Origin of the sequence: Aeromicrobium sp. Root236, from assembly GCF_001428805.1 — a bacterium.
Classification (GTDB): domain Bacteria; phylum Actinomycetota; class Actinomycetes; order Propionibacteriales; family Nocardioidaceae; genus Aeromicrobium.
This window is the reverse complement of record NZ_LMIS01000001.1, coordinates 2,846,552-2,957,697: the sequence shown is the minus strand read 5'-3', so window position 1 is coordinate 2,957,697 and position 111,146 is coordinate 2,846,552. Positions and strand designations below refer to the sequence as shown.

Here is a 111,146-nt window from a genome sequence, read left to right as displayed (position 1 = left end):
AGTGGCGCTCGTCGTTCGAGACTGTCTTCCTCGGAGCCATCCGGCTCGCCGTCACGGTGGCCGAGGAGCTCGACGACGGCGGCTCGATCGCGTTCGTCCTGTCGACGTCCGCGAAGGCGCCGATCCCCAACCTCGGCATCTCCAACGGCCTGCGCCCTGGCCTGGCGATGGCGGCCAAGAACCTCGCCGACGAGCTCGGTCCGCGCGGCATCCGCGTCAACGGGCTGCTGCCGGGGCGGGTCGACACCGATCGTGTGCGTGAGCTCGACGCCAAGAGCGACGACCCGGCTGCTGCGCGGGCGGCGACGGAGCAGACGATCCCGCTGCGCCGCTACGGCCGCCCCGAGGAGTTCGGCCGCGCCGCGGCATTCCTGCTGTCACCCGCCGCCGGCTTCCTGACCGGCGTCATGCTGCCGGTCGACGGCGGCATGACCAGGAGCCTCTAGCCCGCACGGAGAGCCGCCGTCGTGGCCCTCGAGCGTACGAGCGCGACGACGTCGGCCGCGGTCAGCGCACCGTGCAGGTAGAGCGGGAACAGCCACCACGGCACGCCGATCACATCGGGTGAGACGTAGTCGAACTCGCCGAGAGCCGACAGCGCCGACTCCCCCAGCACCCCACCGACCGCGATGAGCAGACCGGCCGCGACGGCGACCGGCCGCTCGCGCCGCAGCCCGAGGCGTACGACCCACAGCACGAGGAGCAGCGCGGCGTACGTCGCAGCGAGCTCCGGGTCCAGCAGCCCCGACAGGAGGTACGCGGCCGTCACCGCGGCGAGGCTCGCTGCGACGCGCCAGACGGCGACGGGGTGCAACGCCTCCGGCCGGGTCCGGCGGCTGACGTCGAGCATGCCGACGGCGGCCAGGAAGAACGTCACCGGGACGATCACGGTCTGGTCCCACACCTGGGGTCCCCAGTGATAGACCAGCGTGTCGGTCCGCACGTGGAACAGCTGGTCGCACGCCGTGAGGAAGACCGCGAACACCGCGGCGACGCCGACCAGCCGGCGGTCGGTCACACCGACTGCGTCTCGCGCGGCTGCTCCGCTTCGGCCCGCTTCTCCCCCGGGTGCCAGCCCGGCGGCATGAAGACGTAGCCGAGCTTCTCGCGCCAGTTCCTCGCGTTGTGGACGTCGCGGAACAGCTCGGCGAACGCGCCGTACTGCAGCCGCAGGACGTTGTAGGTGTCGACCGGCACCGTCAGCCCGTACGTCGGACGGAACAGCTCCTTCTGGAACGTGCCGAACATGCGGTCCCAGATGATCAGCATCCCTGCGTAGTTCTTGTCGAGGTACTCCGGATCACTGCCGTGGTGCACGCGATGGTGCGACGGCGTGTTGAAGATGAGCTCGATGGGGCGCCACATCGTGCCGATGCGCTCGGTGTGCACGAAGAACTGGTAGATCAGGTTGACCGAGAACGCGACGTAGAGCGTCCACGGCTCGAAGCCCAGGAACGGGAACGGCAGCCAGAACAGCGCCTCGGCCCACGGGTTCCACTTCTGCCGCAGGGCGGTGGAGTAGTTGAAGTACTCGCTCGAGTGGTGCGCCTGGTGCGCAGCCCAGCCGATGCGGACCCGGTGCACGAAGCGGTGCTGCAGGTAGAACGCGAGGTCGAGGCCGAGGATGAGTGCCGTCCACGACCACCACGTGTCGTCCGGCAGGTGCCACGGCGCGAGGTGCACGCTGATCGCGACGAACGCGATGAGGGTGCCGAGCTTGAAGACCGCACTGGAGACGATCGAGCCCACACCCATGATCAGGCTGGTCCGCGCGTCCTTGCGCTCGTATCCGCGCATCTCCTCATCGGTCTCGAGGAACTTGAACGCCGCGAGCTCGATCAGCAGGGACAGGATGAAGAACGGCGCCGCGACGAGCGTCGGGTTCTTCAGCGGGTCGAAAAACTCCTGCATGGATCCTCCAAACGATATGACCTTCGGGTAAGTTACCATGAGATCACATCGCATCGCTAGACTGCTGCCGTGGTCAGACCCAATGCAGGCACGAAGGGTGTCCCCCGACTGGACCGGGAGACGCAGATCCTCGACATCGCCTCGGAGCAGTTCGGCACCAACGGGTTCGCCGCGACGTCGGTCGCCACGGTCGCCGACAAGGCCGGCATCTCGAAGCCGCTGATCTACAACTACTTCGGCTCCAAGGAAGGGCTCTACGAGGCCTGCCTCGACCGCGGTGGCGCGCTGCTGGCCGACGAGATCGAGCGCATCGCTCGTGGCGACGCCGTCGGCATCGAGCGCGGCATGGCGACACTCGCCGGGATGTTCGCGCTGCTCGAGCCCCAGCCCTATCTCTGGCGGCTGTTCTTCGACCCGACCGCGCCGTCGACCGGCACGATCGCCGACTCGATCGCCGGCTACGCCGAACGCATCGGCAAGCTCGCCGACGAAGGCGTCACCGAGCTCATGGGCCTCGCCGGCAACAACGACCCGCTCGACATCTCGGCCATGACCGCGGTGTGGCTCGGCATCGTCGACTCGTTGATGAACTGGTGGATGGAGCACCCCGAAGAGAGCGCCGAGCAGATGATGCAACGCTGCATGCGGCTGCTCACGGCGCTGTTCGGCGGTGACTCCGAGTGAAGCTTTCTGGTCAGACCGTCGTCATCACCGGCGCCTCGAGCGGCATCGGCGCGGAGGCCGCCCGCAAGATGGCTCGCCTCGGCGCGACCGTGTGCCTCCTGGCCCGACGCGCGGACGAGCTCGAAGACGTACGCGCAGGCATCGAGGCCGCGGGCGGGCGCGCGTACGCGTACCCCGTCGACCTCTCGGACGCCGCGGCCACCGACCAGATCGCCGCGCAGCTGCTGGCCGACCACCCGCGGATCGACGCGCTGGTCAACAACGCCGGCCGCTCGATCCGCCGGCCGGTCAAGGAGTCGCTCAACCGGGTCCACGACTACGAGCGCACCATGGCGATCAACTACTTCGGCGCCGTACGCCTGACGCTCGCGCTCGTGCCGCGATTCCTCGAGCAGGGCCACGGGCACGTCGTGATCTCGTCGAGCATGTCGACGCAGGTGCCGATCCCACTGTTCTCCGCCTACCTCGCCAGCAAGGCGGCCCTCGAGTCGTTCACCCGGTCCCTCACCGCAGAGCTCGGGCACGAAGGCATCACCTCGACGACCGTCTACTTCCCGATGGTTCGCACGGAGATGTCCGGCGCGACGCCCATCTACCAGGCGATGCCGATGCTCAGCGCCGACAAGGCTGCCAACTGGCTGGTCAAGGCGATTGTCGACAAGCCGACACGGGTGACGAGCCTGCCCGGTGCGATGGGCGAGCTCGGCATGGCCGCACTGCCCGGCGTCGTCACCAAGGTCTCGCAGCCGCTCTTCCGGCGCATGGACAAGTCCCTCGCCAAGCGGGTCAAGGAGTAGCACCAGACCAACCGGCTGCAAGGATGGAGCATGGCCGCTTCCTTGATCGACGCCCGATGACCGACAAGCCCGAAGGCCGCAGGTCAGCCAAGGCCGTGCGCCGGCTGGTCCTCGAGATCGTCGGCTGGATCCTGGTGGTCGGCGGCATTGCCGCGCTCCTCCTCCCCGGCCCCGGCCTGCTCATGGTCGTCGGCGGTCTGGCGATCCTCTCCGAGCAGTACGAGTGGGCCGAGCGGCGCCTCGAGCCGGTCAAGGTCATGGCCTACAAGGCGGCCGCCGACGGCGTGCAGACCTGGCCCCGCATCATCGCCAGCTGCACCGGAGCGCTCGCGATCGCGGCGGTCGGCATCTACTGGGGCATCCGTCCCGACGCGCCGGACTGGTGGCCGCTGCGCGAGAGCTGGTGGCTGATCGGCGGCTGGGGCACCGGCGCGACGCTGATCCTGTCGTCGGTCATCGCCCTGGCCTTCATCGTCTACAGCTTCCGTACGTTCCGCGGTGTCCCGGATCCCGAGGCGGCCGCCGAACGAGCGGCTCGCGAGGACGACTGACAGCCAGCTCACAGGTCGTCCCGCGGTGGGCCTCAGGCCACCCGCACATGCTGGGCACTCCCAAGGCACGGAGGACAGCCCATGAACGACGAGCAGAAGACCCCTGAGGACGACCAGCCCACCGCCGAGCAGGCGACAGTCGAGCAGCCCGCTCCCCCACCGGCGGCTCCGGCTCCCGGCGTTCCGAACGACCGGCCCGCGGTGTTCACCAGCCCACGTACGCGCAACATCCTGCTGACCAGCGGCGCCGGCCTCGCGCTGGCCGGTGGCGTGCTCGGCTTCGGCATCGGGCACGCCACCGCGGGCGACCACGACGGCCGCGACGACCGGATCAGCAGGTTCGCCCCCGGCGACGGCCGGCCGGACTTCGGCGATCGCGGCAACCACGGCGACCAACGTGGCGGCCGGCCCGGCCCCGGCGCCGAGTCCGGCAACCAGCCGAACGGCGACAACGACCCGACATGACGTCCCTGACCACCGACGTTCGGCGGAGCTCCTCGGCACACACGTCGCGCGGCAGCCGGGCCCGCCGAGATGCCACCACCCGACTCGCCGCCATGGCGACGCTGTGGCTCGGTCTGCTGCTGGTCACCTATTGGTGGGTGACCGGCGGCGGGGTCCAGGACCTCGGCGGCTGGGACTCCGGGCTCCTGTCGACCGGCCGCCTGACCGGCCTCGTGGCGTCGGTGCTGCTGCTGGCCCAGGTGCTGCTCATGGCGCGAGTCCCCGTGCTGGAGCATGCGTTCGGCCAGGACCGGCTGGCCCACGTCCACCGGCTGGTGGGCTTCACGTCGTTCAACCTGATGCTCGCTCACGTCGTCCTCATCGTCTGGGGCTACGCCGGCGGCACGATCCCCCGCGTGCTCAGCGAGACGTGGCGGATGACGACCCATGATCCGGGCATGCTGCTGGCCGTGGCGGGGACGCTCTGCCTCGTCATGGTCGTCGTCACGAGCATCCGCGCGGCCCGCTCGCGGCTGCGCTACGAGTCCTGGCACCTGCTGCACCTCTACGCGTACCTGGGCGCGGGTCTCGCGTTGCCGCATCAGCTCTGGACCGGCCAGGAGCTCCTCGCCTCCACGGCGTCGACGGTGTTCTGGTGGAGTGCCTGGGCGGCCTCGGCGCTGGCGGTCGTCGTGTTCCGCGTTGTCCTGCCGTTGCAGCGATCCCTCACCCATCGCGTGCACGTGGCCGCGGTCGTGCCGGAGGGTCCCGGCGTGGTGTCGGTGCACCTGACTGGTCGCGCTCTCGATCGGCTGCACGCAGAGGCGGGACAGTTCTTCGTCTGGCGGTTCCTCCAAGGCTCTGGACGTACGCGCGGCAATCCGTACTCACTCTCCGCGGCACCGACCAACGACACCCTCCGCATCACCGTGAAGGATCTCGGCGACGACAGTGGCCGCCTGCGGACGCTCGCCCCGGGCACCCGGGTCATGTTCGAGGGCCCCTACGGACGCCTCGGCGACCGCGCCCGGACCCGCGACAAGGTCGCGTTCATCGGGGCCGGCGTCGGCATCACACCGTTGCGCGCCCTCGCGGAGGGCCTCGACTACCGGCCGGGCGACGCGGTGCTGCTGCAGCGCTATCGCGACGAGCCGCTCATGTCGGCAGAGCTGCAGGACCTCGCCCGCTCCCGCGGCCTCGAGCTGCTGTGGCTGCCAGGACGCCGTCGCTCCCCCGATTCGTGGCTCGGCGCCCACGCGGGGCACGCCGACGACCAGACTTCGCTGACCTTCTGGGTGCCGGACATCGACCAGCGCGACGTGTACGTGTGCGGTCCTGCCGTGTGGACCGACGAGGTCCTGCGCACCCTCGCTGCTGCCGGTGTCCCGCCGGAGCAGGTCCACCTCGAGACCTTCAGCTGGTGATCCCATGAAACGCATCGTCCTGTGGTTCCTCAGCACCCTGACCACCGTCGTGCTGCTGTTCGGCTATCACACGTCCACCGCCGGGCCGGCCGCCACGAGCGTCCTCGCTCCCCCGACCGCCGGATCCTCGGCGAGCAACGACAGCACCAGCAGCTCCGACGCCAGCTCGACCGACGGCGCCAAGACGTACACGGGACCGTCGACCGACACCCAGTGGGGACCGGTCCAGGTCGCCATCACCGTGGCGAACGGCAAGATCACGGAGGTCACGGTGCCGGTGTATCCGAACGGCAACGGCCGTGACGAGGAGATCAACGCGTACGCCCTCCCGATCCTCACGAAGGCGACTCTCGAGTCGCAGGACGGCAACGTCGACATGATCAGTGGCGCGACCGTGACGAGCCGGGGCTACGCCACGTCGCTGCAGGGCGCACTCGACAAGGCCGGGCTGTGACGACGCGACGTGTCGAGCACGTCATGGGGATGCCGGTGACGCTCGCGCTGAGAGGCCGCCACACGACGGACGCACTGGCCGATGCGGTGTGGGTGCGGGTGATGGAGTCGCTGCGAGAGGCCGATCGTCTCTTCAGCACGTACCGGGAGGACTCCGACGTCTCCCGCATCAATCGCGGCGAGCTCTCCCTCGATGCCGCCTCACCCCTCGTCCGCGAGGTGCTGGGGCTCGGTGCCGAGGCGGCGCTTGCGTCCAACGGCGCATTCGACGTCTGGCGGTCGGACGTCCGCGGTGGCACGACCCTCGACCCGAGCGGTGTCGTCAAGGGCTGGGCGGTCGATCGCGCGGCCGATCTGCTGGACGAGCTCGAGGGCACGGACTTCTGCCTCTCGGCCGGCGGCGACATGGTCTGCCGCACCGTCGTGCCGGGCGCCGACCCCTGGCGCATCGGGCTCGAGGACCCGCACGACCCGCAGCGGCTGCTCGGGCTCGTGCCGATCGCCAACGGAGCTGTCGCCACCTCCGGCACGACGCACCGCGGACAGCACCTCGTCGACGCACGGACCGGCCGTCCACCGGCGGGCATCGCCTCCGTCACGGTCATCACCGCCTCGCTGACCTGGGCCGACATCGACGCCACTGCCGCGTACGCGCGGGGCAGCGAAGCCGGGGCATGGCTCCAGAGCCGTCCCGATCGCACGGCCCTCGTCGTGTGGGCGGACGGCACCACGACGACCGTGAGGACGGCGCCCGAGCTCGGCGCTGCGTAGCCGACCGCGTACGTCCTCAGGAAGGCCCGCTGAGCGGTAGAGTCTCTGCCAAGTCGCACCACCCCGCGGCTTCGCCGATGGAAGTGCCCACCAACGCACCTCCGCCATCCACGACAGAGAGCACTACCGTGACCGACTCCAGCAGCAACGCGCCATCCGCCTTCGGCAGCCGACATGAACAAGTCGTCTTCTGCCACGACGAGGCCTCGGGCCTCAAGGCCATCATCGCGATCTACTCCACCGCCCTCGGCCCGGCCCTGGGCGGCACGCGCTTCTACCCGTACGCCTCTGAGCAGGACGCGCTGACCGACGTCCTCAACCTCTCGCAGGGCATGGCCTACAAGAACGCGCTGGCGGGCCTCGACCTGGGTGGCGGCAAGGCCGTCATCATCGGTGACCCGACGAAGATCAAGACCGAGGCGTTGCTGCGGGCATACGGACGATTCGTCCAGACGCTCGGCGGTCGCTACTACACGGCGTGCGACGTCGGCACGTTCAGCCCTGACATGGACATCATCGCCCGCGAGTCGGACTTCGTGACCGGCCGCACGGTCGAGCACGGCGGTGCCGGCGACTCGTCGGTCCTGACCGCCTTCGGCGTCTACCAGGGCATGCGCGCCTCGGCGCAGCACCTCTGGGGCGACACCTCGCTGGCCGGCAAGCGCGTCGGCGTGGCCGGCGTCGGCAAGGTCGGCAAGCACCTCGTCGGCCACCTGGTCGAGGAGGACGCGCAGGTCGTCGTCACCGACGTCAACGCCGAGGCCGTCGCCGCGCTCCAGCAGGCCTACCCGTCGATCACCTCGGTCGTCGACACGGACGCGCTCATCCGCGAGCCGCTCGACATCTACGCACCCTGCGCGCTCGGTGGCGCCCTCAACGACGAGTCGATCGAGGCGTTGACCGCGACGATCGTCTGCGGAGCTGCCAACAACCAGCTCGCCCACGAGGGCATCGAGAAGCGCCTCGACGAGCGCGGCATCACCTACGCGCCCGACTACTGCGTCAACTCCGGCGGCGTCATCCAGGTCGCCGACGAGCTCGAGGGATTCGAGTTCGACCGCGCCAAGATGCGGGCCACCACGATCTTCGACACGACGCTGGGTGTGCTCGAGCGCGCCAAGTCCGAGGGCGTCCCGCCGTCGATCGCCGCCGACCGCATGGCCGAGCAGCGCATGCGCGAGGTGGGCCGGCTGCGCTCGGTCTGGCTCCCGACCAGCTGATCAGGCCTGGTCCAGCGACCAGCTGAACCAGTCGGAGCCCACCAACGCGTGGAGCTCCGCGCCGCGGCCGACGACGAACGTGTCCTCCGGGAGTCGTCGGCCGTCCGGCATGGTCAACCGCCCAGTGGCCTGCACCTGGAGCTCGTCGTCGTCGAGCTGTCCGATGACGAGCCGGTCGCGGTCCTTCTCGTACCCACCGACGAGTGCGACCGAGTCACCACTCACCACGAGGGCTCGGGCGCCCTCGACCTCGTTGCTCCACGACCGCACATCGCCGTCACGGATCCGCACGACGTCGAAGCTGGAGTAGGGGCAGGCCCAGACGTCGTCGCCCGTGACGTTGAGGGCATAGCAGTCGTCGATGGGGTCCTGCTGCTGAAGCGGATACTCCCACTGCACCTGCAGGTCCGACGAGAACCGGACGATCCCTGCCGAGCCCATGGGTTCGGGACCCGAGCCACCCCAACCGTCGTTGCCGTAGATGCCCTCGTCGAAGTAGCCGACCCAGATGCTGCCGTCCGCCGACGTCTGCACGTGCTCGATCCCGTCGCCGAGGCAACCGACAGCGTCCAGCGAGCCGTCGGAGGCGTACACGTGCGCATTGTCCTCAGCCACGCCGTCCCGCCACTCGGCACGCGAGCCGACGACGACGAACCGGCCGTCGGGCAAGGGCTGGAGGGTCCAGTCATGCGGCGGACGCTCCTGCAGCACGACCGCATCGCGATCTGCCACCTGGACCGCCGCGGTCCCGTCTCCGCCCCACAGCATCACGGGCTGCCCGACGTGGTCGACGCTGAACGCATCCAACGTCTGGCCGGCGACCGGCGGGGTCAGCATGCCACGGTGACGCAGTGCGAAACGCGTACGGGACCGACGGAACATCCAGACAGGCTATCTGCCTGTTGGATCACCGGCCTGCGGGCCGGACGGAGCGAGAGTGAGGGTCCGGACGCCTAGGAGGCGGCCGGGTCTTCTCGGTCCAGGTCGCGATACTGAGGGGGAATCGGTTCGCCCGACTCACCGTGGAGCTCACGCTGCAGAGTGTTGAAGTCCGTATCAGGTGTGCGGTACTTCAAGTCGCGAGCGACTTTGGTCTGTTTGGCTTTCGCACGGCCGCGCCCCATGGGTCGACCCCCTCGCAGAAAAGTAGTCAGTATGTCGTGCGACAAGCGTACCCAAAGGTGACAACAAATCCGTCATCGACCCCCCAGAGACGGCGTGTCTCAGTCGTGCGCCCCGCTCAGCGTGACGCTGCCGCCCTCACCGTGGACTCCTGCAGCGGCGACCTCACCGGCGATCCAGGCCTCGATGCCGCGCTCGGCGAGCAGGCGGATCGCGGCATCGGCGGCGTCGGGGGCCACGAGCGCGACCATGCCGACACCCATGTTGAGCGCCTGGTCGAGGTCGGATTGGGCGACCCCGCCGAGCGAGCCGACGAGCCCGAACACCGGCTGCGGTGACCAGGTCGAGCGGTCGATCCGCACGGAGACCGTGTCGGGGACGACGCGGGCGAGGTTGGCCGCGAGCCCGCCACCGGTGATGTGCGACATCGCGTGCACCTCGACGGCTTCGGCGAGGGCGAGGCAAGGCAGCGTGTAGAGGCGGGTCGGCGTCAGCAGCTCCTCGCCGAGCGTACGACCGAGGTCGGGCACGTGGCGGTCGAGCTCCCAGCCGGCCTGCGTGAAGAACACGTGCCGCACGAGCGAGTAGCCGTTGGAGTGCAGGCCGCTGGACGCCATCGCGACGACCACGTCACCGGGTCGTACGAGCTCGGCACCCAGCAGCTTGTCGGCCTCGACGACGCCAGTGGTCGAGCCGGCGATGTCGTACTCCTCGGGGGCCAGCAGGCCCGGGTGCTCCGCGGTCTCGCCGCCGAGCAGCGCCGTGCCGCTCTCGGCGCAGGCCTGCGCGACGCCCTTGACGATGTCGGCGATGCGCTCCGGCACGACCTTGCCGCAGGCGATGTAGTCGGTCATGAACAGCGGCTCGGCGCCACAGACGACGAGGTCGTCGACCAGCATGCCGACGAGGTCGAAGCCGATCGTGTCGTGCTTGTCCATGCGCTGCGCGATCTGCACCTTGGTGCCCACGCCGTCGGCCGACGTCGCGAGCAGCGGTCGGGCGTACGACTTGAGCGCCGTCGCGTCGAACAGCCCCGCGAACCCGCCGATGCCGCCGACGACCTCAGGACGGCGGGCCTTCTCGACCCACTCCTTCATGAGCTCGACCGCGCGGTCGCCCTCCTCGATCGAGACCCCCGCGCTGGCGTAGGAGGTCGGCTCGCCCATCAGAGCACCTCGAGGGGCAGGGTGTCCTGGACCTCGAGCAGGTGCTTGCCGATGAGATCGTCCTCGGGCAGCGCCACGGGATAGATGCCGTCGAAGCAGGCGCGGCAGAGGTTGTCCTTGGGCACGTTGGTCGCCTCGACGAGCTGGTCGAGCGTGACGTACGCCAACGAGTCGGCGCCGATCGAGCGGCAGATCTCGTCGACCGAGATGCCGTTGGCGATGAGCTCGGCCCGCGAGGCGAAGTCGATGCCGTAGAAGCACGGCCACTTGACCGGCGGCGACGAGATGCGGACGTGGACCTCGGCGGCGCCGAACTCGCGCAGCATGCGGACGAGGGCGCGCTGCGTGTTGCCGCGGACGATCGAGTCGTCGACGACCACGAGGCGCTTGCCGGCGATGACGTCGCGCAGGGGGTTGAGCTTGAGCCGGATGCCGAGCTGGCGCAAGGTCTGCGACGGCTGGATGAACGTACGGCCGACGTAGGAGTTCTTGACCAGGCCGTGGCCGAACGGGATGCCGCTCTCCTCGGCGTACCCGATCGCCGCCGGCGTGCCGGACTCGGGCACGGGGATGACGAGGTCGGCGTCGACGGGGAACTCGCGAGCCAGGCGGCGGCCGATCTCGGCGCGTACGGAGAAGACCCGCTGGTCGGAGATCGTGGTGTCGGGGCGGGCGAGGTAGACGTACTCGAAGACGCAGCCCTTGGGCTCGGGCTTGGCGAAGTGCTCGGTGCGCAGGCCCTTCTCGTCGATCGCGATGAACTCGCCGGGCTGGATCTCGCGGATGAACGAGGCGCCCACGATGTCGAGCGCCGCGGTCTCGCTCGCGACGACCCAGCCGCGCTCGAGCCGGCCGAGCACCAACGGGCGGATGCCCTGGGCGTCACGTGCGGCGTAGAGCGTGTTCTCGTCCATGAAGACGAGGGAGAACGCGCCGCGCAGCTTGGGCAGCACCTCGAGGGCGGCTTCCTCGACCGAACGATCGGGGTAGGAGGAGAGCAGCGTCGCCATGACCGACGTGTCGGACGTGGCGGTCTCACCCTTGTTGGCCGCCTTGCCCGCCTCGAGGTCGCGCTCGTGCAGCAGCTCGAGGAGCTCGGCGGTGTTGGTCAGGTTGCCGTTGTGGCCGAGGGCGACCGAGCCGGCGGCCGTCGGGCGGAACGTGGGCTGGGCGTTGTGCCACACGCTGGAGCCGGTCGTGGAGTAGCGGGCGTGCCCGATCGCGATCTCGCCCTTGAGCGACTCGAGCGTGGCCTCGTCGAAGACCTGCGACACGAGGCCCATGTCCTTGTAGACGAGGATCTGGCGGCCGTTGCTGACCGCGATGCCGGCCGATTCCTGCCCGCGGTGCTGCAGCGCGTAGAGGCCGAAGTAGGTGAGCTTGGCGACCTCTTCGCCGGGCGCCCAGACTCCGAAGACGCCACACGCGTCCTGGGGTCCAGCGTCCTGGGGATCGAGGTCGTGGGTCAGGCGTCCATCTCCGCGGGGCACGCTCCAAGTGTAGAGGCCGCAACCCTTTCGGACCCAATGCGCTTGCGGTGTCCCCTACGCTGTCGTGATCCAGGTCACGTCGTCGAGGAGCATCATGCCGATTGCCATCCCGCCCGCCACCTACCTGCCGGACTTCCTCGCGCACCGCGCGGCCGAGCGCCCGGACAAGCCGTGCTGGATCTTCGGCGAACGTACGTGGACCTGGGCCGAGGCCTGGGAGTCCGTGCGCCGGACCGCCGGAGCGTTGCAGGGCGAGGGCGTGGCGCGCGGCGACCGGGTCGCGATCCTCGACAAGAACAACCCTGCCGTCCTCCAGGTCATCCTCGGTGGCTGCCAGCTCGGCGCGGCGACGACCGTCGTCAACTGGCGACTCGCCGGCGACGAGCTCGACTACGTGCTCAACGACTGCGCGGCCGAGGTCGTGTTCGTCGGGCACCAACTGCTGGAGCAGCTCGACGTCGTACGCGACCGGCTCGAGCACGTCCGCAAGGTCATCGTCGTCGGTGGCGAGCACGACGAGTTCCAGGCCTGGCAGTCGGCCGCGACACCGGCCGACCTGCAGCCCGGCGTCACGCCCGACGACATCTGCGTCGTGATGTACAGCTCCGGCACGACCGGACGGCCGAAGGGCGTACAGCTCAGCCAGCACGCGATGGTCGAGCACAGCGTCAACGGACTCGGCGACGCGACGTACGACGAGGGCGACATGCTGCTCGTGGCGATGCCGATGTTCCACGTCGGAGGCACCTCGTACGCCCTGCAGGCCCCGGTCATCGGCGCGGCGGCGTACATCGTGCCGGAGGTCGACGGCGCGCTGCTCGCCGGCGGCATCATGGCCGGCTGCACGCACGCGTTCCTCGTGCCCGCCGTCGTCACGGCCCTGATCGCCGCCGGACCCCAGGTCATGGGGCTGTTCAGCAAGCTGAAGTCCCTCGGCTACGGCGCCGCGCCGATGCCGCTGCCGGTGCTGCGCGCGGCGATGGAGGCGTGGCCCGACACCGAGTTCCAGCAGGTGTACGGCATGACGGAGTTCGGCGGCGTCGTCACGGTGCTCAACGACGCCGCGCACCGCGACGCCGCCCACCCGGAGCGGCTGGTGTCGGCTGGGCGTCCCGTCGCACACACCGAGATGCGGGTCGTCGACCCGGTGACGCTCGAGGACGTGCCGCAGGGTGAGTCGGGCGAGGTCTGGTTCCGCACGCCGCAGGCGACGATCGGCTACCTCGGGAAGCCAGAGGCGACCGCCGAGCTCATCACGCCGGACGGGTGGGTCCGTACGGGCGACCTCGGCCGGGTCGACGAGGACGGCTTCCTGTTCATCGAGGACCGCATCAAGGACATGATCATCACCGGCGGCGAGAACGTGTACTCCCCCGAGGTCGAGCGCGTGCTCGCCGAGCACCCCGCGGTGCAGGAGCTCGCGGTGATCGGCGTGCCGGACGACAAGTGGGGCGAGACGGTCAAGGCGGTCGTGGCGTTCAAGCCCGGCCAGGCGGTGCCCGCCGAGGAGCTCATCGCGTACGCCCGCGAGCGGCTCGCCGGCTACAAGACGCCGAGCTCGATCGACGTCGTGGACGCGCTGCCTCGCAACCCGTCGGGCAAGATCCTCAAGCGCGACCTGCGCAAGCCGTACTGGGGCGATCGCGCGCGCCAGGTCTGAAGGCTTCGACAAGCTCAACCGGCGAGCACAGGCTCGACCGGCGAGAGAACGTGGCCCCGATCATCCAGGGGAGGGACCGGGGCCACGCCTGGCCCAAGACTATCTCCGAGCGCGCTTAGGGCCGCAACCCCTCAGCCCGCATATCCCTGACTTCGCCCTCCGGTGGCCGTACGCTCTGAGGATGCGCCTGGTGCCTTCCCCCACCTCGCGGCTCACGATCACCGGCATCCTGACCGGCCTGGCCGCGACCTTCCTGCTGTCCTCACCCGCCCACGCGGCGGGTCCGCGAGCCCCCGGAGACTTCACGGGTCACGGCTTCGACGCGTGCGTCGCGCCGACCCAGTCCACGATGGACACCTGGAACCTCCGGTCCCCGTTCACGGCGATCGGCATCTACGTCTCCGGCAGCTCCCGCTACTGCGGCGACGCCTACCAGCCCAACCTCAGCAAGGCCTGGGTCGCCAAGAACGCGGCGAACGGCTGGCGCTTCCTGCCGATCCACGTCGGCCGTCAGGCTCCGTGCTTCGTCAACAACCCCAAGAGCCGCGTCCAGAAGAAGCGGATGTCGTCGACGGTCTCCGTCGCCCGGTCCCAGGCCAGGTCAGACGCGGCCGAGACGATCGTGGCGCTGCGGAAGTACGGCTTCGGGTCCGGCAGCTATTCCTACCTCGACCTCGAGTGGTACGCCCGGACGACCAAGTGCGACAACGTCGTGCTCGAGTTCGTCGACGCGTGGACCGAGTACCTCCACAAGTTCAGCTACAAGTCCGGCGTGTACTCCAGCGGTTCCGCCGCCATCGCGGCGATCGACGCCGCGCGGATCGCGGGCCGCAAGGGCTTCACCAAGCCCGACCAGATCTGGATCGCCTGGACCAACAAGATCGCCGACACCGACGGCGGCCCCTACCTCGCCGACGAGGGCTGGGCCGATCACCAGCGCATCCACCAGTACCAGAACGGCGTCGACGTCACGTACGGCGGAAAGACCATCAACATCGACAAGGACTTCCTGGACGTCGGCCGGGGTTCGGTCGCCGTGAAGCAGAGCCTGCCCTGCAACGTCCAGATGTCCTTCAGCTCCTACCCGGCGCTCACGGTGGGCAGCAAGGGACCGGAGGTGGCCGCCCTGGAGTGCCTGCTCCACCAGCGTGGCTACCTGATCTCGGTCGACGAGACATTCGGCTCCGGCACCGCGAAGGCGATCGACAAGTACCGCGCATCCATGGGCTGGTCGGCGGCCGGCAAGACCACGCGGCCCACGTGGACGGCGCTGCTGTCGTACGGCGCGAACCCACGAGTCATCAAGCAGGGCAGCGTGGGGCTCGCGGTCTGGCGCCTGCAACGGTCGCTGATCGCCGCCGGACTGCACCCGCGGCTGACCGGAATCTTCGACGCGGACACGGTCGCGGCCGTCAAGGCGTACCGGAAGGCGCACGACCTGACCCAGTACGCGACGGTCGAGAGCTCGGTCTGGTCCCTGCTCCAGCACGGCAAGATCGCGGGCTAGCGGTTCGCATGGCCCTCGTGTCGGCGCACCGTGGTGGCGCTGCGGACGATCACTCGGCGCAGAACACCCTGGCCGCGTTCGAGTCGGCGATCGGGCTCGGCTGCGACTACGTCGAGTTCGACGTACGCCTGACCGCCGACGGCCGGCCGGTGATCTTCCACGACGACGAGATCGACGACGAGTCCGTGCGCCGCTCGATCGCGAAGCACCGGTACGACGAGTTCTCCGCGTCACGGCTCGTCGACCTCGACGCCGTGCTGGCGCTGATCCGCGGCCGGATCGGGGCGCATGTCGACCTCAAGGTCAGGGGCGACGAGGTCGTGCTCGTCAAGCAGATCGTCGACGCGCTCGGCACGGACCGCACCATCATCACGACCGCCGAGGACTCGTCGGTCCGGCAGATCCGGCGCTGGTCCAAGGCCCATGCGCCGGACCTGTTGGTCGGCCTGTCATCCAGTGCGCGGGCCGGCACGAGCAACTGGTTCGTCCGCAAGCTCGTGCGGCTCGAGTCGGCGTTCCCGCGGCTGCGCATCCTGCTGAGCGGCGCCAACCTGGTGGTGTCGCACAAGGTCGTCGCCCGGCTGAGCCTCAAGGCGTACGCCCGGAAGCGCGGGCTGCCGCTCCTGGTGTGGACCGTCGACCGGCCCGACGAGCTCGAGCGGTGGATGAACGACCCGTACGTCTGGATGGTGACGACGAACTACCCGGCCCGCGCCATGGCGGCGCGGCGGTCCTAGGCGGAGACGCCGCGGGTGATGCGGAGGAACTCCTCGACCGGGATACGCCCGGAGACGTAGGCCGCGACGGCCTCCTCGCGGGTCATGCGGCTGTCGGGGGCCAACGAGGCGACGGGCGGCGCCGGACGGACCGGGGGCGCGGGCGGTGCCACGACCTCCTGGGGCGCGGCCCAGGCCTGCTCGGCGAGCTGCTGGGCCCACGGGCGCTCGACCGGCGGCGGGCTCTGCGGCTGCACCGCGTGCTCGTGACCACCGAGTGAGACGACGATGCCGACGGCGTAGTCCTGCGCGTCGATCTCGCCGTTGGCGTAGGCGACCAGCAGGCGCACGGCTTCACGATCGGCTGGCCAACCCTGCTCGGCCGATGACCGCAGGGCTGCGACGACGGCCTCCCGGCGTCGCCCGGAGAGGCTTGAGAGCAGGTCGGACCACTGCTCAGAAGGATCGGTGGTGCCATTCGTCATGACTGCGCCTGATGGTGGATGTCGGTTTCCCTCCCTGACCGGAAAATCATAACGGGACGGATTGTCTTGCTGTGCCGGTTTTGCCGGAACTGGGCGAAATCTCAGGCTTCGTCGAGCGGGAGCAGCGGCGAGAGGTCCGAGCGCTCCCCCGACGCGCGCAGCGTGGCGTCGGACCACTGCAGTCGCCCGCGCCCCAGGGCGATCCAGGTGGGCGCGTCCATCTCGACGACGGCCGGCGGTGTGCCGCGCGTGTGCCGTGCGCCGGCGATGCACTGGACCGCGGCGAAGGGCGGGATGCGGACCTCGACGCTGGCCCCCGGCGCCCTGGCCACGAGGAGCGCGACGAGGTGCATCGTGGCGGCCTTGAGGTCGGCCCGGGTCGGCTCACCCTGGTCGAGGCGGGCGCAGATCGCGGCGAACTCCTCGTGCGACAGCGGAGTCGGCCGGCGTGCCATCAAGCGAGGTGCGCGCCCAGGACCGCGGGGATCGTCGCCTGCCAGGCCGTCTTGAGCTCCGCGACCGGCACGCTGAACTGGCCCGCGACCTCGAGGGTCTCGCCGCCCGTACGTCCGACGGAGGCCAGCTCGACGCCGTGCTTCTCGGCCAGCGACACGAACTCGTCGTGGCGGTCCTCCGCCACGACGACCATGGCCCGGGCCGACGACTCGCTGAACAGCTCGAGGAACGGGTCGTCGAGCTCGACCGTGACGCCGATGCCGTGACGGAACGACGCCTCGGCGAGCGCGACCGCCAGACCGCCGTCGGAGAGATCGTGGGCGGCCTCGACGACACCGGTCTTGGCGGCCTCGACCATGAGGTTGGCCAGGGCCCGTTCGGCATCGAGGTCGACGACGGGGGGCCGGCCGCCGAGGTGGCCGTGGACGACATCGGCCCACGATGAGCCGGAGAGCTCGTCGCGCGTCTCGCCGAGCACCAGCACGTGGCTGCCCTCGGCGACGAAGCCCTGCGTGATCCGCGTACGCACGTCGTCGATGACGCCCAGGATGCCAACGACCGGCGTCGGCAGGATCGGGGTCTCGCCGGTCTGGTTGTAGAACGACACGTTGCCGCCGGTGACCGGGATGCCCAGGACCTCGCAGGCGTCCTTGAGCCCGTGGGTGGCCTGCTCGAACTGCCACATGACGTCGGGGTTCTCGGGCGAGCCGAAGTTGAGGCAGTCGGTGACGGCGAGCGGCAGCGCGCCGGTGACGCCGACGTTGCGGTAGGACTCGGCGAGCGCGAGCTGCGCGCCGACGTAGGGATCGAGCTTGGCGAAGCGGCCGTTGCAGTCGGTCGACACCGCGACGCCGAGGTTGGTCTCGTCGTCGATGCGGATGACGCCGGCGTCCTCGGGCTGGGCGAGGACCGTGTTGCCCTGGACGTAGCGGTCGTACTGGTCGGTGACCCACGACTTGTCGGCCAGGTTGGGCGACGTCACGACCGCGACCAGCTGCTCACGGAGCTCGTCGCCGGAGGTGGGCCGGGCGAGCTGCTCGGCGACGTCGGCCTGCAGGGCGTCCTGCCAGTCCGGCCGCGCGTAGGGGCGGTGATAGGTCGGCCCGTCGTGGGCCACCGAGCGCGGCGGCACGTCGACGACGGTCTGGCCGTGCCAGTCGATCACGAGGTGCTCGCCGTCGGTGACCTCGCCGACGACGACGGCCTCGACGTCCCACTTGTCGCAGATCGCCATGAACGCGTCGAGGTGGTGCGGCTCGACGACGGCCATCATGCGCTCCTGCGACTCGCTCATGAGGATCTCCTCCGGCGAGAGCGTCGAGTCGCGCAGCGGCACCGTGTCGAGCTCGACGTGCATGCCGCCGTCGCCTGCGGACGCGAGCTCGCTGGTCGCGCACGAGAGACCGGCGCCACCCAGGTCCTGGATGCCGTTGACGACCTGGGCGCGGAACAGCTCGAGGGTGCACTCGATCAGCAGCTTCTCCATGAACGGGTCACCGACCTGCACGCTGGGACGCTTGGCGGGACCGTCGGCGTCGAACGTCTCGGACGCGAGGACCGAGACGCCGCCGATGCCGTCGCCGCCGGTGCGGGCGCCGTAGAGGACGACCTTGTTGCCGACACCGCTCGCGAACGCCAGGTGCAGGTCCTCGTGGCGGAGGACGCCGACGCAGAGGGCGTTGACCAGGGGGTTGCCGACGTAGGTCTCGTCGAACACGACCTCGCCGCCGATGTTGGGCAGGCCGAGGCAGTTGCCGTAGCCGCCGACGCCGGCGACGATGCCGGGCATGACGCGACGGGTGTCGAGGGCATCGAGGGGGCCGAAGCGCAGCGGGTCCATGACCGCGACGGGGCGCGCGCCCATCGCAAGGATGTCGCGGACGATGCCACCGACGCCGGTGGCGGCGCCCTGGTAGGGCTCGACGTACGACGGGTGGTTGTGCGACTCGACCTTGAACGTGACGGCGTAGCCCTGGCCGATGTCGATGACGCCGGCGTTCTCACCGATGCCGGCGAGGGTCTTGCCGAGCGGCGTCTCCTGCGGCAGGTCGCCGAACTTCTTGAGGTGCACCTTGGACGACTTGTAGGAGCAGTGCTCGCTCCACATCACGGAGTACATCGCCAGCTCGGCGCCGGTCGGGCGGCGGCCGAGGATCTCGCGGATGCTGTCGTACTCCTCCTCACGGAGGCCCAGCTCGGACCACGGCTGCGGCTTGTCCGGGGTGGCTTCGGCGACGGCGACGGTGTCCAGGCGGGGGGCTTCGCTCACACCCCGATCCTATCGGTCGTACCGGCAGCTTCCGACCGCGCGTTGAGCGGTGGAACAGGTCGAACCGCGCCGCCGCGCGTACGACCCGGGTCACCGCCAGGCGCCGCGGGCGTGCTGCGGCGGGTAGGGCGCGTCCTTGGCGGCGACGCCGAGCTCGTGAGCGGCGCGCAGCGGCCAGGCGGGCTCGCGGATCGCGACCCGGCCCAGCATGACGACGTCGGCCGACCCGTCCTCGAGCACCTGCTCGGCCTGGGTCGGTTCGGTGATCAGGCCGACGGCGGAGACCGGGAGCCCGCTGACCTCGCGCACCTCGCGGGCGAACGGCACCTGGTAGCCCGGGCCGATGTCGATCTTCTGGTGCGCCACGGCGCCGCCCGACGACACGTCGAGCAGGTCGACGCCGTGCTGCTTGAGCACGGCGCCGAGCCGTGCGGTCTCCTCGACGTTCCAACCGCCGTCAGCCCAGTCCGATGCCGAGAGGCGTACGAACAACGGCTTGTCCCACACGGCGCGGACGGCGTCGACGATCTCGACGACCACCCGCGTGCGGTTGTCGAACGAGCCGCCGTACCGGTCCGTGCGCTGGTTGGCGAGCGGCGACAGGAACTCGTGGAGGAGGTAGCCGTGCGCGCCGTGGATCTCCACGACGTCGAACCCGGCGCGATCGGCGCGGACAGCGGCATCGGCGAACGCCTGTGGCAGCGCGGCGACCTCGTCGGTCGTCATGGCGCGCGGCACGTCATAGCCCTCGAACGCCAGCTCCGACGGGGCCACGGCGGTCCAGCCCCCATCGGCCTCCGGCACGGTGCCGTCACCCTCGGCGAACGGTGCCCACGTCGAGCCCTTGCGGCCCGCGTGTGCCAGCTGGATCCCGGCGACGGCACCCTGACCGCGTATGAACTCGGCGATGCGGCGCCACGGCTCGATGTGCGCGTCGGACCAGATCCCGGTGTCCTCGGGGCTGATCCGGCCCTCGGGCACCACCGCGGTGGCCTCGGTCATCACCAGGCCGAAGCCTCCGGTCGCGTGCTGGCCGAGGTTGACGAGGTGCCAGTCGTTGGGCATCCCGTCGCGGTCGAAGCACGAGTACTGGCACATCGGCGCGAGCCAGATGCGGTTGCGCGCCGTGACGCCGCGCAGGGTCAGGGGTTCGAAGAGGGCAGGCACACCCACAACACTAGGCAGCCCGCCGCGCGCCGCTTCAGAGGCCGCCGAGTCCGTAGCGCACGAGGAAGTCGCGCTCGGTGTCCCGGCCACCTTCGGGGTCAGGCACCGGCTCGGTGTCGGACGTCGTGACGGTGTCCTCGAGGCGTATCGGCTTGGGCAGCTGCTTGAAGCGGTCCTTGTCAGGCGTCATGCGGGCACCACCTCGCTGAGCGGCACGTCGGGATCGGCGAGCCTTGCCCGTTCCACGCTACTCCCGACCAGGGCGCGCAGGTCGTCGTTGACGTCCCAGACGTTGACGTTCATGCCGGCGGTGACGCGGTCGCCGTCGAGCCAGAACGCGATGAACTCGCCACTCGCCTTGTCGCCGCGGATCACCACGTCGTCGGTGGCGCTGCCGCGTCCGACGTACTCCATGCCGAGGTCGAACTGGTCGGTGTAGAAGTACGGCTGCCAGTCGTACGCGTCGTCCCGGCCGAGCACGGTGCGGCCGGCGAGCCGGCCCTGGCGGATCGCGTTGTCCCAGTGCTCGACCCGCAGCCGGTCGCCGAGGGCCGAGTTGTAGGCGTTGGCGACGTCGCCCGCAGCGAAGATCGCGGGGTCGGACGTACGCAGGTGCTCGTCGACGAGGATGCCGTTGTCGACGTCGAGCCCTGCAGCGGCAGCGATCTCGGCGTTGGGGCTGATGCCGACACCAAGGATCACGAGGTCCGCGGCGACCTCGTCGTCGCCGACCCGCACTCCGGTGACCCGCCCCTCAGCACCGGTGATCTCGCTGACCTCGACGGACGTGCGAAGGTCGACCCCGTTGCGGCGATGCAGGTCCGCGAAGTAGGTGGCCAGCTCGTCGCCCAGCACACGGCCCAGCGGCAGCGGGGCGTACTCCAGGACCGTGACCTGCAGGCCGGCGGCGCGCGCTGCGGAAGCGGTCTCGAGGCCGATCCAGCCCGCGCCGATGATCACGACGCTCGAAGCCCGCGCGTACGCCTCTCGGATGGCGTCGCTGTCGCCGATGCGGCGCAACGAGAGCACACCATCGAGCTCGGCACCGGGGATCTCGAGCGTTCGCGGCCGGGAGCCCGTGGCGAGCAGCAGGCGCTCGTACGGCACGGTGTCCCCCGAGGCGAGCGCGACAGTGCGTCCTTCCCGGTCGATCGACACGACGGTCTCGCCGAACCGGGTGTCGATGTCGTGCTCGGCGTACCACTCCTCGGGATGCACGAACAGGTCGTCCCTGGACCCGTTGCCCTGGAGGTAGTCCTTGGACAGCGCCGGACGCTCGTACGGGCGCTCCGGCTCCTCGCCGATCAACGTGATGGTGCCGGTGTGCCCCGCCTCGCGCATGGACTCCACGGCCTTGGCCGCGGCGAGTCCGGCTCCGACGACGACGATCCCTGGTGCGGTGCTCATGTGGTGCTCCTCCGGAGTGGTCCTGCTTCGATCATGCTCCGGGACGCAAGGGCTGTGTCTAGTCGCTGACGGCGGGGTCGAGCACCGGCGGCCTCCGGCGACCTCCGGGCAGGCGGCCGGCCAGCGCACCCAAGGGCTCGACGGCGCCGCTCAGGATGTTGACGGCGGAGTTGAGGTTGGGGATCGCGTTGCCCAACGCCTCGAGCCGCGGCACGATCGCGTCGAACGTGGCGCCGAGCTCGATGAGCTGGTCGAGCGTCCCCCCTGGCGCCAGGAGCTTCTCGAGGATGCCCTGCTCGGCGAGCAGCTGGTCGATCAGGCCGCCTTCCGCGAGGATGCGGTCGATCGCGCCCTCCTCGGCCAGCAGGCGGTCGAGCGGGCCGCCGGGTGCGAGCAGCCGATAGAGCGGTCCGTCCTCCCCCAGCGCGCGGTCGAGCGGACCGCCGGCCTCCAGCAGGCGTACGAACGGGCCCTCCTCATCCGCCATCCGGTCGAGCAGCCCGTCGCGGGCCAAGGCCTTGCCGACCGGTCGGTCGTCCGCCGTGAGGTCGGCGAGGGTGTTGGCGAGCCCGATCGGTCCGCGCTCGTCGGCGAGGATCCGGTTGAGCTGGTCGAGCAGGCCACCCTCGCCGAAGATCTGCGCCAGCCGGGTGGCGTAACCGCCCTCGCGCAGGATCGGGCCCTGCGGCGACGCGAGCTGACCAAGGCCGAGCGTGGCCTGGGTCGCGGCGACCGTCACGCGTACGGGAAGCAGGGCCAGTCCACGGATGTCCATGCGTGAACAGTAGGACCATGACATCGGCGATGTCACGTAGTCGGTGACGCCGGCAGGCCGTGTGAACACTTCAAGACATCTCGTCCAAAACCCCCACCGGCGTCCTGGGATCCCGCTAGATTCCTTCGTCATGCCCACTCCCATGCGCAACTTCGCGGCACTGACTGCCGCCGGCCTCGCCATCTCGTGCCTGACGATGACAGCGGCCCACGCCGACACGTACGACGTGTCCTATGCCCCGACGCGAGCCGCGACGTTCAACGCCGCCGGCGTCGTGCACCCCACGGACATCGCCGTCGATCCGAGTCCCGCGGCGACGGACGACCCGTCGAAGTTCGCCCTCGCGGAGACCAACACCACCTTCTCGCGGGTCACCGTCCTCAGGAACAACCCCTTCAACTCGACCGGATACGGACTCGCCGACGGCTCGATCCTGGACACGAGCAGGTCCGGCCTGTCTGGGCCCCAGGGCATCAGCTACGACGCGAAGGGGCGGATCTGGGTCGCCGACTCCTCGTCGGCCACCGTCAGCGTCTTCCCCAAGGACACGTCCAGCAGCTCGCCGTACACGACGATCGGTGGCATGAAGAACACCGGCCTCAGCTCGCCCAGCGACGTGGCCGTGGCCGCCAACGGTGACGTGTATGTCGCGAACATCAACAGCACCAGCACGATCCGGGTCTTCGGCGCTGGTCGTGGCGGCGACATCGAGCCCATCAAGACGATCGACTCGGGAATCAACAACCCCACCAGCATCGTGATCGACAGCAAGGGCCTGATCTACGTGGCCAACCTCGCCGGCGGGAACGGCAACGAGAACATCGCGATCTATGCCGCCAACACCGAGTCGTCGACGCCGCCGATTCGCACGATCACAGGCGCCAACACCCACCTGCACGGCGCTTCCTCGCTGGCGCTCGACTCGTCGGACAACCTCTATGTCACCAATGCGACCGACGGCGCCGACGGCTCCGTCACGGTCTTCGCTCCGGGCACCAGCGGCGACGCGTTCCCCATCAAGCGGCTCAGCGGGGGGAACACCGGCATCAAGTACCCCACCGGAGTCGCCGTCGACACCAACCGCAACGTTCACGTCGTCAACGAGTACTCAGGCAACGCGGCGAGCGAGCAGTCGGTCTTCACGTTCAACCCGCTCGTCCCGCTGACGAAGCCCCCAGCCGCTCGCAGCCTCAAGATCTCGGGCTCGTCGACGTCGTCGACCCGCACCGTCAGCTGGACCGCGCCTGCCGACAACGGTGGCACGCCGATCACGAAGTACCGCGTGATCGTCAAGAGCGGCACCAAGACGCTCTACGACCGGACCACCACGAGCCGCTCCTACAAGCTCCTGCGCAGCAAGCTCAAGAGCGGCACGAACAAGGTCTACGTGTACGCCTTCAACAAGGTCGGCTCGTCGCCTTCGATCAGCAAGACCTTCACCGTCAAGAAGTAGCGCGGCTCGCCCCCGGCTTGACCGGGTCGGGGGCGAGTCCTATATTCAACGTATGTTGAATAGTTCGGCGATCGAGGTCACCGGCCTCACCGTGGTCCGCGGCAGGAACACCGTGATCCCCGACCTCTCGGTGTCGGTGCCCCGCGGATCCGTCACGGGACTCCTGGGCCCCAGCGGCTGCGGCAAGTCCACGTTGATCCGCGCGATCGCCGGCATCCAGGTCATCCGGGCGGGCACCGTCACAGTGCTCGACGGCCCTGCCGGTCGTCCTGCCGCCCGGGAGCGCGTCGGCTACGTCACGCAGGCGAGCTCGGTCTATCCCGACCTGACCGTCATGCAGAACCTGCGCTACTTCGCCGCCCTCACCGGCAGTGACGAGGCTGCGGCCCGTGAGGCCGTCGGCAACGTGGGGCTCGGCGACAAGGTCGACTCGTTGGTCGGCGACCTGTCAGGCGGCCAGCGCACGAGGGTGTCGCTCGCCGCCGCGCTGCTGGCCGACCCCGAGCTCTACCTCCTCGACGAACCGACCGTCGGCCTCGACCCCGTCCTCCGCCGGGATCTGTGGCAGCTGTTCAAGCGGCTGGCCTCGGAGGGCAAGACACTGCTGGTGTCGAGCCATGTCATGGACGAGGCCGGCCGATGCGACCGCATGCTGCTGATGCGCGAGGGCCGGATCATCGCCGACTCGACACCAGACGAGCTCCGCGCGGACACCGGCGAGGACGACCTCGAGCAGGCCTTCCTGACGCTGGCGGAGGGCACCCGATGAACCGCACTCTCGCAACGGCTCGCAGGGTGCTCCAGCAGCTCGGGCACGACCCGCGCAGCATCGGGATGATCGTCGTCCTGCCGTCGCTCCTGCTGCTCCTGTTCAAGTACGTGTACGACGGCAACCCCGTGATCTTCAACCGCGTCGGCCCGCAGATGCTCGGCATCTTCCCGTTCGTCGTGATGTTCCTCGTGACCTCGGTGACGATGGTGCGCGAACGTACGTCCGGGACCCTCGAACGCCTTTTGACCACGCCGATGCGACGCGGCGAGCTGATCGGCGGCTACGGCATCGCGTTCGGCGCCGCCGCCCTCGGGCAGGCGCTCGTCACCTCGGCCGTCGCCATCTGGCTGCTCGACATGGACGTCAACACCCCGTGGGCCGTGGTGCTGTTCGCCGTCGTCGACGCTGTCCTCGGCACCGCTCTGGGTCTGCTGATGTCGGCGTTCGCGGTCACCGAGTTCCAGGCCGTGCAGTTCATGCCGCTCGTCGTGGTGCCACAGCTGCTGCTCTGCGGCCTGCTGGCCCCGCGCGACTCGATGCCCGACGTCCTGCGCTGGTTGTCCGACGCGCTGCCGATGAGCTACGCCGCCGACGCCTTCACCGAGCTAGGGTCGACGAGCGACTTCACCTCGACCCTGGGCAAGGACCTCGTGATTCTCCTCAGCTGCTGCGCACTCGCCCTCGCCGGCGCGTCACTGACCCTTCGGCGACGGACGCGATGACCGTCAAACGTACGCGCGGCCGGCCGCCGGCCGGGGACGCAGCAGACCGTCGCGCCGCGATCCTCGACGCCGCCAGGGCCAAGTTCGCGGCGCAGGGATTCAGCGGCACCTCGATGCGCGCCATCGCCCGGGACGCGGGCGTCGACGTCAGCCTCATCAGCCACTACTTCGGTGACAAGGCGGGCCTGCTCGTCGCCACGATGGAGCTGCCGGTCAACCCCGTCGAGAAGATCGCGTTGGTCATCGAGGACGGCCCGGACGGCATGGCCGAGCGCCTGTTGCAGACGTTCCTCGAGGCGTGGGATCCCCATCGCGACATCTTCAGCTCGATGTATCGCACGACGCTGGGGACGGACGACTCCCAGGCGCCGATGCTGCAGCTGGCGCGCGAGGTGCTCATCAGCTCGCTGCTGGGGGTCCTCGAGGGCGACGACCGCGAGCTCCGCGCCTCCCTGGTCGCCGGCCAGCTGATCGGCATGGCGACGCTGCGCTACGTCATCCGGATGCCGCCCCTCGCCGACGCCTCGATCGACGACGTCGTACGCCTGTACGGTCCCGCGATGCAGGTCCTGATCGGCACCTCCACGCGCCCCTAAATGGATACATGCAGTCCCTAGTGAAGCTGCGGGAGCCCTGATACGGTGGCCGACGCATGCACCAGGAGACCGCCATGACGACGCCTAGACAGACTCGGAGCTATCGGTCCCCGCTCCGTGCCGAGAAGGCCGCCGAGACCCGTCGCAGCATCATCACGGCTGCGGCCGAGGTGTTCTCCCAGCGCGGCTACGTCGGGACCACGATGCAACAGGTGGCCGATCACGCAGGAGTCTCGGTCGAGTCGGTCAACAAGATCGGCACCAAGCCCGACCTGCTCATCAAGGCGTTCCAGCAGACCTACTCCGGCGAGGGCGGCTGGAAGTCGATCATCGACCAGCCCCAGCTCATGGAGATCATGTCCAACGAGGACACGGAGCAGGCGATCGCCGACTACGCCGCGTTCATCGCCGCAGCCAATGCCCGCTCCGGCGGCATCTGGGCGGCCGTCCGCGCCGCCGCGGCGTCCGAGGACCGCATCTCGAAGGCCGTCACGGAGCTGATCGCCAGGAAGCGCGAGGACTTCATGATCGGCCACGACTGGTACGCAAGCCGCGGCATGGTCGACGAGAAGACCTCACCGGAGGCCTTCGCCGCCCACCTCTACGTGCTGACCTCGCAGGAGACGTACGACCAGCTGACCCGGGACTGGGGCTACTCGCTCGAGGCCTACACCGCGTGGCTGCGGACATCGATCCTCAGGATCGGACCCGCCACCCAGCACCTCCCGCCGCCGCTGTCCAACACCTGAGAAAGCGGTACGTACGTACTGCTTGTATTCAATACAGGCATTAACTAGCCAAAATGGGTGAAAGCCTGTTAGCGTGCTCGAATCATCTAGACCTTTGCTTGGTGTCATCACCTGAGTCGGGGTTTCCCTCACCGACCGAAGGTCACCCACCATGCATCTCAGAAAGCTCCTTCCTGCTCTGCTCGCGCTCCTTGCCGGCATCGCGGTCTCACTGACCAGCGCCACGCCCGCGAACGCTGCCGCACCCCAGAGCTGGCTGTCCGTCAGCAGCGGAAGCGCACACACGTGCGCCGTCGCCGCGAACCACGCCCTCTACTGCTGGGGCGGCAACTTCAACGCCCAGCTCGGACTCGACGACAGCACCAATCGCAACACCCCGACGCGGGTCGGCACCTCAACCAGCTGGGCGAGCGTCAGCACCGGCTCCACCCACACCTGTGGCACGCGCACCTCCGGCACCCTGTACTGCTGGGGCGACAACAGCGCCGGCCAGCTGGGAGTCGGCGACCTCGGCACCCGCAGCGTGCCCGCCCGGGTCGGCACCTCCAGCAGCTGGGCCAGCGTCAGCGCCGGCGCGTTCTTCACCTGCGCACGGTCGAAGACCGGTTCGGTCTACTGCTGGGGCACCAACATCGACGGCCGACTCGGCACCGGCGACATGGCTCAGCGCACCAAGCCGGCCAAGGTGGGCACGTCGACCCAATGGACCAGCATCGTGGCGGGCGGCACCCACGCCTGTGCGACGAACACGACGGGCTCGCTCTACTGCTGGGGCCAGAACAGCTCGGGCCAGCTGGGCACCGGCGGTGGCGCGCCTCCCCGTACGAAGCCCACCAAGGTCGGCAGCTCGAGCACCTGGCGGAGCGTGGACCTCGGAGAGGACTACACCTGCGGCGTACGCACCACGGGAACGCTCTACTGCTGGGGCGACAACATGTTCGCCCAGCTCGGAGACGGCACGAAGACGGGCCGGCCCACACCGACGCGCATCGGGATCTCCAAGCGATGGGCCGGCGTCAGTGTCGGGGAGTCCCACAGCTGTGGTCGGCAGAGCACCGGTGCCCTGTACTGCTGGGGCGACAACGAGAAGGGACAGGTCGGCGACGGCACGGTCGCAGACCGCCTCACGCCGACCCGCGTCGGAACCTCCACCCAGTGGACCAGCATCAGCGTCGGCCGGACCCACACGTGCGCACGTCACGCCAGCGCCGCGCTCTACTGCTGGGGCTCCAACGCGTACGGTCAGCTCGCCCTGACCAACACGGCCTACCGGGTCACCCCGGGCAAGCTCGGCTGACCGTCACCCAGGGCGCCATGGGCCGAGATCGGCGAGCCTCTCGATCAGGCCCATGGCGTCGAAGGGCGCGCGAACCTTCATGTCGTTGTCGAAGTACGCGTACACGTCGGCGCCGCCCTCGGCCCAGCCCCGCATCAGCGCCGCCCACTCGTCGAGGGCAGCGTCGGAGTAGCCACTCGCATAGAGCTCGGTGTCGCCGTGCAGGCGTACGTAGGCGAAGTCGGCGGTGACCTCGCGGATCAGCGGCCACTTGCCCGCGGTGTCGGCCACGACCAGGCCGATGCCGTGCTCGCGCAGGACGCTGAGGAACTCCGGGGCGAGGAACGAGTCGTGCCGGACCTCCACGGCGTGGCGGATCTCCTGCTCCGCGATGACGTCGAGGTAGGACCGACCGGCCACGCGCTCGTCATGCCGCCCACCAAGGGCGGCGGCCGCGGTCGTCGTGCGGGGCAGCCGGTCGAAGAAGTTCTCGAGCCGTTCGGCGTCGAAGCCCAAGGTCGGCGGCAGCTGCCACAGCACCGGGCCGAGCTTCTCCCCGAGCGCCAACGGGCCCGACGCGAAGAAGTTCGCGAGCGGTGCGTCGACGTCGGCGAGCTTCTTCATGTGGGTGATGAAGCGGCCGCCCTTGACGGCGAAGACGAAGCCGTCCGGCGTACGCTCACGCCACGCCTGGTAGCTCTCAGGTCGTTGCAGCGAGTAGAACGAGCCGTTGATCTCGATGCTCGTCATCTTGCTCGCGGCGTACTCGAGCTCGTCCTTCTGCCGCAGGCCCTCGGGATAGAACACCTTGCGCCACGGCGCGTACGTCCACCCCGAGATCCCGATCCTGACGGTGCCGGACACGACGGGTCAGAGGGATCCGGCGATCGTCCCGATCAGGGCGAACAGCGCCACGACGATCGAGATCGGCACCAACCAGAGTGCGGCGATCGTGATCGTGACGGTCGTGCCGATCCTCGGCGGCACGAAGTAGCGCGCGCGGGGCAGGTCGCCGATGCCGTCGATCCAGCGACCGGTCATCGACATGCCGCCCCAGGCACCCTTGAGCCGGTCGAAGAGCCGCCAGCCACCACCGCCGGCTACCCGCTCGAGCGCGCCGCGGGTCTCGTCGACCTTGTCGCTCAGGCTGATCGCGATGCCGAGCTCGGTGGCCAGCTTGTCGGGCTCCTCGACGGCTCGCAGGATCGCGCGGCGCCGCGCCCAGAACGCTCCGCTGACGGCAGCCATCAGCACCCCCGCCACGAGCACGACGACGCGTACGCCACCATCGGCGACCAGGCCGAGCGCCAGCGTCGCGGCGACGAACGGCAGCGGCACGACCTGCAGGACGGCGGTGGGCAGCCGCAGCACGCGGACCGCCACGGCGATGACGCCAGCAACGCGATGCGCGACCTCGCCGGTCTGGTCGTCCACCCGCGAGGCGAACCCACCGACGGCCGAATTGGCCTGCGTCCCGAACGACTTGGCGAACCTCATGCCTCAATCGTACGTAGCGGGGCCAGCGGTCGCCCGTTGTCGGCGACCGCGCTTAGGCTGCGCAGGTGGCCATCGCACTGTCCCTCCTGTCGGCACTGGCCTATGGCGTCTCGGACTTCATGGGCGGCATCTTCGCCAAGCGCTCATCTCCTTGGCAGGTCGCCGTCGTGGGCCAGACGTCGTCGGGCGTCCTCAGCCTCGTCGCCGCCCTGGTGATCGCCGGATCGCCGACCAGCACCGACCTGACCTACGGCGCACTGGCCGGCCTCGGCGGCGGCTTCGGCGTGGCGTTCCTCTACCGCGGGCTGTCGACGGCGCGCATGGGTGTCGTCGCCCCGCTGTCGGCGATCGGCACCGCCCTGATCCCCGTGATCGTCGGCCTGGCGACCGGTGACCGGCCGTCCTGGATGGCGATGCTGGGCGTGGTGTTCGCGTTCCCGGCGATCGCGCTGATCTCCCGGGTCGAGGACGGCGGAGCCGATGACGGCACGCATCGCGGCGGCGTGGTCGACGGCATCCTGGCGGGCGTCGGCTTCGGCCTGCTGTTCACGTTCCTGGGCCAGGTGGGCGACGACGCCGGCCTCTACCCACTCGCCCTCTCGCAGCTGACCTCCGTGCTCGGCGTGGTCGTCACGGCCACGGTGCTCCGTCAGGCGTGGGTGCCACGCGGCCGCCGAGTCTGGGGCGCTGTGGTGATGGGTCCGCTCGGCGCGACCGCGCAGGGCGCGTTCCTCTACGCCTCGCACCACGGCCTGCTGTCGATCGTGTCGGTGATCTCGTCGCTCTACCCGGCCAGCACGGTGCTGCTCGCGTGGCTGCTGCTGCGCGAGAGGATCCTGCGGTGGCAAGCCGTCGGCCTGGCCTTCGCCGCGCTGGCCGTGGGTCTGGTCGCCGCGGGCTGAACCGGCCACTCGGTCCTTGAGCCTGCACACGGTCCTTGAGCCTGTCCTCGGTCCTTGAGCCTGTCGAAAGGACTGACGGGTTTCGACAAGCTCAATCGGTCTACCCGGACGAGCCGCGCGACCTACTTGAGGAACTTGCTCGTCGTGCGGTCCTTGAGCGGCTTGCCGCCGGTCTGGCACGTCGGGCAGTACTGCAGCGCCGACTGCGAGTAGGTCACCTCGAGCACCGTGTCGCCGCACACCGGACACTTCTCGCCGGTACGCCCATGGACCCGCATGCGCGTCCGTTTGTCGTCCTTGAGCTCCTCGGCCGGCTTGCCCCGGGCCTCCTCGACGGCCTCGCGGAGGATGTCCTGCACCGCAGCCTCCAGGCGTACGATCTCGTCCTCCTTGAGGTTCTCGGCGATCGCGAACGGCGACAGCTTCGCCGCGTGCAGGATCTCGTCGCTGTAGGCGTTGCCGACGCCGGCGATGATCTTCTGGTCGCGCAGCAGCCGCTTGACCTGCATCCTTCGGGCCAGCAGCGGACGCAGCTCGAAGCCCGGCTCGAGCGGTTCTGGGCCCAGCGCAGCGATGCCCGGCACCTCGGACGGGTCGCGGACGACGTACATCGCCAGACCCTTGCGCGTGCCGGCCTCGGTGACGTCGAACCCGATGTGCGGGCCGTCGCCACGGTCGAGGCGTACGCGTGCGGCGATGTTGCTGGCACCGAGCTTGAGCTTGGTGTCCGGCAGCTGCTCGGACCAGCGCAGCCAGCCGGCCTTGGCCAGGTGCACGATGATGTGGATGCCGTCGACGTCGATGTCGATGAACTTGCCATGCCGGCTGGCCCCGGTGACGGCCAGCCCGGACAGGGCGGAGACCGGCGGGTCGAACGTCTTCAGGACCGCGAACGACGCCAGCTCGATGCCGACCACGACGGCGCCGGCGGTCTCCTTGTCGAGGAACTCGACCAGCGCATTGACCTCGGGAAGCTCAGGCATGAGTCCATGATCGGGGTTGGCGGGTCAGTTCTCCAGAGCCGGAGGCGTTCAGGCCGTCAGCGGATCGGCCACGAAGATGCAGAACGGGTGGCCGGCCGGGTCGGCGTAGACGTACAGCGGCTCGTCGGGGTCGTCGTACCTGTCGAGGAGAAGCCTGGCGCCGAGCGCGAGCGCCCGCTCGTGGTGCGCGTCGAGGTCGGCGATCGTCGCGACGGTCAGGTCGAGGTGCAGCTGCTGCGGCACAGGTCCCTCCGGCCAAGTCGCCTCGGGCAGCGAGTCGACCTGCTGGAACGCGAGCTGCACGCCGCCTTCGCCGCCGCGCAGGACGAGCCAGTCACTCCCCTGTGAGTCGGGCTCACCGGGCCGAGGTGGCTCGTCGCCCGAGCGATAGACCAGGCCGAGCAACTGGCGGTAGAACTCGGCCAACGGGCGGATGTCGGTGCTGTCGAGCACGACGGATCGGACGGTGAGCGGACCGGGACTCATGCCGCCAGCGTGGCACCGGTCGCAGGCGCTCGCACGTCGACGCGGGTCAGCCGGTGAACGTCAGCCAGAGCAGCGACACGTTGAGGGCGATGACGATCGCCGCCACGACGCAGGCCGCGGCCGTGGTGCGGCGGGCGTTCGCGTACTCCCCCATCACGTCCTCGCGCGCGGTCAGCACCACCAGGGGGATCAGCGCGAACGGGATGCCGATCGAGAGCACGACCTGCGAGATCACGAGCGCCCGGCTGGGCTCGGCGCCCAGGGCCAGCACGACGAGCGCCGGGATGAGCGTCACCACGCGACGCACGAGGATCGGCAGGCGTACGCCCAACAGGCCCTTCATGACCTCGGCCCCGGCGGCGCTGCCCACTGACGTGGAGGCGAGCCCAGATCCGAGCAGCGCGACCGCGAACAGCAGTGCCACTCCGGCGCCGAGCTCGGACGTGACGACGGCGTGGACGCCTTGCAACGTGTCGGTGCCCGGCAGCCCGTCGAGGCTGGATGCCGCGACGACGAGAAGCGAGAGGTTGAGGACTCCGGCGAGGATCAGGGCGAGCACGACGTCCGTACGCGTTGCCGAGAGCAGCTCACGCACGCTGAGCCCGTCGCCACGACGGTCGAGGCGGGTGATGGTCAGGCTCGAGTGCAGGTAGATGACATGCGGCATGACGGTCGCGCCGATGATGCCCGAGGCGAGCAGCACGCTGTCGGTGCCGTCGAACGTCGGTATCAGGCCCGTCGCCAGGGGCCCGGCCTTCGGCGGGTCGACGAACAGGCCGGCCATGAACCCGACGGCGATCAACGCGAGGAATCCCACGATGACGCGCTCGAGTGTCTGCTGTCCGCGCAGGTCGCCGATCCGCAGGACGACCATCGCGACCGCAGCCGTGATGACGGCGCCCAGCTCGAGCGGCAGGTCGAACAGCAGGTTGAGGGCGATCGCACCGCCGACGACCTCGGCGAGATCGGTCGCGATCGCGATCGCCTCTGCCTGCAGCCAGTAGGCGATGCGGGGACCGGTCGGCAGCCGCTGACCCATGTGGCCGGCGAGCGACATCCCGGTCACCATGCCGAGCTTGGCCGAGAGGTACTGCACCAGCACGGCCATGACGTTGGCCATCACGACGACCCAGACCAAGGTGTAGCCGAACTTCGAGCCGGCCGTCACGTTGGTCGCGACGTTGCCCGGGTCGACGTACGCCACAGCGGCGATGAACGCAGGGCCCAGCAAGCCGATCCGCGGCAGCCTGCCCTTGACCAACATGAGGTCCGAGATTACCGGCAGCGCGCGGGTGCTCCGCTCCCGGCTAGGGCGCGGTACCGGTCGCGACCGGGCGGTCGTCGTGGTTGCTCCACTGCGACCACGACCCGGGATAGAGCGCGGCGTCGAACCCGGCGATCGCGAGCGCGGCGACCTCGTGCGCCGCGGTGACGCCGGACCCGCAGTAGGCCGCGACGTCGGACCCTTCCCGTACGCCGAGCGCCTCGAACCGGCGGCGCAGCTCCTCGGCCGGGCGGAAGCGGCCGGCGGCGTCGAGGTTGTCGGTCGTCGGCGCACTGACGGCGCCGGGGATGTGGCCGGCCTTGGGGTCGATCGGCTCGGTCTCGCCGGCATACCGCTCGGCGGCTCGAGCATCCAGCAGCACCCCGGGGTACGACGCTGCGCCGTCGATGTCGATCGTCGGCGCGTGCCCGCCGTCGAGGGTCACGTCGCCCGGCGGCGGCGCGACGTCGCCGGTCTCGAGCGCCCCTCCCGCGGCGACCCATGCGGCAAGCCCGCCGTCGAGCAGGCGTACGTCGTCGAGGCCGGCCCAGCGGAGCAGCCACCAGGCGCGGGCGGCAGCGAGATTGCCGTTGTCGTCGTACGCCACCACGGTGTCGCCGGCGCTGATGCCCCACCGGCGGGCCGCGGCCTGCAGCGCTTCGATCGATGGCAGCGGATGGCGGCCGTCCCGCGGCTCGCCGTGCGCCGCCAGCTCGGTGTCGAGCCCGACGAACACGGCACCAGGGAGATGTCCGGCGAGGTAGTCGGCGTGCCCCGGAGGACCGCCCAGCTTCCAGCGGACGTCGAGCAGGACGACCCGCCCGGTCGAGGACATCAGCTCCGGCGCCTGGATCAGGATGCTCACGGGCTCAGCCTAGGCGCGCTGCGAACGCCGCCGGAAACGACTGGCGGCGCCACCCCCGGGCGTACCGGGGATGACGCCGCTGTCAGTCGTACGGGCGGTCTAGGAGGACGAGTAGACGCGCGTGGATCCGCCGGACCCACCGCTGCGACGACGTCCGCCGCCACCGCCACGGTTGCCTCCGCCACCTTGCGGGCGTCCGCCACCGTTGCCGCGGAAGCCGCCCTGGGGACGCCCTCCGCCGCGGTTCTGGCCGCCGCCGTTGCCCGAGGTGCGAGCACCCTGGCGCACGGACGACATGTGCGGAGCCTCGGTGCCGGCACCCGAGAGCGCCTCGGCCGTCATCGGCGACGGGGCCGTGCGGGCGTCGTGGTGACGCGCCGTGACGCCGGCCTTGTTCTGCAGCTGCATGACGTCGCGCAGGGCCTCGGGCGTCGTCATCGTGACGACGGATCCGGACTCCCCGGCGCGAGCCGTGCGGCCCGAACGGTGCTGGTAGGCCTTGTGCTCGGCCGGTGCGTCGTAGTGCACGACGAGGCCGATGCGGTCGACGTGGATGCCGCGCGCGGCGACGTCCGTGGCGACGATGACGCTGGCCCGACCGCTGCTGAACGCCTCGAGGTTGCGCTCACGGTGACGCTGCGAGAGGTCACCGTGCATGTCGACGGCCTCGATGCCGTTCTGGGTCAGCTGGCGGGCGAGGCGCATGGCCCCGCGACGCGTACGCGTGAAGACGATGCTGCGCGGGTTGGCACGCAGCAGGTCGAACGCCGTCTTGGACTTCTCGGTCGCGGCACTGACGAGCACGTGGTGCTCCATCGTGTCGACCGCGCTCTCGCCCGAGTCGACCTCGTGGAGGACGTGCTTGGGCAGGTGGCGCTTGACGAGCTTGTTGACGTCGCCGTCGAGCGTCGCCGACAGCAGCAGCCGCTGGCTCGACTCGGGGGTCTTGGTCAGCAGCGCGTCGATCGGCTTGTAGAAGCCGAGGTCGCACAGGTGGTCGGCCTCGTCGAGGACCGTGATCTCGATGTCGTCGAGCGTCATGCAGCGACGATCGAGCAGGTCGGTCAGGCGGCCCGGCGTGGCGATGACGATGTCGACGCCGTTGCGGAGCGTGCTGATCTGCTTGTTGATCGGGACGCCGCCGTAGACCGTGGTCAGGCGGAGGCCCATCTTCTGCGCGAGCGGCTCCATGGCCGTACGCACCTGGGTCGCCAGCTCACGGGTCGGGAGCAGGATCAGGCCACGGGGGGCCTTGGGGCGACTCGTGCGACCGGCGAGCCGGACGAGGACCGGGAGGCCGAAGGCCAGGGTCTTGCCGGAGCCGGTACGAGCGCGGCCCAGCACGTGGCGTCCCGCGAGCGCATCGGGGATCACCGCCTGCTGGACGGGACTGGGGTTGACGATCTCCTGGCGTGCCAGCGCGGATATCAGCGAGGCGGGGAGGTCGAGGGTGGAAAAGGTGGGCAGCACAGAGCTGCCTTCAGGCTGATTCAAGGAACTCACAGACGATTCGGGATGAATGCCCGATATCCATTTCACGCAAGATGCGCTACTTCGTCGGGCCGGAACAGCGCCGGACTGGCGCGTTCACGTGTTCACATTCTAGCAGTTCGTTGCCTCGCCCAACGAATCGCGCCGTGTGCCCGTGGTCACGTGCGGCACCAGCGGCCCGTGCGAGGGGCTAGGAGGCCAGCAGGTCCTGGTAGTCCGGGTGCTTCTGGACGAACCGTGAGACGTACGGGCAGGTCGCGATGATCTTCTTGCCGCGCACGCGGACGTCGTCGAGCGCGCCCGTGACGAGCTCGGACGCGAGGCCCTGGCCCTCGAACTGGTCGAAGACCTCGGTGTGCGGGAACGTCACGACGTCGCCCTTCTCGAAGGCCTGCGTGAAGCCGGCCAGGATGCCGTCGACGTGGATCTCGTAGCGGTTCTCGTCGGGGTTGTGGATCACCTTGTTGCTCATACCGGGTCCAACGCTCAGAACAGCGTGACGATTCCGAGCACGCCGACCGCGACGGCCAGCGCGAGCGAGATCGCGATGAGGATCGTGTGGACACGCAGGAACGTCGTGGCGTTGCCGGCAGCGTCCCGCGAGCGCTCGTCCTTGCGTACGCGCTTGAGGAACGGCGGCCATATGACGAAGTTCCAGACCGCGGTGACGATGAGGACGAGCGACCAGGCGACGGGAAGATCCATGCCGCCATTGTCTCAGCCGTGCTCGGTGAGCCTGTCGAGCAGGTCGTCGAGAGGTCTTGGCACGTGGCCGAGGTCCAGGGCGTCGACGAGCGCCCGGCCGTACTGCTCCTTGCGCCCACTGTGCGTGCCCATGAACCGGTGCAGCCGGTCCTCGGTGGTGCGATCGCGCTGCGCGGGCTGCTGGCGGAAGATGTCGTACGCCCGGGTCTCGCCCTCGTGCGCGATCACCGCCTCGACCGCTGCGGTCCCCAGGGCGCGGATGAGCTCGCCCTCCAGGTCGGGATCGCACACGAAGAAGCCGTCGAGCCCCAGCCCGGCGCGGGCGAGTGCGCGCTCGAAGAACCCCAGCTCGGCACGGTCACACAAGCCGGCGATCGAGGTGCCGAGCCCCTCCGGGCCGAGCACGTCCACGAACCGGCGGATGTTGGTCGCCCCGCCCATCGGCACGACACACACGCCCGCGGCATCGAGGTCACGGCCACGGCGTACGGCCAGGCGTTCGACCGCTGCCTGGTCGCTGACCCCTTCGACCAGCGCGACCGTGCGCAGGCCCGTGGCCAGCTCGCGGGCGGCGACACCATCGCCGCCGGCGGCCCACGCGACGAGGGAGTCGCGGAGTCGGGTCATGTCAGGCACGGATCCAGTCTGCCCGGTGGAGTCGGGCTGCCGGGCTACGATCGCCGCACGGCCGGAGCGAGGAGACCTGATGACCGCGACCCCGACGCTGTACGACTGGTGCGGCGGCCACGACGCCTTGCTGCGCCTGACCGAGGTCTTCTACGACCGGGTGCTCGCCGATCCGGTGCTCGAGCCGGTGTTCCGTCACATGGGCCCACAGCACCGCGAGCACGTGGCGCTGTGGCTCGGCGAGGTGTTCGGCGGGCCGACGACCTACACCGACGAGCTGGGCGGCTACCCCAGCATGCTCCGGCACCACATCGGGCTCGCGATCACCGAGGAGCAACGTGCGCGGTGGGCCGGAATGATCGCGGCGAGTGCCGACGAGGCCGGGCTGCCAGACGACCCCGAGTTCCGCTCGGCGTTCGTGGCGTACGTCGAGTGGGGCACCCGGATCGCCAAGGCCAACTCGGCCGAGGGCGCGACTCCCCCGCCGGAGCTGCCGACGCCGCGGTGGGGCTGGGGCGAGGCGCCCCCGTACGAGGGCTGATCGCTAGGCGGTCGCGCCGACCAGGCGCTCGCGGGTCGCCTTCCAGGGCTTGTCCCAGCTGACGTCACCGGGCCGGAGCGCCTCGCCGCACTCGCTGCAGACGTCGGCCGTCGTGGTCTCGGCGCCGCAGGTCTCGTGGATGACCGCCATGTGGGCGCCGCCTTCGGGCATGCGCGTGTGCTTCTCGGCCCAGATCGACACCGCGTGCATGATCGGCAGCAGGTCGGCGCCGGCCTCGGTCGCGACGTACTCGAAGTGCGCACGCCGGTCGGCGCGGTACTCGACCTTGCGCAGCAGCTCCTCGTCGACGAGCAGCCGCAGCCGGCGGCTCAGGACCGCGTCGGAGATGCCGATGCTGTCGCGGATCTCGTCGAACCGGCAGCGCCCGTGCAGCACCTCGCGCATGATCAGCATGATCCACGGATCGCCGAGCACGTCGAGTCCGCGGCGTACGGGACACAGGTCCTCGGACCAGTCGGATCGCAGTGGCATGATGCACCTCGGTCTTGGCAGGAATTCGGCTTGCTTGAGGAAAGCCAGCACCAGTATGGTCGACCAGTCAACTTTCCTCAAGAAAGTCAGGATCCATGACTCGTACGCGCATCCACCCGGCCTGGCTCGTCGCCGCGACGGCGTTCGTCGCGCTGGTCGGCGCTGCCGGCTTCCGCGCCGCGCCGGGAGCGCTGTTCGTGCCGCTGCACGACGAGTTCGGCTGGTCGACGAGCATCATGTCGCTCGCGGTCAGCATCAACCTGCTGCTCTACGGGCTCACCGCCCCGTTCGCCGCGGCGCTGATGGACACCTTCGGCATCCGCAAGGTCACCACGGTGGCGCTGCTGATGGTGTCCCTGGGCAGCGGCCTCACGGTGTTCATGACCGAGTCGTTCCAGCTGCTCATCACCTGGGGCGTGCTGATCGGGCTCGGCACGGGATCGATGGCGATGGTGTTCGCGGCGACGATCGCCAACCGCTGGTTCATCGAGCGCCGCGGCCTCGTCATGGGCATCCTCACGGCCGGAGGAGCGACCGGTCAGCTGGTGTTCCTCCCGATCGTCGCCGCCCTCGCCGACAACGTCGGCTGGCGCACGGCGTCGCTGACGATCGCCGGCGCGGCACTGCTGGTCGTACCCCTGGTCATCCGGTTCATCGGCGACTTCCCTGAGGACCGCAAGCTCGCTCCGTACGGCGCACCGGCCGACTGGCTGCCGCCCGTGCGCGAGACCGGCGGCGCAGCCAAGCGGGCCACCGATGCGCTGCGGGCCGCCGCGCGGGTGCCGGCGTTCTGGGCGCTGGCTGCGGCCTTCGCGATCTGCGGAGCGACGACCAACGGCCTGGTCGGCATCCACTTCATCCCTTCGGCCCACGACCACGGGATGGACCAGACCACAGCGGCGAGCCTGCTGGCGGTCGTCGGCATCTTCGACATCGCGGGCACCGTGGCGTCGGGCTGGTTCACCGATCGCTACGACCCCCGGATGCTGCTCGTCGGCTACTACGCGTTCCGCGGGGTCGGGCTCGTCCTGCTGCCGACGCTGCTCTCGTCGAGCGTACGTCCGAGCATCGTCGCGTTCGTCGTGATCTACGGGCTCGACTGGGTCGCCACCGTGCCACCGACGGTGGCGCTGTGCCGGGAGATCTTCGGCGACCAGGGCACGATCGTGTTCGGCTGGGTGTTCGCGGCGCACCAGTTCGGCGCCGCCGCTGCCGCGTTGGTCGCCGGTGTCATCCGCGACCAGACCGGGAGCTACTCGCTGGCGTGGTTCGGCGGTGCCGGCCTGTGCGCCGTCGCGGCCGTGCTGTCCTGGATCCTCGGCTCGTCCCGCAAGCGGGCCGCCGTACGCGAGTCCCTCACGCCCGTCCCCATGTGACGTCCTCGCTGGGACTGACGTTTCTGTTGCAACACGCCGTGCTGGCCCAGCAAAAACGTCAGTCCCAGCGGGGGCTCAACCCCTCAGGTACGTGAGGACGGCGGAGACGCGGCGGTCGTGGTCGTCGCCGAGGTCGAGCTTGGCGAAGATGCTCCCGACGTGCTTGCGCACGGCGGCGTCGCTGACGAACAGCGCCTCGGCGATCGACCCGTTCGTACGTCCTTCGGCCATCAACGCCAGGACCTCACGCTCGCGGGTGGTCAACGCGGCGAGCGGTCCGTCGTCGCTGCGCCGGGCCAGCAGCTGGCGTACGACCTCGGGGTCGACGACGGTCTGCCCCTCGACGACCTGGTCGAGGCTTGCCAGGAAGTCCGCGACGCGGCCGACCCGGTCCTTGAGGAGATAGCCGATCCCGGCGGTCCCCGCGGAGTCCATCAGCGCGGGCAGATAGGCGTCGGCGACGTACTGCGACAGCACCAGGATCGGCAACGCCGGCTGCTCCCGGCGGATCGCCGCGGCCGCGCGGAGCCCTTCGTCGGAGTGACCCGGCGGCATGCGTACGTCCGTGATCACCACGTCGGGCGGATCGGCCCGCACCGCCGCGACCAGCTCGTCGGCGTCGGTGGCGCTCGCCACGACCTCGTGCCCGGCCCGCTCGAGGATGCCGACCAGACCCTCGCGGAGCAGTGCGGAGTCCTCGGCGAGGACGATCCTCAGCGGTCGACGTGCCATGGGCTCTCCATCCGCAGCTCGGTCGGTCCACCGACGGGACTCGTGACGGTCAGCGTGCCACCCAACGCGTCGAGGCGGGTGACGAGCCCCGAGAGTCCCGTGCCCTCCCCCACCGTCGCGCCGCCGCGGCCGTCGTCGCTGATGACCAGCACCAACGAGTCACCCGACCTCCGGGCGTGGATCGCTGCGCTGCGAGCCTGAGCGTGCTTGGCGACGTTGGCGAGCCCCTCGCTGACCACGAAGTAGGCGGCCGCCTCCACCTGCGCCGGCGGACGCTCGTCGAGCGAGACGTCGACGCGTACGGGGATGGGCATGCGGTCGGCGACCTCACGGATCGCGGCGCCGAGACCGAGGTCGGTGAGCACGCGGGGATGCACGCCGCGTACGACCTCGCGCAGGTCCGCGAGTGCGGCCTCGGCCTCGCTGTGCGCCTGACGCACCAGGGCCAGCCCCTCACCCTCGGGCACGTCGAGCTCGGCGCGACCGAGCAGCATCGTGAGGGCGACCATGCGTTGCTGCACGCCGTCGTGCAGGTCGCGCTCGATGCGCTTGCGCTCGGTCTCGAACGCGTCGACGAGCTCGATCCGCGACCGGCGCAGCTCGGTGACCCGGGCCTCGAGCTCCTCCTCCCGGGGACTCAGCAGGATGCGCGCCAGCGAGGACTGGGCCGCGGCGAGGACCGTCAGCACGTACGAGCCCAGCACCAGGCCGACCGGCGTCGCGATGATCGCGAACGGCACCGCCTCGCGCGTCGAGTCGAGCTGCCACCACAGCATGCCCACGGTGTCGAAGTGCGCGAGCAGCGGCGACAGCAACGAGACCACGACGAACGTCACGACCAGCACGGCGACGAGGAGGTCGACCACCCACAGGACGAGTGCGAGGAGCACGGCGTATCCCAGGGCGCGCCATGACGCTGCGTCCCGCGGGGTCCGCCACCACGGCGTGTCCGAGGGTTCCGGCGCCGCGGCGTCTCCCAGCACGAAGGGCAGGCGTCGGCGCTCGACCACGGCGATCATGGCCCCGAGCTTGGGCAGCGAGCCGAGGATGAACAGGCCGATGATGAGCGGAGTCGTCACGACCCCCACGCCGATCGTCACGAAGAACCCGACGAGCGACACCAGTCCGACCACGGCGCCGCTGAGCAGGTAGGCGAGCGAGCGCCACGGCCATGGTGAGAACACGAGGCGTACGGGGTTGCCGCCGACGGCCGACCAGACCGGGGAGGTACGCGTCGCGGAGGTCATGATGACCCAGCGTAGGGGCGCGCTGCGCCGATGACAGTGACCTCAGGTCCACTCCTCGGGGTATCGCGTGCGCTACCCCAGAAGTGGCCCGCAGGCCAGAGACGGCGAGGGCGCGCGGCGATGTCATGGAGTCATGACAACTCTCACCGCCTCCGACCCCGGTCGCACCGCCACGCGCGGCGATGCCGTCGTCCTGGACGGCGTCACCAAGACATACAAGTCCAAGGCCGGCACGGTCGACGCGCTCCGCGGCATCACCCACACGTTCGCGACGTCGACCTTCACCGCCGTGATGGGGCAGTCGGGATCCGGCAAGTCGACCCTGCTGCAGTGCGCCGCCGGCCTCGACCGGCCCACGAAGGGCACGGTCCTGGTCGCCGGCACGGATCTCGCGAAGCTCAACGAGGTCGAGCTGACCACGATGCGCCGCTCCACCATGGGCTTCGTCTTCCAGTCCTACAACCTGCTGCCCGCGCTCACGGTGTTCGACAACGTCGCACTGCCCCTGCGGCTCGCCGGCGAGCGGCCCAGCCGCCGTGACGTGCTCGCGGCGCTCGCCGAGGTCGGCCTCGACTGCCACCACGGGCGCCGGCCCGCCGAGCTGTCCGGCGGCCAGCAGCAACGGGTCTCGATCGCCCGCGCCCTCATCGCGCGGCCCCAGGTGGTGTTCGCCGACGAGCCGACCGGCGCCCTCGACCGTACGACCAGCCACCAGGTGCTCGAGCTGCTGCGGCGGTCCGTCGACGAGCAGGGACACACGATCGCGATGGTCACGCACGACCCGGTCGCGGCCTCGTACGCGCACTCGGTGATCTTCCTCGAGGACGGCCAGCTGGTGGGACACCTGCAGCACGGCAGCGCGTCCCAGATCGCCGCGATGATGAGCGAGCTCGAACGATGATGCTCCTCGACCTCAGCCGGCACACCGTGCGGCGCAACATCGCCCCGTACGTCGGATCGATCGTCGCGCTGTTCCTCGGCGTCACCCTGATCGGGCTGACGGTGGAGATGATCACCGCCGTCGCAGAAGCCACGTCGCGCCTCGAGCCCGGCGACACGAAGGGCCGCATGCAGCTCGACGACCTCGCCTCGATGTTCGGGGTGATGTCGGGCTTCTCGGGCTTCATCGCGATCTTCGTCGTCGCCAGCACCTTCTCGTTCGTCGTGTCCTCGCGGCGGCGGGAGCTCGGCCTCCTGCGTCTCGTCGGCGCGACGCCGCGGCAGGTCCGACGGATGATCCTCGGCGAGTCGTTCGTCGTGGCGACCGTCTCCTCGCTGGCAGCGTGCATCTTCGCGCATCTCCTGACGCCTTTCACGCTCTGGCTCGCCCACGATCGCGGACTCACGCCGATGAAGCTCGACGCCCCCAGCTTCTGGCCCACCCTCGCCATCGCGTTCCCGATCGGTGCGCTGGTCGCCCTGATCGGCGCACGGTCGGCGGCGCGTCGAGCGTCGAAGATCCCGCCGGTCGACGCGATGCGGGAGGCCGCGGTCGAGCGCCGGCGCATGGGCTTCTGGCGGTTGACGGTGGGTCTGGCCTGCCTCGCCGGCTCCCTGGCGATGCTCATCACGATGGGCGCGGTCACGGGTGAGCTGTCGCTCGTCCTCGGCATCTTCGCGCCCGAGATGCTGGTCATCTCCGCGGTCTGCTTCGGCCCGTGGCTGTTCCCGGCGCTCGCGAGGCTGATCGCGTGGCCGCTGGTGCGCAGGGGTGACGTCACGATCCGACTGGCTCGCGACAACGTCGCCGCGTCCGCCAAGCGCACCGCGTCGCTCGCGGCGCCGACCCTGGCGATCTCGGCGATCGGTGGATCGTTGCTCCTGACCCTCGGCATCGCCGCCGACTGGGACCACGCGATCAACCAGCAGCAGCTCAAGGCACCCGTCGTGGTGCAGGGCGGCGGTGCCCGTACGGCTGAGGCGCTCGCGGCCTCGCCGGCGGTCAAGGTCGCCGACGCGAGTGCGCCGACGAGCATCACGCTGATCGACCGTGAGGGAGAGCGGGAGCTCGAGGACGCCGAGACGATCAATGTCGCCGATGCCGTCGCCGCTCGCGGGCTGTCAGCCGACAAGGGCACGCTCGGCGACCTCCACGGCCGGACGATCGCGATGTCCAGGTCGTACGCCTTCGACAGCGGCTATCACCTCGGCAGCACGATGCGGGTCGACCTCGGTCGCGGCAAGCCGGTCACGCTCAAGGTCGTGGCCATCGTCGACTCGGCACCGTCGCTCCACAGCGACCTGCTGCTGCCACCGGGCCTGGCCACGGCGAAGCCCGACCGCTGGTTCGTCATCCCCGAGCCCGGCACCGCCGACGCCGTCTCGACGATCGGCGCGGAGCTCCGGGGCACATCCGGCCACGCCGAGTCCCGCGCCGCATGGCTCGCCGCGACCGACGCCGACCTGCGCCGCAACAACACGTTCACGCTGTGGGTGCTGCTCGGACCGTCAGGGTTCTATGCCGCCCTGGCGATCGCCAACACCCTGCTGATGGGCAGCCTCCAGCGCCACCGCGAGTTCGTGGCGACCCGCCTGATCGGCGCCACCGAGCGACAGGTCCGCAAGGTCGTCCTCTGGGAGTCCGCGCTGGTGACCGCCACGTCGCTGACGATGGGCGCGATCATCAGTGCCACGGTCGCCGTGCTGGTCGGCCGGGCCCTGAGCAGCGACCTGGAGAGCATGCCGATCGACGTGCCCTGGCTGGGCCTCGGGATGATCGGTGCGACCTGCCTGGCCATCGCCACGGTCGCTTCGGTTGCCCCGACGGCGTTCATGCTGCGCCGGGTCCACCCCTCCCAGGCCGCGGAGTAACCACGTGCGCGGTGAGCCTGACGTTTGTGCTGCGACACGCCGCGGGACCACCACAGAAACGTCAGTCTCAGCGGGTGCCTGGAACTAGGCAGAGGTGAGGGTGGCCAGCGCCGAGGTGAAGAGGGCCAGGCCGTCGGTGCCGGGACCGGTCAGGTCCTCGACCGCGTGCTCGGGGTGCGGCATGAGCCCGACGACGTTGCCGCGCTCGTTGGTGATGCCGGCGATGTCGCGCAGCGAGCCGTTGGGATTGACGTCGACGTAGCGGAACACGACCTGGCCCTCGCCCTCGAGGCGGTCGAGCGTGTCCTCGTCGGCGACGAAGCCGCCCTCGCCGTTCTTGAGCGGGATCACGATCTCGTCGCCGAGCGACAGGTTCGAGGTCCACGCGGTCGAGGCGTTCTCGACCTTGAGGGTCTGGTCACGGCAGATGAACGTGCGGTGGTCGTTGCGGATCAGGGCGCCGGGCAGGAGGTGCGACTCGCACAGGATCTGGAAGCCGTTGCAGATGCCGAGCACCGGCATGCCGCCCTGCGCCGCGGCGATGACCTCGGTCATGACCGGCGCGAACCGGGCGATCGCCCCGGCACGCAGGTAGTCGCCGTAGGAGAAGCCGCCCGGCAGGATGACCGCGTCGACGCCCTTGAGGTCGTGGTCACCGTGCCACAGCGCGACCGGCTCGCCACCGGCGATGCGTACGGCCCGCTGCGCGTCGACGTCGTCGAGCGACCCCGGGAACGTGACGACGCCGACCTTCATGAATCCACTCGTACGGAGTAGTCCTCGATGACCGGGTTCGACAGCAGCGTGCCGGCCAGGGCGTGCACCTCGGCGAGTGTGGCCTCGTCGACCACCTCGACCTCGAGCTCGAACCGCTTGCCCTGGCGTACGTCCGTCACGGCGTGATAGCCGAGACGCGGCAGTGCGCCGTGGACGGCCTTGCCCTGCGGGTCGAGGATCTCGGGTTTGGGCATGACATCGACGATGACGCGGGCCACGGACGCTCCTTGAGTGGTCGGTGCCCTCAGTCTATCGGTGTCGCTGCGGTCCTCGGACCCGCGTTCAGGACAGCTCGCGCTTGAGGATCTTGCCGGTGCTGGTCATCGGCAGCTCGTCGCGGAACTCGACGACGCGCGGGTACTTGTAGGCCGCGAGCTGCTCCTTGCCCCAGGCCACCAGGTCGGCCTCCGAGACGTCGTCGTGGTCCTTGTTCTTGACCACGACGGCCTTGATCTCCTCGCCGTGCGACTCGTTCGGCACGCCGATCACCGCGACCAGCGACACCGCCGGGTGCTCCATGAGGACCTCCTCGATCTCGCGCGGATAGACGTTGAAGCCACCGCGGATGATCATGTCCTTGGACCGGTCGACGATGTAGTAGAAACCGTCCTCGTCCTTCTTGGCCAGGTCGCCCGACCTGAACCAGCCGTCCCGGATCGCCTCGGCGGTGGCCTCGGGCCGGTTGTAGTAGCCCTTCATGACGTTGTGGCCCTTGATCGCGATCTCACCGACCGCGTCCGGGCCCGGCTCGACCTCGCTCCAGTCGTCGTTGATCAGCTTCATCTCGACGCCGGGGATCGGCACGCCGATCGACCCCACGCGAGGCTCCTCGCCGAACCGGGAGAACGACGCGACGGGAGACGTCTCCGAGAGGCCGTAGCCCTCGAGGATCGTGACCCCGAACCGCTCCTTGAACTGGCGGTGGATGTCGACCGGCAGCGCCGACCCGCCGGCTGCCGCGACGCGCAGGTTGGCCGCCAGCGCCTCCACGTCGACCGTGTCGTCGAGTGCGCCGAGCAGGCCCCAGTACATCGTCGGCACCCCGGCGAAGAACGTGACTCGGTTGGCCAGCATCAGCCCCAGAGCCGACTTGGCCTCGAACCTCGGCAGCATCACGACCGTGCCGCCGTACGCCATCGAGCCGTTCTGGATCACCGTCTGACCGAACGAGTGGAACAGCGGCAGCACGCACAGGTACGTGTCAGGCCGCGACTCGTCCGCGCCGAACAGGTCCTTGCCGGCCAGCGCGTTGTCGCGCATGTTGCGGTGCCGCAGCTCCGCACCCTTGGGCTGCCCCGTCGTGCCGGACGTGTAGAGGATGACTGCCGTGTCGTCGTCATCGCGCTCGACCGTGTCGAACGTCGGTGGCTGCTGCGCCACGAGAGGGCCGAAGAACTCCGGCGGCTCCATCGGCTCGGGCTGCTGGGAGTCGAGCTTGATCAGGAAGAACTCGGTGCACGACTCCGTCGCCTGGAACCCCTCCCACGCAGCGTCGCCGATCGGCAGGTCCTGCGTGCCCTCGAACGCGAAGTACGCCTTGGCGTCCGAGTCGGCCAGGTGATAGGCCACCTCGCGGCCCTTGAGCAGCACGTTCAACGGCACGACCGTGGCGCCCGCCTTGAGGATGCCGAAGTAGATGACCGTGAAGTACGGCAGGTTGGGGCACGACAGCGCGACCTTGTCGCCGGGCTGGATCCCGCGTGCCACCAGCAGGTTCGCCACCTGGTTCGCAGCGCCGTTGACCTGCGCATACGTCAACCGCGTGTCGCCGAACACGATCGCCGTACGGTCGGCGTACTTCTCGGTCGACTGCTCCAGCAAAGCGGCGAGGTTGGCCACGGGTCTCCTCCAGGGTGTGACGGGCCTCTCACCATACCCGCAGTATCTGGGCCTCACCCACAACCTTTGCGGCGACCCAGGCATCTCTCCCACCACAGCACCAACCGAGGAGGAAGCATGACCGCACGACTCACTCGACTCAGTCGAGCCGCACTTGCCGCGGGCACTCTGGTCACCCTGACCATCGGTGGTGCTGCGGCGCTCACCGCGGCGAACGCCGCACCGGGGACCGGCGCCGTCGCCGGGTCGGTCTTCGACGCCGGCGGATACCCGCTGGCCGGCCTCACCATCAAGGTCCACGACGCCCAGGGCGAGGTCGTCGGCACCGCCTCGACCAACGATGCGGGCCGGTTCCGGCTCGAGGGTGTGGCGACCGACGGCGACGACACCTATCGCTACGAGGCGATCGACACGACGGGCTGGCACGTCGCGAAGTACTCCCCGTCGTTCGTCGTCAAGAACGGCGTGACCACGACGACGAACCTGTCGGTGAAGGACGCCGGCATCATCCAGGGCAAGGTCTACACGCAGATCGGGACCGCCCCCCTCAAGGCGGCGAAGACCGTCGGCGTGTCGGCGAAGATGGTCGGCGACGAGGAGGACGAGAACCTCCCCGGCGGTGCCGTCATGGTCTCCGCCGGCGGCGGATTCCGCCTCGGCGGGCTGCCGACCGGCACCTACTACGTCGCGTTCGGTGACATGGCCGAGGTGTTCGACGAGACCTGCTACAACAACGTCCGCAGGACGCAGAAGGGCTGCGTCGGCCTCACCTACGTCAAGGTGACCGCCGGGAAGGCGACGACCCTGAGCCGTCAGGTGATGAAGTACCGGTACGGCACGGTCTCCGGCACCGTGACTGACACCGAGGGCCACCCCTTGCAGGGCATGAAGGTCGACGTCCTCACCAGCGCCACGGACGGCTCGATCCCGGTCACGACGGCCGCCGACGGCACCTGGAAGAAGGGCAGCCTGGACTTCGTGGGCAAGGTCCGGGTCCGGGTCAGTGACCCCACGGGTGTCCACCGCACGACGTGGTACGTCAACGCGACCAGCTACGCCTCGGCGACACCGGTCACGATGAACGACGGCTCGCAGATCACGAACCTGCACATCGCGCTGCCGAAGAACTGAGTCGAACGAGACAACCTTTGCGTCCCCCTCGGCATCTGACATGACAGAACGCACACACCGATCCCGAGGGGGACGCATGACCGTACATCCCATGAGACCGACCACGACGGTCGCACTCTCCGCCGTCGTCACGGGCACGATCTCCGACCCGAGCGGCTATCCGCTCGCCGGGATCACGGTCGCCCTGTTCACCGAGGGCCGCGACCAGGGCACCCGCCTCGACACCACGATCACGGACGATGTCGGCGGCTACCGGTTCACCCGGCGCCAGCCCGTCGCGGGCGACGACTACCGGGTCGAGGCCACGGACCACACCGGCGCCCACGTCTTCACCCGCCTCGCCGTCACGATCGATCCGGCTCGCCCGACGCCGCAGGACCTGACGATGCCGGTCGCCGGGTACGTCCAGGGCACCGTCGTCAGCGATGAGCAACCCGCCACCGACATGTGCGTGACGGCATCCGGCGCTCACGCCACGGGAGCCGCGTACGTCTCGGCCAAGGGCACGTTCCGCATCGGCGGGCTGCCGCCCGGCGAGTACGCGGTGACGTTCCAGGACGCCGACCTCACCGCCCGCGAACCGATCGTGGTCAGCGTGGCCGCCGGCCGTGAGACGACGATCGAGGACCAGGTCATCGACCTCGGGCAGGGCGTACGAGCGGCCCGCTGACCGAGCCCGGCCCGGCCGGCGGCTTCAGCAGCCGCTGCGGGTCAGGCCGGGCCGTACGCCGCTCGTGACCTCGACGAACGTCACGGTGTCGGTCGGCGCGACGGCATCGGGAGCCGCGTTGAACAAGAACCCGATCCAGCCGTTGCCCTCGCTGACGAACAGGCCGGTCTGGCCCTGCCCCGCCGGCTCCGGCGCCACCTCTCCGAGCACCCCCTGGACGCTCTCGTAGGTGCTGCCGACGCCGAGCCCCGAGCGCGTACGCGGGCCCCCACCGCGAATGCCGATCGCCGCGACCGAGCCGTCGTCGTTGGTGCGGATGTCGAGCTGGTCGTTGTAGCCGGCCTTCCACACCAGGTCGTCGGTCCGGTTGCACGCCGGCACCGACACGTCGGCGTCGAAGTAGCCCGTCGCGTACGCATCCTGCTTGCTCATCCCGACCTGCACCGGGCCGACCGCACCGGGGATGATGCGCAGCGCGCCGACGGGCGCGAGCGGCAGCTTCGGCGGCTCCGACGTCTTGGTGCCGCCGCCGGTGCCCGGAGGCGGGTTGGCGGTCTTGGTCGACTTGGGCTTGTCGGTCTTCTTCGACGTCTGGGTGGCTGACGGCGTGGCCTTGGGCTCCGGGTCGGACTCGGAGCTGAGCTGGTGTGCCACCACGCTCGTGCTCACGCCGCCGGCCATGCTGATCGCGAGGATGCCGGTTGCGATCTGCTGCTTCATGGGTTCCTCCGTGGTGCTGGTGCCCCCGATGGGACACACCTCGGAGACAGAGATGCCGAGGAGCACTCAGAAGTTGCCTTCATTGACCCCCAGCCTCTCCCGTACGAATCCTCGTGCCGTGTGGATGCGGGCCTTGACGGTGCCGAGCGGCGTCTGCGTGAGGGCGGCGATCTCGTCGTACGGCAGCGCACCGATGTCACGCAGGACGAACGCCTCGGCGGTCGCCGGGTGCGCCTGCTCGAGGGCCTCGATCGCGTCGAGCAGGTCGAGGCGGCTGCCGGCGATCACGCTGGTCGTGCGCGGGTCGGGGCTGACCGGCAGCTCGTCGACGGAGCGCTCGGCGAACCGCCGCTTCAACGTGCGATAGGTCTGCCGTGCCGAGTTGGACGCGATGACCGTGACCCAGCCCATGAACGAGCCCTCGCCGGAGTAGTCCTTCAGGTGCGTCGCGATCGACAGCAGCGCGTCCTGAGCGGCCTCCTCGGCGTCGAGCGTGTGCGGCAGCAACCGGGCGCACCGGCTCACGACCCTCGGCCGGATGGCCGCCAGCAGCTCTTCCATCGCGGGGGCCTCACCGGCTCGCGCCCTGGCGATCAGCTGCTCGTCGACATCCATGCCCCAGACGATACTGATACGGGTTGTCGCGCATACTGATGCGTGATGAAACAGATCGGACGCTACCGCCTCGACGAGGTCGAGGGGTTCGGCGCCTTCGCCACCGTCTGGCGCGGCTTCGACACCGAGCTCGAGACTCCGGTCGCGGTCAAGGTGCTGGCCGAGAACTGGGCCCATCACGCCGACGTACGTGAGCGGTTCCTCGCCGAGGCCCGTCTGCTCCGGCAGATCCACGATCCCCGTGTCGTACGGGTGCACGACATCGGCACCCATGAGGACCGGCCGTTCTTCGTCATGGACTACGTCTCGGGTGGCACGGTCGCCGACCGGGTGAAGCCGCCGGGATCGACCGAGGACGCCCTCCTGCTCGCCATCGAGTGCGCACGCGCCGTCCAGGTGCTGCACGACGAGGGCATGCTGCACCGCGACGTCAAGCCGAGCAACCTCCTCGTCGCGGAGGACGGCCGCGTGCTCGTCGCGGATCTCGGCAGCGCCAAGCGTCTCGCCGAGGCCAGCGGCGTCACGGTCACGACCGGCACGCCGGCCTACATGGCACCCGAGCAGGCACGCGGCGCACCGGTCGGCCCGCGCTCGGACGTCTACTCGCTGGGCGCCGTCACGTACGAGCTGCTCTCGGGCCGGCCGCCGTACGACGTGTCCGATCCCGGCACGCTGCTGCACCGGTCCAACGACAGCCGGCCCGCGCCTCTGGCGAGCTCCGGCAAGATCCCCCGCAACCTCGACCACCTGCTGGCGTCCTCGTTGGCGACCCGGCCGGACGACCGACCCGAGTCGGCCGCGGCGTTCGCCGACGCCCTCGAGCAGATCGTCGGCGGCACCAAGGTGCGCAACGTGCGGCGGGTGCGCCGGGAGGTGCCCTCGGGGCTCGCCCTCACCCTGGCGGTGCTGGTGTTCGCGGCGTCCGCCGCGGTCACCTGGTACGTGATCCGCTGAGGATCAGAACGTCTCGCCCGTCAGCTGCTCGTACGCCTGGACGTAGCGCTCACGGGTCTTCTCGACGATCTCTGCGGGCAACGCCGGCGGCTGCCGGTTGCTCTCACGGTCCCAGCCGCTCTCGGAGGTCATCCAGTCGCGGACGAACTGCTTGTCGTACGACGGCTGCGGCCGCCCCGGCTGCCAGGAGTCGGCAGGCCAGAATCGGGACGAGTCCGGGGTGAGCACCTCGTCGGCGAGGACGATCGTGCCGTCGGGACGCGCGCCGAACTCGAGCTTGGTGTCGGCCAGGATGATGCCGCGCTCGCGGGCGATGTCCTCGGCCCGCGCGTAGACGGCGAGAGTCAGGTCGCGCAGCGCCTCGGCGCTCTCAGCGCCGATCGTCTCGGTGATCTGCGCGAACGACACGTTCTCGTCGTGCTCGCCCAGATCGGCCTTGGTGGCCGGGGTGAAGATCGGCTCGGGCAGCCGCGAGGCGTCGACCAGCCCGGGCGGCAGCGGCACGCCGCACGTCTCGCCGGTCGCGTTGTAGTCGCGCAAGCCGGAACCGGTCAGGTAGCCCCGGGCCACGCACTCGACCGGGAACATGTCGAGCTTCTCGACGATCAGGGCCCGGCCGCGCACCCGCTCGGGCACCGCGGTCGACACGACGTGGTTGGGCACGATGTCGCTGAGCTGGTCGAACCACCACAGCGACATGCGCGTGAGGATCTCGCCCTTGTCGGGGATGCCTGGCGTCAGGAGGAAGTCGTAGGCCGAGATGCGGTCGGACGCGACCATGAGCAGATGGCCGTCCTGCACTTCGTACAGGTCGCGCACCTTGCCTGAGTGCAGGTGGCGGGCTCCGGGGATGTCGAGTGGCACAGGCTCAGACTAGTGGCGCGGTGGCGGGGTCGCGGCGGGCCGTCGCATGATGGGCAGGTGACCGGACGGACCGACACCGCGACCAGGCGGATCAACGCCACGACCGAGGCCCTCTACCGGGCCCTGACCGACGCAGAGGCGCGCGTCCGGTGGCTCCCACCCACAGGCATGAGCGCCCGGATGGAGCGGTACGACCTGAGGGTCGGCGGCGGCTATCGCATGGTGCTGACGTACGACGACCCGTCGGGCGAGATCGGCAAGAGCACCGCCGACTCCGACGTCGTCGAGGCCACGTTCGTCGAGCTCGTCGACGGGGAGCGTGTGGTCGAGGCGATCGAGTTCGAGTCCGACGACGCGGCGTTCGCGGGGACCATGACGATGACGTGGCAGCTCACGCCCATGGCCGCCGGCACCGAGGTCAGCATCGTGGCCTCGGGCGTACCCACCGGCATCTCCCCCATCGACCACGCGACCGGCATGCAGTCGTCGCTGGCCAATCTCGCCGCCTACGTCGAGTCAGCCTGATCCTGGCTCGTCACGCAGGAGACGCTGTTGCCCCACGGTCCACAGCTTGGACGTGGCCCAGAAGATCAGGACGCCGATCGACAGCACGAGGCTGACCGCGGCCATGGCGACGAGCAGCACGTAGAGCGTGACCTGCCGCTTCTGCTCGACCACGCCCGTCGGCATCACGGGCGCCGGCAGCTGGGCTGCCTCCTGCCGCTGGGCGATGACGTGGGTGACGCACATGACCGCGATCAGCACCGCGGCCAGGACCGCGGCGTCGCTGTCCGCATGGTCGACCATTGAGTCCGCGACCCTCGCTCCGGCGACCTTGGCCTGCGAGAGGGACGACGCGTCGCCGTCGGTCAGGAAGCCTCTCCGGAAGGACTCACCCGGTGCCGCGTGCTTGTCCACCGCGTCTATCATCCGGGCCAGCACGACCAGGACCAGGCCCAGCAGGAGGAGGGGGATCAGCGAGATCAGCGGCCTGAACCCCACGGCCTTGAGGAGCTTCATCTGTTCCTGCGCGAGCAGCTCGCGATCGTGACCGTAGGTCTGCTCCAACGCCTTGATCTGTGGCTCGAGCTTCCGCAGCTCGCGGCGCGTGCGGAGCTGCTGGACGTACAACGGCAGGAGCAGGATGCGGATCGTCACGGCGGTCCCGACGATCGCCAGCGCCCAGGCCCAACCGGGATCAGCAGCACTGAAGATCTTGTGCCAGGCCAGCAACGGGGCCGAGACGACGTAGTCGAGCGGCGTCAGAACAGCATCCAGGAAGTCCGACATGGCGCCCTTCCGCGAGAACTACAGGATCGAACCAGGAGTGTAGGCCGCAGCTTCCGGGTTGGCGGCCAGAATCTGCTCGATGCGGCTGACCACCGCCTGCACCTGGCTGACCGCTGCACCGGTGAAGTCGATCGGCGACGCCACGAGGCTGGCGAGGTCGGCCTCCGACAGGCCGAGACGCTCGTCGGCGGCGAGGCGGGCGAACAGGTCGTTCTCGGCCGCACCCTTCTCGCGCATCTCGAGGGCGACGGCGACGGCGTGCTGCTTGACCGCGTCGTACGCCGTCTCGCGGCCCTGACCGTTGCGGACCGATGCCATGAGCACCTTGGTCGTCGCGAGGAACGGCAGGTAGCGGTCGAGCTCGCGCTGGATCACGGCCGGGAACACGCCGAACTCGTCGAGCACCGTCAGGAACGTCTCGAACAGTCCGTCGGCGGCGTAGAACGCGTCGGGCAGGGCGACCCGGCGGACGACCGAGCACGACACGTCGCCCTCGTTCCACTGGTCGCCGGCGAGCTCGCCGATCATCGAGGCATAGCCGCGCAGCACGACTGCGAGCCCGTTGACGCGCTCGCACGAGCGGGTGTTCATCTTGTGCGGCATCGCGCTGGACCCGACCTGGCCGGGGCGGAAGCCCTCGGTGACGGTCTCGTTGCCGGCCATGAGCCGGATCGTGGTGGCGAGGTTGGACGGCGCGGCGACGAGCTGGACCAGCGCCGTGACGACGTCGTAGTCGAGGGATCGCGGATAGACCTGGCCGACGCTCGTCAGCACCTTGTCGAAGCCGAGGTGGCGGGCGACGCGCACCTCGAGCTCGGCGAGCTTGGCCTCGTCGCCGCCCAACAGGTCGAGCTGGTCCTGGCTCGTGCCGACCGGGCCCTTGATGCCGCGCAGCGGGTAGCGGGCGATGAGGTCGTCGAGCCGGTCGATCGCGACCATGAGCTCGTCGGCAACCGTCGCGAAACGCTTGCCGAGCGTCGTGGCCTGCGCGGCGACGTTGTGGCTGCGGCCGGCCATCACGAGCTCGGCGTGCTCCGAGGCGAGGCGACCGAGCCGGCCCAGGGTGGCGATCGCACGGTCGCGCATCAGCTCGAGCGACGCCTTGATCTGCAGCTGCTCGACGTTCTCGGTGAGGTCGCGCGACGTCATGCCCTTGTGGATGTGCTCGGTGCCGGCGAGCGCCGCGAACTCCTCGATGCGGGCCTTGACGTCGTGGCGCGTGACCTTCTCGCGGGCGGCGATCGAGGCGAGGTCGACGCGATCGATGACCGACTCGTACGACTCGATGACGCCGTCGGGGGTCTCGACGCCGAGGTCCTTCTGGGCCTTGAGCACCGCGATCCAGAGCCGGCGCTCGAGCACGATCTTGTGCTCCGGCGACCAGATGCGCGCCACCTCGGGCGAGGCGTAGCGGCTGGCCAGGACGTTCGGTGTGCTCACAGCTCTATTGTCCCCTGCTCCGCCGCGAGGGCGATGTCGGTCCGGTGGTGGGCTCCGCGGATGCTGATGAGGCCGACGCCCTCGTACGCCTTGCGGCGAGCCTCGGCGAGGTCAGCACCGACAGCAGTGACCGACAGGACACGGCCGCCGGCGGTCACGATCGTGCCGTCGCGCAGCGCGGTGCCGGCGTGGATGACGTCGACGCCGTCGAGCTCGGCGACGCGGTCGAGGCCCTCGATCGGGTCACCGGTGTTGGGTGACTCGGGATAGCCCTCTGAGGCCACGACGACCGTCACCGACGAGTCGCTCGACCACTGCGGCAGGCCGACCTCGGCGAGGCCACCCGTCGCCGCACCGTGCAGCAGCGCCGACAGGGGCGTGCGCAGCAGCGCGAGGATCGACTGGGTCTCGGGATCGCCGAACCGGGCATTGAACTCGATGACCCGCACGCCGCGGCTGGTCAGCGCAAGGCCGGCGTAGAGCAGGCCCTGGAACGGCGTGCCACGACGGGCCATCTCCTGCACGGTCGGCACGAGCACCCGCCGCGACACCTCCGCGACGAGGTCGTCGGGTGCCCACGGCAGCGGCGTGTAGGCACCCATGCCACCGGTGTTGGGTCCTTCGTCGCCGTCGAGGGCGCGCTTGAAGTCCTGCGCCGGCTGCAACGGCAGCACGGTCTCGCCGTCGGTGATCGCGAACAGCGACACCTCGGGGCCGTCGAGGAACTCCTCGATGACGACCCGGTCGCAGGCAGCGGCGTGGTCGATCGCGGCCTGCCGGTCGGTCGTCACGACGACACCCTTGCCGGCGGCCAGCGCATCGTCCTTGACGACATACGGAGGGCCGAACGAGTCGAGCGCGGCCTCGACCTGCTCCGCCGTCTCGCACACGTGCGCGAGAGCCGTCGGCACCTCGGCGCCGGCCATGACCTGCTTGGCGAACGCCTTGGAGCCCTCGAGCTGCGCGGCGGCCTTGGACGGGCCGAAGCAGGCGATGCCCGCATCGCGTACGGCATCGGCGACGCCGGCGACCAGCGGCGCCTCGGGGCCGATGACGACCAGGTCGGCGCCGAGCTCGGTGGCGAGCGCGGCCACGGCCGCACCGTTCATCGCGTCGACGTCGTGCAGGGTGGCGACGGCGGCGATGCCGGGGTTGCCCGGTGCCGCGTGCACCTCGGTGACCTGCGGGTCGCGGGACAGCGCGAGGGCCAGGGCGTGCTCACGGCCGCCGGAGCCGATGACGAGAGTCTTCACGGGGGTCGAGCCTATCGGCAACGAGCAGGGGCCCCGCCTCTCGGCGGAGCCCCTCTCGGATGACGCGTGCTGCTACTTGGTGACGGTGATCGACTTCAACACGGTCGACGTGCTGGCCTGGTCGGTTCCGTAGAACGTGACCCGGATGTTGCTCGTGCCCGACTTGAGCAGCGGGAGGTGCAGCGTGTACGTCCCGTTCGCCCGTACCGTCGTCGTCGCGACGACCTTGGCGCGGTAGACCACCTTGACCGTCCCGCCCGCGACCGCGGCACCGCCGGGCGCCGTGACCGTGCCGTAGACGATGACGTGGCTTCGGACCGACGGCTTGCTGTTGCTGAGCTTGACGATCTTGGTCGTCGACGTGACCTTGGCGAACGTGCTCTTCACACCGTTCCAGGTGATGCTTCTGACGACACCGTTGCCACCGGCATCGGAGTAGACCCCGAAGGCCAGCACCTTGTAGGAGCCGATCGAGCTCAGGATGTCCCCGAGCTGCGCAGGCGTGTTGGCCGGCAGGTCGCCCAGGGGCTTGCTGGAGACCCACTCGTCGCCGAGGTGGAACGTGTTGACGCCCACGTCCGCCTTCGCCTGGGGTCGCAGCGTCGCGAACTGCGTGTTGCCGTCGGCGTCCTCGAAGAACACCGGCACCTGGAAGTGCACGTCACCGCTCACGACGTCGTAGGAGCCCGTCCGCAGCGCCTCGGCCAGGTCCACGTTGCGGTCGTCCGTGTTCTTGCTGTTGTCGGCGTAGCCCTTGATGACCTGCGAGCGGGTCGCGCCGAGGTTCAGCACACCGTTCGCGATCCTGGCGACACCCTCAGCGGCACCCTGGTGCCATCCGGCGTACACGCTCTCGTCGGGGGCGATCCCGTTCGGCATGACGTTGCTCGCAGTCGGCGCGGCCGGCGCGTCGGCGAACGTCGTGGACGTCCGGCCGAACGTGATGTGCGAGACCACTGCGGACGTGCCCGGAGTGGTCAGGACGCCGTAGGCGATGACCTTGTAGTTGCCGAGCGCGGCCACGATGTCGCTGAGCCGTGCGTTGGTGTTGGCCGGGATGTCCGCGTTGATCGCCTTGCTCGACTGCCACTGCTGATCGAGGGACAGCGCTCCGTCGGTGCCGTTGTTGCGCAGGGTGGCGAACTGGACGCCACCGCCGTTGTCGAAGCGCAGCGCGATCTGGAAGAACGCCGCACCCGACTCGACGTCATAGCTGGCGTCCGGGATGACACCAGCGAGGTTGGCGTTGACGGCCGTGAGGTTGGTGCTGGTGTTGTTGTAGCCCTTGATCACCTGCGAACGCCCCGACAGCTCGACGCCCTCGCCGGTCACCTGCTGTCGACCGGTCGCGTTCTCGTAGCCCTGGTGCCAGGACGCGTAGTTGTTGGCCGTCTCCTCGTTCGCGACCTCGGAGTCGGTGACCGTGTCGTTGCTGACCGCGTCGGCGGCGAACTCGTACGTGTCGCCGTCGAACGTGATCGACGAGACCGCCGAGGTGTGACCGACGTCGGTCAGCACGCCGAAGGCGATCGTCTTGTAGATGCTGGCGCCACCGTCGAGAGCGCCGACGATGGTCGACAGCGTGGTGGGCGTGTTGGCGGCGATCGTGCCGAACGCCTTGCTCGAGACCCATGAGTCGCTCAGGCCGATCGTGGTGGGGCCGTCCGCCGCGACGGCTGGACGCAGCGTCGTGAAGACGGCGGGATCGCTGCCCGCCGCACCATCGGAGTCGACGAACAGCGGCACCTGGAAGTACGCCTGGCCCTGTGCCACGTCGTACGACGCACCGTTGAGCGCCGTGCCGAGATCGGCGTTGACGCCGTCCTTGGCCAGGTCCACGTTGTCGTTGTCGGTGTAGCCGTTGATGATCTGCGAACGACCGATCGACGACAGCCCTTGCGACGAGATGCCCGAGGCGTAGCGCGCATCGGCGTATCCCTGGTGCCAGCCCGCGTACGTCGTCTCGTCGGGACGAATGTCGGAGGCGTGCACGGCAACCGTGTCGGCCTGGGCCGGAGACGTGAGCAACAGGCTCGTGCTGATGAGGGCACCGGCGGCTGCGCCGGCGCTGAGGCGCCGGAGCGCAACTGATCTGGTGGGCATGGTTTCCCGTGCGTGGGCCAAACGGACCCGCGGCGCATTCCCCCGAGGGCGGACGTCGCGAAAATGCGACGACCTGTATCAGTTGTACGCTTGTTTCACTTTTGCCGTGGGCTTACTGCGAAACGGCCGCGTGCCCACCTCTCAGAGCAGGTCGTGACGGACGATCGTCTGCTCGCGGTCGGGGCCGACGCCGATCGTCGAGATCCGCGCACCCGAGATCTTCTCGAGCTCCAGCACGTACGTCTGCGCGGCCTTCGGCAGGTCCTCGAACGTACGAGCGCCGGAGATGTCCTCGTGCCAGCCCTCGAAGTACTCGTAGACCGGCTTGGCGTGGTGGAACCCGGTCTGCGTCATCGGCATCTCGTCGACCCGCTCGCCGTCGACGTCGTACGCGACACACACCGGGATGCGGTCCCAGCCGGTCAGCACGTCGAGCTTGGTGAGCACGAAGTCCGTGACGCCGTTGATGCGGGCGGCGTAGCGCGCGATCGGCGCGTCGTACCAGCCGCACCGGCGCGGACGGCCGGTCGTCGTGCCGAACTCGGCGCCGTTCTTGCGCAGCTGCTCGCCGTCGTCGTCGAACAGCTCGGTGGGGAACGGGCCCTCGCCGACGCGCGTCGCGTACGCCTTGACGATGCCGATGACGCGGGTGATCTCGGTCGGCGCGATGCCCGAGCCGGTGCACGCGCCGCCGGTCGTCGCCGACGACGAGGTCACGAAGGGGTAGGTGCCGTGGTCGACGTCGAGCAGAGTGGCCTGGCCCGCCTCGAGCAGCACGGTCTTGTCGGCGGCGAGCGCCTCGTGCAGCAGCAGCGGGGTGTCGGCCATCATCGGGCGGAGCCGGTCGACGTACGACAACAGCTCCTCGACGATCTCGTCGACCTCGACGGCGCGACGGTTGTAGATCTTGGTGAGGATCTGGTTCTTGAGCTCGAGCGCCCCCTCGACCTTCTGGCGCAGGATCTTCTCGTCGAACAGGTCCTGCACGCGGATGCCGAGGCGGTTCATCTTGTCGGCGTACGTCGGCCCGATGCCGCGACCGGTCGTGCCGATCTTGCGGCTGCCGAGGAACCGCTCGGCGACCTTGTCCATCGTGCGGTTGTAGTCCGCGATGACGTGGGCGTTGGAGCTGATGACGAGCTTCGAGGTGTCGATGCCGCGTTCGTTGAGCCCGTCGATCTCCTCGAACAGCACCTTGAGGTCGACCACGACGCCGTTGCCGATGACCGGCACGCAGCCGGGGCTGAGGATGCCGCTGGGCAGGAGGTGCAGGGCGTACTTCTGGTCGCCGATGACGACCGTGTGCCCGGCGTTGTTGCCGCCGTTGAACTTCACGACATAGTCGACACGGCTGCCGAGGATGTCCGTGGCCTTGCCTTTGCCTTCGTCGCCCCACTGGGCTCCGACGATCACGACTGCGGGCATGGGATGCACCCCTCACACATGCGACAAGCCCCGGTCTCGCGGGGCTCTTACCGAGGCAGTCTAGCGGAATCGGGCGCCGTGAGCGCGGCTCAGTTCGCCTGGCGGGCGCGGTACGCCGCCACGGCTGCGCGATTGCTGCAGGTCGTGCTGCAGAACCGGCGGGACCGGTTGCGCGACAGGTCCAGGACCAGGCCCTCGCAGTCGGCGTCGGCGCAGACGCCGAGTCGCGACAGCTCGTCGCCACGGATCACGTCGATCATCGCCATCGCGGTCTCGACGAGGATGCGTACGTCGAGTGAGCGGTCGTCCTCGACGGCGTGCAGGTGCCAGTCGGTGTCGCCGTGGCGCACCAGCTGCGGGAGGGCCCGTGCCTCGGCCAGGATCTGGTTGACCTGCTGCACGGCATCGTCGCGAGAGCTGGTCAGCAGCGTGCGCAGCCGCGGCAGGATGCGGTGCACGGCGTCGAGCTCGGCCTGGTCGCCGTCGAGCTTGCCCGTGTAGTTGTGCTTCACGAAGAACGCGCCCAGCTCCGCCGTCGTCGTCATCGTGACGGGCGGCTCGGCCGAGTTGACGAGCTCCACGGCGGCAACCAGCGCACCCTCCGTGTCATAGGCAAAGACCATGTTGACACCTTACATCCGCCGCCGTAGTGTCATGTGTCATGACCGCTTTGGCTGATGACAGCACCCGGACGCCACTGTCCCGCCGCACCTCGGGCATCGGCCTCGCGGTGCTCGCCGCGGCATCGTTCGCACTGTCCGGCCCTCTGGCCAAGGCCATGATCGACTCGGGCTGGACCGCCGGCTCGGCCGTCACGGTCCGCATCCTGATCGCCGGAGGCGTGCTGATCGTCCCGGCCCTGATCGTGCTGCGCGGTCGCTGGTCGCTCCTGCGCCGCAACGCGGGGTTGATCATCGCGTACGGCCTCATCGCCGTCGCCGGGTGCCAGCTGGCGTACTTCAACGCCGTCGACCACATGCAGGTCGGCGTCGCGATCCTCATCGAGTTCACCGCCCCGGTCGCCGTGATCGGCTGGATGTGGTTCCGGCACGGTCAGCGGCCGAGCCGTCTGACGATCACCGGCGCGGTGCTCGCGATCGCCGGGCTCATGCTGGTGCTGGACCTGGTGTCCGGTGCCGACGTCGACCCGATCGGCATGGTGTGGGCGCTCGGCGCGATGGCCGGAGCGGCGTTCTACTGGATCATCTCCGCCGACGAGGACAACGGACTGCCCGGCATCGTGCTCGCCGCCGGCGGGCTGCTGTTCGGTGGCGTGACCCTCCTGCTCGCCGGGCTCGTCGGCATCGTGCCGCTCGCCACCTCCCGCGCGGACGTCACCCTCGCGGGGTCGGAGTGGCCGTGGTGGCTGCCCGTCGTGACGCTCGGCGTGGTCACGGCCGGGCTCGCATACGTCCTGGGCATTGCGGCGACCCGGCGCCTCGGCTCCAGGCTGGCGTCGTTCGTCGGCCTCACGGAAGCGGTCGCCAGCGTGCTGTTCGCCTGGCTCCTACTTGACGAGGCCCCGCGGGCCATCCAGTTCGCCGGCGGTCTGCTGATCCTGCTCGGCGTCATCGCCGTACGCCTCGGCGAGCCCGCGACTGAGCATGCCCAGGAGCCCGTTGCGCCGTAGGGTTGCGGTCTCATGACCTCACTCCTCGCGATCGCCAACGCCGACGCCGGCACCGCCGACGAGCAGGCCATCGCCGCCGTCGTCGAGGCGTGGCACGGGTTCGACGTCGAGCTGGTGACCACCTCGTCGCCCGAAGACCTCGCCGAGGCGCTCGCCGCGCATCCCTCCGTCGACGGCGTCGTGGTGCTCGGCGGCGACGGCAGCCTGCACGCCGTCGTCGACGCTCTCCGGTCGGCCGGCCGCCTCGACGTCGTCGTCGGCCTCGTGCCGCTCGGCACCGGCAACGACTTCGCCACGACGCTCGCACTTCCGGAGGACCCGGTCGACGCCGCGAAGGTCGTCGCCGCCGGGCGCACCCGCGCGATCGACCTGATCATCGACGGCCGGGACGAGGTCGTGGTCAACGCCGCCCACATCGGCATCGGTGCCGAGGCCGCCAAGGCAGCCCGGCCGTGGAAGAAGGCCCTCGGTCCGGTCGGCTACGTCGTCGGCGCGGTGCTCACGGGCGTGCGCGGGCTCACCCAGCCGGGTGCCCGCCTCCGCATCACGGTCGACGGCAAGCCGCTGACCCGCAAGGAGCCGGTCATCCAGGTCGCCGTCGGCAACGGCGGCTACGTCGGGGGCGGCACCGCGCTGCTCCCCGAGGCGGACCCGTCCGACGGCAAGCTGGACGTCGCCGTCTCCTACACCGAGTCACCGCGGCGCCGCATCGCGTACGCCTGGCACGTCCGCCGCGGCGACCACCACCGGCGCGACGACGTCGTCTACCTCCGGGGCACCGAGGTCGAGGTGCGCGGCGACGAGCTGGCCTGCACCAGCGACGGCGAGCTCACCGGCCCGAGCGCCGAGCACTCGTGGCGCATCGAGCCCGCCGCCCTGACGATGTACGTCCCTTAGTCCTTCTTCGGGCTTGTTGCTCAGCCCTTCGGGCCACTCGGCCTGCTGCTCAGCCCTTCGGGCTACTCGGCTTGTTGCTCAGCCCTTCGGGCTGACGAGCTCGGCGTACGCCTCGGGGCTCGACTCGTGCAGGAACTCGCGGCAGCGGTGCGCCTCACCCGTGTCGCCGAACCGCTCGGACGCGTCCGCGAGGGCCACGAGCGAGCGGAGGAACGGGCGGTTGGGCTCGTGGTTCCACGGCAGCGGGCCGTGACCCTTCCAGCCGTTGCGGCGCAGCAGGTCGAGCGAGCGGTGGTAGCCCGTGCGCGCGAACGCATAACCCTCGAGGTCGAGCCCGTCGGCCAACGCCAGCTCGGCGAGCGTGACCCAGGCGAGCGCCGAGTCCGGGTGGGTGGCGGCCACGTTCTTGGGGTCGTCACCCTCGGCCAGGGACGCTGCGCCGGGGTCTTCAGGCAGCAGGGTTGCGGGCGGTTCACCGAACAAGTTCGTCATGCCCGCACCCTACGGCCTCGGCTCAACAGGCCACGCAGTCCTCCAGCTCGCGGTCGACCGCGACCGGGACGAGCTCGGGCGCCGGCCGGCGGAAGCCGACCACCGCGAGCGTGCTGAGCACGCCGACCACGGTGAGCCCGACGATGACCTGGATCGCCGTCGTCATGCCGGGCAGCAGCGCGTCAGGCTTGGCCACCGTGTCGCCGGCGCCGATCACGGCCGAGATCACCGCAAGCATCACGGCACCACCGATCTGCAGGCTCGTGTTGACCAGCCCGGAGGCCAGGCCCTGCTCGTGATCGGCGACCCCGGCCGTGGCCTGGGAGTTGATCGACGGGAAGCACAGCGCGAAGCCGAGCCCCAGCAGCAGCATCGTCGGCAGCAGGAAGTTGGCGTACGCCATGCCGGGCGACACCCGGAGGAACAGGGCGTACCCGATCGCGAACGACGTCAGTCCGGCGGCGATCACCAGACGCGTGTCGAAGCGCTGCAGCACCGAGCCCATCTTGACGACACTGGCGACGACCAGGATGCCGGCCGGCAGGAAGCCGAGCGCCATCGCGAGCGGCGACCAGCCCAGGGCGTTCTGCAGGTAGAGCGTGACGACGAACTGGAACGACACGTACGCGCCGAACATCACGGCGCCAGCCAGGTTGGCGTGCACCACGCGGGCCGAGCGCAGGATGCCGAGGCGTACGAGCGGGTGGTCGTGCCGCAGCTCGACGGCGACGAACAGCGCAGCGAGCGCGATGCTGGCTGCCAGCAGGCCGAGCGTCGCGACGCTGGTCCAGCCGCGCTCCGGTGCCTCGACGACGGCGTACACGAGGATCAGCAGCGACGCCGTGCTGGTGAAGGCGCCGACGAGGTCGAAGTGCTTGAGCGACGAGGCCTGGCGCTCAGCGCGCGGCACGACCTTGAGTCCGGCGAACAGCAGCAGCAGTGCCGCCGGGCCGGGCAGCAGGAACGTCATGCGCCAGCCGAGCTCGGTGAGCAGCCCGCCGAAGACGAGGCCCATCGAGAAGCCGCTGGCCCCGCAGACGGTGTAGATGCTGAGCGCACGGTTGCGGGCCGGGCCCTCGGCGAATGTCGTCGTGATGATCGACAGGCCGGCCGGCACGGTGAACGCCGCGGCGACACCCTTGACGAAGCGGAGCGAGATCAGCGCCAGGTCGTTGCTGAGGAACGCGCTGACGACCGAGGCGATGCCGAACGCGCCGACGGCGAAGAGGAACACCGAACGCCGGCCCAGCAGGTCCGCGGATCGGCCGCCGAGCAGCAGCAGGCCGCCGTAGCCGAGCACGTAGCCGGAGACGATCCACTGCAGGGCCGACGGGGACATGTGGAGGTCCTCGCCGATCGACGGGAGGGCGACGCCGACCATCGAGATGTCGAGGCCGTCGAGGAAGAGCGCACCGGCGAGGACGACGAGGAGCACCCAGGTGCGGCTCGACCATCCGGTGCCCTCGGTGACATGGAGGGTTGGGGAGTCAGGCTTGGTGCCTGTCAGAACTGAGGTCATGCCTCACAGTCTTATGCACGTGCATCTAATGCGCAAGCAACTAATGCATGAACATCTTATGCGGACGCGGTGATATCCTTCACACGTGTCCAAGGTGTCCGATGAGAAGCTCGCCCAGTCGTGGCACGAGCTGATGGGTCGCTACAACCAGCTGAGCTGCCGGCTCGATCGTGAGCTCGGTGCGCAGCACGACCTGAGCTCGAGCGAGTTCGAGGTCCTGCAGGTGCTGCACAACGCCGCCGAGAAGGTCCGCATGGCGTTCCTCGCCGAGCAGGTGCACCTGAGCCAGAGCGCGCTGTCACGCCTCGTGAGCCGGCTGGAGAACGACGGACTGGTCTGCCGCAACACGTGCACCGACGACCGTCGCGCGCAGTGGACCGAGATCACCCAGGCAGGCCGGGAGCGCTACGAGGCGGCCCGGCCCACGCATCGCAAGATCCTCCGCGAGGAAGCCGGCGACTGCGCGGAGCTCGCGGCCGGCGTGCTGCTGCCCGCCGACCGCTGAGCCTGCGTCAGAGCTTGGTGCCGGCGCTGCGGAGGTTGGCGCACGCCTCGGCGACACGCGACGCCATGCCGGCCTCGGCGGCCTTGCCCCAGGCACGCGGGTCGTACGCCTTCTTGTTGCCGACCTCGCCGTCGATCTTGAGCACGCCGTCGTAGTTGGTGAACATGTGCCCGACGACCGGACGGGTGAAGGCGTACTGCGTGTCGGTGTCGACGTTCATCTTGACGACGCCGTAGTCGACCGCCGCCGAGATCTCCTCGGGCAGCGAGCCCGAGCCGCCGTGGAACACGAGGTCGAACGGGTGGTCCTTGCCGTACTTCTCACCGACGACCTGCTGCGCCGTCTCGAGCACCTCGGGGCGCAGCTTGACGCCGCCGGGCTTGTAGACGCCGTGCACGTTGCCGAACGTCAGGGCGGTGAGGTAGCGGCCGTTCTCTCCGAGGCCCAGCGCCTCAGCCGTGGCGAGGGCGTCCTCAGGCGTCGAGTAGAGCTTGTCGTCGATCGCACCGACGACGCCGTCCTCCTCGCCGCCGACGACGCCGATCTCGACCTCGAGGATGATGCCGGCCGCGTGACAGCGGGCCAGCAGCTCCTTGGCGATCTCGAGGTTCTCGTCGAGCGGCACGGCCGAGCCGTCCCACATGTGCGACTGGAAGTAGGGCAGTCCGCCGGACTTGACCCGCTCCTCGGACGCCGCGACGAGCGGGCGCACGAAGCCGTCGAGCTTGTCCTTGGGGCAGTGGTCGGTGTGCAGCGCGACGTTGACCGGGTAGTTCTTGGCGACCTCTTCGGCGTACGCGGCGAAGGCCAGCGAGCCGGTGACCATGTTCTTGACCGTGGGACCGGAGAAGTACTCGGCGCCACCGGTCGAGACCTGGAGGATGCCGTCGCTCTCGGCCTCGGCGAAGCCTGCGAGTGCCGCGTTGAGGGTCTGCGAGGACGAGACGTTGATGGCCGGGAACGCGAACGACTCGCGCTTGGCCTTGTCGAGCATCTCGGCGTAGACCTCGGGTGTGGCGACGGGCATGCGAATCTCCTGGGTGGCTGGCGAGGGGTGCGGAGACCAGTATCCCAGTCCCCGTGGTTACGGGCGAGTCACCCCAGCGCCTTGACCGCTGCCCGCGCGGCAACCTGGATCGGGCTCCACACCGAGGAGAACGGCGGGGCGTACGCCAGGTCGAGCATCACGATGTCGTCGACCGTCATCTCGGCGGCGAGCGCCGTCGCGGCCACGTCGATCCGCAGCGCCGAGTCCTCGCCGCCGACGATCTGTGCGCCCAGCAGGCGACGTGTCGCCCGGTCGGCGATCATCACCACCGTCATGGTCTCCGGGTCGGGCATGTATCCCGCGAAGTTGGTCGTCTCGATGCTCACGGTCAGGGGGTCGAACCCTGCGTCGCGGGCCTGCCGCTCCCCCAGCCCCGTGCGCGAGACCTCGAGGGCGCAGAACTTGGTGATCGCCGTGCCCACGACCCCGGGGAAGCTCACCCGCGGTGCCGCTCCGGCGACGTCGGCGAGGATGCTGACGGCCGCGACGAGTCCCTGCTTGTTGGCGTGAGTGCCGAGCGGGACGTGGATCAGGTCGCCGGTCACCCGGTCCTTGGTGACGACGCAGTCGCCGGCGGCCCAGATGTCGTCGAAGCCGACGACCCGCTGGTGCTCGTCGACGACGATGCCGTCCTTGGCGCCGAGGGGTAGACCCGCATCGCCCGCCAGCGCCGACCGGGCCGTGACGCCGAGCCCGAGGACCACGAGGTCGGCCTCGATCGAGTCGTCCTCGGTGTCCACCGCGCTGACCCGGCCGTCGTCGTCCAGCTTGAACCCGGTGACCGCCGTGTCGGACAGCAGCCGGATGCCGTGCTTGCGCATCGCGGCAGCGACCTTCTCGCCGAGCCGCGGCTCGATGATCGACAGCGGCGTCTTCGACCGGTCGATGACGGTCGTGTCGAAGCCGCGGGCCACGCACGCCTCCGCGATCTCGAGGCCGACGTAGCCGGAACCGACGACCACGACCTTCTCCGGCCGCTTCGCCAGGCCGTCGATCAGCGCCTGCCCGTCGTCGAGCGTCTGCACGCCGTAGATGCCCGCCCCCTCGATGCCAGGGAGGTCGGGTCGTACGGGCTCGGCACCCGTGGCGATGACGAGCCGGTCGTACGGCAGGTCGTTGCCGCCGAGGATCGACACGGTGTGCGCGACGGGGTCGATCGCCGTCGCCTCGACCCCCATGCGCACGTCGATGCCGTTGTCCAGGTGGGCCTGCACGCTCCGCGCGACGAGCGCCTCGGGCGACTCGACCTCGCCGGAGATCCAGTAGGGGATGCCGCACGCCGAGTACGACGTCCAGGTCCCCCGCTCCAGCACGACCACCTCGTGGTCCGCCGGCAGCTGCCGACGCAGCGCCGAGGCGACGGTCATGCCGGCGGCGTCTCCCCCGATGACGACCACGCGTTGACTCATGGTGCGAGCCTAGAAGGTCTTCTCGAACCAGTGGTCGGGATAGGGGTTGTCGTTGTAGCGCGGGATCTCGACGTAGCCCGCAGCGCGATACATCGCCAACGCCTCGCTCAGAGAGCTGTTGGTGTCGAGCCGGACGACCCGGTGCCCGAGCGCGACGGACTCCTCCTCGAGCCGGCGGAGGAGCCGGCCCGCGAGCCCGGGGCCCCGCCACTCGCGGTGCACCCACATCCGCTTGATCTCGCCGACGTCGGCGGACAGCGACTGCAGTCCGCCGCAGCCGACCACGACGCCACCACTGACCGCGACGAGGAACCGCCCGGTCGCACCACCCAGCGTGTGCTCGTCGGCGGCGCCGGCCGCCACGTCGAACCCGCCCTCGAACGTCTCGTCCAGCTCGCGGAAGTACGCCGCGACAGCCGTCCGGGCATAGTCGGAGCCCGGATCGACGAGGTCGAGGGAGACCGTCGCCGCGCGGATCAGGCGGTCGGCCTGGTCGAGGCTCTCCGCCAGGCGTACGCGCTGCCGGTCGGACAACGCGTCGACCAGGCCGTGGGCGAGGGAGTCGGACCTGTCGTCGAGATCCTGCTGCGCAGCGACTCCTCGAGGGGTCAGCGTCGCGATGCGGCGTCGGGCGTCGGCAGGATCGGGCGTGACTGCGATGAGCCCTTCGGACTCGAGCTGGCGCAGCAGGCGGCTCAGGTAGCCGGAGTCGAGGTCCATGCGCTCCCGCAGCTCACGCACGCTGGTGCCACCACCCCGCAGCTCGAACAGCAGTCGGGACGGCCCGAGCGGGCGACCCGAGCCGAGGAAGGACTCGTCGAGCACACCCACACGCTGCGACCATGAACGGTTGAACCGGCGGAGCGTCGCCACGGGATCGTCGACCATTCTCTGACCTTAGTCAGACAATGGCGTACGCGTCAATCAAGGTCGGCGTGCTGGCGGATCCAGGCGTGCATCGCGATGGCCGCGGCAGCACCGGCGTTGATCGACCGGGTCGAGCCGAACTGGGCGATCGAGAGCGTGCGCTCGCAGACCGCCCTGGCCTCGTCGGAGAGCCCCGGACCCTCCTGCCCGAACACCAGCACGCACTCACGCGGCAGCTCCGCGGTCTCGATCGGCACCGAGTCGTGGACGTTGTCGATGCCGATGACGGCGAGGCCGGCTTCCGCCGCCCACGCAACGAGGTCGTCGACCGACGCGTGATGGCGTACGTGCTGGTAGCGGTCGGTCACCATCGCACCGCGCCGGTTCCACCGCTTCTTGCCGACGATGTGGACCTCGGCCGCGGCGAACGCGTTGGCCGTGCGCACGATCGAGCCGATGTTGAAGTCGTGCTGCCAGTTCTCGATCGCCACGTGGAACGGGTGCCTGATCAGGTCGAGGTCGGCGACGATCGCGTCGAGCGTCCAGTAGCGGTAGCGGTCGACGACGTTGCGGCGGTCACCCTCGCGCAGCAGCTCTGCGTCGTAGTGGTCACCGGCGGGCCACTCCCCCTCCCACGGGCCGACCCCGACGTCGGCCTCAGGCTCGGTCATGCCGGTGAGGCCGCGATCCCGAACTCGTCGCGATACGCGCGGATCGCCGGCAGGTGCTCCGCGTGCCGGCCTGACTCCTCGACGTACTGGATGATCTGGCCGAAGTCGATGATCGAGACGACCGGGACGCCGAAGTCCCGCTCGACCTCCTGGATCGCCGAGAGCTCGCCGCCGCCCCGCTCCTGACGATCGACCGCGACCATGACGCCGGCGACCTGCGCGCCTTCACCGTCGACGATGTCCATGACCTCGCGGATCGCGGTGCCCGCCGTGATGACGTCGTCGATGATCAGCACCCGGCCCTGCAGGGGTGAGCCCACGATCAGGCCACCCTCGCCGTGGTCCTTGGGCTCCTTGCGGTTGAAGCACCACGGGACGTCACGGCCGAGCTGCTCCGAGAGCTGCACCGCCGTGGCCGACGCGATCGGGATGCCCTTGTAGGCCGGGCCGAGGAGCACGTCGAACTCGACGCCGCTGCGGTCGATCGCCGCGGCGTAGAACCGGCCCAGCGCCGCCAGCCGGGCGCCGGTGTTGAAGAGCCCGGCGTTGAAGAAGTAGGGCGACGTACGCCCCGACTTCAGCGTGAACTCACCGAACCCGAGCACCTCGTGGTCGAGGGAGAACTCGATGAACTCGCGCTGGTAGTCATGCATGCGGCAAGCCTAGGGCGCGATCAGTTGGTCGCGGTCGTGCCCTGCTTCTTGTCGTACGTCTTGACGAGCTCGCCGATCACGACGCTGCGGTTGTTGGTGTGGAACAGCTCGGAGCACGTGAGCAGGGTGATGAGCCGCTCGGTCGGCTTCTGGCCGCGGGCGTCAGGGTCCGGCACCGGCCACAGCGGCCACGACGTCGTGAACGGCACCGTGATCGAGGTGCCGGAGTTGCGCAGCTTGTAGGTGAAGATGTCGCGGCGCGTCTCGACGACGACGAGATCGCCCTTCTTGAGCTTGGGGAACTTGCTGAACGGCTCGCCGTGCGTGACGCGGTGGCCGGCGATGGCGAAGTTGCCGATCTGCCCGGGCTTGGCGCTCTTGGTGTCCCAGCCGACACCGCGCGCGAGGGCGCCCTTGTCGAAGCCCTTGACGATCGGCACCTCGTAGTCCTTGCCGAAGCGCTTGACCCGCAGCATCGCGATCGCGTCGCCCTCGACGCCCTTGTCCCACTGGCGCCGGGTCTCTTCCTTGATCTGCTTCTGCTTGTGCTTGGAGACGATGTTGGTGCCGATGTACTGCCACGCGAAGTAGCCCATCACCGACAGGCCACCCAGCAGCAGGATCACGCCGATCGCCGTCGCAATGCGGCGTCTGGGCCGGCTCGGCGGGCGCTCCGGCGCGATCGTGGCAGTCATGCACCAGATTGTGTCATCCCGCCGGTATGCCCGGCGTACGAAGGCGCAAAACTCAGGAAACCGTCAGCCGAACACCCGCGAGAGATCCGGTACGTCCTGCAGCTGGCGGTCGAAGATCCGCCGCGCGGTGTTGACCGAGTCGACGAGAGGGTGCAGCGCCAGGGCCCGCACCGCCAGCTCGCGCGACGCGGTTGTCGCCGCCTCGATCGCGGTGCGCTCGACGTCCTTGACCGTCGCCACCAGGGCCGCCGCATGCGGCGCCAGCGGATCGAGCGGCAGTGCGCGTGGGCCGTTGGCATCGACGACACAGGGCACCTCGATCACGGCGTCGGCCGGCAGGCCCGGCAGCGTGCTGCCGTTGCGCACGTTGAGGACGAGCGTCGCCTCCTGGTTGCGGGCGATCGCGTGCATCAGCTCGAGGGCCACGCGGTCGTAGCCGCCGCCGTCGAGGTCGTCCTCGTCGCGCTCGCCGGCACCGGTCACGTCGCGGCTGTCGGCCATGTAGGACTCCTCGCGATCGCGCCGGGTCCGGTCCCAGGCGGCGTACGCGTCACCGGCTCCCTCGCCTCCCGCGTAGAACCCGCCCTGCTGGCGCAGCAGGAACTCACCGCGCGTCTCCTTCGCCGCCTCGATCCCGGCGATGGCGTCCTTGGTGTAGTACCAGTACCAGAGGTACTCGTTGGGCACGGCGCCGATCGTCCGCAGCCACGTCGGGCCGAACAGCCGGCCCTCCTCGATCGTGAGTAGCTTGTCGGGATCGGCCAGCAGGCCGGGCAGCACGTCGACGCCGTCGACCAGCACGCGGCGCAGCCAGCCGAGGTGGTTGAGACCGGCATAGTCGAAGACCGCACTGGACCGGTCGAGGTCGAGCGCACGCGCCACCCGCTTGAACATCCCGACGGGCGAGTCGCAGATCCCGACGACCCGGTCGCCGAGGATCGCGGACATGGCCTCGGTGACCATGCCGGCCGGGTTGGTGAAGTTGATGACGTACGCGTCGGGGGCGTGCTCCTTGACCGTGCGGGCGATCTGCACCGCGACCGGGACGGTTCGCAGTCCGTAGCAGACGCCGCCGGCACCGGTGGTCTCCTGGCCGAGGACCCCCTCGTCGAGCGCGGCCCGTTCGTCACACACCCGACCCTCGAGGCCGCCGACCCGGATCGCCGAGAACACGAAGTCGGTGCCGCGCACGGCCTCCGCCAGGTCGGTCTCGAGCCGGATCGCGGGACCTGCGACGCCGGCTTCGGCCTCGAGCCGGGCCAGCACCTCGCCGACGCGCCGCAGTCGCGCGGGGTCCACGTCGTACAGCACGAGCTCGTTGACCCGGGAGTCCGAGTCGTCACTCAGGAGCGCGCGATAGACGAGCGGCACGCGGAATCCGCCACCACCCAGCACGGTCAGTTGCATGCTTCCCCCTAGTTGTTCGGTCCGGCTTCCGCCGTCTGCACGTCGCACCCGGCCTCGCGGAATGCGGCGAGCGTGGTCGTGTCGGCCCCCGTCGTCGTCACGAGGGCGTTGATCGCCTCGGGCCCGCAGACCCTGGCGACGCCGCTGCCGGGGAACTTGTCGCTGTCGGCGACGAGCGTGACGTGGTCGGCGGCGGCGATCATGCCCTGCTTGACCGGCACCTCGACGACGGTCGTGTCGAGCACCGACCCGTCGGCGCGTATGCCACTCGTGCCCAGGAAGAGCTTGTCGACGTGGATCTGCTTGAGCGCCTGCTCGGTGATGAAGCCGACCAGGCTGCGGTAGTTGCGACGCAGGACGCCGCCGAGGACGATCAGCTCGGTCGCGGTGTCGTGCTCGAACACCTCGAGCACCGCGAGGCTCGACGTGACGACCGTGATCGACCGGCCCCGCAGCTCGACCGCGAGCTGGTGCGTCGTCGTGCCGATGTCGAGCAGGACGACGTCGCCGTCTTCGACCAGGGCCGCAGCGCTCCGGGCGACCGCCGTCTTCTCGTCGAGATGGCTGGTGGACACCTGTGCGAACGGGGGCTCCGGGCTGGTCGCGAGCGCCGCCCCGCCATGCACGCGCGTGAGCGCTCCTTGCGACTCGAGATGTGCCAGGTCGCGCCGCACGGTCGCCTCGCTGACCCGCAGCAGGCCGGAGAGCACGGCCACCTCCGTGGGCCCGGCGGTGCGCAGTCGCTCCAGGATGCGCTCATGGCGGACGCTCGACAGCATGGAATGCACAATAGCAGTCAACTTCGCGCAAATCTTGCCAAAAGCGCGCACCTGAGTGAGACTACGAGTCACGGTGGGGTGCCGCACCCCACCGCGTAGAGAAGGGAACGGGCCGGTGGACACCGCGGAACCCCGGGATGTTTTCGTCGCAGGAAGGGTCTTCCTCGACATCATCTTCACCGGCATGCTCGCGGCACCGTCCGGCGGGCACGAGGTCTGGACCGACGGCATGGGCTCGAGCCCCGGCGGTGTGGCCAACCTCGCCGTCGCGTGCTCCCGGCTCGGCCTCTCCACGACGCTGTCGGCTGCCTTCGGCGGCGACGCGTACGGCGAGTACTGCTGGAAGGAGCTGTCCGAGTCCGAGAACATCGACCTCAGCCACTCCCGCCGGTTCCCCGACTGGCACTCCCCCGTCACGGTGTCCCTGGCGTTCGACGACGACCGCGCGATGGTGACCCACGAGCACCCGCCGCCGATCCCGGCCGAGGAGCTCCTCGGCGAGGTGCCCTGCACCCGCGCCGCGTTCGCCGACATGGGCGTCGAGCGCGCCTCCTGGGTCGACACGATGGTGGCCAACGGCACGAAGATCTTCGCCGACGCGGGCTGGGACGCCACCGAGCGGTGGGACACCGCGGAGCTGCGCGAACGCCTCGACGGTTGCCACGCGTTCGTGCCCAACGCCGCCGAGGCCATGGCCTACACGCGGACGACGAGCCCCGGCGCAGCGGTCGAGGAGCTGCGCGAGTGGGTGCCGCTGGCCGTCGTGACCGCCGGCAGTGGTGGCGCGTTCGCCGCTGACGCCGCGACCGGCGAGACCGCCTGGGTGCCCGGCGTGCCCGTCGAGGCCCTCGATCCCACCGGCGCGGGCGACGTGTTCCTCGCCGGTCTCATGGCCGGCGAGCTCGCCGGCTGGTCGCTCCTCCATCGACTCCGCTTCGCGAACCTCTGCGCCGCCTTGTCCGTACGCGGATTCGGCGGCGCCCTTGCCTCCCCCGGCTGGATCGACATCGCCCAGTGGTGGGCCGCGGCCAGGTCCGAGAAGCGGTTCGCCCGCGACTACGAGTTCCTCGACGACGTGCTCCCCACCAAGGATCAACGACCGGTGAGCCGGGCCGTCGCGACGATCGGCTTCGCCACGCCAGTTCTCACACCCCCGAAGGAGAAATCATGACGAGCAGACGCACCAGGTGGGCCGGCGCCGCAACGGTGGCCGCCCTTCTGTTCGCGAGCGCGTGCGCGCCCGGGTCCGACAACAAGAAGGACTCGGACGAGCCGGCCAACGTCAAGACCGACGTCGCCAAGATGGGCAAGCTGACGCTGACCGTCTGGGACCAGGAGGTCCGTGGCGGCCAGGCCGAGCAGATCGCCGCCCTCAACAAGCAGTTCATGGACAAGTACCCCAACGTCACGATCAAGCGGGTCTCGCGCTCGTTCGACGACCTGCGCAAGACCCTGCGCCTCGCGATCACCGACGACAAGGCGCCCGACGTCGTGCAGGCCAACAACGGCCGCTCCGACATGGGCCAGTTCGTCAAGGCCGGGCTGCTGCGCTCGCTCGAGCCCTACAACAAGGCGTACAAGTGGTCCGACCGCTACCCCGAGTCGGTGCGCGCGCTCGCGTCGTACACCGAGGACGGCAAGACGTTCGGCGCCGGCAACCTCTACGGCCTGCCACAGGCCGGCGAGCTCGTCGGGCTCTGGTACAACAAGGCCAAGCTGTCGAAGCTCGGCATCGAGGTGCCCACGACGCTGACCGACTTCGAGGCCGCACTGGCCAAGGCCAAGCAGGCCGGTGAGACGCCGATCCAGTTCGGCAACCTCGACGCCTGGCCGGGCATCCACACGTTCGGGTTCGTGCAGAACCAGTTCGTCCCCCGCGACGACATCCGCAACCTCGGCTTCGGCCGCAAGGGCGCCTCGTGGACGTCGGCGGAGAACGAGAAGGCCGCCACGACGTTCGCCGACTGGGTCAAGAAGGGCTACTTCACCAAGGACTTCAACGGTCTCGGCTATGACCCCGCGTGGCAGGACTTCGCGAAGGGCAAGGGCGTGTTCCTGCCCGCCGGCACCTGGTTGCTGGCCGACCTCAAGAAGGCGCTCGGCGACGATCTCGGCTTCGCCCTGCCGCCGGTCGGCGACAGCGGCAAGCAGGCCGTCACAGGCGGCACGGGTCTCCCGTTCGCCATCACCGAGGCCAGCAAGCACGCCGACGCCGCCGGGGCGTACATCAACTTCATCACGAGCCCCGAGGCGATGAAGCTCATCGCCAAGGCCGGCAACCTGCCGGTCACCGACGTCGACTCCGCCGGCACGACCGGAGCCCAGAAGGAGGTCTTCGACGCGTGGACCAAGGCGACGGGCGACGATGCGCTCGTGCCCTACCTGGACTACGCGACGCCCGACTTCTACGACCTGTTGACCGCGCAGGTCCAGAAGCTCGGATCCGGCTCGGAGAAGCCGAAGAGCTTCCTGGACAACCTCGAGAAGGAGTACACGACCTTCACGGCGAGCAACGGTGGCTGACACCGTCCCCCAGCCTCCCCGGGTGAGCCGTCGGCAGGCGGGCCCACCCGGGGAGCCCCGGCGCATCGCGTACGTCTACATCGCGCCGGCTCTCCTGGTCTTCGGACTGTTCTTCCTCACGCCTCTGGTGCACGCCGTCTGGCTCTCGCTCTACGAGTGGGACGGCCTCAGCGTCGGCAGGTGGGTCGGGCTCGACAACTACCGGCTCGTCCTGACCGACGACGCCCTGCGCGAGCCGTTCCTCCACGCCCTGACGCTGATCGTCTTCTTCAGCATCATCCCGTGCGCGCTCGGCCTGGCCCTGGCCAGCATGATCACCCGCAGCGCGGTGCGCGGCGTCAACTTCTTCCGCACGGTCCTGTTCCTCCCCCAGGTCGTCGCGCTCGTCGTCGTCGCGGTCGCGTGGCGGCAGATCTTCGCCCCGGACGGCCCGCTCAACGACTTCCTCCGCACCGTCGGCCTCGGCGACGTCGCGCGCGGCTGGCTCGGCGACGAGCGCTACGCCCTGATCTGCATCGGCGTCGTCGGCATCTGGGTCTGCACCGGCCTGTGCGTCGTGCTGTTCCTGGCCGGCCTGTCCAAGGTCCCCCGCGAGCTCTACGAGGCGGCGCGCCTCGACGGCGCCGGGCCGATCCGCGAGTTCATCACGATCAGCGTCCCGGCCGTGCGCGGTGAGCTCGCCGTCGCCCTGACCCTGACCCTCGTGGCAGCGATGCGGACGTTCGACCTCGTCTACGTCATGACCAGCGGCGGCCCCGGCACCTCCAGCCGGGTGCCCGCGTACGAGGTGTGGGACCGCGCGATCAACAAGGGCCAGGTCGGGGTCGGCGTGACGATCGCACTGGTCCTGACGGCGTTCATCCTGCTCTGCACGGTCCTGATCAACCGGCTCTCGGAGAGTGCTGACTCATGACCTCACGCTTCGAACGCATCACGACGTACGCGCTGCTGATCGCCGCCTCGGCGTTCGCGCTCTACCCGATGGGGCTCATCCTGTTCAGCGCCCTGCAGCCCGACTCCGTCGGCGGCACCGGCGCGTTCCACTTCGACAACTTCCAGACCGCGTGGCGGGTCGGGCACTTCGGCCGCTACATGGCCAACAGCATCCTCGTCGCCGTGGTCGTCGTGGTGGTCAGCGCGATCCTGTCCTCGCTGGCGGGCTACGCGTTCGGCACGATGAAGTTCCGCGGCTCGAGCGCGCTGTTCTACCTGCTGCTGCTCGGCCTCATGGTGCCGAGCGAGGCGATCGTGATCCCGCTCTACTACGACCTGCGCGGCATGGGACTCACGGACACGTACGTCGCGCTGATCCTCCCGCAGATCGCCCAGTCACTGGCGTTCGGCGTGTTCTGGATGCGGCAGTACTTCCGCAGCGTCCCGTCCGAGATCGTCGAGGCGGCCCGGATGGACGGCGCCGGCCACGGCCGCGTGCTGTGGTCGATCCTGCTGCCGATGGGGCGTCCCGCGATCATCACGATGGTGCTGCTGGTCCTCATGTGGACGTGGAACGAGTTCCTCCTGCCGCTCGTCATGCTGCCGACCAACGAGGGCCTGCGCACCGCGCCGCTCGGCCTCTCGTTCTTCAAGGGGCAGTACACCGAAGGGACGTCGCTGCTCGCCGCCGGCGCCGTGCTGGTCGCGCTGCCGATCGTCGTGTTCTACATCTTCGCCCAGCGGCACTTCATCCGCGGGATGCTCGAAGGCTCGGTGAAGGGCTAGCCCGAGCCGCCACAGACCCCTGGGTCAACGGGACCCAGACCGCCTGCCACGACAGAAGGGATGAGTTATGCAGAGACATCGGCACGTACGCCCATCGCGTCGCACCACCCTCGTGGGGGCCGCGGTGCTCGCCCTGGCCGCACCGGTCGCGTCCGCCTCGGGGGCGGACGCCGGCACGACCCACACGACCGGTACGCACCGCAGCGCGGCCGACCTCGACGTCCTCTTCGTCGGCGCACATCCCGACGACGAGGCGGGACGGCTGTCGATGTTCGGGGAGTGGCGCGAGCGGTATGGCACGCGTACCGGCGTCGTCACCGTGACCCGCGGCGAGGGCGGCGGCAACGCGGTCGGACCCGAGGAGGGACCTGCGCTGGGCCTGCTGCGTGAGCACGAGGAACGAGAGGCAGTCGGCAAGGCGAACGTCACGGACGTCTACAACCTCGACAAGGTCGACTCCTACTACTCCGTCAGCGAGCCGCTCTATCGCAAGATCTGGGGACACGAGGACACCCTCGGCCGGCTGGTCCGGGTCGTCCGCGAGACCAAGCCCGAGATCATCGCCACGATGAACACCGCCCCGAGCCCCGGCAACCACGGGGCGCACCAGGAGGCCGCGCTGCTGGCGGTCGAGGCGTACAACCTCGCGGGTGACCCTTCGGCGTATCCCGACCAGATCCGCAAGGAGGGCCTGAAGCCGTGGACGGCGAGCAAGCTGCTGACGGCCACCGCCCGCGGCTCAGGGGCGGCGAGCGGCGAGACGTGCACGACGACGTTCAAGCCGACCGATCCGACCGATGACATCTACGGCGTGTGGAGCGGGCGCACGTCGACGCAGTACGGCAAGACCTGGGCCCAGGTCGAGCGCGAGGCCCAGCGGGTATACAAGAGCCAGGGCTGGGCCGGGTTCCCGGACGTGTCGGCCGATCCCACGAAGCTCGGCTGCGACTACATGACGCAGGTCGACTCCAGGGTGCCGTTCACCCGCGGCGACCTCACCTCCCCCGCGTCCTCCTCCGCGACGATGTTGCAGGGCGCCCTGCTGCCGACGCCACATGGCCTGCCGCTCGGGACGAAGCTCGACGTGTCGGCCTCGACGTTCGCCGTCGTGCCCGGCGGATCGAGCACGATCACGGTCAAGGTGACGGCCCCCAGGACGAAGCGCCTGTCCGGCGCGACCCTCTCGGTCGGCCTGCCTGCTGGCTGGTCGGGCGCCGACACGGTCGCCCTCGGCGACCTGAAGCCGGGCGCCACGCGTACGAGGACGTTCGAGGTCACCGCACCTGCTGACGCGGCGACCAACAAGCGAGTCCTCGTCGACGTCAAGGTCCGGTCAGCGGGACGTACCGGCTATGGCAACCAGCAGCTCGAGGTGGCTCCGGCCGTGTCGGGCACGCAGCAGCTGCTGCCGCAGGTCGCGAGCTTCTCCGGCTGGGCGGCCGACAACGGCGTGCCGCAGCTACGGGGCACCGTCAAGCCGGTCCTGACCCTGCCGAGCGGCGGGTCGCGCGAGGTCCGCGTCGACCTGGTCAACAACAGCGGCTCGACCCAGAGCGGCTCGGTCGCCCTGAAGCTGCCCGCCGGGTTCAGCGCCGACGCGGCCACCAAGTCGTACGACGGCCTCGCTGCAGGTGCGAGGTCGAGCGTCACGTTCACCGTGACGAACGACGACGACGCCTTGCCGACCTCGAACGAGGGTGGCTCCGGCGGCGACTACGACTACACGATCGAGACGACGTCCGATGCCGGCACCGCGAGCTCGGCGGCCGCGCTCGAGCTCGTGCCGACCACCACGATCGAGGAGGCGACGCCCAAGGTCGACGGCGTGATCGACAGCGGCGAGTACGGATCGTCGTCGATCAACCTGAGCCGGGTGTGGGAGGGATCGGCGTGCACCGATGCCACCGACTGCTCCGCCGTCGGGCACCTCGCCCGCCACGGTGACGACCTCTTCGTCGCCGCCGAGGTCACGGACGAGCAGATGGGGACGTTGCTGGCCTCGAGCGACTGCAAGCGGCACTGGCGCACGGACTCCGTCGAGATCGCGATCGATCCCAAGGGCACCTCGGAGAACACCTCGACGACGTTCAAGATGTTCGTCCTGCCTGACACGTCGGACGGCGGTGCGTGCGCCGGCCGTGACGCCGACAACAACCAGGGAGCGATCGCGGAGACCGCGCCCTCGGTGACGTTCGCGGCCAAGGTCACCGGCGACGGCTACGTCGTCGAGACCAAGATCCCGGCCGCCGAGCTGCCCGACACGATCGATCCCGAGCACCTCGGTGTCGACGTGTTCGTCTACGACTCCGACACCCAGGACAAGACCGGTCAGACCCGCATCGGCTGGTCGACCTGGGGCGGCGTGCAGGGCGATCCCTACCGCTGGGGCGTCGTCACGGCACCGGGCTGGACCCCGCCGTCGGTCGCGACGAAGGCGCCGACGATCCCCGACGAGGCGCTGTCCAGCGTCGACTCGCCGTTGTCGATCGCGCAGGCCGTCCGCACGGGTGTCGCCCTCGCGGGTGGGCCGGCGGCAGATCCGCGCCGGTCGGCGGTCCTCCGCAGTGCCACGCGTTCGGGATCGACCGTCACGGCAGGCGTCGACGTCAAGGGCACCGGCACCGCGTCGTTGTTCGCCGTCGATGCTGACGGCAACAGCGTCGGCAAGGTCAAGGTCGACCTGACACGCGGCCACCGGAGCGTACGCATCCCGGTGAGCGGTGCCGCGGTGCGCGTCGTCATGGCGTACGCGCCGACGTCCGGCGGCACCACCAGCTCGGCGGCATCCATCCGCTGATCCCCGCCCGTTGCGGGCCCGGCGACCCCGGGCCCGCAGCGGGTCTTCACCCCAGGAGCTCCTCGTGAACGACGACGCCGCAGCCGGGGCGCACATGACCGGCGAGATCCTTGAGCAGCCCGACCGGTGGCGCGAGCTCCTGCGCACGGGACACCACGCCCTGACGGCCGCCGCGGAGCTGATCCGCGACACCGACCCGTCGCTCGTGGTGCTCGCCGCTCGCGGGTCCAGCGACCACGCCGCGATGTACGCCCAGTACCTCGTCCACAACGTCCTGCGCGTCCCAGCGCTGCTGGCGACACCGAGCACCGTCACGGCGTACGGCAGCGAGCTGCGCTACCCGCGCGCCGTCATGCTCGCGGTCTCCCAGTCCGGCGAGTCGCCAGACCTGCTGGAGACCGTGCGCGCCGCCAAGCACGCAGACGTCCCGGTCATCGCGTTCACCAACAGCACCTCGAGCAGCCTCGCCGCCATGGGCGACGTGCACGTGGGCCTCTCGGCCGGACCCGAGCTGTCGGTGGCCGCCACCAAGACGTACACCGCCGAGCTCCTGGCCCTGCATCTCGTGGTCCGGCTCGCGAGTGGCACGGAGTGGTCCGCCCTCGAACGACAGGTCAAGGCTGCGGCCGAGATCGCGGCGGCGGCCGTCACCACCCCGATGTCAGACCTCGCCGCGGCCCTGGCGGACGCCGACCGGATGCTGGTCGTGGGCCGTGGCTACTCGATGGCCACCGCCAAGGAAGGCGCCCTCAAGCTCATGGAGACCAACGCGATCGCGGCCTCCGGCTGGAGCGCTGCGGACGCCACCCATGGACCCCTCGGCCAGGTCGTGCCGGGCACCCCTGTGATCGTCCTCACAGGCAGCCCGTACGGCCGGGAGTCGGTGGTCGCCTTCGCCGACGCGGCTGGGCGTCTCGGTGCTCGCGTCATCGCGGTCGGCGAGCCCGTCGACGGTGCCGCCGCGCACGTCCCGGTCCCGGGATTGCAGGGCCACGAGCTCGATCCGGCCCTGCTTCCGCTGATCGAGGTGTTCCCCCTCCAACAGCTCGCCCTGGCGCTCGCCCTGCGCCGCGGCCGCGATCCGGACCGCCCGTCGGGTCTGGCCAAGGTCACCAAGACCCGCTGACCGGGAAGAAATCGTTGATTATTCGACCAAAACCTCCACACGGTTGTCTTGCTGGCGTAACATTATGACTGCAGGGTCAATACGCATTCATGCCGTTGGCGCCTGTTGTCGCCCCACCGTTTCACCCCCCGAGAACGGTGGGGCGACTTATGTCCCGAGACCGGAGCGAGCTCTGCGAGCGAGCGTCGAGGGAGGTTGAGCGATCGCGGCGAAGCCGCCCGTTGACGAAACCTCGTGAGCCGACCGGCCCGAGCGACCGACCCACCCTCACACCGCGTCGATGACCGTGGCATCCGCCGTACGGAACGACCGCGCGAACAGCAGCACCAACGGGATCAGCACGAGCGGGATCACGAACGCCCAGCGCAGGTGGTCCGCCGAGGCTGCGGCGCCGATGAGCCCACCGCCGAGGATCGCGCCGAGGTAGTTCGCGATGTTCATCCGTGCGATCGCCACGTCGAGAGACTTCGCCGGCACCGCTCCGGCCAGCGCGGCGAACGACAACGGCGCCAGGATCGCCAGCCCGAGGCCGGTCACGAAGAACCCGCCGATCGCCATCGCCGGCGCTGCAGCCGTCACGACGACCGCGAGGCCCACGACGCCGACCGTCGTACCGGTCACGACGACCTTGGTCGCACCGACCCGGCGTACGAGGAAGTCGCCGCCGAACCGCGAGATCAACGCCCCCGCCTCGTACGCCCCGTACGCCAGCGGCGCCACGCTCTTGGTCGAGTCGAGGGCGTCCTCGAGGTAGACGCTGCTCCACGTCAGGATGCCGGTGTCGGCGGCGTAGAACAGCAGGATGACGAGGCCGAAGACCAGGATCGGTCGCCACGGCAGGTCGAGACCCTTGGCGGACAACCCGGGATCGTGCTCCTGTGCCTCGACGAAGTGCGGCGCCGCGACCGCGACGGTGATCCACGTGACCACGGCGATGATGACGAGCGAGATCGCCAGCGGCAGGTCGATCCCGGCGGCACCCGCGGCGAACAGTGCGCCCGCGATGCCGGCGATCGACCACATGCCGTGGAAGTTCGCCATGATGCTGCGGCCATATGCCTGCTGCACGCGAACGCCCTGCATGTTCATGCCTGCGTCGACCGCACCGACACCGAGGCCGTAGACGACGAACGCGGCCACGACCAGCGGCAGCGTCGGGGCGACGCCGACAAGCAGCGCGCCGAGACCGATCGTCAGCAGCGCGAGCCGGAACGCCACGGCACTCGTCCGGTGCTCCGCCACGAGACCGGCGAGGACGCTGCCGACGCCGGACACCACGGCCACGAGCACGAGGATCCCGGTGAGCCCGCTGTCGCCGATGTCGAACTTGTCCTTGATCCGCGGCGCCTGGGTGACGATCGCCGCGAACACCAGGCCTTGCAACGCGAACCCCGCGGCGACGGCGATGCGCGTACGACTGAGGCTCGTCACGTCGTCATCGTAGGGCCGCGAGGGGTCGTGGATCGCAGATCGCGAATCCGCCACGGGGAGCGTCGTCGCAGTGCTACGTTGCGCCGACCGCACGACCATCTGGGGGAACCATGTCCTACCCGCCGTACCCTGGCGATCCACAAGCGGCTGAGGGGTTCCCGCGCTACGGCCCCGCCACGCAGGGCAGCTACCCGCCCCCTCCGCCCGGGTACTACTACCCTCCGCAACCGGTACCGGCCCACGGCCTGATGGCGGCCACGATCGCCATCGCAGCGCTCTTCACGGCCATCCAGGTCATCGAGGCCGGGCTCGCCTGGCCGGCACAGCAGTCGTACCTGGACGCCGCGGACAACGGGACCCCGGCGTTCGACGTCTGGACCCCGTACGACCTGGCCGCGCTCCCCCAGATCCCGTTGCTCATCGCGGCCTACGTCGTCACGTGCCTGTGGCTCTACAAGGTCCGCACCAACCATGAGGCGATGTTCCCCGGAGTCCACCAGGCGCGCAGCAAGGGCTGGGTCTGGGGCGGCTGGGTGTGCCCGGTCGTGAGCCTGTGGTTCCCGTTCCAGATCGTCCGGGACGTCTCTCACGACCCCCGCGAACCCAGGAACAGCACCGTGATCGGCTGGTGGTGGGCGCTGTGGCTGGTCACCACGGCCTCCGACCAGATCGGTGCGGCACTCGTCAGCGGCACGGACATCGACAAGGGCGCCGTCTCGGCTCTGGGGACCGTCGAGACCGTCGATGCGCTGATTCTTGTCAGCGCCTTCGTGCTCTGGATCACGACCGTGCGACGCATCAACCGACTGCAGGACCGACTCATGGGCGTCGCGAGCTGACTCAGTGCATGAAGCCCAGCGGGGCGTGGCGCAGATCGCGAATCCGCCACGGGGAGCGTCGTCGCAGTGCTACGTTGCGCCGACCGCACGACCATCTGGGGGAACCATGTCCTACCAGCCCTCTCAGGGCCCGGACCGACGCCTCCTCAGCCCTCGCGCCGAACCGGCACGGGGACTCATGTCCGCGGCGATCATCGTGGCCGCTGTGTTCGCGGCTCGCGAAGTCGTCGAGGCGGGACTGTCGTGGCCCGCGCAGGACCACATGGCCGTGGTGGCCAACACCGACGCCACAAACGTCTTCGTGACCCTGTACGACCTCGTGAACCTGTTGTGGCTGCCGACGCTGATCGGCGCCTACGTCGTCACGTGCCGATGGCTGTACCGCGTGCGCGTCAACGCCGAGATTCTCAACCCGGACGTGCACTATGGACGCCGACGTTGGTGGGTGTGGGCCGGATGGGTCGTCCCGTTCGTGAACCTCGGCATGCCGTACGAGATCGTTCGCGACGCCTCGAAGGACCCGCACAACAAGCCCACAGCGCCTCGGATCAACGCGTGGTGGACCTGCCTGCTGCTTGCGTTCTTCATCGACTGCCTCGGCGTCTCCGCCATCTCGATCCAGGCAGACGCGGCCGTGGACGAGGCGTACGCGGACCTGGGACTCGTCCAGACTGCCAACGCTGTCCTCTATGTCGTCGCCCTCGTGCTGTGGATCCGGATCATCCGCCGCATCGACCGGTTGCAGAACGAGCTCATGGTCGCTGCTCGCTGACTCAGTGCATGAAGCCCAGCGGGGCGTACGAGATCCCCGGGAACACCTTGCTGGTGTCGAGGGCCGGGAACCTGGCTCGCAGGATCTCCGTCAGGACACTGCGGTAGTCGGTCGTCACCGCGAGGTCGCCGTCGACCTGGGTGCCGGCCGAGAGCCCGGGCCAGCGCGAGTAGAAGCCGCCGTTCACGCCAGCACCGAGCGCGAACACGGCGTTGCCGTAGCCGTGGTCGACGCCGTGCGACCCGTTCTCCTTGAGCCGCCGGCCGAACTCGCTCAGGGTGACGACCGTGACCCGGCCCGCGTCCAGTCCGAGGTCGAGGAAGAACGCCGCGAGGCAGAGTGCCAGGTCCTTGACCGTGTCGTTGACCCGGTAGCCGAGGTCGACGTGGTGGTCCCAGCCGCCCGCGTCGACGGCGACCGCCTTGACCCCGACGTTCGCGCGGATCAGGCCCGCCGTCGACTTGAGGGCCGCGCCGAGCTCGGAGTACTTCGGGTAGATGACCCCGGCGAGTGGGCCGTCGTTGACCGAGCCCGAGATCGCGGCGGCGCGCCCTGCGAGCGTGATCGCGCCGAGGCCGGCCTCGCCGATCAGCCCGCCCCTGGCGGCGTACTGGGCACGCAGGCTGTCGGAGACCCGCTGGCTCATCACGGGGTCCTTCGAGAACGGCATCGCCAGGTCCGAGAACGCCTGGGTCGCGATCGTCGGCGCCGGCCCGACGAGCGAGGTCGGGGTGATCGTGTCGCCGATCTGCATCGCGTCGAACACGTCGGGCGACTCGGCGAGGCCCGACACCATCCGGTTGATCCAGCCGATGCGCGCCGAGCTGCCGGGGTCGGCGTCCTCGAGGGTCTCCATCGCGTCGAAGTGGCTCCGGTTGGGCGCCGGCAGGCCGACGGCGTGGATACCGGCAACCTGCCCGAGCAGCCACATCGGGCCCAGCGCCGTGAACGACGGGTGCAGCCCGAACGTGGAGTCGGCGTAGAGCAGCTTGTTCTTGGCGATCGCCGTCGTCGGCCGCGAGGAGTAGTAGGCCTCCTCGGCGTGCGGCACCATCATCGAGAGTCCGTCGGCACCACCCCGCAGGGAGATCACCACGAGCACGTTGGCGTTGGACGCGCCGAAGACCGTCGAGGTCAGCACGTCCCCAAACATCGAGGTCGCCACGCCCGCCATCGACGCCAGTCCAGCGGCCTTGAGCAGCGAACGACGGCTGACGTCGTAGTCGCCGCACCCGCAGTCGTCGACGGGGTTCATCGCAGCATCCCTTCAGGCGTGTTGAGGACCGCGCCGCGGATGACGACCCAGCCCCACTCGGTGACCTTGGCCGCCGACGTGACGACGTACGTCTCGGGCAGGTTGAGCGCCGAGGCCACGGCCGCGCGCAGCGGGAGGGACGCCGTACGCCCGAGCAGCATGCGCGACTGATGGTCGACGAGCTGCCCGAGCGTGCACGGCCACTGCGTCGGCAGCTGGTCGAGCTTCGCCGGGATCGCGACCTCGCGCGAGCCCCACCAGTTGCCGGCGAGGTTGTAGTGCATGTCCCACGAGCGCAGCACGCGTGCGGGCGACGTCCACGTCGACGACGTCTCCGGGAACCCGTCGGGCCGCGGCCACGTGTACGGGTTCTGGCCCATGTTGTTGCACATCCAGATGACCTTCTGCGCGAACGACTCGGCGTCCGACGAGCCGGTCGGAGCCATGCCGAGCACGCGCGCGGCGTTGACGACGTCCTCGACCGGCGTGCGCACCTTCTTGCGCTGGGCGGCGACGAACTCGGGATGCTTGACGAGCGTCCAGAGCGTCGCGCGGATGTCGGTGTCCGACTTCAGGTACGTGTTGGCGACCGCGCTCACGAGGCTGCTCGACGGGGTGTCGGACACGAACCGCACGCAGAGCCGGCGGGCGATCCGCCTGGCCGTCGCCGGGTGGCGGGCCAGGTAGTCGAGGTACGCGTTGACCGCCGGCCGGCCGTCCGACGAGGAGTTGGCGTGCGTGAACCCAAGGATGCGGACCCGGCCCCGGTAGTGGTTCGCCGTCGAGTACGACGCCGCGAAGTCGTCGAACACCCGCACGGAGAACCCCGTCAGCAGCCGGGCCGAGTTCTTGACGTCGTCCTCGTCGTACCCCGACGGCCGGCCGACGGTGTAGAGCTCGAGCAGCTCACGCCCCAGGTTCTCGTTGATCCCCGACTTGGTGTTGGAGCTGTTGTTGAGCCAGCCCGACATCGCCGGGTGCACGATCGTCCCGCGCAGCAGGTTCCGGTACGTGCTGAGCGCCCGCGACCGGATCACGGTGTCGTACGAGTAGCGCCACGGGAACGAGCGGTCCTCGCCCATCGGGATGTAGAGCAGGTTGGACCAGAAGTCGACCATGACCTCGTGCACCTGGCGCCGGCTCAGGATCTTGCGGGCCATCGAGTAGCAGGCGAAGTCGAAGCCGTAGTCCCACGAGGAGCGCTCGTCGGCCTTGACCCGCGCCCAGGCTGCTGACGGCGAGTCCGTGAGCCGGGGGAACCAGGAGATCACCGCGCCCGACCTGGTGTCGGTGATCTTGCCCCAGTCGAACTGGCTGCGCAGCCACGCGTCGGAGGAGCCCGCCGACCGAATGCTGGCCGCCAGGGACTCGTTGACCCCGAAGCTGAACCGGTTGCCGATGTGCTGCCACTTCGACGGCAGCACGACAGGCGTCACGGCCGCAGACGCGCGTGTGCTCACGGTGCTCCCTCCGTGCGGTCATCGAGGGACCGTGGCGACCACCCTCCGACGGGACTCCCAACCCGCCGGTCGGTCCGCCGGCTCTCCCAAACCGGTGGACGGGTCGCCACGACCTGACCTGCCCCCACAGTAGGCGCGAAACACGCGGTTGTGGGCGACTTGGAAAATTCGTCGCCGGTCACCGGCTAGTGTCTGCGCATGACCCCGACGTCCCCAGGCGGCCCACGGGTCCCGCGCATGGCGGACGTCGCACAGCGGGCCGGCGTCTCCCACCAGACCGTCTCCAGGGTCATCAACGGGATGCCGGGCGTACGTCCCGAGACCCGCGACCGGGTGCTCAAGGCCGCCGAGGAACTGCGCTACCGGCGCAACCTGGCCGCCCGTCTGTTGGCCTCCAGCCGTTCGCGAACCGTCGGCGTGGTGACGTGGGGCACCGAGCAGTTCGGCCCGGCCAACGTCCTGCTGGCGCTCGAAGCGGCAGCCCGCGAGTCCGAGTACCGGCTCGCCACGGTCAACGTCGAGTCGATGTCGCGCGAGGCGTTCCGCGCCGCGGTCACCGACCTGCAGGAGCGCATCGTCGAGGCGATGGTCGTCATCGTCCCCCACGAGACGATCCTCCGGGAGGCGCACTCCCTCGACCTCGACATCCCGACCGTGGTGGTCGAGGGCGACATGTCCCGTACGCCGCTGACCGCCGGGTTCGACAACTTCGAGGGCGGCCGGCTCGCGACCCGCCACCTGCTCGACCTCGGGCACGAGACCGTGATCCACCTGTCCGGACCCAACGGCTGGGCCGAGGCGCACGCCCGGCGCGACGGCTGGCGCGCCGAGCTCGAGAGCCGGAAGCGCCGCATCCCGCCACTGCGCTGGGGCGGTGACTGGAGTGCTGCGAGCGGCTACCGCACGGGGCTGTCCCTGGCCCGCGAGCGCGACGTCACGGCGGTCTTCGCCGGCAACGACCAGATGGCCTTGGGCCTGCTGCGCGCGATGCGGGAGGCCGGCCGCCGGGTGCCGGAGGACGTCAGCGTCATCGGCTTCGACGACCTGCCCGAGGCGGGCTACTTCCTGCCGCCGCTGACGACCATGCGGCAGGACTTCCCGGCCCTCGGGCAAAGGGTCATGGAGGTGCTGTCGCGTGTCCTCGACGGCGAGGAGCAGCCGACCGTCGACCTCGTGCCGACCACCCTCGTGGTCCGCGAGTCCACCGCTCCACCGCCGGCTCGATAGGGCTGCGACGCCACAGGGTGTCACCCCGCATCGGCTGAAATTCAGTGCCTCCGAGGGGTTGACGGGGGCTGTGATCCACAGCACACTACCCTGATGTGAGCGTTCACGTGAGCGCTCACATCTAGCCTTTGGAGGAGGGCCCTGTTGAGCCAGCACGCGCCCGTTTCCGGCAGCACAGGACCCGTCGTCATCGGTGTCGACTTCGGCACCCAGTCCGGCCGCGCCCTCATCGTGCGGGTCTCGGACGGCCAGGAGCTCGGCTCCGCGGTTCACCCGTACGCCCATGGCGTCCTCGATCGTGAGCTGCCCGACGGCACTCCGCTCGCCCCCGACTGGGCGCTCCAGGTGGCGTCGGACTACCTCGAGGTCCTCGAGGTGGCGGTGCCGCGTGCGTTGGAGCAGGCGGGCGTCGACCCCACCTCGGTCATCGGCATCGCCACCGACTTCACGGCCTGCACGATGGTGCCGACCACCGCTGACGGCACCCCGCTCTCCGAGGTCTCCGACCTCGCGGCCGAGCCTCACGCGTACGTCAAGCTGTGGCGTCACCACGCGGCGCAGGGTCAGGCCGACCGGCTCAACGAGCTGGCCCGCAAGCGCTCCGAGGTGTGGCTCGCGCGCTACGGCGGACTGATCTCGTCGGAGTGGGAATTTGCCAAGGGACTGCAGCTCCTCGAGGAGGCGCCCGAGGTCTACGCCCGCACGGCGCACTTCGTCGAGGCCGCCGACTGGATCGTGTGGCAGCTGTGCGGGACGCTGACCCGCAACGCCTGCAGCGCCGGCTACAAGGGCATCCTCCAGGACGGCACCTACCCGAGTCGCGACTTCCTCGCCGAGCTGCACCCCGGCTTCGCCGACTTCGTGACCGACAAGATCGATCGCCCGCTCGCCGCGCTCGGCGAACGCGTCGGATCACTGACCGAGGCGGCCGCGGCGCTGACCGGACTGCCTGCCGGCATCGCCGTCGCGGCTGGCAACGTCGACGCCCACGTCACCGCGCCGGCGGCCCAGTCGATCGGCCCCGGACAGATGGTCCTGATCATGGGCACCTCGACGTGCCACGTCATGAACAGCGACGTGCTCCGCGAGGTCCCGGGCATGTGCGGGGTCGTCGAGGGCGGCATCACCCCCGGCCTGTGGGGCTACGAGGCCGGACAGAGCGGCGTGGGCGACATCTTCGAGTGGTTCACGACGCAGCAGGTGCCCGCCGAGGTCACGCAGGCCGCTGACGACGCGGGGGTGACGGTCCACGAGCACCTCAGCAGGCTGGCCGCGCAGCAGGCGGTCGGCGAGCACGGCCTGCTGGCGCTCGACTGGCACAGCGGCAACCGCTCGGTGCTGGTCGACCACGACCTGTCCGGCCTCGTCGTCGGGCTCACGCTGGCCACCCGGCCCGAGGACGTCTACCGCGCACTGCTGGAGGCCACGGCGTTCGGCACGCGGCTGATCCTCGAGACGTTCGCCGAGGCCGGCGTGCCGGTGCACGAGATCGTCATCGCGGGCGGCCTGCAGAAGAACGCCTTGCTGATGCAGATCTACGCCGACGTGCTCAACCTGCCGCTGTCCACGATCGGCTCGGAGCAGGGGCCGGCGCTCGGCTCCGCGATCCACGCCGCCGTCGCCGCCGGTGCCTACCCCGACGTCCAGGCCGCATCCGACGCGATGGGCCGGGTCGACCGCAACCGCCACGTCCCCGACGCCGCGCGCGCCCAGGCGTACGACGCCCTCTATGACGACTACCGCGCGCTGCACGACCACTTCGGTCGCGGTGGCGACGACGTCATGCACCGCCTCAAGGCCCGCAAGCTCGAGGCGATCCGATGACCACCCCACAGACTCGCGCAGGGGCTTTGACGTCTGCGCAAGAAAAAGAAGGAAACGGACAGGGACAGCCCCTGCAGTCCGAGCAACGAAGGAGAAAATCAGTGCGAAAAGTACTCGCAACAGTCGCCGGCGTCGCAGTGGCGCTGAGCCTGACGGCGTGCGGCGGCTCCGGTGATGGCGGAGGCGGCGGCGACAAGGGCACCATCGGCGTCGCGATGCCGACCAAGTCGTCGGAGCGCTGGATCGCCGACGGCAACAACATCAAGAAGCAGCTCGAGGCGGCCGGCTACAAGGTCGACCTCCAGTACGCCGAGGACGACATCCCGACCCAGGTCTCGCAGGTCGAGAACATGGTCACCAAGGGCGAGAAGATGCTCGTCATCGCGGCCATCGACGGCACGGCGCTCGGCGACGTGCTGCAGAAGGCCGAGGACACCGACATCCCGATCATCGCGTACGACCGCCTGATCCGTGACTCGGACGCCGTCGACTACTACACGACGTTCGACAACGAGAAGGTCGGCGAGCTCCAGGCGCAGTCGCTGCTCACGGGCCTCGAGGCCAAGGGCAAGGCGCCCTACAACGTCGAGCTGTTCGCCGGCTCGCCGGACGACAACAACGCGACGTTCTTCTGGAACGGCGCGATGAAGGTCCTGCAGCCCAAGATCGACTCCGGCGACCTCAAGATCGTCTCGGGCCAGACCGGCTTCAAGCAGGCCGCGATCCTGCGTTGGGACCCCGCCACGGCGCAGCAGCGCATGGACAACATCCTGACGAAGAGCTACAGCAGCGAGACCGTCAACGGCGTCCTGTCGCCGTACGACGGACTGTCCCTGGGCATCATCGCGGCGCTCAAGGCCAACGGCTACGGCGCCGGCGACAAGCCCCTGCCCGTCGTCACCGGTCAGGACGCCGAGGTCCAGTCGGTCAAGTCGATCCTCCAGGGCGAGCAGTACTCGACGATCTTCAAGGACACGCGCGAGCTGGCCAAGGTCACGGTCGCGATGATCAAGGCGATCGGTGCTGACAAGAAGCCCGAGGTCAACGACACCAAGACGTACGACAACGGCAAGAAGGTTGTCCCGTCCTACCTGCTGGACCCGGTCCCCGTGACCAAGGACAGCGTTCAGAAGGTCCTGGTCGACTCCGGCTACTACACGGACGCCGACCTCAAGTGATACGTGTGGGGCGCCCCTTCTGCGTAGGGGCGCCCCACAGCTCACACCCCCACTGGACCGACAGGACATCCGCACCATGAAACCCATCCTGGAGATGCGCTCCATCACCAAGGAGTTCCCCGGCGTCATCGCGCTCGACGACGTCAACCTCACCGTCAAGACCGGCGACATCCACGCGATCTGCGGTGAGAACGGCGCCGGCAAGTCGACGCTCATGAAGGTGCTCAGCGGCGTCTACCCGCACGGCTCCTACGACGGCGACATCGTGTTCGACGGCGACGTCGTCGAGTTCAAGGACATCCGCCAGAGCGAGGCGGCCGGCATCGTCATCATCCACCAGGAGCTCGCGCTGATACCCGAGCTGTCGATCGCCGAGAACATCTTCCTGGGCAACGAGAAGGCGTCCGGCGGCATCATCAGCTGGGACCGCACCAACCGTCAGGCGATCGAGCTGCTGGCCCGGGTCGGGCTGGCGGAGAACCCCCTGACGCCCGTCAAGCACCTCGGCGTCGGCAAGCAGCAGCTCGTCGAGATCGCCAAGGCGCTGTCCAAGGACGTCCGGCTGCTGATCCTCGACGAGCCCACCGCAGCCCTCAACGACGACGACTCCCAGCACCTCCTCGGCCTGCTCAAGGGCCTGCAGGACAAGGGCATCACGTCGATCATGATCTCCCACAAGCTCAACGAGATCGAGCAGATCGCCGACGCGATCACGATCCTGCGCGACGGCAAGACCATCGAGACCCTCGTGGTCTCCGAGGACCGCGTCGACGAGGACCGCATCATCCGCGGCATGGTCGGTCGCGACCTCGAGCACCGCTTCCCGGAGCACGAGCCGGAGATCGGCGACGTGCTGCTCGAGGTCCGCAACTGGACCGTCATGCACCCGCTCGACGGGTCACGCGCGGTCATCAAGGACGCCAACCTCGAGGTGCATCGCGGCGAGATCGTCGGCATCGCCGGGCTGATGGGCGCCGGACGCACCGAGCTCGCGCGCAGCATCTTCGGCCGCTCGTACGGCAGCCACATCGAAGGGCAGCTGATCCTCGACGGCAAGGAGCTGCACCTCAAGTCGGTGCACGCCGCGATCGAGGCCGGCATCGCCTACCTCACCGAGGACCGCAAGGCGCTCGGCCTCAACCTGCTCGACGACATCAAGCGGTCCGTCACGGCGGCCGGGATCGACAAGCTGCGCAAGGGCCTCACGGTCGACCAGCGTGAAGAGGTCGTCGTGGCCGAGCGCTATCGAAGCAGCATGAACATCAAGACGCCGACCGTCAACGAGGGCGTCGCCAAGCTCTCGGGCGGCAACCAGCAGAAGGTCGTGCTGAGCAAGTGGATGTACACCGATCCCCAGGTGCTGATCCTCGACGAGCCGACCCGCGGCATCGACGTCGGCGCCAAGTATGAGATCTACGGCGTCATCCAGCGCCTCGCCAAGCAGGGCCGCGGCGTCATCGTCATCTCCTCGGAGCTGCCGGAGCTGCTCGGCCTCTGCGACCGCATCTACACCCTCGCCGAAGGCCGCATCACCGGCGAGCTCGACCGCGCGCAAGCCGACCAGGAGACCCTGATGCGCTACATGACCACGACACACGGACAAGAGGTAGGACGATGAGCACCGCAAGCACGATGAAGGGCCTGTTGCGAGGCAACGTCAGGCAGTACGGCATGGTCATCGCCCTCGTGGCGATCGTCCTGTTCTTCCAGATCAAGACCGACGGCGTGCTGCTGAAGCCGCTCAACGTCACCAACCTGCTGACCCAGAACGCCGCGATCCTCATCCTGGCGATCGGCATGGTCATGGTCATCATCGCCCGCCACATCGACCTGTCGGTCGGCTCGGTTGCCGCCTTCGTCGGCGCCGTCGCGGCGACCATGATGACCAAGTGGGACATCCCCTGGCTCATCGCCGTGATCCTGTGCCTCGGCATCGGGGCGGCGATCGGCGCCTGGCACGGGTTCTGGGTGGCGTACGTCGGCATCCCCGCGTTCATCGTGACGCTGTCGAGCATGCTGCTGTTCCGCGGCCTGACGCTCGTCGTGCTCGACGGCGCGACGATCGGCAACCTGCCCCAGGGCTTCGAGTCGATGGGCAACGGCTTCCTCCCCGAGGTCGGGCCCGACACCGGGCTGGCCAACCTGACCCTCGTGATCGCCGCCCTCCTGGCGGTGTTCCTGGTGTTCCTGGAGTTCCGCAAGCGCTCGTCGGCGATCCGCTACAACTTCGAGGTCCTCCCGCTCCCCGTGTTCTACGCCAAGCTGATCGTGATCGTCGCGGTCCTCTTCGGCTTCTCGTACGTCCTGGCGCAGTACCGCGGCCTGCCGGTCGTCGGCCTGATCCTGTTCGTCCTGATCGGCATCTACAGCTTCATCATGGAGCGCACGATCATCGGCCGGCACGTCTACGCGATCGGTGGCAACGTCGACGCCGCGACGATGTCGGGCGTTCGTACGCGCCGCATCGACTTCCTCGTCATGACCAACATGGGGCTGCTCGCCGCACTCGCCGGCATGGTCACGGCCGCGCGCCTCACGGCTGCCAACCCCAAGGCCGGCACCAACTTCGAGCTCGACGCGATCGCTGCTGCGTTCATCGGCGGCGCGGCGGTCACCGGCGGTGTCGGCACGGTCGTCGGCGCCATCATCGGTGGCTTCGTCATGGGTGTCCTCAACAACGGCATGTCGCTCATGGGCACCTCGATCGACTGGCAGCAGGCCGTCAAGGGCCTCGTGCTGCTGGCCGCCGTCGCGTTCGACGTCTGGAACAAGAAGCGCACGTCGGTCGGCGGTGGTGCGGGGTCCGAGGACGCGTCAACGACCGCACCGCCACCCGACGACCTCGTCGACGAGATCAAGCAGGCCGAGGTGCCGGGCACCGAAGAGGTCCGTACCTAGCCGCCTAGGATCGACCGCATGAAGACCTCCAGCGCACGCCTGACAGGTCTCGGCACCACGATCTTCGCCGAGATGAGCGCGCTCGCGCTGCGGACCGGTGCGGTCAACCTCGGCCAGGGCTTCCCGGACACGGACGGCCCGGCCGAGGTGATCGAGGTCGCGGTCGACGCGCTGCGGGGCGGGCGCAACCAATACGCCCCCGGCACCGGCGTGCCGGAGCTGCGGCACGCGATCGCGGCCCACCAGAAGCGCTTCTATGGTGTGGACGTCGAGCCCGACACCGAGGTCGGCGTCACCACCGGCGCGACCGAGGCCATCGCGTCGGCGCTGCTCGGACTCATCGACCCGGGCGACGAGGTCATCGTCCTCGAGCCCTACTACGACTCGTACGTCGCGGTGATCCAGATGGCCGGTGGCGTGCGCCGGCCCGTCACGCTGCGCGCCCCGGACTTCCGGCTGCCCATCGACGAGCTGCGCGCCGCGGTGTCGCCGCGTACGACGGCGATCCTGCTCAACTCGCCGCACAACCCGACCGGCACCGTGCTCCGGCGCGAGGAGCTCGATGCCATCGCCGCCGTGGCGACCGAGCACGACCTCGTGGTGATCAGCGACGAGGTCTACGAGCACCTCACGTTCGACGGCCTCCCCCACATCCCGATCACGACGCTGCCGGGCATGGCCGAACGTACGCTGACGATCTCGAGCGGCGGCAAGAGCTTCTCGTTCACCGGGTGGAAGATCGGCTGGGCCACGGGACCGGCGGCGCTGGTGCAGGCGATGATCGGCGCCAAGCAGTTCCTGACCTACACGTCAGGGTCGCCGCTGCAGCCGGCGATCGCGCACGCACTCGGCGCCGACGACGCGTACTTCGACACCTTCCGCAGCCAGCTCCAGTCGCAGCGCGACCTGCTGTGCGACGGGCTCGCCGAGCTCGGGTTCGAGGTGTACGTGCCGGAGGGCACCTACTTCGCGACGACCGACATCAGGTCGCTGGGCTTCGACGACGGTGTCGAGTTCTGCCGCACGCTGCCCGAACGCGCCGGCGTCGTCGCGATCCCCCACCAGGTGTTCTACGACGACGTCGAAGCCGGCCGGCCCCTGGTGCGCTGGGCCTTCTGCAAGCGTCCCGAGGTCATCGAGGAAGCCCTGAACCGCCTGAAGGTGCTCGCCACTTAGGTGGTTGAGGTGCGGAGGCCGCCCGCGGCCGAGCCTCGAAACCACCGGTGGTTTCGAGGCTCCGCTTCGCTCCGCACCTCAACCACCTAGTGCTCACCGGTAGGCCGGGGCTCTCGAGGTGCTGCCCTCGGCGCCCTTCCTCAGCATCGGCAGCACCCTCGGGCGTACCAGCTCCGACAGCACGATGACGCTGGTCGACCGCACGACCGAGCCCGACTGGCTGATGTGGAGCAGGGTCGCCTGGAGGTCCTCGTGCGAGGTAGCGGCGATCTTGCAGACGATGTCCGCGGTGCCGCTCGTGACGTACGCCTCGAGCACGTTGGGCAGCGAGTCGAGCTCGTCGGTCACCGCGTCGAGCGAGCCCTGCGCGATCTCGAGCGTCACGAAGGCCAGCACCGGGTGCCCCGCGGCGACGAGGTCGATGTCGGGCCCGTAGCCGGTGATGACGCCGGCGCGCTCCAGCTTGGCGAGCCGGGACTGCACCGTCGCGCGCGCGACCTGGGTGATGCGGGACAGCTCGAGGTCACCCACCCGGGGGTGCTCGCGCATCGCCTCGACGAGCGCGACATCCAGCTGATCCATGCTGCCTCCCAGGTATGCAGATTGCCGAGATGTCCCTCAGACTACCGGCCTGACGTAGCACATGTGACCATCATTGACTGCGCCGCTTGCCCATCTCGGCGTGATGCGTTGATGTGGGGCCATGACCCTCGACCTGACTGACTCCGAACGCCTGGCCCACCTCGACCTCGACCAGCTCAAGCAGCTCGTCGGCCTGGTCGAGTACGACACCACGACGGACCCCTTCCCGGTCACCGGTTGGGACGCCGTCGTCTGGGCAGTCGGCAACGCGACGCAGTCGGCGCACTTCTACCAGTCGGCGTTCGGCATGGAGCTCGTCGCGTACTCCGGCCCCGAGACCGGCAACCGCGACCACCACGCGTACGTCCTGGAGAGCGGCGCCGTGCGGTTCGTCCTCAAGGGCGGCGTCGACCCCGACAGCCCGATCCTCGACCACCACCGCGCCCACGGCGACGGCGTCATCGACATCGCCCTCGAGGTGCCCGACGTCGACACGTGCATCGACCACGCCCGCGCGCAGGGCGCGACGATCCTCGAGGAGCCGCACGACCTGACCGACGAGCACGGCACCGTACGCATCGCGGCGATCGCGGCCTACGGCGAGACCCGCCACACGCTCGTCGACCGCAGCGCGTACACCGGCGCCTACCTGCCCGGCTACGTCGAGCGGCGCTCGACGTACGCGAAGCCGGCCGACGCGCCGAAGCGGATCTTCCAGGCCCTCGACCACGTCGTCGGCAACGTCGAGCTCGGCCACATGGACGAGTGGGTCGACTTCTACAACCGCATCATGGGCTTCACCAACATGGCCGAGTTCATCGGCGACGACATCGCGACCGAGTACAGCGCGCTGATGAGCAAGGTCGTGGCCAGCGGCAACCACCGGGTGAAGTTCCCGCTCAACGAGCCCGCGGTCGGCAAGCGCAAGTCGCAGATCGACGAGTACCTCGAGTTCTACCGCGGCCCCGGCGCCCAGCACCTCGCCCTCGCGACCAACGACATCCTCGACACCGTCGACCGTCTGCGGGCCGCCGGCATCGAGTTCCTCGACACGCCCGAGTCGTACTACACCGACCCGGAGCTGCGCGATCGCATCGGCAACGTCCGCGTCCCGATCGAGGAGCTGCAGAAGCGCGGCATCCTGGTCGACCGCGACGAGGACGGCTACCTGCTGCAGATCTTCACCAAGCCGATCGGCGACCGGCCGACGGTGTTCTTCGAGCTGATCGAGCGGCACGGCTCGCTCGGCTTCGGCAAGGGCAACTTCCAGGCGCTGTTCGAGGCGATCGAGCGCGAGCAGGCCAAGCGCGGCAACTTCTGACACTTGGTGGATTTGGCCGCCCGCGCGAGACTGGTTCACGAACATGTGACAGCAATCGGGGGAAGGCTGGGTAACGATGTCGAACCTGGAGATGGTGGTGGGCGCACTCGTCGAGGTCCTGGCGCTGCTCATCGCCTGGGTGATCTATCCAGTTGTCGCGGGCCGAGGCAGGACGCGGCGACACCAGTAGCCGCCCGCAAGCGCGGGGCGCCGCATCGCTGCGGTCGCCCCGCGACGTCCTGGACTGTCAGGCGAGCCAGAGCTCGCTGACCTGCTCTGCACGACCCCTTCCCTGCTCGTAGCCGGCCCGAGCGGCCGCCGGCCGCAGCGACACGTCCATCGCGTTCGGGCCGAACAGATGCTCGGACTGACTGTCCGGCACGATCGTCTCGACCCTGCTGCCATGCGCCCGCAGCTCCTCGACCTGCACGGGAAGCCCCGTACGCCACTCCAGCGGATGGAGCGTCTTCCCGCCCAGCGGAGACAGCACGAGCACCCGCTCGTAGCCGACGGCGAGGTCGGCGTTCTCGGCATTGGCCCGGTAGCCACCGTCGAGGTACGGCCGCCCTCCGATCCGGTACGGGAAGCCGCCACCGGCGCAGCTGGCGGCGACCGCGTCCACCAGCTCCACGCCGCTGTCGCGGTCGAACACCACCGGTTCGCCGGTCTCGGCATCCACCGCCGTCAGGTGCACGGCTCGGCGTGGCCACTCCTGGCTGGGCAGCCGCGACGCGACCGTGGCGCGCCACTGCGCCTGCCAGGATCCGTCCGACTCCGCCTCCTTGGCGAGCGCCGCTGCGCCCATCCTGCGGCGCATGTCCACCACGTCCTCGGAGGAGGCGATGATCGCGAGGAACCGGTCGAGATGGTCGGACATCAGCCGGCTCGGACCCCGTCCTTCGGCAGGACCCGGTGATCCGACCCGTTGCGGAGGAACGGCCGCAAGGGTCATGTCCAGCAGCTCGGCCGGCGTCGCGCCGACGATCTGGGCGGCGGCCGTCGAACCCGCGGACGTACCGATCGTCAGGTCGGCCGTTGTCACGTCGACGCCGGCCTCGTGCAGCCCGGCGATGACGCCGATCAGCCACGCGTTGCCGGTCGACCCGCCGCCACCGAGGACGAGGGCTCGCTCGCCTCCGCCGGACCCGGCAGCTGCGGTCGTGGGGGTGTGCAGGGGTGAAGCAGATGAAATGTTCATAGGAGTGCCTTTCGCAAGATGCGGCGGGGCGCTCCGGGCGGCGACTGCGTCAGTCGCGCGATCGTGGACTGCAGGGGAGCGCCCACTGGGATGTTGCGTACATGGGTCTCACCTCCTGCCGATGGATCACGATCGCGGCGACTCTAGCCCGACCCCGCCACGATCCGCAACCAACGCGGTCTGCCGGTTCACAAAGCGATAGTATATGCGTATGAATGCAGATAGTCAGATCGAGCTGCCCTCCCCCGACGAGATCGATCTCGCCAGCGAGGTGTTCCGCATGCTCTCAGACGGGACGCGCTTGAGCCTGCTCTGGTGCCTCGTCGACCGGGAGCTGTCCGTCGGTCAGCTTGCCTCGACCGTCGGCAAGGCGCCGTCAGCGGTGTCGCAGCACCTGGCCAAGCTGAGGTTGGCTCGACTCGTGCAGACGCGCCGTGACGGCAACACGATCTACTACCGGCTCGAGAACGATCACGCCCGCCAGCTGGTGCTCGACGGGATCCGGCACGCTGAGCACCAAGGGCCGGACGTGCCGGCACACCACCGAAGCGGCGCGGCGATCAGTCAGCTGCCCACCTCCGCCGAGTCGCGTTGATGACGACCCACCGTCCTCACGAGCATCACTCGCACGATCACGATCACGATCACCCGCATGATCACGCCCATCCGAGTGGGCTGAGGGGATTCTTCCTCTCGATCTTCCAGCCGCACAGCCACGACGCAGCCGACTCGATCGACTCCGAGCTCGAGTCCAGCACAGAGGGCATACGGGCGCTGAAGATCAGCCTCTTGGTGCTGCTGGCCACCGCGATCGCGCAGCTGGTGATCGTCATCCTGACCGGCTCCGTGGCGTTGCTGGCCGACACGATCCACAACTTCTCCGACGCGCTCACCGCCGTGCCGTTGTGGATCGCCTTCGTCCTGGTCCGGCGACCGCCCACTCGCCGATTCACCTACGGCCTCGGCCGCGTCGAGGACATCGCCGGGCTGTTCATCGTGCTGATGATCGCGCTGTCAGCGGTCGTCGCCGGATATGAGTCCATCCATCGACTGATCGATCCACGCGACATCGCCCACCCGTGGGTGGTGCTCGCTGCCGGCATCATCGGCTTCGCCGGCAATGAGCTCGTCGCCGTCTATCGCATCCGGGTCGGCCGCAAGATCGCGTCTGCCGCACTCGTCGCTGACGGGCTCCACGCCCGCACCGACGGGTTCACGTCCCTCGCCGTGGCGCTGGGCGCTATCGGCGTCCTGGCCGGGTTCCCGCTGGCCGACCCGATCGTGGGACTGCTCATCACGGTGGCCATCCTGGTCGTCCTCAAGGGCGCTGTCACCGAGGTCTTCCGCCGACTGCTCGACGGTGTCGACCCAGCGCTCGTCGACCATGCCGAGCAGGCACTGCTCGGCACTCCGGGAGTCCTCGGTGTCGACTCGGTCCGGCTGCGCTGGATCGGTCACGAGCTGCACGCCGAGACCAGCGTCGAGGTCAACGGGGCTCTTGACCTCCACGCGGCCCACGACATCGCACACGACGCAGAAGCTCATCTTCGCCGAGACGTGCCGAAGCTGATCCGGGCGACCGTACACGTGAGTCCGCCTGCATCGTCTTGAGCGGGAGCCAAGCTCCCAAGGTCAATTTTTCGTTGAGCCGCTTGTCAGAATCGAACTGACGACCTTTTCATTACGAGAGGTTGGCAGCCTCATTTCTCCCTGCAATTGCAGGCCCATGCATGCCTCTGATTGCATCGATTCTTACCCTGGGGGCGCGCCGGGGGCGCGCGCCCAAGCCAAGAGTGCTGGACCATATGCGACCCTGACATTCTCACTGCAAGTGACTGGCGGTGCAGATTGTGCCTGTCATTTCAGTTGCATTCGTGGCTCACGGGCGACAGATTTCACTGTCGGGGTGCGCCGGGGGTGCGCGTGCCGATCTCCCTCACGTCACACAACGGTCGGTTGCTGGCCGATCAACAGCCAGCGGACTGGACCCACACCGAAAGGGTCCGATTGTCGATCGTCTTCGTATGTTCTCCGGCAAGGAGAGTCGCCATCATGCGCGCCCAGACGAGCACGCACTCGTCACCAACCCAAGCGTGGTCGATCGGGTGCTCTATCCAGTGATAGTCGTAGAAGCCGGATCGCAGCTTCGCTGCGTACGTGTCCAACGTGTCCATCACGCCATTTGCGTGCGTGTAGCGAAGATCGGGGTGGCAGCAGCTCTCGAAGGCGTCCCAGCCGCAGCCCAAGATGGCACCGAACCGGGCATCCTCCAGTCGGAGGACCTCCTCGAGCGCAGTCGTCTGAGACCCCTACGTGCCTCGGCGTCAGCCCAGCGACGAAGTTGCTCGGGAGCGGCCGGGATCACCTGCCGTACCGCGCAAGGCCTGCCGCCGTCGACGGCGACCATCGTGAAGTAGCAGCTGTTCGTATGCCGTCGCGCACCACTGGTCACGTCCTCGGCCTCGACGCGGATCCCGACTTCGAGCGACGTACGTCCGGTGTGGTTCACCGAAGCGAGAAAGGTGACGACATCGCCGTTGTGCAGCGCGCTGCGAAAGCAGACCTGGTCGACTGAGGCTGTCACCATGTACGGCCGCGTGAATCGACTCGCACAGGTGTAAGCAACCTGGTCGAGGTATTTCAAGATCAGGCCACCACGAACGTTGCCCGCGAAGTTGACCATCTCCGGCGTCATGAGGATCGTCATCGTCAGCTCGCGAGACTCCTCATGCGACGGGTCAATGATCACGCCGTCTCCCTACCGGCATCGCCGTCGAGATAGGTCACCGTCGGCCGGTCGTCGTTCGCCTCTTCCTCAGAATTCTCGAGGTAGGTCACAGTCGGGCCGTCGGCATCGACAGGTTCCTCCTCGAACGCTCGTCGCACGACCTCACGCGGGTCGAGATCCTTGAGATCGACTCCGCCGAGCTCAGCACCAAGCTCGGCCTTGGCGTTCTCGGCCATCTTTCGGACGGTACGGACGAACCCGCCCGCCTGCTGCGCGAGTCCTGGCAGCTTGTCGGGCCCGAACACGAGCATTGCCACGACAGCGATGACGAACATCTCTGGCCAACCCATTCCGAACATGACAGTCCAATCAATCGATGCGGGACAGCTCGTCGTCCGCAAGAGCCTCGTCTACGACGGACGCTCGACGGCGATCGACAACTCGCGCGATGATCTCCGCGATGAGGTAGAGCACGGTCATCGGCGCTGCGAGGATCAGCATCGTGAGGGGGTCCGTCGAGGGCGTCGCGATGGCCGCGAACACGAAGATTCCGATGACCGTCCACGGCCGGGCAGAGGCGAGCTGACGAGGGCTCACGAGACCGAGGCGATTGAGCATCACGACGACCAGCGGAATCTCCGCCGCGATCCCGAAGACCAGCATCGTCCGCAGCACGAAGCTGAGGTAGTCGTCGAGCGACGTGAGGGACGCGATCGAGTCCGGGATGAATCCGATGAGCACCTCGATGCCCTTCGGCAGCACTAGGTACCCGATGAAGGCGCCACCAATGAACAAGGGCGCGCCCGTCGCGGTCATCAGGTATGCCCAGCGCTTCTCGCGACGATGCAGCGCCGGCAGGATGAAGCGCCAAGCCTGGTTGATCCACACCGGACTGGCGACGACCACCCCGATCGCCACGGCCAGCTTGATGCGAACGTTGAAGGCCGCACCCACACCACCGCTGATGACGATCTGCGCGTCGACGTTCTTCCCTTCGACCAGCGGTGCGATCCCCTTGACGTAGGGATCGGTGATCAAGGTGAAAATCGGGTCGAACAAGAACCAGCCCGCGATGGTCGCAATCGCGACCGCCGCAGCGCTGATCGTCAGCCTTCGTCGCAGCTCTCGGAGGTGCTCGACGAGCGGCATGCTGCCATCAGCCGAGTTCCGTGTGCGACGAGGCATCGGCTTCAAACCTCGCGCGGGATCTGCTTCGCCGGCACGACATCCTCGGTCGCGTCCGTCGCTGGCTCAGCCGCGTCCTCGGACAGACTCTTGACCTCGGTCTTGAAGATCCGGAGTGCCTGGCCTGATCCTCGCGCAAGGTCCGGCAGCTTCTTGCCGCCGAACAGCAGCAGCACGACGCCCAGGATGATCAAGATCTCCGTTGGTCCCAATTGTCTGAACATGTCAGTTCCTTCCTGTTGACGACCCGACGGTCGCCGCGTCGTGGACGTTGGCTCGCCGACCGATGAGATCGGCGAGCCCGATGTTTTCCCCGAGAGATGATGACGCCGACAGTTCGTCCGGCGAATCGCTCAGAATTGGCGATCAAGGCAGCGAGGGCACTCGTCCCACTCGATTCGGAGGCGATCTTCATCAGGTCCAAGAGCGTCTCCACTGATTCGAGCATCGCGACGTCGCCGAACACGAGCGTGGTGTGGACCGACGCGGAGTTGATGGCGAACGTCAGCTCACCTGGTGAGGGCGTCGGCGATGCGTCGGCAATGGTCAGGGCGAAGGGCACCGTCACTCGGTGACCCGCCTCGATCGATTGACCGAGCCGCGGCATCGCCGATGGCTCAACGCACACCTCCGCATAGGAGTCGAGCCCTTCGAGGTGCGCGAAGTCAGCCGCGGTCTGTGGGTCGATCGGCAGGCCCAGCCCCGCCGTGTTCAAGGCCGACACCTAGACCGACCTGGTCTCGCCTGAGCCACGTACCCGGTCGATGTTGGCCAAGATGCGCCCAGTGATGTCCGGCCACAGCTCCATAGGGAGGTCGTGCCCCAACCCTTCTATCAACCACAGCTCGCTGTCGGGTATCACCTGACTCAGCTCGACGGATCCTGTGTGCCTGATAACCTTGTCTACGCAGCCGTGCATCACGAGCGAAGGCACCGAGACCTTCGCAAGTGCATCCAGGTCAACGGGGTCACTGGCCAAGGCTCGGGACTGCCGAATGACCCCATCAGGGTCATAGCAGCGGTCCCACATCAGCCCACCGAGCTCTCGCTTCCACGCCTCATCGAACGAGTATCTCTGCGAAGCACCGAGCTGAGCCCGCTGGAGGTGAATGCTTATCGCCTCATCACGCGTCGACGCCCGCGGGCACCGATGGAGAGCATCAACCCCTCCATCGGATGCAGCGAAATGCCGCGCCGAAGCCGCCGAATAGAGGAGAGTCAGGCTTGCCACGTCGTCCGGATGTCGGACGACCAGGTGCTGCGCCACCATCCCGCCCATGGACTGTCCGACCACATGGGCCGGCGCGATGCCGAGGTGTTGGATGAGCTCGTGCACGTCGCCTGCCATGTCACGGAGCCCGTACGCCTGGCCGGGGTAGTGTTGCGACAGACCCGCATCGCGGTTGTCGAGACGGACCACTTGGAACCCCGCGTCGATGAAGGCCTGGCAGAAACCATCGCGCCAGCCCAGCAAGTGTGCGCTGCGGCCCTCGATGAAGACGATGGACGGACCGCCGACCGGCCCGCGAACGTCGTAGAAGATCACTCCCTCGTCTGTCTTGGTCATCTCAGGCATCGGGCACCTCTCTGGTAGCGGCACGTATGGCCGGGTTTGCTCTAAAATTTCGGCGCCGTGGTCGCCGGACTTCTGACAGCATGTTTGTCGTGGTGGGCGGCGAGGAACACCACCACGTGCCGCCGCCCACCACGAGTCTTGGTGCCCAACACTTCATCAGGACGCGATCGCTCCACACATCTCGAGCACCGCCAACACACACACGGCTCCCGAGACGGCCGCGATCGGCCACCCGTCGGTCAGCGGTTTGTCCGGCTTCCGGGATCGCCCGGCGGAACGTACGACGACGACCGACATCGGGATCGCTGCCATCAGCCACAGCAGCCTTCCATCGAGGCTCGTTGCGCCGAGCCTGCTCACCACCACCGCGGCGACCAGCAATGACAGCTCGGTGCGGCGCCAGGCGAGCGCCGTACGTTCGGGTTGCAGGCCAGGATCCTGGCGACTCATGGCCATACGATCCCCACCACGATCGCCACCGCAACCATGGCGAGGCCCACCGTGACCAGGGACAGGCGCGGACCGGGGAGTGGCTCGGAGTGCCGGAGGGCGTGCTCGGAGGCTGCCCAGTGCGTCCATGCGGCGATCGACGCGAAGGCGCTCAGACCAGCCATGGCCACGGCCGCCGTGATGCTGAGCCAGTGCGGTACGGACAACTTGAGCACATCGAGTGCCACGGCGGCTCCCAAGAAGGCCAGCGCCGTCCGGATCCAGGCGAGATAGGTCCGCTCGTTCGCGAAGCTGAACCGCGGGTCCGGCTCGTCGCCGCTGCCGAACACCGACGTCGGCCGGCGAGTCCTGTCCTCACGCATCTCGTACCGTCCGGAATCCGAGGTTGCCGGACGTCGAGGTCGGGGTGTTCGCGGACCGGGCCGCGACGCGGTAACGATTGCAGTAGGAGTCGTGGCACAGGTAGGACCCGCCCCTTATGACCCGGTCGGTCCCCAAGGTCGAGGACGGCTCGAGCGAGTAGGTCTGGGCGTCGAAACGGTCGGCGCACCACTCCCAGACGTTGCCGACCATTTGCCACAGGCCGAAACCGTTCGGTGCATACGACCTGACCGGCGCAGTCGTGTGGAAACCGTCGTCGGCGGAATTGCGGTGCGGGAACTCGCCCTGCCAGATGTTGCACTGCCAGCGACCATCAGCATCGAGGAGCTCGTCGCCCCATGGATAGCGTGCGCCTTCGAGACCGCCGCGCGCAGCGAACTCCCACTCCGCCTCAGTGGGAAGGCGACGTCCCGTCCAGGAGCAGTACGCCGACGCGTCACCCCAGGAGGCATGGACGACCGGGTGCTCATCACGGTCGCCGATTCCGGAGGCAGAGCCTTCCGGATGACACCAGTCCGCGCCGCGCACGGTGACCCACCAGGGGGTGCCGGAGGCCCGGCCCAGGACGTCGCTGTCCGGTGCCTCGACGTAGAGGTGGAACACCGCGCTGAATCCCGAGCGCTCGGCTTCCGTCACGTACCCGGTCGCGTCGACGAAGGTGGCGAACTGGGCGTTCGTCACGGACACCGCATCGACGCTGAACGGCCGCACGGTCACGTCGTGGACGGGGCGCTCACCGTCCAACGGGTGTCCGTCGCCGTGGTGGTCGCCTCGTCGATAGGTGCCGCCGGAAAGCACGACCTGCTCGAGCGTGTGAGCTGCCGGAGTCTGTGGCAACGACTGGTCGCGCACCCTGAGCGCCACCGGGGTCGGGCCGCCGGACGGAGCACAGCATGCACGATGGGTCACAGGTAGTCCTCGGCTGAAGCCATGGCCGTGGCACGGGGCTCAGGGATTCCCTTCGACCGATAGAAGTCGATCGTGGTCTCGAAGGGGATCAGCCCGATGCTGTCGGCCCAGCTCCGCCACGCGGCGACGAGCTGGTCGACGACCTCGGGGTGCTGGTCGGCCAGGTCGTGCAGCTCGGTGCGGTCGTTGTCGATGTCGTACAGCTCCCACGCGTCGGGATAGGAGCGAACGAGCTTCCAGCTGTCGCGGCGCATCGCGGCATTGCCGCAGTGCTCCCAGAACAGGTCGCCCTCGGCCACCTCGTGCCCCTGCCACGTGGGCAGCATGCTGCGTCCGGTCAACAAGTGCGCCGACCGGTCGGAGGGGTATGTCGTACCGGTGGCCTCCAGCAAGGTCGGCAGGACGTCGACGAGCTGGAACGGTTGAGTCACGATGCTGCTGGCCCGCACTCCACCGGCGGGCCAGTGCGCGATGAACGGGGCGGCGATACCACCCTCGTGGACCCACTTCTTGTAGTAGCGGAACGGCGTGTTCGACAAGTTCGCCCACGCCTGCCCATAGCTCGCGTACGTCTCCTCGCCACCGGGCGCCACCTCGGGGTCGTTGCCTATGTGCACGGGACGGCCGTCCCGCGTCTCGTGGGACAAGATGTCGGTCCGTCTCCTGAACCGGTCGGGGTCCCCTTGCGGGAGGTCCTCGTTCGAGGCGCCGTTGTCGGAGAGGAAGATGATCAGTGTGTCGTCCAGGACGCCCTGGCGCTCCAGCTCGTCGACGATCCGGCCGATCCCGGTGTCCATCCGTTCCACCTGAGCCGCGTACGTCTGCATCCGTCGCAGCTGCCACGCCTTGCGGCTCTCGTCAGCCCAGGCCGGCTGCGTCGGGTCGCGGATGCTCAGCGTCGTGGCGGGGTCCACGATCCCCATGCGCACCATCCGCTCCAAGCGCTGCTCGCGCAGCACGTCCCAGCCCGCGTCGAACACCCCGTCGTACGCCCGGATGTCCTCCTCCGGCGCGTGCAACGGCCAATGCGGGGCGGTGAAGGCCGCGTAGAGGAAGAACGGCCGGTCGCCGCCGCTGCTCGTGCGGATGAACTCGACGGCTTCGTCGCTGACCGCGTCGGTGTAGAAGAAGTCGGGGTCCTTGGTCTCGTCCTGGGCGTCATCCTCGTCGCGCTTGAGGGTCTTCGGCTCGTAGTAGCTACCGCAGCCGATCATCGTGCCGAAGAAGTGGTCGAAGCCGCGTCGGGTCGGCCAGGTTGCCCCCGGGGCATCGATATCGTTGCTCAGGTGCCACTTGCCACTGAGGAACGTACGGAACCCGTGCGACCCGAGCACCTCCGCAGCGGTCAGGCAGTCGACGCTCAGGGTGCCCGGATAGCCGGTCGGGCTCTCGTCGTTCGTGAGGATCCCGATGCCGGTCTGCTGCGGGTGCAGGCCGGTCAGCAGCGAGGCGCGCGAGGGGCTGCACCGGGCGGTGTTGTAGAACTGGGTCAGTCGCGCGCCTCCCGCGGCCAACCGGTCGAGGTGGGGCGTGCGGATCTCGCCGCCGTAGGGCGCGATGTCGGAGTAGCCGAGGTCATCGGCGAGGATCAGGACGACATTCGTCACCTGCTGAGTTCCTTTCCTGGACCCGGGGTCACCGGGTGATGCGTGCGTTGAACGTGTCGGCCATCAGGGCGAACCCGAGGATGACCCACGCGAGAGCGAACGTCGGGGCGAGCACGTACAGCGGGCTGTCGGCGATGTAGGGCAGCCCGGCCTGGACGATGCTTCCCAGCGAGGCGTTGGGTGCCTGCACGCCGACACCCAGGATGCTGAGCGCACCCTCGATGAACACCGCATCGGCGATCGCGATGGCACTCTGCACGAGCAGGGCCGAGCGGATGTTCGGCAGCACGTGCCGACGCAGGATGCGCCAGCGCGAGGCCCCGAGGGACCGAGCCGCCAGCACGTAGTCACGACCCAGCTGACTCAGCATTCCCCCACGCGCCAGACGACCGAAGATCGGTACGTTGACGACCGCGATCGCGACGATCACCGCAGAGGTGCCGGGCGTCATGACGAGGGCGATCGCGATGCCGAGCACGAGCGTCGGGAACCCGATGATGACGTCGAACAGGCGGGCGGTGATTTGCCCGAGGCGGGGCGAGAGCACACCGGTCAGGCCCAGCAGTGTTCCGATCATGCCGCCGATCGGGATCGCGGCGAGAGCGATCAGCATGTCGAGCCGCACGGCATACGTGAGTCGCGACAGCAGATCCCGACCCACCTCGTCGGTGCCCAACAGGTGAGAGCCGCTCGCACCGGCGAAGGCGTCAGGTCCTTGCGTGTCCAAGCCGTACGGAACGAGGAGTGGTCCCGCCGCCACCACCACGATGGTGACCAGCACCATGACGGAGCTGACGATGCCGGCGCGTGACGACAGCAGCCAGGAGGACCTGAGCCGGCTTGCTGCCTCGGTGAACATCCCGGGCTGCGGCTGATTCTGTGCGATGGCGGACATGGATCTCCTAGACGAGTCGGACTCGCGGGTCGATGACGGCAAGGACGATCTCCGAGATCAGTTGCACGACGATCGCCGTGACGACCGCGAACAGGATGAGGTCCTGCACGACGAAGTAGTCGCGGCTCTGGACGCTGGAGACGAGCAGCTGGCCGACGCCGTTGCGGGCGAACAACGCCTCCACGAGCACCGCGCCACCCAAGAGGCCTCCGAAGCGGATCCCGATCACCACGATCGCCGTCGACATCGAGTTGCGCAGGACATGGACCCAGAGCACGCGGCGGTGCGTCAGGCCTTTGGCATTGGCGGCACGGACATAGTCCTCGTGCATCGCCTCGCGCATGCTGCTCTGCAGCATCCGAGCGATGACCGCCCCATGGGGGATGGCCAACGTGATCGCCGGCAGGACGAGGCTCTGGAACGCACCCACGGGGCTGTGGGTCGCCAGGGTCTCGCCGCTCACCGGGAGGATGTCGGGCCAGACGACGCCGAACAGCACCAGCAACAGCACCGCGGTCACGTACGTCGGCAGCGCGAGCAGGACCGAGAACGTGGTGTCGAGGAAGGCCCGGACCCGGCCCGATCGGGTCGAGCCGCCGAGCACCCCGAGGCCGATTCCCAACAGACACATGAGCACCGTCGCAGCGATCGCGAGCTCGAGCGTGCTCTCCATCCGTTCACCGATCAGCGAGGCGATCGACTGCTGATAGATGATCGAGTCACCGAGGCGCCCCGTGGCCAGGTCTCCGAGCCAATGGACGTACTGCACAGGCAGTGAGGCATCCAGGCCCAGCGACTTCTCGATCGAGGCGACTGTCGCCGCCGACGCGTCGGGGCCGGCCAGCACGGTCGCCGGACTGCCCGGTGCCATCCGCATCAGCACGAAGATGATGACGGACGCCGCCCAGACGGTCAGCAGGGCGGCCGGCGCCCGACGCAACAGATATGCGGTCATGATGCTCCTCAGCGGTAGGCGAGGGATTGCGGGTCGAGGTAGTGGAATGCCGTCGAGACCTTGACGTTGCCCTCGACTTCCTTGGAGACCACGAGTGGCGGCGGCGACATGACGAGAGGCAGGTTGAAGGCCTGATCGACGAGGTACTGCCCCAGTGCGGCGTTCGCGGCGGCGACATGGTCCTTGTCGGCCGCGCCCGCAGCCGCGATCAGCTGCAGGTACTTCGGCGACGTGAAGTGCGTGCCGCCGTCCGGCTTCAGGTGCGCCGTTGCGCTGGCGCAGGCGACCGGCGAGAGGCTGCCGAATCCCGTCGCGTGGACGAAGCAGGTTCCGAGCTTGCCGGCGACGTTGCGCTCGACGAAGGCGGCGCCCTCGAGGATCTGCGGCTTGACCTTGAGGCCGGCCGCCTCCAGGTTGTTGCGGACGATGTCGAAGATCGCGAGCGCGATGAGGTCGCTGCTGTTGACCGTCACCGGGATGCTGGTCCCGACCAGCCCGAGCGCGTCGAGCTCGGCGCGGGCAGCGTCCGGGTCGTAGGTCCAGGTCGTGTTGGTCTTCTGGTCCCAGCCCGGCGTGTTCTTGGGCCACCACAGGTTCGTCGGGCTCGCCGAGTTCTTGTAGACCTGCTTGGCGATGCGGCCGCGGTCGAGTGCCTTGGCGACGGCCTGACGTGCCTTGATGTCATTGAACGGCTTGGTCGAGGCGTCGAGCCCGACCACGTAGCACTGGACTCCGCCGACGGACTCGACACGCAGCTTGCCGTTCGAGCCGATCGTGTCGGCGTCGAGCGGGGTGAGGCCGTCGGTCAGCTGGGTCCGGCCCGACCTCGCGGAGGCGATCAACGCCTGCGACTGCTTGATGATCAGGATCGTGACGCTCGTGAGCTCGGACTCACCGCCCCAGTACTTCGGGTTCTTCTTTAGCTTGAGGGCGTTGCCGGCGCGGTAGTTGACCCACGAGAACGGCCCCGTGCCGACGACCAGCTTGCCAGCCGCAGCCTGCTTGTACGTCTCCTTGTCGACCATCGGCGTGATCTCGAACAGCTCGAACAGGCGGTTGCTGGGCTGCTTGAGCGTGATGACCAGACCGTGATCGTCCGTCGGTCGCATCGAGGCGATCGACTGGGCCACGCCGGCCAGCTGGGAGAGGTTCTCGGGGATCGCGGCCTGCTCCAGCGAGTACTTCACGTCGGCGGAGGTCAGCGGGCGCCCGGAGTGGAACACGACGTCATCGCGCAGCGTGAGGGTGAGGGTCCGAAGGTCGTCACTCTGCTTCCACGACTTCGCCACGAGCGGCTGTGGCTCGTGATTCTCGTCCAGCTCGGTGAGGTAGTCGAACACCAGGTGCTCCCACAGGCTGTTGCCGGCAAAGGCCTGCATCGCGGCGCCGAAGTTGGGCTCGCCCGGCTGCGCCAGCGTCATGGTCGTCGACCTGCTGCTTCCGCCGTCCGAGCTCGTGGCGCAGCCCGAGGCCAGGACTGCCGTGGCGGCAGCCGAGAGCACCAGGAACGATCTGCGAGACATATCTGTGTGTGTCATGGCGACTTCTTTCGTTTGCGAGCTTGTTCGCTCAGGGATGGGATGTTGCCAGCGGTTCCTGCGTTGCTTCCCGAGCGAAGTGGCAGGCAGTCAAGTGGTCGGCGCCGACGGGTGTCGGCGGGCGGAGGACGGGCGACTCGGTCTCACACCGGAGGACAGCCGCGTCGCCGTCCTGGTCACGGATCTGCTGACGGAGCCAGCACCGCGTGTGGAAGCGGCATCCGGTCGGCGGATCGATCGGGCTGGGCACGTCGCCGTGGAGCTGGATCATCGTCGCGGACGACCGGCGGTCCGGAGACGGGTCAGGCACGGCGGACAGCAACGCCTGCGTGTACGGATGGGTGCTGCGGTCGTAGATCTCGGACTCATCACCCAGCTCGGCGACCTGCCCCAGGTACATGACGGCCACGCGATCGGCCAGATGCCGTACGACGGACAGATCGTGACCGATGAACACGTACGACAGCCCGAGCTCCTGCTGCAGGCTGCTGAGCAGGTTGAGGACCTGGGCCTGGATGGAGACGTCGAGAGCCGAGACCGGTTCGTCGCACACGATCAGCTTGGGCTTGAGCGCCAGCGCCCGGGCGATCCCGATGCGTTGGCGCTGCCCGCCGGAGAACTGGCTGGGATAGCGACGCAGGTGCTCCGGATTCATCCCGACCACCTCGAGCAGCTCCTGGATCCGACGCTTCCGATCACCACGTGGGGCGACCTCGGAGTGGATCTCGAACGGCTCACCGACGATCTGCTCCACAGTCATCCGCGGATTGAGCGATCCGTACGGGTCCTGCATGATCAGCTGAACGTCACGGCGCAACGCCTTGCGCTGCTTGCCCCGCGTCGCGAACATGTCCTGACCCTCGAACAGTGCGGCTCCAGAGATGGGCTCCTCGAGCAGCATCAGGAGCTTGGCCAAGGTGGACTTGCCGCATCCCGACTCCCCCACGAGCCCGAGGGTCTCGCCGCGACGCAGCTCGAACGACACTCCGTCGACCGCTTTGACGACCCGGTTGCCGCTCCGGCGTAGGCCGGACGACACGGGGTAGTGCTTGACGACATCCCGCACCTCGAGGATGGGCTCTGCCGACGTTCGAACCTCAGAGCTGGTCATCGAGCACCCGCTTCGTGTGATGGCATGCGGCCTCTCGGCCGGCGTCGATGATCTGCAGCACGGGCTGCTCGGTGACGCACCGCTCCTGGTTCGCGTACCCGCACCGTGGTTGGAACGCACACCCCTTGGGCAGGTCAGTCAGTGTGGGTGGCAGGCCGGGAATCGCACGAAGTGCCTTGCCCTTGTCCTCCAGCGACGGGATCGACTGCAGAAGGCCGCGGGTGTACGGGTGGCCCGGTCGACGGTAGAGGTCAGCCGCTGGGCCCCGCTCGACGACTCGCCCCGCGTACATGACCGCGATGTCGTCGGCGACCTGGGCGACCACGCCGAGATCGTGAGTGATGAGGACCAGGCCCATGTCGGACTCGCGCTGCAGGTCCGACAGCAGCTGCATGATCTGCGCCTGAACCGTGACGTCGAGGGCCGTCGTGGGCTCGTCCGCGATCAGCACCTGCGGGTCGAGCGAGAGGGCCATGGCGATCATCACCCGCTGCCGCATACCGCCGGAAAACTGGTGTGGGTAGTCGTCGACGCGCGCGGATGCGGCCGGGATCCGTACGCGATCGAGGAGCTCGACAGCCTTGATCCGCGAGTCCTTGCGTGACATCCCCTGCCTGACGCGGAGCGCCTCGGTGATCTGCCAGCCGACCGGGAACACCGGGTTGAGCGCTGACAAGGCGTCCTGGAAGATCATCGCGACACCCGAACCGCGCACCGCCCTCCGCTCGTCGTCGCTCAGGCTGAGCAGATCGCGGCCATCGAAGAGGACC

Annotated in this window: 116 protein-coding genes (2 of these 116 running past the window's edge); 47 read left to right on the top strand and 69 right to left on the bottom strand. The window is 69.2% G+C overall.

The window, feature by feature from the left end:
* On the top strand, window positions 1-446 hold the 3' portion of the coding sequence (locus ASE12_RS14870) for an SDR family oxidoreductase (RefSeq protein WP_056402243.1). The gene continues 310 nt to the left of window position 1, outside the view; only the last 446 of its 756 coding nucleotides appear in the window; its start codon lies beyond the left edge, outside the window; the stop codon is at window positions 444-446.
* On the opposite strand, the gene ASE12_RS14865 is transcribed toward ASE12_RS14870, so the two are convergent.
* A complete protein-coding gene (locus ASE12_RS14865) occupies window positions 443-1,018 on the bottom strand; it encodes a DUF2878 family protein (RefSeq protein WP_056402238.1) in 576 nt (191 codons plus the stop codon). The two genes, ASE12_RS14870 and ASE12_RS14865, sit on opposite strands and share 4 nt — an antisense overlap.
* Window positions 1,015-1,911: a sterol desaturase family protein gene (locus ASE12_RS14860; protein WP_157412955.1), complete on the bottom strand. Its 897-nt coding sequence runs from the start codon at window positions 1,909-1,911 to the stop codon at window positions 1,015-1,017. Before ASE12_RS14860 ends, ASE12_RS14865 begins: the two co-directional genes overlap by 4 nt.
* Window positions 1,912-1,980: 69 nt before the next feature.
* Here ASE12_RS14860 and ASE12_RS14855 point away from each other — a divergent pair, with 69 nt between their 5' ends.
* From ASE12_RS14855 to ASE12_RS14820, 8 genes are all read left to right on the top strand, one after another.
* Window positions 1,981-2,595, top strand: coding sequence for a TetR/AcrR family transcriptional regulator (locus tag ASE12_RS14855; RefSeq protein WP_056402233.1), 615 nt, complete (start codon window positions 1,981-1,983; stop codon window positions 2,593-2,595).
* Window positions 2,592-3,392: an SDR family NAD(P)-dependent oxidoreductase gene (locus ASE12_RS14850; protein ID WP_056402230.1), complete on the top strand. Its 801-nt coding sequence runs from the start codon at window positions 2,592-2,594 to the stop codon at window positions 3,390-3,392. Before ASE12_RS14855 ends, ASE12_RS14850 begins: the two co-directional genes overlap by 4 nt.
* 56 nt (window positions 3,393-3,448) lie before the next feature.
* Entirely contained in the window at window positions 3,449-3,943 is a 495-nt protein-coding gene (locus ASE12_RS14845) for a PGPGW domain-containing protein (RefSeq protein WP_056402229.1), read from the top strand.
* 81 nt (window positions 3,944-4,024) lie between these two features.
* Complete coding sequence (locus tag ASE12_RS14840) at window positions 4,025-4,408, top strand: hypothetical protein (protein WP_056402226.1); 384 nt, start codon at window positions 4,025-4,027, stop codon at window positions 4,406-4,408.
* Window positions 4,405-5,811 carry a ferric reductase-like transmembrane domain-containing protein gene (locus tag ASE12_RS14835; RefSeq protein WP_056402223.1) on the top strand — a complete coding sequence of 469 codons (1,407 nt, stop codon included), beginning with the start codon at window positions 4,405-4,407 and terminating at the stop codon, window positions 5,809-5,811. The genes ASE12_RS14840 and ASE12_RS14835 overlap by 4 nt, the downstream gene beginning before the upstream one ends.
* Window positions 5,812-5,815: 4 nt before the next feature.
* Complete coding sequence (locus tag ASE12_RS14830) at window positions 5,816-6,265, top strand: FMN-binding protein (RefSeq protein ID WP_056402220.1); 450 nt, start codon at window positions 5,816-5,818, stop codon at window positions 6,263-6,265.
* Entirely contained in the window at window positions 6,262-7,035 is a 774-nt protein-coding gene (locus tag ASE12_RS14825; RefSeq protein WP_235508921.1) for an FAD:protein FMN transferase, read from the top strand. Before ASE12_RS14830 ends, ASE12_RS14825 begins: the two co-directional genes overlap by 4 nt.
* Window positions 7,036-7,163: 128 nt before the next feature.
* Complete coding sequence (locus ASE12_RS14820; protein ID WP_235508920.1) at window positions 7,164-8,255, top strand: Glu/Leu/Phe/Val dehydrogenase dimerization domain-containing protein; 1,092 nt, start codon at window positions 7,164-7,166, stop codon at window positions 8,253-8,255.
* Here the strand turns inward: ASE12_RS14820 and ASE12_RS14815 are convergent, their stop codons facing one another.
* The 4 genes from ASE12_RS14815 to purF all read right to left on the bottom strand — a co-directional run bounded on the left by ASE12_RS14815 (window position 8,256) and on the right by purF (window position 12,033).
* The gene (locus ASE12_RS14815) at window positions 8,256-9,137 is read right to left on the bottom strand and encodes a hypothetical protein (RefSeq protein ID WP_157412953.1); all 882 of its coding nucleotides are present in this window, start codon (window positions 9,135-9,137) and stop codon (window positions 8,256-8,258) included.
* A 71-nt stretch (window positions 9,138-9,208) separates the two neighbouring features.
* Complete coding sequence (locus ASE12_RS19840; protein WP_082530552.1) at window positions 9,209-9,379, bottom strand: DUF3073 domain-containing protein; 171 nt, start codon at window positions 9,377-9,379, stop codon at window positions 9,209-9,211.
* Window positions 9,380-9,478: 99 nt separating this feature from the next.
* Window positions 9,479-10,543, bottom strand: a complete 1,065-nt coding sequence (purM, locus tag ASE12_RS14810) for a phosphoribosylformylglycinamidine cyclo-ligase (RefSeq protein WP_056402207.1) — start codon at window positions 10,541-10,543, stop codon at window positions 9,479-9,481.
* Entirely contained in the window at window positions 10,543-12,033 is a 1,491-nt protein-coding gene (purF, locus tag ASE12_RS14805; protein WP_056402204.1) for an amidophosphoribosyltransferase, read from the bottom strand. The genes purM and purF overlap by 1 nt, the downstream gene beginning before the upstream one ends.
* A 94-nt stretch (window positions 12,034-12,127) precedes the next feature.
* Here purF and ASE12_RS14800 point away from each other — a divergent pair, with 94 nt between their 5' ends.
* The 3 genes from ASE12_RS14800 to ASE12_RS14790 all read left to right on the top strand — a co-directional run bounded on the left by ASE12_RS14800 (window position 12,128) and on the right by ASE12_RS14790 (window position 15,937).
* Window positions 12,128-13,693: a long-chain-fatty-acid--CoA ligase gene (locus ASE12_RS14800; RefSeq protein WP_056404871.1), complete on the top strand. Its 1,566-nt coding sequence runs from the start codon at window positions 12,128-12,130 to the stop codon at window positions 13,691-13,693.
* A gap of 190 nt (window positions 13,694-13,883) precedes the next feature.
* Window positions 13,884-15,200 (top strand): glycoside hydrolase domain-containing protein, encoded by a 1,317-nt coding sequence (locus ASE12_RS14795; RefSeq protein ID WP_162255505.1) that lies wholly within the window; start codon window positions 13,884-13,886, stop codon window positions 15,198-15,200.
* Between the two features lie 8 nt (window positions 15,201-15,208).
* Window positions 15,209-15,937 carry a glycerophosphodiester phosphodiesterase gene (locus tag ASE12_RS14790; protein WP_056402198.1) on the top strand — a complete coding sequence of 243 codons (729 nt, stop codon included), beginning with the start codon at window positions 15,209-15,211 and terminating at the stop codon, window positions 15,935-15,937.
* Here ASE12_RS14790 and ASE12_RS14785 read toward each other — a convergent pair.
* The 7 genes from ASE12_RS14785 to ASE12_RS14760 form a co-directional block, all read right to left on the bottom strand.
* Window positions 15,934-16,401, bottom strand: a complete 468-nt coding sequence (locus ASE12_RS14785) for an antitoxin VbhA family protein (protein ID WP_056402195.1) — start codon at window positions 16,399-16,401, stop codon at window positions 15,934-15,936. The two genes, ASE12_RS14790 and ASE12_RS14785, sit on opposite strands and share 4 nt — an antisense overlap.
* 101 nt (window positions 16,402-16,502) lie before the next feature.
* A complete protein-coding gene (locus ASE12_RS14780; RefSeq protein WP_056402192.1) occupies window positions 16,503-16,856 on the bottom strand; it encodes a sterol carrier family protein in 354 nt (117 codons plus the stop codon).
* The gene (gene purL, locus ASE12_RS14775) at window positions 16,856-19,126 is read right to left on the bottom strand and encodes a phosphoribosylformylglycinamidine synthase subunit PurL (protein WP_056402190.1); all 2,271 of its coding nucleotides are present in this window, start codon (window positions 19,124-19,126) and stop codon (window positions 16,856-16,858) included. The genes ASE12_RS14780 and purL overlap by 1 nt, the downstream gene beginning before the upstream one ends.
* Before the next feature lie 90 nt (window positions 19,127-19,216).
* Complete coding sequence (locus ASE12_RS14770; RefSeq protein ID WP_157412951.1) at window positions 19,217-20,299, bottom strand: NADH:flavin oxidoreductase/NADH oxidase; 1,083 nt, start codon at window positions 20,297-20,299, stop codon at window positions 19,217-19,219.
* A 28-nt stretch (window positions 20,300-20,327) separates the two neighbouring features.
* Complete coding sequence (locus ASE12_RS20405) at window positions 20,328-20,483, bottom strand: hypothetical protein (RefSeq protein ID WP_200955034.1); 156 nt, start codon at window positions 20,481-20,483, stop codon at window positions 20,328-20,330.
* Entirely contained in the window at window positions 20,480-21,700 is a 1,221-nt protein-coding gene (locus ASE12_RS14765) for an NAD(P)/FAD-dependent oxidoreductase (protein WP_056402185.1), read from the bottom strand. Before ASE12_RS14765 ends, ASE12_RS20405 begins: the two co-directional genes overlap by 4 nt.
* A 58-nt stretch (window positions 21,701-21,758) precedes the next feature.
* Window positions 21,759-22,475 (bottom strand): ABC transporter, encoded by a 717-nt coding sequence (locus tag ASE12_RS14760; RefSeq protein WP_157412949.1) that lies wholly within the window; start codon window positions 22,473-22,475, stop codon window positions 21,759-21,761.
* Window positions 22,476-22,605: 130 nt separating this feature from the next.
* Between ASE12_RS14760 and ASE12_RS14755 the strand changes: the two genes are divergently transcribed.
* The 6 genes from ASE12_RS14755 (at window position 22,606) to ASE12_RS14730 (ending at window position 28,064) form a co-directional block, all read left to right on the top strand.
* Complete coding sequence (locus ASE12_RS14755) at window positions 22,606-23,928, top strand: NHL repeat-containing protein (RefSeq protein ID WP_082582304.1); 1,323 nt, start codon at window positions 22,606-22,608, stop codon at window positions 23,926-23,928.
* Between the two features lie 52 nt (window positions 23,929-23,980).
* Complete coding sequence (locus ASE12_RS14750) at window positions 23,981-24,697, top strand: ABC transporter ATP-binding protein (RefSeq protein WP_056402177.1); 717 nt, start codon at window positions 23,981-23,983, stop codon at window positions 24,695-24,697.
* Complete coding sequence (locus tag ASE12_RS14745; protein ID WP_056402174.1) at window positions 24,694-25,422, top strand: ABC transporter permease; 729 nt, start codon at window positions 24,694-24,696, stop codon at window positions 25,420-25,422. Before ASE12_RS14750 ends, ASE12_RS14745 begins: the two co-directional genes overlap by 4 nt.
* Window positions 25,419-26,018, top strand: coding sequence for a TetR family transcriptional regulator (locus ASE12_RS14740; RefSeq protein WP_056402170.1), 600 nt, complete (start codon window positions 25,419-25,421; stop codon window positions 26,016-26,018). Before ASE12_RS14745 ends, ASE12_RS14740 begins: the two co-directional genes overlap by 4 nt.
* Before the next feature lie 74 nt (window positions 26,019-26,092).
* Entirely contained in the window at window positions 26,093-26,767 is a 675-nt protein-coding gene (locus tag ASE12_RS14735) for a TetR family transcriptional regulator (protein WP_162255504.1), read from the top strand.
* A gap of 151 nt (window positions 26,768-26,918) precedes the next feature.
* Window positions 26,919-28,064 carry an RCC1 domain-containing protein gene (locus tag ASE12_RS14730; RefSeq protein WP_056402164.1) on the top strand — a complete coding sequence of 382 codons (1,146 nt, stop codon included), beginning with the start codon at window positions 26,919-26,921 and terminating at the stop codon, window positions 28,062-28,064.
* Window positions 28,065-28,067: 3 nt separating this feature from the next.
* Here ASE12_RS14730 and ASE12_RS14725 read toward each other — a convergent pair whose 3' ends face one another.
* On the bottom strand, window positions 28,068-28,907 hold the full coding sequence (locus ASE12_RS14725) for a DUF72 domain-containing protein (protein WP_056402159.1): 840 nt from the start codon (window positions 28,905-28,907) through the stop codon (window positions 28,068-28,070).
* A gap of 6 nt (window positions 28,908-28,913) precedes the next feature.
* Entirely contained in the window at window positions 28,914-29,540 is a 627-nt protein-coding gene (locus tag ASE12_RS14720; protein ID WP_056402157.1) for a hypothetical protein, read from the bottom strand.
* 65 nt (window positions 29,541-29,605) lie between these two features.
* On the opposite strand from ASE12_RS14720, the gene ASE12_RS14715 reads away from it, so the two are divergent.
* Window positions 29,606-30,442 carry a DMT family transporter gene (locus ASE12_RS14715; protein WP_056402154.1) on the top strand — a complete coding sequence of 279 codons (837 nt, stop codon included), beginning with the start codon at window positions 29,606-29,608 and terminating at the stop codon, window positions 30,440-30,442.
* Between the two features lie 122 nt (window positions 30,443-30,564).
* On the opposite strand, the gene ASE12_RS14710 is transcribed toward ASE12_RS14715, so the two are convergent.
* From ASE12_RS14710 to ASE12_RS14675, 8 genes are all read right to left on the bottom strand, one after another.
* Complete coding sequence (locus ASE12_RS14710) at window positions 30,565-31,425, bottom strand: Fpg/Nei family DNA glycosylase (protein WP_056402152.1); 861 nt, start codon at window positions 31,423-31,425, stop codon at window positions 30,565-30,567.
* A 48-nt stretch (window positions 31,426-31,473) separates the two neighbouring features.
* Window positions 31,474-31,911: a VOC family protein gene (locus tag ASE12_RS14705; RefSeq protein ID WP_056402149.1), complete on the bottom strand. Its 438-nt coding sequence runs from the start codon at window positions 31,909-31,911 to the stop codon at window positions 31,474-31,476.
* 46 nt (window positions 31,912-31,957) lie between these two features.
* Window positions 31,958-33,139, bottom strand: a complete 1,182-nt coding sequence (locus tag ASE12_RS14700) for an Nramp family divalent metal transporter (protein WP_369797252.1) — start codon at window positions 33,137-33,139, stop codon at window positions 31,958-31,960.
* Between the two features lie 79 nt (window positions 33,140-33,218).
* Entirely contained in the window at window positions 33,219-34,040 is an 822-nt protein-coding gene (locus ASE12_RS14695; RefSeq protein WP_056402144.1) for a sulfurtransferase, read from the bottom strand.
* A gap of 99 nt (window positions 34,041-34,139) precedes the next feature.
* Window positions 34,140-35,510, bottom strand: a complete 1,371-nt coding sequence (locus tag ASE12_RS20605; RefSeq protein ID WP_200955033.1) for a DEAD/DEAH box helicase — start codon at window positions 35,508-35,510, stop codon at window positions 34,140-34,142.
* Window positions 35,511-35,721: 211 nt separating this feature from the next.
* A complete protein-coding gene (locus ASE12_RS14685) occupies window positions 35,722-36,003 on the bottom strand; it encodes a GNAT family N-acetyltransferase (protein WP_056402141.1) in 282 nt (93 codons plus the stop codon).
* Window positions 36,004-36,017: 14 nt separating this feature from the next.
* The gene (locus ASE12_RS14680; protein ID WP_056402138.1) at window positions 36,018-36,236 is read right to left on the bottom strand and encodes an SCO4848 family membrane protein; all 219 of its coding nucleotides are present in this window, start codon (window positions 36,234-36,236) and stop codon (window positions 36,018-36,020) included.
* Between the two features lie 12 nt (window positions 36,237-36,248).
* Window positions 36,249-36,863 carry a TOPRIM nucleotidyl transferase/hydrolase domain-containing protein gene (locus ASE12_RS14675; RefSeq protein WP_157413105.1) on the bottom strand — a complete coding sequence of 205 codons (615 nt, stop codon included), beginning with the start codon at window positions 36,861-36,863 and terminating at the stop codon, window positions 36,249-36,251.
* A gap of 79 nt (window positions 36,864-36,942) precedes the next feature.
* Between ASE12_RS14675 and ASE12_RS14670 the strand changes: the two genes are divergently transcribed.
* Window positions 36,943-37,404, top strand: coding sequence for a group II truncated hemoglobin (locus tag ASE12_RS14670; protein WP_056402132.1), 462 nt, complete (start codon window positions 36,943-36,945; stop codon window positions 37,402-37,404).
* A gap of 3 nt (window positions 37,405-37,407) precedes the next feature.
* Here ASE12_RS14670 and ASE12_RS14665 read toward each other — a convergent pair whose 3' ends face one another.
* Window positions 37,408-37,896, bottom strand: coding sequence for a helix-turn-helix domain-containing protein (locus tag ASE12_RS14665; protein ID WP_056402129.1), 489 nt, complete (start codon window positions 37,894-37,896; stop codon window positions 37,408-37,410).
* 95 nt (window positions 37,897-37,991) lie between these two features.
* Between ASE12_RS14665 and ASE12_RS14660 the strand changes: the two genes are divergently transcribed.
* Complete coding sequence (locus ASE12_RS14660; protein WP_056402126.1) at window positions 37,992-39,272, top strand: MFS transporter; 1,281 nt, start codon at window positions 37,992-37,994, stop codon at window positions 39,270-39,272.
* Between the two features lie 75 nt (window positions 39,273-39,347).
* Here the strand turns inward: ASE12_RS14660 and ASE12_RS14655 are convergent, their stop codons facing one another.
* Window positions 39,348-40,004 carry a response regulator transcription factor gene (locus tag ASE12_RS14655; RefSeq protein ID WP_056402123.1) on the bottom strand — a complete coding sequence of 219 codons (657 nt, stop codon included), beginning with the start codon at window positions 40,002-40,004 and terminating at the stop codon, window positions 39,348-39,350.
* A complete protein-coding gene (locus tag ASE12_RS14650; protein ID WP_056402121.1) occupies window positions 39,986-41,251 on the bottom strand; it encodes a sensor histidine kinase in 1,266 nt (421 codons plus the stop codon). Before ASE12_RS14650 ends, ASE12_RS14655 begins: the two co-directional genes overlap by 19 nt.
* Window positions 41,252-41,384: 133 nt before the next feature.
* On the opposite strand from ASE12_RS14650, the gene ASE12_RS14645 reads away from it, so the two are divergent.
* Both ASE12_RS14645 and ASE12_RS14640 read left to right on the top strand, forming a co-directional pair.
* Window positions 41,385-42,152: an ABC transporter ATP-binding protein gene (locus ASE12_RS14645; RefSeq protein WP_056402118.1), complete on the top strand. Its 768-nt coding sequence runs from the start codon at window positions 41,385-41,387 to the stop codon at window positions 42,150-42,152.
* On the top strand, window positions 42,149-44,062 hold the full coding sequence (locus ASE12_RS14640) for an FtsX-like permease family protein (RefSeq protein WP_056402116.1): 1,914 nt from the start codon (window positions 42,149-42,151) through the stop codon (window positions 44,060-44,062). Before ASE12_RS14645 ends, ASE12_RS14640 begins: the two co-directional genes overlap by 4 nt.
* Before the next feature lie 84 nt (window positions 44,063-44,146).
* Here ASE12_RS14640 and purQ read toward each other — a convergent pair whose 3' ends face one another.
* The 3 genes from purQ to ASE12_RS14625 form a co-directional block, all read right to left on the bottom strand.
* Window positions 44,147-44,818, bottom strand: coding sequence for a phosphoribosylformylglycinamidine synthase subunit PurQ (purQ, locus tag ASE12_RS14635; RefSeq protein ID WP_056402113.1), 672 nt, complete (start codon window positions 44,816-44,818; stop codon window positions 44,147-44,149).
* A complete protein-coding gene (gene purS, locus ASE12_RS14630) occupies window positions 44,815-45,057 on the bottom strand; it encodes a phosphoribosylformylglycinamidine synthase subunit PurS (RefSeq protein ID WP_056402110.1) in 243 nt (80 codons plus the stop codon). Before purS ends, purQ begins: the two co-directional genes overlap by 4 nt.
* 64 nt (window positions 45,058-45,121) lie before the next feature.
* On the bottom strand, window positions 45,122-46,678 hold the full coding sequence (locus tag ASE12_RS14625) for a long-chain fatty acid--CoA ligase (protein WP_056402107.1): 1,557 nt from the start codon (window positions 46,676-46,678) through the stop codon (window positions 45,122-45,124).
* A gap of 117 nt (window positions 46,679-46,795) precedes the next feature.
* Here ASE12_RS14625 and ASE12_RS14620 point away from each other — a divergent pair, with 117 nt between their 5' ends.
* Complete coding sequence (locus ASE12_RS14620) at window positions 46,796-47,809, top strand: carboxypeptidase-like regulatory domain-containing protein (protein WP_056402103.1); 1,014 nt, start codon at window positions 46,796-46,798, stop codon at window positions 47,807-47,809.
* A 91-nt stretch (window positions 47,810-47,900) separates the two neighbouring features.
* Window positions 47,901-48,479 (top strand): carboxypeptidase-like regulatory domain-containing protein, encoded by a 579-nt coding sequence (locus ASE12_RS14615; protein WP_056402100.1) that lies wholly within the window; start codon window positions 47,901-47,903, stop codon window positions 48,477-48,479.
* Between the two features lie 24 nt (window positions 48,480-48,503).
* Here ASE12_RS14615 and ASE12_RS14610 read toward each other — a convergent pair whose 3' ends face one another.
* Entirely contained in the window at window positions 48,504-49,199 is a 696-nt protein-coding gene (locus tag ASE12_RS14610; protein ID WP_157412945.1) for a hypothetical protein, read from the bottom strand.
* Between the two features lie 66 nt (window positions 49,200-49,265).
* Window positions 49,266-49,814, bottom strand: coding sequence for an RNA polymerase sigma factor (locus tag ASE12_RS14605; RefSeq protein ID WP_056402095.1), 549 nt, complete (start codon window positions 49,812-49,814; stop codon window positions 49,266-49,268).
* 45 nt (window positions 49,815-49,859) lie between these two features.
* Here ASE12_RS14605 and ASE12_RS14600 point away from each other — a divergent pair, with 45 nt between their 5' ends.
* Window positions 49,860-50,768: a serine/threonine-protein kinase gene (locus ASE12_RS14600; RefSeq protein WP_056402092.1), complete on the top strand. Its 909-nt coding sequence runs from the start codon at window positions 49,860-49,862 to the stop codon at window positions 50,766-50,768.
* A gap of 3 nt (window positions 50,769-50,771) precedes the next feature.
* On the opposite strand, the gene ASE12_RS14595 is transcribed toward ASE12_RS14600, so the two are convergent.
* Complete coding sequence (locus ASE12_RS14595) at window positions 50,772-51,632, bottom strand: phosphoribosylaminoimidazolesuccinocarboxamide synthase (protein WP_056402089.1); 861 nt, start codon at window positions 51,630-51,632, stop codon at window positions 50,772-50,774.
* A 57-nt stretch (window positions 51,633-51,689) separates the two neighbouring features.
* Here ASE12_RS14595 and ASE12_RS14590 point away from each other — a divergent pair, with 57 nt between their 5' ends.
* Window positions 51,690-52,157, top strand: a complete 468-nt coding sequence (locus ASE12_RS14590; protein WP_056402086.1) for an SRPBCC family protein — start codon at window positions 51,690-51,692, stop codon at window positions 52,155-52,157.
* Here the strand turns inward: ASE12_RS14590 and yidC are convergent.
* From yidC to ASE12_RS14560, 6 genes are all read right to left on the bottom strand, one after another.
* Window positions 52,149-52,922 carry a membrane protein insertase YidC gene (gene yidC / locus ASE12_RS14585; RefSeq protein WP_056402085.1) on the bottom strand — a complete coding sequence of 258 codons (774 nt, stop codon included), beginning with the start codon at window positions 52,920-52,922 and terminating at the stop codon, window positions 52,149-52,151. The two genes, ASE12_RS14590 and yidC, sit on opposite strands and share 9 nt — an antisense overlap.
* Before the next feature lie 18 nt (window positions 52,923-52,940).
* Window positions 52,941-54,362: an adenylosuccinate lyase gene (purB, locus tag ASE12_RS14580; protein ID WP_056402082.1), complete on the bottom strand. Its 1,422-nt coding sequence runs from the start codon at window positions 54,360-54,362 to the stop codon at window positions 52,941-52,943.
* Window positions 54,359-55,615 (bottom strand): phosphoribosylamine--glycine ligase, encoded by a 1,257-nt coding sequence (gene purD, locus ASE12_RS14575; protein ID WP_056402079.1) that lies wholly within the window; start codon window positions 55,613-55,615, stop codon window positions 54,359-54,361. The genes purB and purD overlap by 4 nt, the downstream gene beginning before the upstream one ends.
* Window positions 55,616-55,687: 72 nt before the next feature.
* On the bottom strand, window positions 55,688-57,718 hold the full coding sequence (locus ASE12_RS14570) for a hypothetical protein (RefSeq protein WP_157412943.1): 2,031 nt from the start codon (window positions 57,716-57,718) through the stop codon (window positions 55,688-55,690).
* A 141-nt stretch (window positions 57,719-57,859) separates the two neighbouring features.
* The gene (locus tag ASE12_RS14565) at window positions 57,860-59,143 is read right to left on the bottom strand and encodes an adenylosuccinate synthase (RefSeq protein ID WP_056402073.1); all 1,284 of its coding nucleotides are present in this window, start codon (window positions 59,141-59,143) and stop codon (window positions 57,860-57,862) included.
* Between the two features lie 89 nt (window positions 59,144-59,232).
* Entirely contained in the window at window positions 59,233-59,766 is a 534-nt protein-coding gene (locus tag ASE12_RS14560; RefSeq protein ID WP_056402070.1) for a CGNR zinc finger domain-containing protein, read from the bottom strand.
* Between the two features lie 38 nt (window positions 59,767-59,804).
* Between ASE12_RS14560 and ASE12_RS14555 the strand changes: the two genes are divergently transcribed.
* Both ASE12_RS14555 and ASE12_RS14550 read left to right on the top strand, forming a co-directional pair.
* Window positions 59,805-60,773: a DMT family transporter gene (locus tag ASE12_RS14555; protein WP_056402067.1), complete on the top strand. Its 969-nt coding sequence runs from the start codon at window positions 59,805-59,807 to the stop codon at window positions 60,771-60,773.
* A gap of 12 nt (window positions 60,774-60,785) precedes the next feature.
* A complete protein-coding gene (locus ASE12_RS14550; RefSeq protein WP_056402064.1) occupies window positions 60,786-61,670 on the top strand; it encodes a diacylglycerol kinase family protein in 885 nt (294 codons plus the stop codon).
* Between the two features lie 78 nt (window positions 61,671-61,748).
* On the opposite strand, the gene ASE12_RS14545 is transcribed toward ASE12_RS14550, so the two are convergent.
* Together ASE12_RS14545 and ASE12_RS14540 are read right to left on the bottom strand one after the other, a co-directional pair.
* A complete protein-coding gene (locus ASE12_RS14545) occupies window positions 61,749-62,162 on the bottom strand; it encodes a DUF3151 domain-containing protein (RefSeq protein WP_056402062.1) in 414 nt (137 codons plus the stop codon).
* 22 nt (window positions 62,163-62,184) lie between these two features.
* A complete protein-coding gene (locus ASE12_RS14540; RefSeq protein ID WP_082582301.1) occupies window positions 62,185-63,681 on the bottom strand; it encodes an MFS transporter in 1,497 nt (498 codons plus the stop codon).
* 85 nt (window positions 63,682-63,766) lie between these two features.
* On the opposite strand from ASE12_RS14540, the gene ASE12_RS14535 reads away from it, so the two are divergent.
* Entirely contained in the window at window positions 63,767-64,186 is a 420-nt protein-coding gene (locus ASE12_RS14535) for a MarR family winged helix-turn-helix transcriptional regulator (RefSeq protein ID WP_056402059.1), read from the top strand.
* 7 nt (window positions 64,187-64,193) lie between these two features.
* Here ASE12_RS14535 and fbaA read toward each other — a convergent pair whose 3' ends face one another.
* The 8 genes from fbaA to ASE12_RS14495 form a co-directional block, all read right to left on the bottom strand.
* Complete coding sequence (fbaA, locus tag ASE12_RS14530) at window positions 64,194-65,219, bottom strand: class II fructose-bisphosphate aldolase (protein WP_255355482.1); 1,026 nt, start codon at window positions 65,217-65,219, stop codon at window positions 64,194-64,196.
* 62 nt (window positions 65,220-65,281) lie between these two features.
* Window positions 65,282-66,643 (bottom strand): FAD-dependent oxidoreductase, encoded by a 1,362-nt coding sequence (locus tag ASE12_RS14525; protein ID WP_056402054.1) that lies wholly within the window; start codon window positions 66,641-66,643, stop codon window positions 65,282-65,284.
* A gap of 9 nt (window positions 66,644-66,652) precedes the next feature.
* The gene (locus ASE12_RS14520; protein WP_056402051.1) at window positions 66,653-67,531 is read right to left on the bottom strand and encodes a bifunctional helix-turn-helix transcriptional regulator/GNAT family N-acetyltransferase; all 879 of its coding nucleotides are present in this window, start codon (window positions 67,529-67,531) and stop codon (window positions 66,653-66,655) included.
* 32 nt (window positions 67,532-67,563) lie between these two features.
* Complete coding sequence (locus ASE12_RS14515; protein WP_056402048.1) at window positions 67,564-68,181, bottom strand: RNA methyltransferase; 618 nt, start codon at window positions 68,179-68,181, stop codon at window positions 67,564-67,566.
* Complete coding sequence (gene pyrE / locus ASE12_RS14510) at window positions 68,178-68,834, bottom strand: orotate phosphoribosyltransferase (RefSeq protein WP_056402045.1); 657 nt, start codon at window positions 68,832-68,834, stop codon at window positions 68,178-68,180. The genes ASE12_RS14515 and pyrE overlap by 4 nt, the downstream gene beginning before the upstream one ends.
* A 20-nt stretch (window positions 68,835-68,854) precedes the next feature.
* On the bottom strand, window positions 68,855-69,529 hold the full coding sequence (locus ASE12_RS14505; protein ID WP_056402042.1) for a class E sortase: 675 nt from the start codon (window positions 69,527-69,529) through the stop codon (window positions 68,855-68,857).
* Window positions 69,530-69,592: 63 nt separating this feature from the next.
* Window positions 69,593-70,936 (bottom strand): 6-phospho-beta-glucosidase, encoded by a 1,344-nt coding sequence (locus ASE12_RS14500; RefSeq protein ID WP_056402040.1) that lies wholly within the window; start codon window positions 70,934-70,936, stop codon window positions 69,593-69,595.
* 8 nt (window positions 70,937-70,944) lie between these two features.
* Window positions 70,945-71,715, bottom strand: coding sequence for a DeoR/GlpR family DNA-binding transcription regulator (locus ASE12_RS14495; RefSeq protein WP_056402036.1), 771 nt, complete (start codon window positions 71,713-71,715; stop codon window positions 70,945-70,947).
* Between the two features lie 115 nt (window positions 71,716-71,830).
* Between ASE12_RS14495 and ASE12_RS14490 the strand changes: the two genes are divergently transcribed.
* From ASE12_RS14490 to ASE12_RS14465, 6 genes are all read left to right on the top strand, one after another.
* Window positions 71,831-72,886 (top strand): PfkB family carbohydrate kinase, encoded by a 1,056-nt coding sequence (locus tag ASE12_RS14490; RefSeq protein WP_056402033.1) that lies wholly within the window; start codon window positions 71,831-71,833, stop codon window positions 72,884-72,886.
* Window positions 72,883-74,238, top strand: coding sequence for an ABC transporter substrate-binding protein (locus ASE12_RS14485; protein WP_056402030.1), 1,356 nt, complete (start codon window positions 72,883-72,885; stop codon window positions 74,236-74,238). The genes ASE12_RS14490 and ASE12_RS14485 overlap by 4 nt, the downstream gene beginning before the upstream one ends.
* Before the next feature lie 22 nt (window positions 74,239-74,260).
* Entirely contained in the window at window positions 74,261-75,151 is an 891-nt protein-coding gene (locus tag ASE12_RS14480; RefSeq protein ID WP_056404868.1) for a carbohydrate ABC transporter permease, read from the top strand.
* On the top strand, window positions 75,148-75,957 hold the full coding sequence (locus tag ASE12_RS14475; RefSeq protein ID WP_056402028.1) for a carbohydrate ABC transporter permease: 810 nt from the start codon (window positions 75,148-75,150) through the stop codon (window positions 75,955-75,957). Before ASE12_RS14480 ends, ASE12_RS14475 begins: the two co-directional genes overlap by 4 nt.
* Before the next feature lie 67 nt (window positions 75,958-76,024).
* On the top strand, window positions 76,025-78,754 hold the full coding sequence (locus ASE12_RS14470; protein WP_056402025.1) for a sugar-binding protein: 2,730 nt from the start codon (window positions 76,025-76,027) through the stop codon (window positions 78,752-78,754).
* A gap of 64 nt (window positions 78,755-78,818) precedes the next feature.
* Window positions 78,819-79,880 (top strand): SIS domain-containing protein, encoded by a 1,062-nt coding sequence (locus ASE12_RS14465; protein WP_056402021.1) that lies wholly within the window; start codon window positions 78,819-78,821, stop codon window positions 79,878-79,880.
* A gap of 267 nt (window positions 79,881-80,147) precedes the next feature.
* Here ASE12_RS14465 and ASE12_RS14460 read toward each other — a convergent pair whose 3' ends face one another.
* The gene (locus ASE12_RS14460; RefSeq protein WP_162255503.1) at window positions 80,148-81,311 is read right to left on the bottom strand and encodes an MFS transporter; all 1,164 of its coding nucleotides are present in this window, start codon (window positions 81,309-81,311) and stop codon (window positions 80,148-80,150) included.
* A gap of 248 nt (window positions 81,312-81,559) precedes the next feature.
* Here ASE12_RS14460 and ASE12_RS14455 point away from each other — a divergent pair, with 248 nt between their 5' ends.
* Together ASE12_RS14455 and ASE12_RS14450 are read left to right on the top strand one after the other, a co-directional pair.
* Window positions 81,560-82,150 carry a DUF4328 domain-containing protein gene (locus ASE12_RS14455; protein ID WP_056402016.1) on the top strand — a complete coding sequence of 197 codons (591 nt, stop codon included), beginning with the start codon at window positions 81,560-81,562 and terminating at the stop codon, window positions 82,148-82,150.
* 178 nt (window positions 82,151-82,328) lie between these two features.
* On the top strand, window positions 82,329-82,922 hold the full coding sequence (locus ASE12_RS14450) for a DUF4328 domain-containing protein (protein WP_056402014.1): 594 nt from the start codon (window positions 82,329-82,331) through the stop codon (window positions 82,920-82,922).
* Window position 82,923: 1 nt separating this feature from the next.
* On the opposite strand, the gene ASE12_RS14445 is transcribed toward ASE12_RS14450, so the two are convergent.
* Both ASE12_RS14445 and ASE12_RS14440 read right to left on the bottom strand, forming a co-directional pair.
* On the bottom strand, window positions 82,924-84,177 hold the full coding sequence (locus ASE12_RS14445; RefSeq protein WP_056402011.1) for a DUF1501 domain-containing protein: 1,254 nt from the start codon (window positions 84,175-84,177) through the stop codon (window positions 82,924-82,926).
* A complete protein-coding gene (locus tag ASE12_RS14440; RefSeq protein WP_082582298.1) occupies window positions 84,174-85,637 on the bottom strand; it encodes a DUF1800 domain-containing protein in 1,464 nt (487 codons plus the stop codon). Before ASE12_RS14440 ends, ASE12_RS14445 begins: the two co-directional genes overlap by 4 nt.
* Window positions 85,638-85,835: 198 nt before the next feature.
* On the opposite strand from ASE12_RS14440, the gene ASE12_RS14435 reads away from it, so the two are divergent.
* From ASE12_RS14435 to ASE12_RS14410, 6 genes are all read left to right on the top strand, one after another.
* The gene (locus ASE12_RS14435) at window positions 85,836-86,864 is read left to right on the top strand and encodes a LacI family DNA-binding transcriptional regulator (protein WP_200955032.1); all 1,029 of its coding nucleotides are present in this window, start codon (window positions 85,836-85,838) and stop codon (window positions 86,862-86,864) included.
* Between the two features lie 144 nt (window positions 86,865-87,008).
* Entirely contained in the window at window positions 87,009-88,688 is a 1,680-nt protein-coding gene (araB, locus tag ASE12_RS14430; protein WP_056402003.1) for a ribulokinase, read from the top strand.
* Between the two features lie 101 nt (window positions 88,689-88,789).
* A complete protein-coding gene (gene chvE / locus ASE12_RS14425; protein WP_304439350.1) occupies window positions 88,790-89,866 on the top strand; it encodes a multiple monosaccharide ABC transporter substrate-binding protein in 1,077 nt (358 codons plus the stop codon).
* Between the two features lie 76 nt (window positions 89,867-89,942).
* Window positions 89,943-91,484, top strand: coding sequence for a multiple monosaccharide ABC transporter ATP-binding protein (gene mmsA / locus ASE12_RS14420; protein WP_056401999.1), 1,542 nt, complete (start codon window positions 89,943-89,945; stop codon window positions 91,482-91,484).
* Entirely contained in the window at window positions 91,481-92,764 is a 1,284-nt protein-coding gene (mmsB, locus tag ASE12_RS14415) for a multiple monosaccharide ABC transporter permease (RefSeq protein WP_056401996.1), read from the top strand. Before mmsA ends, mmsB begins: the two co-directional genes overlap by 4 nt.
* An 18-nt stretch (window positions 92,765-92,782) precedes the next feature.
* Window positions 92,783-93,940, top strand: coding sequence for a pyridoxal phosphate-dependent aminotransferase (locus tag ASE12_RS14410; protein WP_056401994.1), 1,158 nt, complete (start codon window positions 92,783-92,785; stop codon window positions 93,938-93,940).
* 93 nt (window positions 93,941-94,033) lie between these two features.
* On the opposite strand, the gene ASE12_RS14405 is transcribed toward ASE12_RS14410, so the two are convergent.
* On the bottom strand, window positions 94,034-94,522 hold the full coding sequence (locus ASE12_RS14405) for an Lrp/AsnC family transcriptional regulator (protein WP_056401991.1): 489 nt from the start codon (window positions 94,520-94,522) through the stop codon (window positions 94,034-94,036).
* A gap of 121 nt (window positions 94,523-94,643) precedes the next feature.
* Here ASE12_RS14405 and hppD point away from each other — a divergent pair, with 121 nt between their 5' ends.
* A complete protein-coding gene (gene hppD / locus ASE12_RS14400; RefSeq protein WP_056401988.1) occupies window positions 94,644-95,843 on the top strand; it encodes a 4-hydroxyphenylpyruvate dioxygenase in 1,200 nt (399 codons plus the stop codon).
* A gap of 247 nt (window positions 95,844-96,090) precedes the next feature.
* Here the strand turns inward: hppD and ASE12_RS14395 are convergent, their stop codons facing one another.
* Entirely contained in the window at window positions 96,091-97,041 is a 951-nt protein-coding gene (locus tag ASE12_RS14395; protein WP_056401985.1) for a patatin-like phospholipase family protein, read from the bottom strand.
* Window positions 97,042-97,252: 211 nt separating this feature from the next.
* Between ASE12_RS14395 and ASE12_RS14390 the strand changes: the two genes are divergently transcribed.
* Together ASE12_RS14390 and ASE12_RS14385 are read left to right on the top strand one after the other, a co-directional pair.
* A complete protein-coding gene (locus ASE12_RS14390) occupies window positions 97,253-97,636 on the top strand; it encodes a metalloregulator ArsR/SmtB family transcription factor (RefSeq protein WP_056401984.1) in 384 nt (127 codons plus the stop codon).
* A complete protein-coding gene (locus ASE12_RS14385) occupies window positions 97,636-98,652 on the top strand; it encodes a cation diffusion facilitator family transporter (protein WP_056401981.1) in 1,017 nt (338 codons plus the stop codon). Before ASE12_RS14390 ends, ASE12_RS14385 begins: the two co-directional genes overlap by 1 nt.
* A gap of 356 nt (window positions 98,653-99,008) precedes the next feature.
* On the opposite strand, the gene ASE12_RS20795 is transcribed toward ASE12_RS14385, so the two are convergent.
* The 16 genes from ASE12_RS20795 to ASE12_RS14305 all read right to left on the bottom strand — a co-directional run.
* A complete protein-coding gene (locus ASE12_RS20795; protein ID WP_162255502.1) occupies window positions 99,009-99,287 on the bottom strand; it encodes a nuclear transport factor 2 family protein in 279 nt (92 codons plus the stop codon).
* On the bottom strand, window positions 99,215-99,790 hold the full coding sequence (locus ASE12_RS14375) for an acyl-CoA thioesterase (protein WP_235508919.1): 576 nt from the start codon (window positions 99,788-99,790) through the stop codon (window positions 99,215-99,217). Before ASE12_RS14375 ends, ASE12_RS20795 begins: the two co-directional genes overlap by 73 nt.
* On the bottom strand, window positions 99,787-100,119 hold the full coding sequence (gene tatB, locus ASE12_RS14370; protein ID WP_255355468.1) for a Sec-independent protein translocase protein TatB: 333 nt from the start codon (window positions 100,117-100,119) through the stop codon (window positions 99,787-99,789). Before tatB ends, ASE12_RS14375 begins: the two co-directional genes overlap by 4 nt.
* Window positions 100,120-100,138: 19 nt before the next feature.
* The gene (tatC, locus tag ASE12_RS14365) at window positions 100,139-100,954 is read right to left on the bottom strand and encodes a twin-arginine translocase subunit TatC (protein WP_056401973.1); all 816 of its coding nucleotides are present in this window, start codon (window positions 100,952-100,954) and stop codon (window positions 100,139-100,141) included.
* Window positions 100,955-100,959: 5 nt separating this feature from the next.
* The gene (gene tatA / locus ASE12_RS20730; protein WP_056401970.1) at window positions 100,960-101,178 is read right to left on the bottom strand and encodes a twin-arginine translocase TatA/TatE family subunit; all 219 of its coding nucleotides are present in this window, start codon (window positions 101,176-101,178) and stop codon (window positions 100,960-100,962) included.
* Window positions 101,145-101,669 (bottom strand): pyridoxal-phosphate dependent enzyme, encoded by a 525-nt coding sequence (locus ASE12_RS19835; protein ID WP_157412941.1) that lies wholly within the window; start codon window positions 101,667-101,669, stop codon window positions 101,145-101,147. The genes tatA and ASE12_RS19835 overlap by 34 nt, the downstream gene beginning before the upstream one ends.
* Window positions 101,670-101,678: 9 nt before the next feature.
* Window positions 101,679-102,530, bottom strand: a complete 852-nt coding sequence (locus ASE12_RS14350) for an alpha/beta fold hydrolase (protein WP_056401965.1) — start codon at window positions 102,528-102,530, stop codon at window positions 101,679-101,681.
* A 156-nt stretch (window positions 102,531-102,686) separates the two neighbouring features.
* The gene (locus ASE12_RS14345; protein ID WP_200955031.1) at window positions 102,687-102,980 is read right to left on the bottom strand and encodes a DUF202 domain-containing protein; all 294 of its coding nucleotides are present in this window, start codon (window positions 102,978-102,980) and stop codon (window positions 102,687-102,689) included.
* A complete protein-coding gene (locus tag ASE12_RS14340) occupies window positions 102,977-103,342 on the bottom strand; it encodes a YidH family protein (protein ID WP_056401960.1) in 366 nt (121 codons plus the stop codon). The genes ASE12_RS14345 and ASE12_RS14340 overlap by 4 nt, the downstream gene beginning before the upstream one ends.
* Window positions 103,335-104,270 (bottom strand): formylglycine-generating enzyme family protein, encoded by a 936-nt coding sequence (locus ASE12_RS14335; protein ID WP_235508918.1) that lies wholly within the window; start codon window positions 104,268-104,270, stop codon window positions 103,335-103,337. Before ASE12_RS14335 ends, ASE12_RS14340 begins: the two co-directional genes overlap by 8 nt.
* Complete coding sequence (locus tag ASE12_RS14330; RefSeq protein WP_056401954.1) at window positions 104,267-105,877, bottom strand: arylsulfatase; 1,611 nt, start codon at window positions 105,875-105,877, stop codon at window positions 104,267-104,269. Before ASE12_RS14330 ends, ASE12_RS14335 begins: the two co-directional genes overlap by 4 nt.
* 28 nt (window positions 105,878-105,905) lie before the next feature.
* On the bottom strand, window positions 105,906-106,772 hold the full coding sequence (locus tag ASE12_RS14325) for an ABC transporter permease (RefSeq protein WP_082582292.1): 867 nt from the start codon (window positions 106,770-106,772) through the stop codon (window positions 105,906-105,908).
* Between the two features lie 7 nt (window positions 106,773-106,779).
* A complete protein-coding gene (locus ASE12_RS14320) occupies window positions 106,780-107,727 on the bottom strand; it encodes an ABC transporter permease (RefSeq protein WP_056401949.1) in 948 nt (315 codons plus the stop codon).
* An 8-nt stretch (window positions 107,728-107,735) separates the two neighbouring features.
* Window positions 107,736-109,265 carry an ABC transporter substrate-binding protein gene (locus ASE12_RS14315; protein ID WP_082582291.1) on the bottom strand — a complete coding sequence of 510 codons (1,530 nt, stop codon included), beginning with the start codon at window positions 109,263-109,265 and terminating at the stop codon, window positions 107,736-107,738.
* A gap of 31 nt (window positions 109,266-109,296) precedes the next feature.
* On the bottom strand, window positions 109,297-110,376 hold the full coding sequence (locus tag ASE12_RS14310; protein ID WP_056401943.1) for an ABC transporter ATP-binding protein: 1,080 nt from the start codon (window positions 110,374-110,376) through the stop codon (window positions 109,297-109,299).
* Window positions 110,363-111,146, bottom strand: the 3' portion of a protein-coding gene (locus ASE12_RS14305) for an ABC transporter ATP-binding protein (protein ID WP_157412940.1). It continues 281 nt past the right edge of the window; 784 of the gene's 1,065 nt are visible here — the last part of the coding sequence; its start codon lies off the right edge, out of view — the gene reads right to left on this strand; the stop codon is at window positions 110,363-110,365. Before ASE12_RS14305 ends, ASE12_RS14310 begins: the two co-directional genes overlap by 14 nt.

Coding starts and splice junctions, on each gene's coding strand:
- purQ (WP_056402113.1), bottom strand. CDS start 44,818: ATGAAGGTCGGCGTCGTCACGTTCCCGGGGTCGCTCGACGACGTCGAC.
- ASE12_RS14660 (WP_056402126.1), top strand. CDS start 37,992: ATGACTCGTACGCGCATCCACCCGGCCTGGCTCGTCGCCGCGACGGCG.
- ASE12_RS14615 (WP_056402100.1), top strand. CDS start 47,901: ATGAGACCGACCACGACGGTCGCACTCTCCGCCGTCGTCACGGGCACG.
- ASE12_RS14755 (WP_082582304.1), top strand. CDS start 22,606: ATGCCCACTCCCATGCGCAACTTCGCGGCACTGACTGCCGCCGGCCTC.
- tatB (WP_255355468.1), bottom strand. CDS start 100,119: ATGGGTTGGCCAGAGATGTTCGTCATCGCTGTCGTGGCAATGCTCGTG.
- ASE12_RS14600 (WP_056402092.1), top strand. CDS start 49,860: ATGAAACAGATCGGACGCTACCGCCTCGACGAGGTCGAGGGGTTCGGC.
- ASE12_RS14840 (WP_056402226.1), top strand. CDS start 4,025: ATGAACGACGAGCAGAAGACCCCTGAGGACGACCAGCCCACCGCCGAG.
- ASE12_RS14705 (WP_056402149.1), bottom strand. CDS start 31,911: ATGAGTCCCGGTCCGCTCACCGTCCGATCCGTCGTGCTCGACAGCACC.
- ASE12_RS14525 (WP_056402054.1), bottom strand. CDS start 66,643: ATGAGTCAACGCGTGGTCGTCATCGGGGGAGACGCCGCCGGCATGACC.
- ASE12_RS14785 (WP_056402195.1), bottom strand. CDS start 16,401: ATGACGAATGGCACCACCGATCCTTCTGAGCAGTGGTCCGACCTGCTC.
- ASE12_RS14495 (WP_056402036.1), bottom strand. CDS start 71,715: ATGCTGTCGAGCGTCCGCCATGAGCGCATCCTGGAGCGACTGCGCACC.
- yidC (WP_056402085.1), bottom strand. CDS start 52,922: ATGTCGGACTTCCTGGATGCTGTTCTGACGCCGCTCGACTACGTCGTC.
- ASE12_RS14345 (WP_200955031.1), bottom strand. CDS start 102,980: ATGAGTCGCCAGGATCCTGGCCTGCAACCCGAACGTACGGCGCTCGCC.
- ASE12_RS14815 (WP_157412953.1), bottom strand. CDS start 9,137: ATGTTCCGTCGGTCCCGTACGCGTTTCGCACTGCGTCACCGTGGCATG.
- ASE12_RS14450 (WP_056402014.1), top strand. CDS start 82,329: ATGTCCGCGGCGATCATCGTGGCCGCTGTGTTCGCGGCTCGCGAAGTC.
- ASE12_RS14750 (WP_056402177.1), top strand. CDS start 23,981: ATGTTGAATAGTTCGGCGATCGAGGTCACCGGCCTCACCGTGGTCCGC.
- ASE12_RS14340 (WP_056401960.1), bottom strand. CDS start 103,342: ATGCGTGAGGACAGGACTCGCCGGCCGACGTCGGTGTTCGGCAGCGGC.
- ASE12_RS14505 (WP_056402042.1), bottom strand. CDS start 69,529: ATGACTGCCACGATCGCGCCGGAGCGCCCGCCGAGCCGGCCCAGACGC.
- ASE12_RS14640 (WP_056402116.1), top strand. CDS start 42,149: ATGATGCTCCTCGACCTCAGCCGGCACACCGTGCGGCGCAACATCGCC.
- ASE12_RS14310 (WP_056401943.1), bottom strand. CDS start 110,376: ATGACCAGCTCTGAGGTTCGAACGTCGGCAGAGCCCATCCTCGAGGTG.
- ASE12_RS14435 (WP_200955032.1), top strand. CDS start 85,836: ATGACCCCGACGTCCCCAGGCGGCCCACGGGTCCCGCGCATGGCGGAC.
- ASE12_RS14520 (WP_056402051.1), bottom strand. CDS start 67,531: ATGGTCGACGATCCCGTGGCGACGCTCCGCCGGTTCAACCGTTCATGG.
- ASE12_RS14540 (WP_082582301.1), bottom strand. CDS start 63,681: ATGACCTCAGTTCTGACAGGCACCAAGCCTGACTCCCCAACCCTCCAT.
- ASE12_RS14605 (WP_056402095.1), bottom strand. CDS start 49,814: ATGGATGTCGACGAGCAGCTGATCGCCAGGGCGCGAGCCGGTGAGGCC.
- ASE12_RS14455 (WP_056402016.1), top strand. CDS start 81,560: ATGGCGGCCACGATCGCCATCGCAGCGCTCTTCACGGCCATCCAGGTC.
- ASE12_RS14655 (WP_056402123.1), bottom strand. CDS start 40,004: ATGGCACGTCGACCGCTGAGGATCGTCCTCGCCGAGGACTCCGCACTG.
- ASE12_RS14730 (WP_056402164.1), top strand. CDS start 26,919: ATGCATCTCAGAAAGCTCCTTCCTGCTCTGCTCGCGCTCCTTGCCGGC.
- ASE12_RS14835 (WP_056402223.1), top strand. CDS start 4,405: ATGACGTCCCTGACCACCGACGTTCGGCGGAGCTCCTCGGCACACACG.
- ASE12_RS14650 (WP_056402121.1), bottom strand. CDS start 41,251: ATGACCTCCGCGACGCGTACCTCCCCGGTCTGGTCGGCCGTCGGCGGC.
- ASE12_RS14515 (WP_056402048.1), bottom strand. CDS start 68,181: ATGACCGAGCCTGAGGCCGACGTCGGGGTCGGCCCGTGGGAGGGGGAG.
- ASE12_RS14445 (WP_056402011.1), bottom strand. CDS start 84,177: ATGAACCCCGTCGACGACTGCGGGTGCGGCGACTACGACGTCAGCCGT.
- ASE12_RS14685 (WP_056402141.1), bottom strand. CDS start 36,003: ATGAGCAACAAGGTGATCCACAACCCCGACGAGAACCGCTACGAGATC.
- ASE12_RS14675 (WP_157413105.1), bottom strand. CDS start 36,863: ATGACCCGACTCCGCGACTCCCTCGTCGCGTGGGCCGCCGGCGGCGAT.
- tatA (WP_056401970.1), bottom strand. CDS start 101,178: ATGTTCAGACAATTGGGACCAACGGAGATCTTGATCATCCTGGGCGTC.
- ASE12_RS14550 (WP_056402064.1), top strand. CDS start 60,786: ATGACCTCACTCCTCGCGATCGCCAACGCCGACGCCGGCACCGCCGAC.
- ASE12_RS14485 (WP_056402030.1), top strand. CDS start 72,883: ATGACGAGCAGACGCACCAGGTGGGCCGGCGCCGCAACGGTGGCCGCC.
- ASE12_RS14670 (WP_056402132.1), top strand. CDS start 36,943: ATGACCGCGACCCCGACGCTGTACGACTGGTGCGGCGGCCACGACGCC.
- ASE12_RS14780 (WP_056402192.1), bottom strand. CDS start 16,856: ATGGCACGCCGGCCGACTCCGCTGTCGCACGAGGAGTTCGCCGCGATC.
- ASE12_RS14565 (WP_056402073.1), bottom strand. CDS start 59,143: ATGCCCGCAGTCGTGATCGTCGGAGCCCAGTGGGGCGACGAAGGCAAA.
- hppD (WP_056401988.1), top strand. CDS start 94,644: ATGACCCTCGACCTGACTGACTCCGAACGCCTGGCCCACCTCGACCTC.
- ASE12_RS14405 (WP_056401991.1), bottom strand. CDS start 94,522: ATGGATCAGCTGGATGTCGCGCTCGTCGAGGCGATGCGCGAGCACCCC.
- ASE12_RS14560 (WP_056402070.1), bottom strand. CDS start 59,766: ATGGTCTTTGCCTATGACACGGAGGGTGCGCTGGTTGCCGCCGTGGAG.
- ASE12_RS14545 (WP_056402062.1), bottom strand. CDS start 62,162: ATGACGAACTTGTTCGGTGAACCGCCCGCAACCCTGCTGCCTGAAGAC.
- ASE12_RS14325 (WP_082582292.1), bottom strand. CDS start 106,772: ATGTCCGCCATCGCACAGAATCAGCCGCAGCCCGGGATGTTCACCGAG.
- ASE12_RS14800 (WP_056404871.1), top strand. CDS start 12,128: ATGCCGATTGCCATCCCGCCCGCCACCTACCTGCCGGACTTCCTCGCG.
- ASE12_RS14765 (WP_056402185.1), bottom strand. CDS start 21,700: ATGAGCACCGCACCAGGGATCGTCGTCGTCGGAGCCGGACTCGCCGCG.
- ASE12_RS14610 (WP_157412945.1), bottom strand. CDS start 49,199: ATGAAGCAGCAGATCGCAACCGGCATCCTCGCGATCAGCATGGCCGGC.
- ASE12_RS14710 (WP_056402152.1), bottom strand. CDS start 31,425: ATGCCTGAGCTTCCCGAGGTCAATGCGCTGGTCGAGTTCCTCGACAAG.
- tatC (WP_056401973.1), bottom strand. CDS start 100,954: ATGCCTCGTCGCACACGGAACTCGGCTGATGGCAGCATGCCGCTCGTC.
- ASE12_RS14385 (WP_056401981.1), top strand. CDS start 97,636: ATGACGACCCACCGTCCTCACGAGCATCACTCGCACGATCACGATCAC.
- ASE12_RS14845 (WP_056402229.1), top strand. CDS start 3,449: ATGACCGACAAGCCCGAAGGCCGCAGGTCAGCCAAGGCCGTGCGCCGG.
- ASE12_RS14790 (WP_056402198.1), top strand. CDS start 15,209: ATGGCCCTCGTGTCGGCGCACCGTGGTGGCGCTGCGGACGATCACTCG.
- mmsA (WP_056401999.1), top strand. CDS start 89,943: ATGAAACCCATCCTGGAGATGCGCTCCATCACCAAGGAGTTCCCCGGC.
- ASE12_RS14620 (WP_056402103.1), top strand. CDS start 46,796: ATGACCGCACGACTCACTCGACTCAGTCGAGCCGCACTTGCCGCGGGC.
- ASE12_RS14350 (WP_056401965.1), bottom strand. CDS start 102,530: ATGCCTGAGATGACCAAGACAGACGAGGGAGTGATCTTCTACGACGTT.
- ASE12_RS14760 (WP_157412949.1), bottom strand. CDS start 22,475: ATGGACATCCGTGGACTGGCCCTGCTTCCCGTACGCGTGACGGTCGCC.
- ASE12_RS14320 (WP_056401949.1), bottom strand. CDS start 107,727: ATGACCGCATATCTGTTGCGTCGGGCGCCGGCCGCCCTGCTGACCGTC.
- ASE12_RS14475 (WP_056402028.1), top strand. CDS start 75,148: ATGACCTCACGCTTCGAACGCATCACGACGTACGCGCTGCTGATCGCC.
- ASE12_RS14680 (WP_056402138.1), bottom strand. CDS start 36,236: ATGGATCTTCCCGTCGCCTGGTCGCTCGTCCTCATCGTCACCGCGGTC.
- ASE12_RS14410 (WP_056401994.1), top strand. CDS start 92,783: ATGAAGACCTCCAGCGCACGCCTGACAGGTCTCGGCACCACGATCTTC.
- ASE12_RS14570 (WP_157412943.1), bottom strand. CDS start 57,718: ATGCCCACCAGATCAGTTGCGCTCCGGCGCCTCAGCGCCGGCGCAGCC.
- ASE12_RS19840 (WP_082530552.1), bottom strand. CDS start 9,379: ATGGGGCGCGGCCGTGCGAAAGCCAAACAGACCAAAGTCGCTCGCGAC.
- ASE12_RS14470 (WP_056402025.1), top strand. CDS start 76,025: ATGCAGAGACATCGGCACGTACGCCCATCGCGTCGCACCACCCTCGTG.
- ASE12_RS14395 (WP_056401985.1), bottom strand. CDS start 97,041: ATGAACATTTCATCTGCTTCACCCCTGCACACCCCCACGACCGCAGCT.
- ASE12_RS14830 (WP_056402220.1), top strand. CDS start 5,816: ATGAAACGCATCGTCCTGTGGTTCCTCAGCACCCTGACCACCGTCGTG.
- ASE12_RS14745 (WP_056402174.1), top strand. CDS start 24,694: ATGAACCGCACTCTCGCAACGGCTCGCAGGGTGCTCCAGCAGCTCGGG.
- purM (WP_056402207.1), bottom strand. CDS start 10,543: ATGGGCGAGCCGACCTCCTACGCCAGCGCGGGGGTCTCGATCGAGGAG.
- ASE12_RS14665 (WP_056402129.1), bottom strand. CDS start 37,896: ATGCCACTGCGATCCGACTGGTCCGAGGACCTGTGTCCCGTACGCCGC.
- ASE12_RS14645 (WP_056402118.1), top strand. CDS start 41,385: ATGACAACTCTCACCGCCTCCGACCCCGGTCGCACCGCCACGCGCGGC.
- ASE12_RS14390 (WP_056401984.1), top strand. CDS start 97,253: ATGAATGCAGATAGTCAGATCGAGCTGCCCTCCCCCGACGAGATCGAT.
- ASE12_RS14735 (WP_162255504.1), top strand. CDS start 26,093: ATGACGACGCCTAGACAGACTCGGAGCTATCGGTCCCCGCTCCGTGCC.
- ASE12_RS20405 (WP_200955034.1), bottom strand. CDS start 20,483: ATGACGCCTGACAAGGACCGCTTCAAGCAGCTGCCCAAGCCGATACGC.
- mmsB (WP_056401996.1), top strand. CDS start 91,481: ATGAGCACCGCAAGCACGATGAAGGGCCTGTTGCGAGGCAACGTCAGG.
- ASE12_RS14555 (WP_056402067.1), top strand. CDS start 59,805: ATGACCGCTTTGGCTGATGACAGCACCCGGACGCCACTGTCCCGCCGC.
- pyrE (WP_056402045.1), bottom strand. CDS start 68,834: ATGCATGACTACCAGCGCGAGTTCATCGAGTTCTCCCTCGACCACGAG.
- ASE12_RS14740 (WP_056402170.1), top strand. CDS start 25,419: ATGACCGTCAAACGTACGCGCGGCCGGCCGCCGGCCGGGGACGCAGCA.
- ASE12_RS14860 (WP_157412955.1), bottom strand. CDS start 1,911: ATGCAGGAGTTTTTCGACCCGCTGAAGAACCCGACGCTCGTCGCGGCG.
- ASE12_RS14500 (WP_056402040.1), bottom strand. CDS start 70,936: ATGCAACTGACCGTGCTGGGTGGTGGCGGATTCCGCGTGCCGCTCGTC.
- ASE12_RS14315 (WP_082582291.1), bottom strand. CDS start 109,265: ATGACACACACAGATATGTCTCGCAGATCGTTCCTGGTGCTCTCGGCT.
- ASE12_RS14720 (WP_056402157.1), bottom strand. CDS start 29,540: ATGAGGTTCGCCAAGTCGTTCGGGACGCAGGCCAATTCGGCCGTCGGT.